This window comes from Lysobacter spongiicola DSM 21749, assembly GCF_900167055.1.
In the GTDB taxonomy this organism is placed as follows: domain Bacteria; phylum Pseudomonadota; class Gammaproteobacteria; order Xanthomonadales; family Xanthomonadaceae; genus Novilysobacter; species Novilysobacter spongiicola.
The window spans coordinates 1-111117 of the sequence record NZ_FUXP01000009.1 but is presented as its reverse complement, the minus strand read 5'-3'; the positions used below and the strand labels follow the sequence as shown (position 1 = coordinate 111117).

Genomic DNA, 111117 nt, shown 5'->3' with positions numbered 1-111117 from the left:
CCTTGATGACCTCGTTCTCGAGAACCTGCTCGGCCAGCAGCTTCTTCAGCCGGCCGTTCTCGGTCTCAAGCTCCTTCAGGCGCTTGGCATCGGGCACGCTCATGCCGCCGAACTTGCTCCGCCACAGGTAGTACGACGCCTCGCTGAAGCCGTGCTTGCGGCACAGCTCCTTGACCGGCAGTCCGGCCTCGGCCTCGCGCAGGAAGCCGATGATCTGCTCTTCGGAAAAGCGCTTCTTCACGTCCAATCTCCTCGCTTTGGGGAATTGGACTCCAGTTCGCCGTGCTACTCAAAACCGGGGGGACGTCGTGGGTTCCCCGACGCGGCCGGGTGCGGCTTCGATACGGAACTGGTGGGCTTCGATCTTCCATTCCCGCGTCGCCGGGGCGAGCTCCCCGAACGTCTTTGCAGCGAATGCCAGGATCGTAAGCATCGACTCGCTGCCACATACCCTGGCCTCCATCGGCTCGAACCAGCGCTGGATGCTGCCCTGCAGCGGGTTGTACTGGATGTGCTGGTAGTGCGGGCCGTGGGGTTGGAGCTCGAAGCCCCCGGCACCCAGGTGGAAAATCGCATGTCGCCGTCGACGATGGCGGCCGACGGCGGCCAGGTAGTGATCCTGGCCGAGGTCGTTCCAGCTCTCGGAGAAGGTCTGCCAGTCGGACAGCCCGCCGCAACGGAGCAGTAGCGGCTCGGCCAGCGCGGCTTCGACGAACGCGAAGCCGTCGGCCCGGACAGTGGCAGCAACGTCGAGGCAGGATTCGCCGGGCACCGGGCTTATGTCCGTCAGGATTGTCGGAGTGGGAGAGCCCCCGTCAGCCCAGGGGCAGGACGCGGTCGACATTGAGCGCGGCCTGGACCAGAAGCGTCAGCACGCAGGAAAGTGCAGCGAACCAGCTCAGGCTGCGCAGCTTGTCCCGGTTGCTTACGTAGAACAGGCCATGGAGCACGCGGAAGACCAGGAAGACCACCGCGAGCAGCGCGATCCGGTCGTGGGCGACCCCGGCCAATTGGGCAAGTACCACGGCGACCGCAAACGCCGGAAAAGCTTCGAAAGCGTTGAGCTGGGCCGCGTTGGCCCGGATCGACCTGGGGTTGTCCTGCCGGGCGAGCCATTCCCTGGGATTGCGGTTGTCGAAGCGTTTGCCGCTCGACTTCGCCACCACCGTCCAGACGTATGGCAGCAACGCGGCAATCAACACACACCAGTAGGCAGTGGACAGGGTCATCTTCGGGCTCCGGTCGGGATGTGCAAGCCTAGCCGAAAACGAAGACGGCGCCCGCAGGCGCCGTCTCCGGAGAGCGCGGAAGGTTTATTCGCTGATGTTATCGGCGCGGGCCTCGTCGCGGGCGGCGCGGAATGCGTTGCCCTCGTACCAGTTCGGCCAGGTATCGCCGCCGGCGAGCTCCCGGCCGACCGCGTACAGAGCTTCCAGGTCCTGCACGACGCCTTCCATGTTCCAGCCCGGATCGAACTCGTCGCCGGCCTGGTGGTAACGGTTGTCGCGATAATCCATCTGCGCCTGGCGACCACCTTCCACGCCGCCTTCGACCAGGTCCTCGCCGCCCTTCGCATAAAGCGCGGGCACGCCGGCCTTGGCGAAGTTGAAGTGGTCGGAGCGGAAGTAGAAGCCGTCCTGAGGCGTCGCCTCTGCCACGAGGGTGCGTCCCTGGCCGGTGGCGACTTCCGAGAGGATGTCCTCCAGCTCGGAGTTGCCCAGGCCGATCACGGTCATGTCTTTGGAGCGTCCGATAACCGGCATCGCGTCCAGGTTGATCGCCGCCACGGTCTTGTCCAGGTCGATGGTGGGCTGTGCGACGAAGTACTTGGAACCCAGCAAGCCGGACTCCTCCAGTGTCACCGCCAGGAACATCACCGAGCGCTCCGGTGCAGGCTCCTGGGCGGCAAACGCTTCGGCGATTTCGAGGATGCCGGCAACGCCGGTCGCGTTGTCGATCGCGCCGTTGTAGATGCTGTCGGCTGCCGGAGCGTCGCCGCCTTCACCCTCATGGCTGCCGAGGTGGTCCCAGTGCGCGAGGTAGACGATCGTTTCTTCCGGCCGCTCCGTGCCGGGCAGCAGTGCTACCACGTTCTGCGAGGACTTCTCGGTGATGGTGCTCTCCAGGTCCAGCGAGAGCGTGGCGTCCAGCGGAATTGCCTCGAACCCCGGCTTGTTGGCCGCGGTGTACAGCTGGTCGAGGTCGTGGCCGAGGTCGTCCAGCAGGCTGCGCGCGGCGTCGGCGGTGACCCACCCCTCGGCTGGAAGCCGCGGCTGCGGATCGTCGGCTGCCGGCAGCTCGAACTGCGGGCCCGACCAGGAGTTGCGGACCACGTCCCAGCCGTAGGAGGCGCCGGCGTTGTCGTGGATGATCAGTGCCGCGGCGGCGCCCTGCCGGGCCGCCTCCTCGAACTTGTAGGTCCAGCGCCCGTAGTAGGTCATGCGCTGGCCTTCGAACAGTTCCGCATCCTGCGCATGGAAGCCGGGATCGTTGACGAACATGACCACGGTCTTGCCCTTGACGTCGACGCCGGCGTAGTCGTTCCAGCCCAGCTCCGGCGCATTCACGCCGTAGCCGACGAACACCAGCTCGCTGTCTTCGATCTGCACCCGCGGTTCGCCGCTGCGGGTCCCGATGACCATATCGGCGGCGAACTCCAGCTCACGCTCTTCGCCATCGACGTCCAGTTTGATCACGGTGGCGTCGCTGGCGGTCGTCTCCACCATCGGCACGGTCTGGAAGTAGCTGTCGCCATTGCCCGGCTGCAGCCCGAGACGCTTGAACTCGGCCTCGAGGTACTCGGTGGTCTTGTCTTCGCCGATGCTGCCGGGTGCCCGGCCGGCGAACTCGTCGGAGGCGAGCGTTTCCACGTGCCGGGCGAAGTCGGCGACGTTGATGGCGGCGTCGGAATCGGCCGCGGCCGGCGCGGTGGCGGCGGAGTCTGCGGATCCGGCGGGCGGCGACGGCGCGCGGTCGCAGGCGGCGAGGGCGATGGCGGCCGCGACCATGGTCATGGCGGGCAGGAACGGGGTGCGTTTCATGGCGGCTCCATGGATGTCAGACAGCCGATGGTAGCAGCGTCGCTTGCACCCCTCCGCAGTGGCCCGGCTGGGCCGCGTCAGTCCCCGGTGGGCGCCCGGCTGCCGCTGTAGGACACGGCCTCGGCGCCGGTGACCGCGCCGATGGTCGCGGTCTCGTGGACGTACAGTTTCACGTCCCGTTCGAACATCAGCGGCCCATCGACGCGCGCATCCGGACCGATGACCACCCGCGGTTCGCGCTTGCGGCTGAAGCTGATGAACGAGACATTGGGCTTGGAATAGCGGATGCCGCCACGGACGTGCGAATTGATCCCCACGGTCAGGTCACCGTTCACGGTCTCGATGTCGCCGGTCACTTCGGTCGCGACCAGGCCGATCGCGCCGTTCACCGTTTCCACCCCGCCGTCGATGCGCCCACCACGGTCGATGAACACGCTGCCGTTCACGGTCCCGACGTCGTCGCCCATGCGCACGTTGGTGCCGACCTTGATGCCGCCATTGACGGTGGAGAGGCCACCGACCACCGCGTCGTCGGCCACCGTGATGCTTCCGTTCACGGTTTCCGCATCGCCGCTCTGCGCCCCGGTCCCGACCTTGATGCTGCCGTTGACCGTGTCGAGGTCGCCGGCACGGCCGGCATCGTCAACGCGGATGGCGCCGTTGACCTTGCTGATGTCGTCCTGTGCCGCGAACGCCGGCGGGATGGCGGCGAGGGCGATGGCGAGCGCAAGGGTCGAAAGTGCATTGCGATGACGGGTCATGGGTGGTCCTCGGGTTCGGAAGGTGCCGTGCTGGGATGCGGCAAGCAGCGCCGGGGTTTAACCAGGTCCGCGTGCGCCGGCGACCGCTGATCCAGGCCTGCACGGGATAGATGGCGCGCTTCGCTACAATCGTCACCTGCCTGAAGTCACCGGAACCATCGACGTGCCAGCCTCCCCAGTGCCCGCCATCCGCCCCGTCGTCCTGCTCATACTGGATGGTTGGGGGCATCGCGAAGAAGCCGCAGACAATGCACTCGCCCAAGCCACGCTGCCGAACTGGCATGCCCTGCTGGAGGCGGCGCCGCATACCCTGATCCATACCGAAGGCAGGCATGTCGGCCTGCCGGACGGGCAGATGGGCAACTCCGAGGTCGGCCACATGAACCTGGGCGCCGGGCGCGTGGTCTACCAGGACCTCACCCGGATCGACGCCGCCATCGAGGACGGCAGCTTCTTCGCCAACGACGAGCTGCTGGCGGCATGCACCGCCGAACGCGATGGCAACGGCACCCTGCACCTGTTGGGCCTGCTGTCGCCCGGTGGCGTGCACAGCCACGAGGCGCACATCTTCGCGATGATCGAGATGGCCCGCCGCGAAGGCGTGGGGCGCGTCGCGGTGCATGCCTTCCTCGACGGCCGGGACATGCCACCGCGTTCGGCGCGCCAGAGCCTGGAGAAGCTGCAGGCGGCGTGCGAGCGCGCGGGCAACGCACGCATCGCCAGCATTGGCGGGCGCTATTTCGCGATGGACCGCGACAAGCGCTGGGACCGCCTGCGACAGGCCTGGGATGTCGTGGTCGAGGGGCGCGCGGAACATCAGTCCGACGATGCACTGTCCGCGCTGGATGCCGCGTACGCCCGTGGCGAAAACGACGAGTTCGTACTGCCCACCGTCATCGGAGAGCCGCTGCCGATGCAGGACGGCGATGCCGTCGTCTTCATGAACTTCCGGGCCGATCGTGCCCGGCAGCTGACCGCCGCCTTCGTCGACCCCGGTTTCGATGGGTTCCAGGCGCGACGCCCGGCCCTGGCCCGCTTCACCTGCCTCACCGAGTACGACGCACGGCTGCCGGCGCCAGTGGCTTTCGGCCCCGAAGACCTGCGCAACACCCTGGGCGAGGTGCTGGCGTCGCGCAAGCTGCGTCAGCTGCGCATCGCCGAGACCGAAAAGTATGCCCACGTCACCTTCTTCTTCAGCGGCGGACGCGAGGACACCTACGAGGGCGAGACCCGCGTGCTCGTGCCCAGCCCGAAGGTCGCCACCTACGACCTGCAACCCGAGATGAGCTGCCCGGAGGTGACCGGGAAGCTCACCGCGGCCATCCGTTCCGGCGAGGTCGACGTGGCGATCTGCAACATCGCCAACCCGGACATGGTCGGCCACAGCGGCAATATCGAAGCGGCCATCAAGGCCGTCGAGGCGGTCGACGTGGCGATCGGCGCCGTTGCCGGCGCGGTACGCGAGACCGGCGGGGCACTGCTGGTCACGGCAGACCACGGCAATGTCGAGATGATGCGCGACGCCGCCACCGGACAGGCGCATACCTCCCACACGGTGGGCCCGGTGCCGTTCGTCTACGTGGGCCCACGCAAGGCGCTGTTGCGCAGCGGCGGCTCGCTGCGGGACGTTGCCCCGACCGTGCTGGACCTGCTGGGCATTCCGAAGCCGGACGAGATGACCGGACAGAGCCTGCTGCTGGACGAGCCGGCCCGCTGATGCCACGCCGGCGCGCGACACGGCTGCTCGGATTGGGCCTGGTGGCCGCGGGGGCGCTGGTAGCCACCGGTGTGCCGGCCCAGGACACTGGCGACACCGAACGCAAGCTGCGGACCGTCAAGCAGGAGCTGGAGGCAGTGGCAGCGGAGCGACGGGAAGTCGAATCCGAGCGCGGCGCCGCCACCCGCCAGCTGCGCGAGGCGGACGAACGCGTCGCCGCATCGGGGCGGCAGCTGCACGAGACCGAGCAGGCGCTGGAAGCGCTGCAGGAACGCCTGCGGGCACTCGAAACAGAACGCGACGCACTGGAATCGCGCCGCGGCGGCCAGCGCCGGGAGCTGGCGGAGTTGCTGCGCGCCGCCTATGCCCAGGGCGAAGCCGCACCCTTGAAGCTGCTGTTGGCACAGGATCGGGTGGAGGACGCCAACCGCCTGCTGACCTATCACGGCTACCTGCAACGCGAGCGGGTGGAGCGCATCCGGACGCTGTCCGTCGAGCTGGCCAGGCTGGACACGTTGGAGGTCCAGGTCGCTGCCCGTCGCGCCGAACTGGAGGAAGCGCGCGCACGCCAGCGTGCGCAGTTGTCCCAGCACGAGGAAGACCGGGCGGCGCGCAAGGCACTGGTCGCGCGCCTCGACGAGCGGTATCAGGACAGACGCCAGCGCGAGCAGGCGTTGGGGCGGGATGCCCGTGGCCTGGAGCAGGTACTGGAGAGGCTGCGTGCTGCCGCTGCGCGCGCTGCGGCCGAGCGCAAGGCCGCCGCGGAGCGTGCCGAACGTGAGGCGCGGGAGGCGCGCGAAGCTGCTCGAAGGCAGGGCCGGCCAGCGCCTGCGCCAAGGCCCGCCCCCGTCGCCAGCGGGCCGGCAGTGGGCGGAGCCGGCTGGCCGTTGGCGGGCAACCTGATCGCCGGCTACGGCGCCTCCATGCCCGACGGACGCAAGAGCGACGGGCTGCTGATCGGCGCCAAGGCCGGCACGGAGGTCAAGGCGGTCGCTGACGGCACGGTGGTGTACGCCGAATGGATGAGTGGTTTCGGCCTGATCCTGATCGTCGACCACGGCAATGGCTACATGAGCCTCTACGCACACAATGACGCGGTGCTGATGGATGCCGGGGACCCGGTGCGGCGTGGCGATGCCGTGGCCACGGTGGGTACCTCGGGCGGACATGGCCGTCCGGCCCTGTACTTCGAACTGCGCCGCAATGGCAGTCCGGTCGACCCCGCTGGCTGGTTGAAGCGCTGATGGGCTTCAAGCACCGTTGCAACGACAGGGCCTACTGTCGGTGATACCGCGATCTGCGTTTGCCGTGCTGAACCCGCGCCGCTGCGCGTGGTCCAACCTGCACCAACCCGGAGCTTCCATGCACCTTCGCCATCCGCTCGTTGTTCCACTTGCCATCGCCCTCGCACTTGGCGCCGCCCCACTGCAGGCCCAGGAGCAGGCGGGCCAGCAGGACCCGCGCGTCGAGGCGGCCGACGGGCAAGCCGCCGTCGACGCCTCGCGCGTGCCCTTGGACGAAATCCGCCGCTACGTCGCCGTCTACGGCGCGGTGAAGCAGGCCTACGTCGAGCCGGTCGAGGACCGCGAGCTGATGCAGTCGGCGATCCGCGGGCTGCTGCTCGACCTGGATCCCCACAGTGCCTACCTGGAAGGCGACGCCGCGGAGAACTTCGACGAGCAGTCCCGGGGCAACTACGACGGCATCGGCGTCGAGATCGTTCGCCAGCCCGACGGGATGCTGCGCGTCATCTCCCCCATCGATGACACACCGGCCGCCCGGGCGGGCGTCATGGCCGGGGACCTGATCACCGGGATTGACGGTGAGCCGCTCACCGAGACCAATTTCGACAGTTCCGCGCCACTGCGTGGAGCGCCGGGTACCAGTGTCGAGCTGACCATCGTGCGAGACGGCGTCGCCGAACCGCTCACCATCGAAGTGCAGCGTGAAACCATCCGCATCGCCAGCGTCCGCAGCCGCTTGCTGGAGCCGGGCTTCGGCTACGTGCGGATCAGCGCCTTCCAGGCCGACACGGCCGCCGAATTCGAGCGGCAACTGGGCACCCTCGCCGAAGAAGCGGGCGGCGCCCTGGAGGGGCTGGTCATCGACCTGCGCAGCAACCCGGGTGGCCTGCTGAGCTCTGCGGTACAGATCGCCGATGCCCTGCTGGAAGACGGGGGCATCGTGAGCACCCGCGGCCGCATCCCGATCAGCGATGCCGAGTTCCGGGCCACACCCGGAGACCGCCTCGATGGCGCGCCGGTGGTGGTGATGGTAGATGCCGGGTCCGCCAGCGCTTCGGAAGTACTGGCCGGCGCCCTGCGCGACAACGAGCGGGCGCGAGTTGTTGGCAGCCGCACCTTCGGCAAGGGTTCGGTGCAGACGCTGCTGCCGCTCGACAATGGCGATTCGGTCAAGCTCACCACCGCGCGCTATTACACCCCCAGCGGCAAGTCGATCCAGGCGCTGGGCATTACACCCGATCTCGTGTTGCGTCCGGCCGAGGGCGAAGAGGACCTGGCGGAGGCGCGTCCCACCTACACCGAGGCCAGCCTTCCGGGGCACCTGCAGGGCGAGGAAGAGGGCGACCGCCCCGGCGACAATGCCGGGGACGTCCTCAATGGTGACATCCACATCGATGCCGCCCTGGCCGAGCTCAAGCGCATGGCTGCAGGAGCGCGGGCGACGAGCGGCTGACTGCCGATCTCCGGCTCAGAAGCCCCGCCGCTGCCGCATGCGCCGGGCGATGCCGGCGCGCGCGATCAGTGCGAACGCCCCGCCGAAGGCAAATCCTGCGAGGTGTGCCGACCAGGCGACGGCGCCGAATGCCGGGCCGATGAAGGTGAAGACCAGCTGCAGCAGCGCCCAAACGCCGATCAACAGCGCAGCCGGAACCTTCACGAACTGCAGGAACAGGCCCAACGGCACGACCAGCCCGAGCTTCGCCCCCGGGAACAGCGCGAGGTAGGCGCCGATCAAGGCCGACACCGCACCGCTCGCGCCGATGATCAGGCGGTCGGGCGTGGCAATGGCGATCACCGCGGCAAGGTTGGCGACGGCGCCTCCCAACAGGAACAGCAGCAGGAACCGCCATGGGCCCATGGTGCGTTCGGCCGGCAGCCCGAAGATCAGCAGGAACACCAGGTTGCCCAGCAGGTGGGCCCAGTCCGCGTGCAGGAACAGGGCGCTCATCAGGCGGAGCAGGCTGTCGTCGAAGAGTGCCGCGTACCAGTCGGCTGGCGTGGTCAGCCCGCCCGACAGCGCGCCCCATTCCAGCAGGAGGTGCCGTTGAGCGCTCTGCGGCAGCAACGTGGCCCATGTAAAGCAACCCCAGAGAGCGGCGAACATCAGCGGGGTCGCCCAGCGTACGGGCGGTTTCTGGCGGGAAGGAATCGCCACGAACATCATCAGTCCCCGGTGTCTGCAGAAGGCGCCGCCGCCGGCAGCCGGGCCCGCTGAACGGTTCCCGGCGCGCAGGGCGTAATGGCCGCGTTCATTGTTAGCACAAGGTTAATCGTGGCGTTATAGTGCAGACGGCGCCGTATGGCGGCGCGTGGCGCCCCCCGATGCCGCCACCGAGATCAATAAGACTCCAACGGAGATTACACGCATGCAACACGCACACAGCATCACCCGCCTGTCGGCGCTCGCGCTCGGCATCGCTGGTGCATTGGCCATGGGACAGGTCCAGGCTTCCGGCTTCCAGCTCAAGGAGAACAGCGTCAAGGGCCTGGGCAGCGCCTTTGCCGGCGCCGGCGTGAAGACCGGTGACAGCTCGGTGGTGGTGAACAACCCCGCCACGATGACCCAGTTCGAGGGCACGACGGTCCAGGCCGACGCGACCATGATCGACCTGAACTACGAATACACCGGCGACGGCTGGGACGCCCTCGGCCGTCCGCTGACCGGCGGTGACGGCGGCAACGCCGGCGACTTCACCCCGATCCCGGCGTTCTCGGTGGTGCACAAGTTCGACAACGGCACCGCGGTTGGCGCCATGGTCAGCGCGCCGTTCGGCCTGGCCACCAAGTACGACAACGACTGGATGGGCCGCTATTCCGCGGTCGAGTCCGACGTCCGGGTGGTCGAGCTGGCGCTGACCGGTGCCGTCGACATCATTCCCGACCACCTGTCGGTGGGCGTTGGCCTGACGTTCTCCCAGGCGGACGTGACGCTCTCCAAGGCGGTCGACTTCGGTGCGGCCCTTGGCGGCGCCGGCGTTCCCGGCTTCCTGCCGCAAGGTGCCGACGGCTTCGCCGAGATCCAGGGCGACGACACCGGCATGGGTTGGATCGCGGGCGTCAACTTCCGTCCCAACGACAAGCTGAGCATCGGCCTCAACCATCGTTCGGAGGTCAAGTACGACCTGCGCGGCGATGCCGACTGGACCGTGCCCGCCCCGGCGCGCGCCACCTTCGACGCGATCGGCATGGGTCCGCTGTTCCAGGACGGTGGCGCCGGTGCCAAGCTCACCACGCCGGCGATGACCACGGTCGACGTGAACTACCAGTTCACCGATCGCTTCTCGATGGCCGCGACCTACGCCGAGACCAGCTGGGAGTCGCTGCAGGAAGTGCGCGTCGAGTTCGACAACCCGGATCCGGACAGCGTCGAGCCGTTCGAGTGGGACACCACCCGGTTCTCCTCGATCGGCGCCGAATACGTGCTGAACGATGCCTGGACCGTGCGCGCCGGCTATGCGTATGACGAGACCCCGACCACGTATGCGCACCGCACTCCGCGCCTGCCGGACGAGGATCGCCAGTGGTATTCGATCGGCGCGACCTGGAACTTCAGCGACAGCCTGGAGTTCAACATCGCCTACACCCGCCTCGAGCCCGATACCCCGTACATCGGTATCGATGGCAGCAGCTACACGCTGGACGGCGCGTTCGACGGTGGTGCCGACCTGTACGGCGTCTCCGCCCAGTACCGTTTCTGATGCCGCTTTGACCGTGTAAAGAAAAAGCCCCGCTTCGGCGGGGCTTTTTCGTGGGACGGTGCCGGCCCCGCGATCAATCGCCGAGCGTGAGCAACGAGGCGTTGCCGCCCGACGCGGTGGTGTTGATGGTGATGGTCTTTTCGGTGGTGAAGCGCGGCAGGTAGTGCGGGCCACCAGCCTTGGGCCCGGTGCCGGACAATCCCTGCCCGCCGAAGGGCTGCACGCCGACCACGGCACCGATCTGGTTGCGGTTCACGTAGCAGTTGCCGACCTTGATCTTCGCGGCGATCTTCTCGACGGTGGCGTCGATCCGGGAGTGCACACCCAGGGTCAGGCCGTAGCCGGTGCCGTTGATGGCATCGAGCACGCCGTCGAGTTGCCCCGCCTTCCAGCGGATGACGTGCAGCACGGGGCCGAAAACTTCCTTCTCCAACTGGCCGAGCGATGCCAGCGCATATGCGCGGGGAGCGAAGAAGCTGCCGTGGGCGGCGTCTTCGCCCAAATCCACCGTAGCGATCGGCGTTGCCTCGCGATCCATCCGTTCGGCGTGCTTGTGCAGGGTCTCCAGGGCATCTTCGTCGATGACCGGGCCGACGTCGGTGGACAACAGGCCGGGGTCGCCCACCTTGAGCTCCGCCATCGCACCGGCCAGCATCGTGGTGACGCGCTCGGCGATGTCTTCCTGCACGAACAGCACGCGCGCCGCCGAGCATCGCTGTCCGGCCGAGGTGAAGGCAGAGGAGATCGCGTCCTTCACCAGCTGTTCCGGCAGTGCCGAGGAATCCGCGATGAGCGCGTTCTGGCCGCCGGTTTCCGCGATCAGCACGCCGATGGCACCGTCGCGCGATGCGAGCGCCCGGTTGATGGCGCTGGCGGTTTCGTTGGAACCGGTGAACGCCACGCCCGCCACGCGCGGGTCCTTGGTCAGCGCCGCACCCACCACCGCGCCGTCGCCCGGCACGAACTGCAGCACGTCCTCGGGCACGCCCGCCTCGTGCATCAGGCGGGTGGCGACGTAGCCGACCAGGTTGGTCTGCTCGGCGGGCTTGGCGATCACGCTGTTGCCGGCCGCCAGCGCAGCAGCGACCTGCCCGATGTAGATCGCCAGCGGGAAGTTCCACGGGCTGATGCAGACGAACACGCCGCGCCCGGTCAGGTGCAGCACGTTGGTTTCGCCGGTCGGGCCGGGAAGCTCCTCGGGCTTGAAGATCTCGCGCGCCTGGCATGCGTAGTAGCGCAGGAAGTCCACTGCCTCCCGCACTTCGCCCACGCCATCGGGAATGGTCTTGCCGGCGTCCTTGGTGCACATGGCGATGAACTCGCCCATGCGCGACTCCAGCATGTCCGCGGCGCGGTCGAGGATGTCGGCGCGGGTCGACGCGGGCGTCGCATCCCAGCGCGGCTGGGCAGCGACCGCGTTCTGCAGCGCCTTCTCCACGGTATCCGCATCCGCCGGCAGCCAGTGGCCGACGACTTCGCGTCGGTCGGCGGGATTGGTCACCGGGACGCGCTCGCCACCCAGTGTCGCGCCAGGTACCAGGGGCTCGGCATACCAGTTCTTCAGCGACCCGTTGACCGTCTCGGCCAATGCACGCAGTTGGCCGTCGTCGGCGAGGTTGACACCCATGGCGTTGTTCCTGTCGCAAAACTTCATTGAGGTGGCATGGCTGCGGTAGACGTCCACCGGCAACGGAATGCGCGGGTGCTGGATGGTGTCGAAGGCAAGGACGGTATCGACCGGATCGCGCACGAGGTCCTCGACCGCGATGTCCTCGTCGGTGATCCGGTTCACGAAGCTGGAGTTGGCGCCGTTTTCCAGCAGGCGCCGGACCAGGTACGGCAGCAGGTCTTCATGGCTGCCCACCGGCGCATATACCCGGCAGGGCGCGCCGAGCCGGTCGGCGGGCATGACTTCGGCATAGAGGTCATCGCCCATGCCGTGCAGTTTCTGGAACTCGAACGGTCGGCCCGCCGCCATCCGGTGAACGGTGGCGATGGTGTGGGCGTTGTGGGTGGCGAACATCGGATAGATGGCATCGCCGGCATCGAGCATGGCCCGGGCGCAGGCGAGGTACGACACGTCGGTGTTGGCCTTGCGCGTGAAAACCGGGTAGCCGGGGTGGCAGTCGACCTGGGCGCGCTTGATCTCGCTGTCCCAGTAGGCACCCTTCACCAGGCGAACCGGAATGCGCCGCCCGACGCGGCGACCGAGGTCGGCCAGCCACGCGATCACTTCCGGCGCGCGCTTCTGGTAGGCCTGCACCGCCAGTCCACACCCCTCCCAGCCCTCCAGGGCGGGATCGGCATAGGCGCCTGCGAAGACGTCCAGCGAGACCTCCAGGCGATCGGCCTCTTCGGCATCGACGGTGAAGCCGATCCCGCTGGACTTGGCCAGCCGCGCGAGCTCGAGCACGCGCGGGGTCAGCTCCGCCAGCACCCGTTCGCGCTTTGCGTGCTCGTAGCGCGGATGCAGGGCCGAGAGCTTCACCGAGATGCTGGCGCGGCCGAAGATGTCGTCCCCGGGCCGGCCGCCTTCGGCGCCGATCGCGGTGATGGCGTCGCGGTAGGCCTGCATGTAGCGCTGGGCATCGGCGTCCGTCAGCGCGGCTTCGCCGAGCATGTCGTAGGAGTAGCGGTAGTTGGCGTTGCCACCCTTCTTGGCGCGGGCCAGCGCTTCACCGATCGAACGCCCCATCACGAACTGGTGGCCCATGATCTTCATGGCCTGCCGCACCGCCATGCGGATGACCGGTTCGCCCATGCGGCCGGCCAGGCGCTTGAACGCATTGTGCGCATCCCGCTTGGTGTCGTCGGCAAGCTCGACCAGGTGGCCGGTCAGCATCAGGCCCCAGGTGGAAGCGTTCACCAGCACGGAATGCGACTGGCCCATGTGCCGCTTCCAGTCCGCATCGCCGAGCTTGTCCCGGATCAGCTTGTCCGTGGTCTCCTGGTCGGGAATGCGCAGCAGGGCCTCGGCCACGCACATCAACAGCACGCCCTCTTCGCTGCCCAGGTCGTACTGGCGCATGAACGCCTCGATCGCGCCCTGGTCCTCCGCGCGTTCGCGCACCCGCCTGACCAGGTCGGCCGCCGTCGCCTGCGCGGCCGTCCGCTCGGCATCCGGCAGGCGGGCCAGTTCCAGCAGGTGGTGGACATGCTCGGCTTCATCCCTGATCCAGGCCGCGGTGATCGCCGCACGCAGCGGCACCGGCGGCGGGGGCAGGTCGGGCGTGATCAACGAGCGTGCCGGCGGCGCCTCGTTGCGGGAAGAAAGTTCGATGTTCATCAAGGACCGCGGGCACCGCATCTAGGGGCGCATAGTCTAGGGTTAAAACGGTCCCCGGCGGGTGAGTACGCAGGCGTCTGGAAGCCCCGGCGGACGGGGCATTCAGCGTAATGAGCGCCGCGTCACGATGGCTGCGGCGGGGCCGGGGCGGGCGGGGGCGCCCCGCCGGGCACGCCGCGCCCCCCGGGAGGGCTGCGCGCTTGCCGCAGGTGGGCTCGGCGGCTAACATTGGCGCGATATTCCGTATGCGCCGAACTGGCGCCAATGGCCCCGGGGCGGGCTCGCCAGCCACCTCTCGCGGACAACCCTGTACCCCTGCCTGTCGTCAACATGGGGCACAGGAGGGTCGGCGCGTGGAGCAGGAACAACTAACCGCATGATTAACAAGCTGATTCCGGGACTCGAATTGATGAAAGCCGGCCGTTTGAAGCAGTGGGCCACCGGCATCGCCGCCCTGGCGCTGCCCGTTGCCGCCTTCGCCCAGGATGCCGATCCGGTGCGCTGGCAGCTCAACATGAACCGTGGCGTGACGCACCTGTCCAACAACGCCTACGAAGCCCACATGGTGGCGTTGTGGGTATGCGTCGGCATCGGCGTGCTCGTCTTCGGCGCGATGGCCGTGGCGATGTTCAAGTTCCGCAAGTCCAAGGGTGCGGTGCCCGACCGGGAGTTCACCCACAGCACCCGGCTGGAGATCCTGTGGACCGTGATCCCGGTGGTGTTGCTGGTGATCATGGCGGCCCCGGCCACCACCAAGCTGATCAAGATGTACGACACCCGCGATGCCGAGATGACCATCAAGGTCACCGGCTACCAGTGGATGTGGAAGTACGAATACCTGGGCGAGGGCGTCGAGTTCACCAGCCGCATGGACCGCGAGAGCGACCGCATCCGGCAGAGCGGCATCACGCCGAACATGGACGAGCACAACCACTACCTCCTGAACGTCGACAACGAGCTGGTGCTGCCGACGGACACCAAGATCCGCTTCGTCATCACTGCCGACGACGTCATCCACGCCTGGTGGGTCCCGGCGCTTGGCTGGAAGCAGGACGCGATCCCGGGCATCGTCAACGAGGCCTGGACCGACATCTCGGTACCGGGTGTCTATCGCGGCCAGTGCGCCGAGCTGTGTGGCAAGGACCACGGGTTCATGCCGATCGTGGTGCGGGCCCTGCCGCGGGCCGAGTACGACCGCTGGCTCGCGGGACAGAAGGCCGGTGCCGACGCCCCCGTGGCGCAGCAGCCGGCTCCCGTCGACCCAGAACAATCCTCCGATGACACCGAAGCCGCGCCTGCCGTCGCGGTTGCCGGCTGATCCGCGTCGGCCGTCGAAACAAAAATACGTATTCAGAGGTAGGCCATGGCTGCCACGCACCCCGTTGTTGACCACCACGATGCCCACGACCACAAGCAGGGCTTCATCGACCGCTGGTTCTTTTCGACCAACCACAAGGACATCGGTACTCTCTACCTGATCTTCAGCTTCGTGATGTTCATCATCGGCGCGGCGATGTCGGTGGTGATCCGCTCCGAGCTGTTCGTCCCGGGCCTGCAGCTCGTGGACCCGATGTTCTTCAACCAGATGACCACCATGCACGCGCTGGTGATGATCTTCGGTGGCGTGATGCCGGCGTTCGTCGGGCTCGCCAACTGGATGATCCCGCTGCAGATCGGTGCGCCGGACATGGCGCTGCCGCGCATGAACAACTGGTCGTTCTGGATCCTGCCGTTCGCGTTCACCCTGCTGCTGCTGACGCTGTTCCTGCCAGGCGGCGGCCCCGCCGGCGGCTGGACGCTGTACCCGCCGCTCTCGCTGCAGGGTGGCAGCAACGTGGCGTTTACGATCTTCGCCATCCACATGATGGGCGTCAGCTCGATCATGGGCGCGATCAACGTGATCGCCACCGTGCTCAACATGCGCGCCCCCGGCATGGACCTGCTGAAGATGCCGATCTTCTGCTGGACCTGGCTGATCACCGCGTTCCTGCTGATCGCCGTGATGCCGGTGCTGGCCGGCGCGGTGACGATGCTGCTGACCGACAAGTTCTTCGCCACCTCGTTCTTCAACGCGGCCGGCGGCGGCGATCCGGTGATGTACCAGCACATCTTCTGGTTCTTCGGGCACCCCGAGGTCTACATCATGATCCTGCCGGCGTTCGGCATCGTGTCGGAGATCATCCCGACCTTCAGCCGCAAGCCGTTGTTCGGTTACCAGGCCATGGTCTACGCGACCGCGGCCATCGCCTTCCTGTCGTTCATCGTGTGGGCCCACCACATGTTCACGGTCGGCATGCCGTTGGGCGGCGAGCTGTACTTCATGTACGCGACCATGCTGATCTCGATCCCGACCGGCGTGAAGGTGTTCAACTGGGTCACCACGATGTGGCGCGGCTCGTTGACGTTCGAGTCGCCCATGCTCTGGTCGATCGCCTTCGTGCTGCTGTTCACCATCGGCGGATTCTCCGGCCTGATGCTCGCCATCGTGCCTGCCGACTTCCAGTACCACGACACCTACTTCGTGGTGGCGCACTTCCACTACGTGCTGGTGACCGGCGCGCTGTTCGCGATCATCGCCGCCGTCTACTACTGGTGGCCGAAGTGGACCGGCCGCATGTACAACGAGGGGCTGGCGAAGATCCACTTCTGGTGGACCATGATCTTCGTCAACCTGCTGTTCTTCCCGCAGCACTTCCTCGGCCTGGCGGGCATGCCGCGCCGTATCCCGGACTACAACGTGGTGTTCGCCGACTGGAACATGATCAGCTCGATCGGTGCCTTCGGCATGTTCGTCACCCCGTTCATGATGGCGTTCATCCTGTGGCGTTCGAAGAAGGTCGGCGTGGTCGCCGGCGAACGCGCCTGGGAGGGTGCACGTGGCCTGGAATGGACCGTGCCGAGCCCGGCGCCGCACCACACCTTCAGCACGCCGCCGGTGATCCGCGACGGCGACCTGGCCCACGGCGACATCAGCCACTGACGGCCGGACCGACCACGCCATGACTCCTGCCCACGAGCCACGCAGCGACATCGACGCACGCCGCCGGCGCGCCCGTCGTACCGCTGCGTGGATCGCGGCGGTGGCCGTCGGGATCTACGTCGTGTTCATCCTGAGCGGCGTGGTGGCGCAATGAGCGGCGCCGGATCCCCCCGGAAGTCGACCAGCGGCATCGCCAAGATGGTGGTGGTGGCGATCCTGGCGTTCGGCTTCAGCTTCTCGCTGGTGCCGCTGTACCGCATCGCGTGCGAGCAGGTGTTCGGGATCCGGCTGGACAACACTGCCGTCGCGACGCCGGCCGCGGGCGCCGCCGAAGGCGAAGAGCGCTGGGTCACCGTGCAGTTCGACGGCGGCGTCAATTCCAAGCTGCCGTGGGAGTTCCACCCGAACCAGCTCACCATGAGGGTCCAGCCGGGCGAGCAGTACGAAACCACCTACCTGGCACGGAATACCTCCGACCGTGACATCGTCGGTAGCGCGGTCCCGTCGGTCGCACCCGCGAGGGCCTCGGGGTACTTCAGCAAGACCGAGTGCTTCTGCTTCACCGCGCAGACGCTGCTGGCAGGGGAGGCGCGCGACATGCCGGTGCGCTTCATCGTCGACCCGGCGCTGCCAGACGACGTGAACACCATTACCCTGTCCTATACATTCTTCAAGAACGACGCGCTGACGGCGCAGCAGGCAGCCACTGCCCATCCGGTGGCCGCCCATCCCGCCTCCGCTCCCTGAGCCCGCGCGCTCGCCCGCAACCACTGCATTTGGAAACGCCGCCATGGCCCAAGCCCACACGCCAGACGCCAACACCTACTTCGTGCCGCACAGCAGCCGCTGGCCGTTCCTCGGCTCGATCGCGCTGTTCATCACCATGGTGGGCGCCGCCAGCTGGATGAACGACGCCAGCTGGGGCATGTGGACCTTCCTGGTCGGTGCCGCCCTGATGATCGCGGTGCTGTTCGGCTGGTTCGGCGACGTCATCGGCGAGTCCGTGCGCGGCAGCTACAACAACCAGGTCGACGTGTCCTTCCGGATGGGCATGATTTGGTTCATCTTCTCGGAGGTGATGTTCTTCGCCGCGTTCTTCGGCGCACTCTTCTATGCCCGCCAGTACGCGTTGCCGTGGCTGGGCGGCGAGGGCGACGGCGTGGCCACCAACAACCTCCTGTGGGAAGGCTTCAGCGCCGCGTGGCCGACCAATGGCCCGGGCCAGGTCGGCGGCGCCTTCCAGACCATTCCGGCCTGGGGCCTGCCGCTGCTGAACACCCTGATCCTGCTGACGTCCGGCGCCACCGTCACGGCTGCCCACCACGCCATCAAGGCCGGCCACCGCAAGCAGCTGCTCGTGTGGCTCGGCATCACGGTGCTGCTGGGTTGCGTGTTCCTGTTCTTCCAGGCCGAGGAATACATCCACGCCTACCGCGACCTCAACCTGACGCTGGGTTCGGGCATCTATGGATCCACGTTCTTCATGCTGACCGGCTTCCACGGCCTGCACGTGACGCTGGGCACCATCATGCTGGCGGTGATCTGGTTCCGCTGCCTCAAGGGCCATTTCGACCGCGACAACCACTTCGCCTTCGAGGCGGTGGCCTGGTACTGGCACTTCGTTGACGTGGTCTGGCTGGGCCTGTTCCTGTTCGTCTACGTGGTGTAGCGACCAGGCGGCCACGGCCGCCGAGCGCCCCCGCAGGAATACCGGCAACCGCGCACGGCGCGGTTGCCGTGTTTTTCAGGCGCCGACGCCGTGGAACTCGATCCAGCCCATCTTCGCGGCGAGGACCACCAGGACGATCAGCGCGATGGACAACCCGATGCGGCGGGTGAGCGCGTTGACGGTGCGCTTGCTACCGCCCTTGTCGACCAGCATGTAGTAGAGGCCGGCGCCAAGGTTCCAGAGGATCAGAACCAGGAAACCGACGATCAACAGGGTCTTCATCAACATGCTCCAGCAGCGGCCTGCGCCCTCCGGCACGGCGGCCGGTGACTGCGCATTATCGCAGCCCGCGGGGGCGTCCGCATGAGCCGGCGGACAACGCTCGTGCTGGGCTGGACCCTGGCGATCGTGGGGGTCGCGCTGTTTGTCGCGCTGGGCCTGTGGCAATCACGGCGCGCCCTGGAGAAGGAGGCGGTGCTGGCCGAGACGGCATCAACCGTTGCCGGCCGCGCTGCACAGCCATTGTCGGCCGCATCCGATCCGGGCCGGGCCGGCCGCATCGAGTGGGCTGCCGGCCCCGGGGTATTCGTCGACGTCCCGGCGCTGCTGCTGGACAACCAGCAGCGTGGTGGCAGGGTCGGCGTCAGGGCCTATCGGGTTTTCACGCCGGTATCGGGCGGGCCGCTGCTGGTCGACCTGGGTTGGCTGCCTCTGCCGCCGGACCGGGAGATGCCGGCGATCGCGCGTCCAGAAGGGGAGGTCACCCTCTCGGGCCTGCTGGCCCCGCCCCCGTCCGCAGGCATCCCGATGGGCGAAGGCATACATCGCAAGGACACCCACTGGTTGCTCACGCGCGTCGACGCCCCGGCGATCACCCGGGCCATCCGAATCGAAGGCGAGCTCGCGCCGCGGGTGCTGCGGCTGGACCCGGCGCTGCCGATGGGCTACGACCGCGACCTCGAGGTACTGGCAAACACCCTGCCCCCCGAGAAGCATCGCGGTTACGCGCTGCAGTGGTTCGGGCTGGCCTTGACCGCACTGGTGATCGCCCTGGTGCTCACCTTCCGCCGGCCAGGCGGACCCTCCAAGCGGAGCATTCCATGAACGCAGACCACCAGGACGGGCAGCGCCCCGTCGACCCCCGCGCCCGCGGGCGCAACCGGACGATGCTGGTCGCCGTTGCCGTGCTGTTCTTCGGTAGCCTGCTGCTCGCCGGTGTCCTGCGCTTCTCGGGATGGCAGCCGGAGGGCCGGAAGAACAACGGCGAGCTGCTCGAACCGCCGGTGGACCTGCGGGAGCAGGTGCCGGTACTTGTGGACGGCGGCGAGTACGACTGGAATCCCGGCGAGCGGACCTGGCGGATCGCGGTGGCCCCTCCTGCCCAATGCGGGGACGAGTGCGCACGCCTGGCGAATGATCTCGACAAGGTGTGGCAGCTGTTCGGTGCCAAGGCCGATCGCGTCCATGTGCTGTGGATCTGCGCCGACGAGGGTTGCATGCCGCCCTCGGGGGCGCCGCAGCCGGCGACGCTGCAGCAGGTTCGGCCGGACACCCGCCTGCGCGACGCGCTGCCCGGGGTCGATGACCCCTCCGGGGTGCCGGTCTACGTGATCGATCCCAACGGGTTCGTCATCCTCCGCTATGCGCCCGGGTTCGATCCCGTCGGCCTGCGCGAGGACGTGGCCCGGCTGCTCAAGCTGATTTGAGGTGCGCCCCGGAGGCAACAGGGGCCGCCACGACCACACCAACCGGACCGAGATGAGCAACGACCCGAACCCACAACCTGCATCCCCGGCCTCGACGGCAAGGCCTGGCGTTGCCGTCGGCGCGGCCCGGCGACCGCCACGCAACTTCCATCGCCTGGCGTGGCTGGCGGTCGTGCTCGCGCTCGGGGTGATCGTCTTTGGCGCGTTCGTGAGACTGTCCCACGCAGGGCTGAGCTGCCCTGACTGGCCGACCTGCTACGGGCAGGCCGCCTGGCCGACCGAGCCCCACCACGGGGCCGACCACGCCGCCACTGCGATCCGGCCGGTGGAGGTCCACAAGGCCTGGCGTGAACAGTTCCATCGCATGATCGCCGGCGCACTGGGCGTCATCACCCTGGTACTTGCGCTATGGGCGGCACGCCGTCGCCGCTTCGGCCTGGCGCAGGTGGCGGGGGCTTCCGCGCTCGTCGCCCTGGCCATTCCGCTCTACATGGGTGGCTGGTACGTCACCGCCTCAATGCTCGCCCTGACAGCGGAAGCGATCCTGCTATGGGCTGCCTGGCGCTGGAGCAATGCTGACCTGTCGCGTGCCGCGGCGTTGACCCTGGCCGTGATCATCTTCCAGGCGCTGCTCGGCATGTGGACGGTGACCTGGCTGCTCAAGCCGATCGTGGTCATGGCCCACCTCATGGGCGGCTTGCTGACCCTGTCGCTGCTGCTGTGGATGGCCTGGCGCGCCACCAACCTGCCGATCCGCCTGGCTGACGCCCCGCGCCTGCGGAAGCTGCTCATCGCCGGACTGGTCCTGCTGGGCGTGCAGATCGCGCTGGGTGGCTGGACCAGCGCCAACTACGCGGCACTCGCCTGCGGTACCGATTTCCCGACCTGCGTGGGGCGATGGTGGCCGCCGACGGACTTCCGCGAAGGCTTCGTGCTGTGGCGTGGGATCGGCGTGGACTACGAAGGCGGGATCCTGGACGGCGCCTCGCGCATCGCGATCCAGATGGCACACCGGATGATGGCGGTGGTGGTGTTCGTCTACCTGCTCTGGCTGGCCATCAAGCTGGCGCGTATGCCGGGCGTGCGCGGCTGGGCAAGCCTGCTGGGTGCACTGACGCTGGTACAGGTGGCCCTGGGCATCGCCAACGTGAAGCTGGCCCTGCCGCTGTGGACGGCGGTGATGCATAACGCGGGTGCGGTGGCGCTGCTGTTCGTGCTGGTGTCCCTGCTGGCCCGCCTGCGCAATCCGGAGTCCTGATGGAGCCGACCCTGCGTCCGACGCTGCGGCAGTACTGGAGCCTGACCAAACCCCGGGTGGTCGCGTTGATCGTGTTCACCGCCGCGATCGGCATGTTCCTCGCCGTGCCCGGGCTGCCGCCGTTGCAGGAGTCGGTGCTGGGCTTCATCGGCATCTGGCTCGCGGCCGCGTCCGCTGCAGCAATCAACCAGTTGCTCGATGCCCGTATCGACGCCCGGATGGCACGCACTTCGTGGCGGCCCATTGTCGCGGGGCAGGTAAGCCCGCGGCAGGCACTCGTATTCGCGCTGGCGTTGGCGGCGCTGTCGATGACGATCCTGGTGCTGTGGGTGAACGTGCTGACCGCGCTGCTCACCTTCGCGTCGCTGATCGGGTATGCGGTGATTTACACCGTTTTCCTGAAGCGGGCGACGCCGCAGAACATCGTCATCGGCGGCATCGCCGGCGCAGCTCCTCCCGCATTGGGCTGGGCCGCCATCACCGGCACGCTCGACCCGCATGCCCTGCTGCTGGTGCTGATCATCTTCGTCTGGACGCCGCCGCACTTCTGGGCGCTGGCGATCTTCCGGCGGGAGGACTACCGCAAGGCCATGGTCCCGATGCTCCCGGTGACCCACGGGGTCGAGTACACCCGCTGGCAGATCCTGTTTTACACGGTGCTGTTGGTCGCGGTGACGGTACTGCCGTGGGCGACCGGCATGAGCGGGTTGTTCTACCTCGGCGGCGCCCTCGTCCTGGGGCTGGTGTTCCTGTACTACGCATGGCGGCTCATGGATCCGCCCGACGAGCTGTACGCGATGGAGGTCTTCCGCTACTCGATCGTGTACCTGATGGCGCTGTTCGCCTTCCTGCTGGTCGACCACTGGCTGCTGCCCTACATGCAGCCCTCACCGGTGATGGAACTGCAGCGGATCGGGTGATCCTGCCAACCGTCCGACGCGGCTACTGCAGCAGCGTCGTCGCGCTCGAAGGGCTGGCGGAGAGCGTGGCGCTCAGGGTCGGATCGCTGGGATAGCCTTCGCCGTTGAACTGCAGGGCGACGCTGCCCGGGGCGCCGCCATCGTCGATTCCCACGATGAGGTCCTGCCAGCCACTGCTGCGCTTGCCGGTGGCCGCAATCGGTGCGCGGGTGTGGTCGGCCCGGGTGACCAGCCGATAGCTGCCGTCCGCTTCTCCATGGAACACAAGCAGCGGGCAGCCACCAGCACTGCACCACGCCGGATCGTCCAGCAGCATCAGGACGTCCTCGGTGCCATCGGCATCAAGGTCGACCCACGCTTCGCGATACTCCGGCACGCCGGCGCCGCCTTCGGACTCCACAAACTCCGCCAGGGCCGCGCGGGCGCTGGTTACAGGGTCGGGACGCTCCAAGGGAGCCGGCTGCGGGTCACGGATGGCGCTGGACTGGGCGGCACCGTCCTGGTGCTGGCAGGCGGCCAGCAGCAGGCAGCCGGCGGTGACTCCGGCCAGCATCAAAGCCCGGTTGAGGGGCGTCGCGTGGATCGGGCGGGGCAGGGTAGGGGGGTTCATCGGCATGCTCCATCGGACGCCGTTACGCTAGCGCCGATGCCGTCACGGCCTGGTGTATTCGAGGAGCGCCCTGTTCAGGCCAGGCGGGCCATCAGCAGGCCACGCAGCTCCGTCTTGTCCTCGTCGTCCAGACCGGCTTCGCGCTGCTTGGCCTGCAGTTCGTCGATGCGTTGCTGCAGGGTCTGCCGGTCGAGTTGGGCGATGACGTCGAGCAGTTCGCGCCGCCAGTGGATTTCGTCACCGGGCAGGGAAGACACCGCCAGCTTCTGCAGGGCCGCCTGTTCCTCGCGCCCCGAGAAGTGTTCGATCAGCGAGCCGGTACTGATGTCCGGCCGTTCGTAGATCACCTGCAACAGGTCGACCAGCAGGTCGACGCCGGGCTGGCGCAGCGCGGCGAACCGGAAGGGCGGCTCCAGTTCCAGCGCGAGCGACGGCTGCTGCAACAACAGCGAGATCGCACCGCGCACGAGGCTGCGCTTGGGCGCGGGGGTGCCATGGCCGGCGGCGCGCGCACGCTGGACCGGCACGTGAGTTTCAGCGGTGCTGGCGCGGGCACCGACTCCGGTCAGCTCGGTGAGCCGCTGGCGCATCAGGTCGGCGAAAGCGCCGTCGGGAATCTGCGCCAGCAGCGGCTTGGCGCGCTCGGCCAGCCGTCCCTTGCCCTCGAGCGTCCCGAGGTTGACGTCGGCACCGAGCGAATCGAACAGGAACCGCGAGAGCGGCGTGGCGTTCTGCAGGCGCCGGTCGAAACCCTCGGCGCCCTCGGTGCGTACGATCGAGTCGGGGTCCTCGCCTTCGGGCAGGAACAGGAAGAACGCCTGGCGGCCATCCTTCATCCGGGGCAACACCGACTCCACCGCCTTCCACGCGGCAGCGCGCCCGGCGCGGTCGCCGTCGAAACAGAAGTAGACGTCGGGTGCGTTGCGGAACAGCAGCTCGGCATGGTCCGGCGTGGTGGCCGTGCCCAGCGTCGCCACGGCAGTGTCCACGCCATGCTGGAACAGCGCGACCACGTCCATGTAACCCTCGACCACGATCAGCCGCGGGATCCTGTTGTGGGCCTGCCGGACCTGCCACAGGCCGTACAGCTCCCGGCCCTTGTGGAACAGCGCGGTCTCGGGGGAGTTCAGGTATTTGGGGCCGGGATCGCGGCCGTCGGCGGGCGCGGCGATGATGCGGCCACCGAAGGCGATCGGGCGGCCGCGGCGGTCGTGGATCGGGAACATCACCCGGCCACGGAACTTGTCGTACACCCGGCCGCTGTCGTTCTTCGAGAACATCCCGGCGCGCTCCAGCAACTGCATGCGGCGCGGGTCGGTCCCCAGCGCATCGCGCAGCGCGTTGAACCCGTCCGGTGCATAGCCGATGCCGAAGCGGGTCCGGGTGGCGGCATCGACCCCGCGTTCGTCCAGGTAGCCGCGCGCGGCTTCGCTGGCTGCCAGTTGCTGACGGAAGAAGCGCTCCGCCTCCTGCACGATGTCGTACAGCGCCTGGCTGTCGGGATTGCTGTTCTGCTGCCGGGTATCGCGCGGCACCTCCATCCCGGTGCGCCGCGCGAGCTCCTCGACCGCGTCGAGGAACTCCAGGCGGTCGTACTCCATCAGGAACTTCAGCGCAGTGCCGTGGGCGCCACAGCCGAAGCAGTGGTAGAACTGCTTGGTCGGCGACACGGTGAAGCTGGGCGAGCGCTCGTCGTGGAACGGACACCGCGCGGAATATTCCTTGCCCTGCCGCTTCAACGGAACGCGCGCGCCGATCAGCTCGACGATGTCGGCGCGGGCGAGGAGGTCGTCGATGAAAGCGTCGGGAATACGGGCCATGCGTCGTGCCGCCAGGGCACCTGGATCCGGTCGGGAGCGGGTCCGCTAGGATGCCACGCCCGGGGCCTGCTTCCCGGATCCATTCCCTGCCGATTCCTCCTTCCCGGCCTGCCTGCGCTCATCCAGCACCGACGTGATCAGCGCACCCGCCAGGAACACCACCGCGCTGTAGTACATCCACACCAGCATGACCACCAGTCCGCCAGCCGGACCATAGGCGCTGCCGAGGCTGGCCTGGCCGAGGTAGAGGCCGATCGCCCAGCGGCCGAACATGAACATGCCAGCGGTCAGGGCGCCGCCCACCAGCGCCATGTGGCGGTCGACCGGGCAGTCCGGCAGGAGCCGGTACATGGCCGCAAACACCGCCGAATACAGCACGAAAGAAAACAGCGAGATGATCACCGGCAGCAGGTCCGGCAGCCAGGCCGCCAGCATCGCCAGCCCTGCCTGCACGACCATCGACACCACCAGCAGGAAACCGATGGCGATCGCCATGCCGAACGAGAGCAGGCGCTTGCGCAGCCACGCCAGCATGCCGCCCAGTTGCTCGGCGTCGGAGTGGAATACCCGGTTGAGCGAGGTCTGCAGGTGGGCGAACACGATGGACGCACCGAACAGCAGCGCACCGGTACCCACCAGCGCGGCCATCGAGCCGGTACCGGGCTGGCTCTCGGCGTTGGCCACGATCATCCGTGCGGTGCTCTCGACCTGTGGCCCGACCAGCATGGCGATCTGCCGGAAGAACTCTTCCTGGGCGGAGGGGTACAGCGATGTCGTGAGCCAGAGCAGGAGTACGACCAGCGGCGCAAGCGACAGCATGGTGTAGAAGGCGAGGGCCGCGGCCAGCGCCAGGATGTCGTATTCGAAGAAGCGCGAAGCCACCTGTGCCGGCCAGCTTCCGGCGGCGCGCGCCTGCAGGGCCTGCAGGCGCGCCCGCAGGCCGGTCCCGCCCGTGGCGGCGCTGTTTCTCGTGTCCTTGCCCGTGTCCGTCGGCATGCGGTTCCTGTCGGTGGTGTTCAGACCATCGGCAGTATGGAGCGGACCAGGTTAGGGTCGCGTGGGCCGTCGGGCCGCACGCGAGGTTTCAGCCGGCGAGGCGCTGCTTGACCAGCTTCGACACCAGGCCCATGTCGGCCTGGCCGGCAAGCTTCGGCTTCAGCACCGCCATCAGCTTGCCCATGTCGGCCGGCGACGAAGCCCCGGTTTCCGCGATGGCCGCGTCGATGGCGGCGGTGATCTCCGCCTCGCCCAGCTTGGCAGGCAGGTAGCGCTCGATCACCACGATCTCGTCGCGCTCGACCTGCGCCAGGTCCTCGCGGCCGGCCGCCTCGTACTGGGCGACCGAGTCCCGCCGCTGCTTGACCATCTTGTCCAGCACCGCGATCACCTGGGTATCGTCCAGCTCAACGCGCTCGTCGACTTCGCGTTGCTTGATGGCCGCGTTGACGAGCCGGATCACGCCGAGGGACTGCTTGTCGCCGCGCTTCATGGCGGCCTTCATGTCTTCGTTGAGTCGCTGCTTCATGGACATGGGCTTGCTTCCTTGGTATTTCAGGGGTGTCTCAGCGGGGGCTGAGCGGTGTAAGGGAAACGCAAAAAGCCGGCGGCGCATCGAGGCGCGGCCGGCTTGGTGCTGCCAGCCCGTCACCACCTTGCGGCGGCACGGGCCAGTGCGCGATCAGTACAGGCGCTGGCGCTTGGTCACGTCGCGCGAAGCACGACGGGACTGGCGCTTCACCGCAGCGGCGGCCTTGCGCTTGCGCTCCTGGGTCGGCTTCTCGTAGTACTCGCGCTTGCGGGTCTCGGCGAGCACGCCGGCCTTCTCGCAGGTGCGCTTGAAGCGACGCAGGGCAAACTCGAAAGGCTCGTTCTCGCGGACTTTGACGCTGGGCATACGGTATCTCGGTTCGGGTGGTCGGCCCGGTTCCGCCGGGCGAGCCGCGTATTTTAGCGGGACCAGCGGAGCGAGTGCAAGCCGCCCCCGCGGAAGGGTGCCGACCGGCCGCCGCGGGCGCGTGCAGGCGGCCGCGCACCCGCATCCGCGCTAGGCTTTCCACCCGCCTGCCCCCACCTACCACCTGATGAAAGTCCTCGGCATCGAAACCAGTTGCGATGAAACCGGCGTGGCCGTCTACGACACCGACGCCGGCAGCCTGCGTGCCCACGCGCTATACAGCCAGGTGGCCCTGCACGCCGAGTACGGGGGCGTGGTGCCCGAGCTGGCCAGCCGCGACCACGTGCGCAAGCTGTTGCCGCTGATCCGGCAGACCCTGCAGGAGTCCGGCATGGAGGTCGGCGACATCGACGGGTTGGCCTATACCGCCGGCCCCGGCCTGGTGGGCGCGCTGCTGGTGGGTGCGGGCGTCGCGCGTTCATTGGCCTGGGCACTGGATCGGCCGGCGATCGCGGTCCACCACATGGAGGGCCATCTGCTGGCACCACTGATGGAGGACGACCCGGAGGATCCGGGCCGGGGGCCCCCGCAGCCGCCTTTCGTGGCCCTGCTGGTCTCCGGTGGCCATACCCAGCTGGTCGCGGTGGAAGCGGTCGGACGCTACCGGCTGCTGGGGGAGACCCTGGACGACGCCGCCGGCGAGGCCTTCGACAAGACCGCGAAACTGATGGGTCTGCCCTATCCGGGAGGCCCCGAGCTGGCGGCGCAGGCGGAGCGCGGCCGCCCCGGCGTGTTCAGGTTTCCGCGGCCGATGACCAACAGGCCCGGTCTGGACTTCAGCTTCAGCGGCCTGAAGACCCAGGTGCTGCTCGCGTGGCGCGACAGCGGCAAGACCGACAGCGACCGCGCCGACATCGCGCGGGGCTTTGAGGACGCGGTCGTCGACACGCTGGCGATCAAGTGCGAGCGCGCCTTGGACGAAGCCGGTTGCGACACGCTGGTGGTGGCGGGCGGCGTGGGCGCCAACCGGCGGCTGCGCGAGCGGCTGCGGAAGATGGCAGTCGACCGTGGCGGTCGCGTCAGCTTTCCGCGGCCGGCCTTCTGCACCGACAATGGCGCCATGATCGCCTTCGCCGGCGCCCTGCGGCTGCAGGCCGGCCAGTACGAGGACGCCTCGGTCCGGGTGGCGCCGCGCTGGGACATGGCCGCGCTGCCGGCGCTGTGACCGCAACCCACGGGAGCCCCATGGACAAGGTATTCATCGAAGGGCTGCAGATCGACGCCCTGATCGGCATCTACGACTGGGAGCGTCGCATCCGCCAGCCGCTGGTGTTCGACATCGAGATGGCGTTCGACAACCGCATCCCCGCTGCCAGCGATGCCATCGAGGACACGCTGAACTACAAGGCAGTGAGCAAGCGCATCATCGGCTACGTCTCCGAAACCGGCTTCGGGCTGGTGGAGACGCTGGCCGAACGGGTCGCGGCGCTGATCCTGGAAGAATTCGGCGTGGCGCACGTCAAGCTGCGGCTGGCCAAGCCGGGCGCGGTGCGCGGCGCGCGATCGGTCGGGGTGGTCATCGAGCGTTCCGCCGCTACCCTGTGACGATGAATCGATTGAACGGAATACGCGAAACAGTCTCCGGGGTGCCCTACGCCGGGCCGGTACTGGCACTTGCCGGACTGGTGCTGGTGGCCTGGCTGGCCAACTGGGTGGTGCGCAGGATCGTGCTGCGCATCGTCGAGCGCATGGCGATGGCCTCGTCGTTGAAATGGGACGACGCTCTGCTGTCGCGCGGGGTGCTGTCGCGGCTGGTGCACGTGGTGCCGGCGCTGATCATCGCCACCGGCGTGCCGCTGGTCGCGGGCCTGCCCGAAGGGCTGGTGCTGGTGGTGCGCAACGTCGCACTGGCCTACGTCGCCCTGACCATCGCGATCGCGATCAGCAACCTGCTCGACGCGCTCAACGACATCTACGTGAGCCGGAGCACGCGCGCCAACCAGCGGCCGATCAAAGGCTACCTGCAGCTGGTCAAGATCGTGGTGTTCGTGCTGGCGATCGTGATCATGATCGCCACCCTGATCGACCGCTCGCCGCTGTTGCTGCTGTCGGGCTTCGGCGCGATGAGCGCGGTGCTGCTGCTGGTGTTCAAGGACACCATCCTGTCGCTGGTGGCGAGCGTGCAGCTGACCGGCAACGACATGCTGCGGGTGGGTGACTGGATCGAGATGCCGTCGCTGGAAGCCGATGGCGACGTCATCGACATGGCGCTGAACACGGTCAAGGTCCAGAACTGGGACAAGACCATCACCACCATCCCGACCTACCGGCTGATCAGCGACAGCTTCAAGAACTGGCGCGGCATGCAGGAGTCGGGTGGCCGGCGGATCAAGCGGCCGCTGCTGATCGACCAGGGCTCGGTGCGTTTCCTCGAGCCGGAGGAGCGCGACCGGATGCGCCGCATCGCCCTGATCGACGAATACCTGGACGCCAAGCGGCAGGAGCTGGAAGCGTTCAACCAGAAGCTGCTGTCGGCCGGCAAGGACCCCGTCAACACGCGTCGGGTCACCAACATCGGCACCTTCCGCGCCTACGTGCAGCATTACCTGCGCGCGCACCCGCGCATCGCCCAGCAGATGACGCTGATGGTGCGCCAGCTGGAGCCGGGCCCGACCGGCCTGCCGCTGGAGGTGTACTGCTTCACCGCGACCGTCGACTGGGTCGAGTACGAGGGCATCCAGTCCGACATCTTCGACCACCTGATCGCGATGCTGCCCGAGTTCGGGCTGCGGCTGTACCAGGCACCGGGCGGCGCCGACGTCGCCGGCGCACTGGCGCGCCTGCAGGACACCGGTGGAAACAACGACGAAACCACTGCCGCCGTGGATGCCTCGGCCACCGATGTGTCCGCGGCCGCAGCCAGGCCCGGGGTTGGATCCTCGACGACGGCAGCCCCCGGTGGCGCGTCGCGGACCGGGGCAGGGAAGGGCGAATGAGTCGCGCCTATCTCAGCCTCGGCAGCAACCTGCGGCCCGAGCACCACCTGCGCATCGCGGTGGCGGCGCTGCGCCAGCGCTTCGGCGACATCCTGCTCTCGCCGGTGTACCGGACCGAGGCGGTGGGATTCCAGGGCAACGCCTTCTGCAATGCAGCCGCCGTGATCGACACCGACCTCGACCCGGAAGCGCTCAACGACTGGCTGCACGCGCTGGAAGACGCCAACGGCCGCGACCGCAGTGGCCCGCGCTACGGCGACCGCACCCTGGACCTGGACATCGTGCTCTACGACGAACGCATGCTCGACGGCCCCGGCCACCTGCGCATTCCGCGGCCGGAGTTGCAGCATGCGTTCGTGCTCAAGCCGCTCGCCGACATCGCCCCCGACGCAGTGGTGCCGACCGATGGCCGCACCCTGGCACAGCTCTGGTCGGTGCATCCCGACCGCGACAAACCCTTCGAAACTGTGGACCTCTCGCCCGCACCGATGTCGACGCCCACCCCGTAGGAGCGACGTCAGTCGCGACCATGGCGCCGGTGATGGAATGTACAGGTCGCGACTTACGTCGCTCCTACATCACCGTTCCTTTGTAGGAGCGGCTTCAGCAGCGACCACCCACCTTCCTATCCCCGCGCCACCCGCATCCATCCGCGTCCACGCCCGCCAGCACGCACGCGCCCCGCGCATCACACCGCCAGCATCCGTCCGCCATCCAGGTGCAGCACCTGCCCGGTTGTGTAGCGCGCGTCCTGCAACAGCCACCGCACCGCCTCGGCCACCTCGCCGGGCTCGCCGGTGCGCCCCAGCGGCGTGCGCGCCAGCATCGCCTGCCGGTCCTCGCCGCTGTCGCCTTCCGGCCACAGGATGGCGCCGGGCGACACCGCGTTCACCCGCACCGCCGGCCCCAGGTCGATCGCCAGCGCCCGGGTCATCATCAACAGCGATGCCTTGGCCATGCAGTACACCGCGTGCCCCGGCAACGGGCGTTCGCCGTAGATGTCGGCGATGTTGACGATCGCGCCGGCGCCGGACCGCTGCAGGTGCGGCGCCGCCGCCTGGGCCAGGAAGAACGGACCGCGCGCGTTGCTGTCGAACAGCTCGTCCCACTGCGCGGGGTCGATGCCACCCAGCGGCGTCGGCTTGAAGGTGGAGGCGTTGTTCACCAGCGCGTCCAGCCGGCCGAAGCGCTGGACCACGGATTCGACCATCGATGGCAGGCGGTCGAAGTCGGCCAGTTCCGCCTGCAGCAGCATCGCGCTGCCGGGACGTGATGCCTCCAGTTCCGCCGCCAGCGCACCGGCCTCGCTGCCGGAGCTGCGGTAGTGCAGGGCGAGGTCGAAGCCGGCGCCGTGCAGCGTGCGCGCGATGGCGGCGCCGATGCGCCTGGCGGAGCCGGTGACCAGTGCGACGGGACGTGCGGACATGCGGGTCTCCTACACGGACGGTACAGAGGGGCACGGTATCCTGCGCGAGGACCCGCCAGGATGCCAACGTGACCGACTTCCAGCTCCCCACGCCCGGGGCCGATGCGCTCGAACACAGCGCGCGCCTCGACGCCTTCATCCGCGAACAGATCGAGGCCGCCGACGGCGCGATCCCGTTCTCCAGGTTCATGGAGCTGGCGCTCTACGCGCCGGGACTGGGCTACTACAGCGCCGGCGCCACCAAGTTCGGCGAGGAGGGCGATTTCGTCACCGCTCCCGAACTGGGGCCGGTGTTCGCCGCATGCGTGGCCGAAGGCGTGGCCCCGGTGATGCAGCAGATCGGGCCGCAGGCACGCTTCCTGGAGCTGGGTGGTGGTACCGGTGCCTTCGCCGAGGTCGCACTCAAACGGCTGCTCGAGCTCGATGCCCTGCCGGACCGCTACGCCATCCTCGAGCCCAGCGCCGAGCTGCGCGCGCGCCAGCGTGAACGCCTGCAGCGGCGGCTGGTGCCGCCGGTGTTCGACCTGGTGGAGTGGCTGGATGCGCCGTTCGCCGACGACTGGAACGGCGTGCTGTTCGCCAACGAGGTCATCGACGCCCTGCCGACGCCGCGGTTCGCCATCGAAGCCGGGCAGGTGCTCGAGGAGCATGTCGTCGTCGAGGACGGCCGGCTGTCACGCGCGCTGCGCCCGGCCGACGCCTTCCTCACCAACGCAGTGCGGCACATCGAAGCGCGGACGGGCCACGCCCTGCCGGACGGCTACCGCAGCGAGGTACTGCCCCAGCTCCCGTACTGGGTGCAGGCGGTGGCCGGCGGCCTCAGGCGCGGCGCAATGCTGTTCGTCGACTACGGCCACGTGCGCTCGGAGTACTACCAGCACGACCGCACCGACGGCACCCTGCGCGCCTACTACCGCCACCGCATGCATGCCGAGCCGCTGTTGTGGCCGGGCCTGCAGGACATCACCGCCTCGGTCGACTTCACCGCGCTGGCCGAGGCGGGCGTCGCCGCAGGGTTCGACTTCGCCGGCTACTGCAACCAGGCCAACTTCCTGCTCGGCAACGGCCTGGCCGGCGTGCTGGAGCGCATCGAACAGGTGGCCGATCCCCAGGAGCGCCAGAAGCGCCACAACGAGGTCAAGCGCCTGACGCTGCCCAGCGAGATGGGCGAACGCTTCCAGGTGATGGGCTTCGAGAAGGACGTCGAGTTCGGTGCGGCCTTCCTGGCCGGCGACCTCAGTTACCGTCTGTGAGCGTGCCTGCCGGGGACCCCGCCCACTGGCTGCGGCCGTTCCGTCGGCCTGCCCTCTGGTGCTCGGGTTGGGCGGTGCTGTTCGCGCTGGTCGCCACCGGCTCGCTGTTGCCGGCCAGCAACGTGCCTTCCATGCCGGTGCCGGGGCTCGACAAGCTCCAGCACTTCCTGGGCTATGCGACGCTCTCCGCGTACGGCGTGATGCTGTTCGGCCGGATGCGACCGCAGGCCCTGGCGGCGGCGCTGGTGGTGGCTTTCGGCGTCGGAGTGGAGTGGGCCCAGGGTGCAGTGACCGCCGACCGCAATCCCGAAGCCGCGGACGCGATGGCCAATGCGCTGGGCGCGCTCGCGGGCTTGCTGCTGGCATCGACGCCGGTGGCCCCGTGGCTGCAGCGCCTCGACGGGCGCCTGTTCCCGCCCCGGCAGCGCCCGGAACGGGATTGACGGGGCGGTATTCGCGCCAGGTATCCGGCCAGGCAAAGTGGGATCGGGACGAATTGTGACAAGCGTCACCGCAGGTCTTGCGTGGGTTCACCCGTTGTCCGACGCTTGGCGCGGGCTAGACAGGGGAAGTCCACCCACCACCTCAAGGAACAGAGCGCATGTCCATCCAGCACACCCGCCTGGCGGCGGCCGTGGCCGCCATCGTCGCCGCCGGCGCGTTGACGCCTGCCACGGCCCAGACAGCAGCAGACCCGCAGCCGGTCCAGAACGCCCCGACCGCCACCGCGCAAACGGATACCACCACGCTCGACTCGGTGCAGGTCACCGGTTCGCGCGTGCGCGGGCGAACGGCAGAAGACACGGCCGCGCCGGTCGACATCATCGGCCGCGAGGAGCTCGAAGCCAGCGGCGCGCTGGAGATCGGCCAGGTCCTGCAGACGCTTGAACCCTCGTTCAACTTCTCGCGCACCTTCGTCTCCGACGGCACCGACATCCTCCGCCCCGCCACGCTGCGCGCGCTGGGGCCGGACCAGGTGCTGGTGCTGGTCAACGGCAAGCGCCGCCACCAACAGGCGCTGGTCAACGTGCAGCAGACCATCGGGCGTGGCTCGGCGGGCACCGACATCAACGCGATCCCGATCTCCGCCATCGAGCGCATCGAGGTGCTGCGCGACGGCGCCGCGGCGCAGTACGGCTCCGATGCCATCGCCGGCGTCATCAACATCATCCTCAAGCGCCAGACCGAACACACCGACGTCTCGCTGATGGGCGGGCAGTACTTCGCCGGCGACGGCGAGATCATGCACGGCTCGGTCAACACCGGCTGGAACTTCGGGGCCGACGGCTTCGCCAACCTCAGTGCCGAGTACCGCAACCGCAATGCGACCAACCGCGCCGGGCCGGACAGCCTGCGGGTGGATCCGCCACGGGTGACGCAGGGCCTCGGCGATGCCGACGCCAGCGACGCCTACCTCTGGCTCAACAGCGGCATGTCCGCCGGCGCCGGCGAGCTCTACGCCTTCGGCGGCCTGTCCCGGCGGCAGGGCGAGTCGGGCGGCTTCTTCCGCTCGCCCGGCGACAACCGCACCGTGCCCGAGCTGTACCCCGACGGGTTCCTGCCCCGGATCCTCAGCACGGTCGAGGATGCTTCGCTCGCAGTGGGCTACAAGGCACCCATCGGCGACAGCAGCTGGGACTGGGACGTGTCGATCAACCACGGCCGCAGCCGCTTCGGCTTCGACGAGAGCAACTCGGTGAACGTCAGCTGGTGGTACGAGCCGATCGACCCGGCCGACCCGACGGGGCCCATTTATGCGTCCTCGCCGACCTCGGCGGATACCGGCACGCTCGAGTTCGACCAGACCACGTTCAACCTGGACTTCCGGGGCAGCGTCGAAGGCCTGGGCGACCACCTGCTGTACCTCGCCACCGGTCTCGAATGGCGGCAGGACAACTACCGCATCGAGGCGGGCGACCCGGTCTCGTACATGTACGGCCGCAGCAACGACCGCGACATCCCGATCACCGGGCAGACCGGCGAGGTGGCGCAACCGGGCATCCAGGGCTTCCCCGGCTTCTCGCCCAACGAGGAAGTCGACGACGGCCGCCACAGCGCCGCGGTGTACTTCGATGCCGAGACCCACCTGAGCGAGCGTTTCCTCGTGGGCGGCGCGGTGCGCTTCGAGGACTACTCCGACTTCGGCAACACCACCACCGGCAAGCTGTCGGCGCGCTTCGACGCCAACGAGTCGTTCGCCATTCGCGGCACCGTCGCCACCGGCTTCCGCGCGCCCGGCGTGCAGCAGCTGTTCTACAGCCAGCGCTCGACCAACCTCAACGCCGAAGGTGTGCTCACCGATACCCTGACGGCGCGGCAGGACAGCAACGTCACCCGCGCCTTCGGCATCGAGCCGCTGCAGGAGGAGACCTCGGCCAGCGGGACCCTCGGCTTCGTGTTCTCGCCGGGCGATCGCTTCTCGCTGACCATGGACGTGTTCCGCATCGACATCGATGACCGGATCATCTTCTCCAGCAACATCCAGCCGGAAAGCGTCGGCGGCAATGGCCAGCCCTGTGCGCCCGACAACGCCAACTGCCCCATCCGCGGGATCCTCGACCCGATCGGCGTCGGCCAGGTGTTGTTCTTCACCAACGCGATCGACACCCGTACCACCGGGCTGGACGTGGTCGCCAACCACGGCACCGAGTTCGCCGGCGGCGCCCGGCTCGACCTGACCGCGCTGCTGCACTTCAACAAGACCGAGGTGAAGGACCGCCGCTCGCAATCGCCGATCCTGTCGCCGGAGCAGCTGTTCGACGACACCCAGGTGACCCTGGTGGAAGAGGGCCAGCCACGCGTGCACCACGTGCTGCAGGCGGTCTACGCAGACGGCCCATGGCGCTGGACCGCCCGAGGCAACTACTACGGCTCGGTCAGCGGCGAGGGTTTCACCCCCGGCGTGAAACACACCTGGGGCGGCAAGGCCCTGTTCGACCTCGGGGTGCGCTATTCCGTGTCCGAGGACCTGCACGTCACCGTCGGCGGCAACAACATCTTCGACGAGTACCCCGACGAGTGGGACCGCGACACCGGTGCCCCGTTCCCGCAGATGGGCTTCAAGTACGGCTGGGAGACCATGCCCTTCGGCATGAACGGCGGCAGCTGGTACGTGCGCGCCGACTACCGGTTCTGAGCCATGCAGCCGGGCGGCCCGAGCGCCGCCCGGCCGACGCACCGCCCCGGCGCATGTAGGAGCGACGTAAGTCGCGACCCCGCAGCGCCGGCCTCCCCGCAACTGTAGGAGCGGCTTCAGCCGCGATCGTGAAGTAGGCGCGGGCGTACGGTCGTCCGATCGCGGCTGAAGCCGCTCCTACAAAAGCGGATGGCGGCGTGTCTGCCTACGGCTTCTTCCCCGTCGCCTCCATCACCGCGCGGATGCGCGCCTTGCGCATCGCCTCGCCGATCGCCGGGCCCTCCAGCCCGGGCGGCAGGTCGGATGCCTGCACCCGGCGGGCCGCTGCATGGGCTTTCCGCAGCAGTTCGCCCTGCGGGTACGGCTCGTCCTGCAATCCCGCCCGCCCGCGTTTGTCGGCCTCGCACACGGTGGCGAGCTGGTCGATGCGCTCGGGTTTGCGGAAGCCGTCGCAGCGCTCGATCAGTTTCACCGCGGTACTCGCGCGCAACTCATCGAAACGGTGCACGTTCAGATGTTCCCGGCAGCACGTCACCGCCAGTTGCCGGTGCCCGGTCGGCACCTTCAGCCGATCACTCACCGCCCGCACCGGCTCGATCCCGCCCTGCTCGTGCCCAATGTGCTTGGGCAGCACATCCTCCGGCGTCAGCGCCTTGCCGAGATCATGCACCAGCGCGGCAAAGCCGATCAGGTCGTCACCCGGCGCCAGCCTGGCCGCCATGTCGCAGACCAGCTCCACGTGCACGCCGGCATCGACCTCCGGGTGGTACTCCGCGCGCTGCGGCACGCCGTACAGCGCCTCCACCTCCGGCAACACCACCGCCAGCGCACCGCAGTCGTGCAGGGTGCGAAGGAACGCCGAAGGCCGGGTGCTGGCCAATGCACGCCGCAATTCCTGCCACACGCGCTCCGACACCAGCTCGGCCAGCTCCCCGCTCTCGACCATCGCCCGCATGAGCGATTTCGTCTCTTCCGCGACGACGAACCCGTGTTCGGAGAAGCGCGCCATGAACCGCGCCGCCCGCAGCACCCTCAGGGGATCCTCCACGAATGCATCGCCGACATGGCGCAACACCCGCTGCTCGATGTCGCGGGCGCCGCCATACGGATCCACCAGCCGGCCCTCCGTGTCCTGCGCGATCGCATTGATGGTGAAGTCGCGCCGGCCGAGGTCCTCTTCCAGCGTCACCGACGGATCCGCATCCACCACGAAGCCGCGGTAGCCCCGCCCGGACTTTCGCTCCGTCCGCGCCAGCGCATGCTCCTCGCCCGTCTCCGGATGCAGGAACACCGGGAAATCCCGCCCCACCGGCTTGAACCCCGCCGCCTCCATCGAGGCCTGGGTCTCGCCGACCACCACCCAATCGCGGTCGCCGGGTTCCAGCCCCAGCAACCGGTCACGTACCGCACCGCCGACGAGATAGGTCTTCATGCGTCGCAATGATGCCCGCTTCAGTGGATAGATACCGCCACCAGCAGACGGGGACGTAGCGGACGGGGCGGGGCCGGGGCTGGCGGAGAGCGCGCCATGGATGGCGCGCGGCCCGACTAAAGGCAGGACAGCCGTCCGGAGGGCGCAGCCAGCCCCGGCCCCGACCTGGCCGCGGGCGCCACTCCTCCTCAGCCCCTCCGGAGGCGTGTTGCTCGTAAGACTGCCGGCCTCAAGCTGCCGGCGAAGCAGGGCACCGGAACTGCTTCCGTGGCCCCTGCGTCCGACCCTCCATCCGGTCACTCAACCGCAGCGCGTCCCCATCCAGCCGCCAGTCGTAGATCACGCTGAACGCGAACACCCGCGCCACGTACTCGCGCGTCTCCTTGTAGCTGATCGTCTCGATCCAGAAATCCGCATCCATCCCCGGCCGCTGCGACTGCCAGCGCTGCAGTGGCGTCGGCCCCGCGTTGTATCCCGCGATCGCGAAGTAGGGTTTGCCACCGTACTCGTCCATCATCTGCCGCAGATACGCCGTGCCCAGCACGATGTTGGTCTCCGGCTGGTACAGGCTCGCCGCACCGCCCCAAGGCTCCCCGATCCGGCGCGCGACCGAGGCACCCGTCGCCGGCAGCACCTGCATCAGCCCCAGCGCATTCGCCCCCGAGCGCGCCTTCGGATTGAAGATGCTCTCGGCGCGGATCTCCGCCGCGACCCACGCCGGATCGATGTTGTTGCGCGCCGCCTCCCGGCGGATGACGGCATCGTGCGACAGCGGGAAGCGTAGCGAATAGAAGCGCAGCTCTTCGGGCTTGCCGCGACCCAGCGAAAACACCGCCCGGTCGTACCAGCCGTTCGCCTGGGCCATCTCCACGGCGAGGTGGCGGCGGCTGTCGTCGAAATCGTCCATCGCATCGTGCCACTCCTTCACCGCCCACCCCGCGCGGCCCAACTGGTGCAGGCCCATCGCGCGGCGCAGTGCCGGATTGGCCGAGACCGAGGCGCGCAACGCGGCGTCCGCCGAAGGCTCACGCGGGCACAGCGCATACGGCTGGTCGATGCGGTCAGCGGCGAGGAAACCATGGAACTCCGGAACCAGCGCCGCGGCTCGGTACTTGGCCTGCGCAGTCGCGGCATCACCCGTCAGCTCCGCGAGTCGCGCCTCGAAGTACGCATAGCGCGAATCGTTGCGCTGGTCCGGCCCCATCTTGCGGATCGCCGCCAGCGCCGCCGGCCAGTCCGAACGCGACAGGGCTTCGCGCACCCGCCACTCGTGCAGGCGCTCGTCGTAGCTGGACTCCGGCACCAGGTTGAGCCGGCGCTCGGAGTCGGGCAGGTACGAGGCGACCGACCACAGCGCGATCCGGTACATGGCACGGCCGCGGTCGGCCTCGCTGAAACCCAGGGCGCGCGCGTACTGGGGCAGCAGCGACTCGGCGCGATCGGGATCGTCCTTGCCCAGCTTCGCGAGCCCGTGCGAGGCCACCAGCCGGCTGCGATCGGTCTTCGGCCATTCCAGCGCGCGCGGGTGTGGGGAGTCGATGAAAGCCGCGTAGTCCTCCGCAAGTGCACGTTCGGCCGGCGGCAGGTTGCGCGCGGCCACGCGCATCACGCCCGGCTGCCACTCGGCCGCCGCCTTCTCGATGCGTTCCCACGACAGCGCCGGGGGCAGGTGGCCGGCATCGGCCAGGGCCGCGAATACCGGGTCGCACTGATCGGGCCTGGACTCGCCGCTGCCGCGCCAGATGTCCTGTGCCTCGCGGGTCCACTCGGCGCCGGTGCGGCCGAGGCGCCGCTGTGCATCCAGCTTGCCGCAGCGCAGGCGGATGTCATCGATGCCGTCATCCCATGCCGCAAGGAAAGCGGCAGCATCCTCGCGGCGCGCTGTGGCGGTGAGCCATGCCTGGCGGAATTCGGCGGCAACCGCGTCGCCCTGGTAGCGCTGCAGGAAGGCCTGCGCCCGCGCCGGCGGCAAGGTGTCGATGTCCCGCTTCAGCGCCGCGTATTCGACCCACCGGTAGAGCGGGTGGGCGGCGATGTCGCCGTGCCCGCTGGCGTCATGCCGGCCCAGCTCGGCCTGGCGGATGGCTTCGTCGATGCGGGGCAGGGCCGGGTCGACCATCGGCTCGAACCGGTTGTCGGCCGGGCGCGGCACGGCGGCCGCCGGCGCGGTCTGCGCAGCCGCCGGCTGGCCGGGGGTGGATTGGGCACACGCGGCGCTGGCGCAGGTCATCGCGAGCGCGGCACAGAGGACGGAGAGGGGTCGTGATCGCATTCGCCGGACTATAGCGACGGTGGAATGAACATCCCGCTGCATATCTTTCACGCCGCGGTAGGCGTCCCTCGGCCGGTATGGTATCGGCGGCGGCAACGATGGCCGCGAGGAGAGATCGATGTCACTGGCGTGGTTGCTGTTTCCGCTGCTCGGCGTGGTCGCCGGCGTCCTGGCGGGCCTGCTGGGTGTGGGCGGCGGGTTGGTGCTGGTCGCAGCGCTGGCGTGGCTGCTGCCGTTGATGGGTGTGCCTCCGGAAGCGGCCATGCATGCCGCGCTCGCAAGTTCGCTGGCGAGCATCGTGTTGACTGCGGCGGCGTCGGCGCGCGCGCACGCAAGCCGCGGCAGCGTGCTGTGGCCGACGGTGGCGTGGATGGTGCCGGGCCTGTTGATCGGCGGCTGGCTCGGCAGCGGGCTGGCGGTCCGCATGGACGATGCGGTCCTGCGCTACCTGGTGGCGGGCTACTGCCTGCTGGCGGCCGCGCAACTGCAGTTCGGCAAGCCGCGCCTGCATCCGGGTGGCGAGGCGCCCGCACCCGCCGGCTGGCCCATGAGCGCGGCGGGGACCGGCATCGGCGCCCTCTCGGCGGTGGTCGGCATCGGTGGCGGCAGCATGACCGTGCCATTGCTGGTCTGGCGCGGCGTTGCTCCGGTGCGGGCCGTGGGCACCTCGTCCGCCTGCGGCGTCGCCATCGGTCTGGCCAGCGCACTCGGCTACGCGCTGCACGCACCCGCCGGCGCGTTGCCCGAGCATGCCGTGGGGTATGTGTACCTGCCGGCGGCCATCGGGGTGGCACTGGCCTCGGTGCTGTCCGCACCCTTGGGGACGAAGCTGGCGCACCGCCTGCACGGCGACACCCTCAAGCGGGTGTTCGCGCTGTTCCTGCTGGCGGTGGCGGTGAGCCTGCTGGTCTCCGCCTAGGGTGCATGGCCGGGACTGGCGTGTTCGTCCCGCGCCCGCCGGTCGTGGAGGATGTCCAGCCGGAGGCTGTAGGCGGCCGTGAACGCGGGAAACAGGTTCTGGATCACCCCGACCGAGTCCTGGTTGTGCGAGAAGACGAAATACGAAAGTGTCATCCCGCTGCCCAGCAGGCTCATGACCCAGAACAGGCGGGGGATCACCGGCCTCCCGGCGCGCCTCGACGCCAGGAACTGGACCAGCCACCGGGACCCGAACATCAGCGCACCGGTCCAACCGATGAGTTTCCAGATCGAAAGGTGCAGCCCGGTCCAGGCCAGGAACGGAAGCGGAGTATCCATGAAGGTCATCGTTCGGGCATCCCGGTTGCTGGAGGCGAAGCGGGCTCTGGAGCAGCCCGCGTCCTGAATATGATGCGCCCCCGGTAGGGGCTGCCAAGGACGGTCGTGGTGTGCCCCAGCGCGGCGATGCGCGCCTGGATTTCCGGCCATCGTGCCTCCTTGCAGATCCAGACCGCCCCCGGCTCGTTGACCGCTTCAATCAGCTCGGTCGCGAGGTCCTCGTCATTCCTCGGATTGAAGTGCGCCTGCAGGCCTGCCGGGACCGGGTCGAGGCTGATCTTCTCGATCTCCGCATCCAGGTGCAGGCGCAGGCCATAACGTGCCATGTCTTCCACGAACACCACCTCCGTGACGGGTGTGTCCGTGCGCTCCCGGATGGCCATCGCCCATCTGGAGGCGTCCTTGTGAGTTGGCCAGAAGGCCGTCGCCAAGCTCAGGCCCAGCAGGGCAAGGACCCACCCGGCCAGCCAGGACCACCTGGGCGACGCGCGCTGCTCCTTCCTGCGCTGCATCGCGATGATGATCGCCAAGGGAACGAAGAGCGGTAGCAGGTAGAGCGGCATGCGTGACCGCGACAGGATGAAGACCAGCAGAGGTACCAGCACCCAGAGGGCCAGGAACACGGCAGCCTTGTCTCCACGGCGTGCGTCACGGCTTCGCCATCGCCTGATGTCGGCGGGCAACGCCTTCGCCCAGCGCCATGCAGTGGCAGTCCACGGAACCGTTCCAAGCACCAGCGTCGGAACGTAGACCGTGATCCATCCATACCATTCGCCGTGTCGGCCGAACTCGTCGGTCGTCACCCGGTTGATGACCTCGTCGCCGATGAAGTATTCGAACAATCCGGGATTGCCGGCGATCACTGCGGCATACCACGGAAGCGCCAGCGTGCAGAACAGGGCGGCGCCGGCCAGCTGGAAGCCGAGGTGGCGGCGCCAGGACCGGTGGTCGTAGGCCAGCAGCACCACGAGCGGCAGCAGTCCCGGGGGGCCCTTCGCCAGGAAGGCCAGGGCGAACCCCACCCACATCAGCGCGAACCAGGCGAGCGGTTGCCGGCTACCGCTGCGCGCCTCGACGAACGCCCACACCGCCAAGGTCTCGCTCGCCGCGAGGATGAAGTCTGTCGTGACCAGGTGCGAGGCGCCAAAAGGCAACAGCATCGTCGCGAAGACCAGGGCGGCGGTGGACTCCGTTCCCGGCGCCAGCCGCTTCGCGATCCGCCATGTCAGCAGCACGCACACCAGGTAGGACAGCGCGACTGGCACCCTGGCCGCGAACGGCGTCTTTCCGAAGGCACCCAGGCTCGAGGCGATGGCCCAGTACGTCAGCGGCGGCTTGGTCCAGTGGCCGACATGGCCGCTGCGGTGTGGATTGAGCCAGTCGCCACTGTCGAGCATGTTGACGGCGACATTGGTATAGCGCCCTTCGTCCGGATCCCACAGGCCGCGACTGCCGAGGAACGCGAACGCCAGCACGATACTCAGCGCGATCAGTGCATACCGCTGCCAGGCAGCCCTATGGTTCATGGACGTTTGCCTCAGGGACACCGGGTACGCAGCCTGGAAGAAGGGCGGATCCCGGCACCAGCACCCATTCGCGGCGGCTGGAACGGCCCAGCGGGATCAAGCGTGCCGGATCCACGCACTCGCGCGCGACACCTTCCAGTGCGAACAACCAGCGTTCCCGCGGCGCCTCCGCCAGCCACGCCACGGCGTCGCGCCACTGGGCATCGAAGTCCTTCTCGAACCCGAACTCGAACACCGGTGGCGCTGCCTGCAGGAGATGCTGCTCCCGCCAGGCGACCAGCCCCAGTTCCGCGTCCTTCCCGATCCGGGTGCGCACGTCCTGCATGAGTTTCCGTGCCGAGCTGTCCGCATCCAGCGCCGGTCCCAGTGCCAGGCCATGGATCGTCCACAACAGCAGGCTCGCACCGACCACGGCGATCGCGGCCCGCTTCACCCGCGCCCAGCACGCGAGCAGCACGAGCACGCACCCCAGCACCACGAGCCAGGTCGCCAGCGACTGCAACACGGGGGCGTCCAGGCCGCGCTCCAGAGCGATGCGGTTGGCCCATCCGGCATCCGCCAGTGCGCTGGTGCCCGCGCCGGCCAGCAGCAGCCCCAGTGCCACCACGTAGCCGATCAGGGTGCGCTGGACACCCGCCTTGCGCAGCAGGCCCGGCAGCAGCGGGGCGGCTGCAATGCACATGGCCGGCAAAGCGGGGAAGAGATAGACCTCGCGCTTGCCCGGGCTCAGGGTGAAGAAGGCCAGAACAAGCATCGACCAAGCCACCAGGTACAGGATCCTGCGGTCCCCGCGGCGGATCCGCCTCCACCACGCGGGCAGGAGCCAGGGCAGCAGCAATGCGCCGGGCAGCCAGAGCGTCGCGATGACCTGCAGGTAGTACCAGGCCGGGCGGACGTGGTGCCATGCGTCGACGTAGCGGGTGCCGGTCTGCCTGAAGAGGATGTCCGACGCGTATCGATGCAGCATCGGGTCATTGCTTCCCGCCACCGCCAGCAACATGGGCAACAACCAGACCGCGACGCCGGCCAGGAATGCGACGGGCAACCACGGCCAGAGACCCGGCGCCAGGGTGGCCGCGCCGGCATCGCGCCGGATCCTGCTCCGGTCGAGCCACCATGGCAGCAAGAGCAGCAGCGGCAGGAAGCCCACCCCCTTCGTCACCGTGCCGAGGCCGGCGGCGAACCCGCCCCACAGCAGTGCGTTGCGTCCGCCATCGCAGAGCAGGTAACGCATCAATCCCCAAAGAGCGAGGGTCGTGCAGAACACCAGCACCATGTCGATCTGCCCGCGCTTCGCCTGCAGTCCGAACTGCAGCGTCGCCAGCAGGGCGAAAGCGGCGTAACCCGCCACCTGGCGGTTCCAGAGACGCCGGGCCAGATCCCAGGTCAGCCAGAGCGTGCCCAGCGAAGCAAGCAGCGATGGCAGCAGGAATGCGACCCGCCAGTTGCCCGTCCCCTGGTAGGCGAGGGCCTGCAGCCACATGAACACCGGTGGCTTGTGGGCATACAGCTCGCTCCCGCGACGCGGGATCAGCCAATCGCCCGACTCCACCATCTGCGTGGCGGCCAGCACGAAGCGCGGTTCGTCGGGTGGGGATGGATCCCGCAGCCCCAATCCCGCAGCGAGTGCGATGGCGGCCAAGGCAAGCATCGCCCAGGGGGTGGTACGGAGTTGGAGACGGGACACACTTGCTCACCGGCAGCACGTTCGATGGGTGCATCATGGGGAGACAGGCATCGGAAATTTGTCGCAAGCCTCCGACACGGCTCCGACGCTCCGGGGGCCAGCCTGCCTGTGGACCACCAGCCTGGACGATCCATGCGCCTGCTCCTGATCGAAGACAACCAGAACCTGGTCGCGAACCTGTTCGACTACCTGGAGCCGCGCGGCCATGTGGTGGACGCCGCACCGGACGGGCGCACAGGGCTGCACCTCGCAAGCACGCAGACGTATGACGTGATCATCCTGGACTGGATGCTTCCGCGCCTGGATGGGCCGGGCGTGCTCGCCGCGCTGCGCAGCGAATCCGGAAGCGACGTGCCGGTGATTATGCTCACCGCCCGCGATGAGCTGCCCGACAAGATCGCCGGTTTCCGCGCCGGGGCCGACGACTACCTGACCAAACCGTTCGCCCTCCCCGAGCTGGAAGTGCGTCTGGAGGCGCTGGTGGCTCGCGCGCAGGGACGGGGGCGTACCCGGGTGCTGGAGGTAGCCGACCTGCGCTTCGACCTGGCCACGCTGGAGGTGACCCGGGGCGGGCGCCTGCTGCACCTGTATCCCGCGTGTCGCCGCTTGCTGCAGGAGCTGATGCAGGCGAGCCCGGCGGCAGTGACGCGCGAGCGACTGGAGCACGTGCTATGGGGGGACGAGCCACCCGACGGGGACATGCTGCGCTCCCACATCTATGAACTCCGGCGCAGCGTGGATTCCGGGTTTTCGCTCAAGCTGATCCATACGCTGCCGCGGGTCGGATACCGTCTTGCGGCACTGGACCCGACCGAATCCAATGGAGGCATGCAGTGAAGGTCCGGCCGCGGCTGCAGAGATCCTTGACGGTTGGCGTGCTGGTCTACGTCGTCCTGCTCAGCCTCGTGGTCATCGGCCAGGGCTGGTTGATCAATGAACGGGCAGAGAGGCTGGCCTGGGAGTCACTGCTCGCGATCGAGATGGACTACTTCATCGACCGTGCCCGCGACCCCGGGTGGACCCCCCGCGATTCGGGAGCCATGGATTTCTTCACCGAAGGCGACGGGCCACAGGCGCCGCCAGCACTGCAGGGCCTGGGGCCCGGCCTCCACGACGAAGTCCGGGTCGAAGGCCGCGAAGTGGTCGCGCTGGTCCGCGTCAGTGAGGGGCGCCGGTTCGTACTGACGCTGGACATCACCGACTTCGAGCGTACGGAACACGAGCAACTCAGGCTGCTCGCCCTGACCAGCCTGGTGGCCGTCGCGTTGCTCGGGGTCGTGGTGGCCTGGGGTGTAGCGCGCATGATGGCGCCACTGCGGGACCTGGCGCAGCGGATAGCCCGGTTGCGCCCGGACCTTCCCGGGCAGGAAGTGGTGGTGCCGGATGGGGCCAGCGCCGAACTCGCCGTCATTGCCGATGCACTGAACCTCTACCTGGACCGGCACGACCAGTTCGTCGAGCGCGAGCGCGGCTTCATCGACAGCACCAGCCATGAGCTGCGCACCCCGGTGGCGGTCATCCTGGGCGCAAGCGAGCTCGCACTCGAGTCCGACATGCCGCCGCCCGCCCGGGCACAGGTACAACGGATCCAACGCACTGCCCGGAACATCGAGGAGCTGACCTCGGCGCTGCTGGTCCTGGCGAAGGATCCCGAAAAGCTGGCGCGGACCAGTGACCTGATCGAGCTCGACCAGTTGCTGCCGGACATCGTCGCCGACCATCGGCACCTTTGCGAAGACAAGGCGCTCTCGCTGGAGATCCCCACCCTTGCGCCCTGCAAGGTGGTCGCACCGATCACCATCGTGCAAGTGGCGGTCGGCAACCTGCTCCGGAACGCGATCGAGAACAGCGACACGGGCGTCATCACCATTGAACTCCAGGCAGGTGCGCGGGTCGTGGTCGAAGATCCGGGGCACGGCATGTCACCGGAACAGATCGCGGCGTTGTACGGGCGTGGCGCGCGGTCCAGGAGTCCCGGCGGCGGGATCGGCCTGGACCTGGTGGCGCGTCTCTGCAGCCACCTCGGGTGGCGCCTGCGGATCGTTCCCAGGGAGGACGGGCGGGGTACCCGCGCCACACTCGACCTGGGTTCGTCCGTCCCGCCGTCCTGAGGGGCCGGATCCTCCAACGGTTCTCCGACAGGCGCCGGCGGAGCATGGCAATGAACCTCACAGGTCCGATGCCATGTACTCGACTGCCACGCACTCCAGGCCCCCGCACTCCGCCACCGACATGGGACGGGGGCGGCCGGCGCTTTCGGTCGTCATCCCCGTGCACAACGAAGGCGGCAACATCGCGCCGCTCATCGAGGAAGTGGTTGCCGTGCTCGGGCAAACCGAGCATTTCGAGATCGTCTGTGTCGATGACGCCAGCACCGACTCCAGCCTCGAGGTATTGAAGGACCTGGCCCTGGCGCATCCCTCGCTCACGGTGCTGGCCCACCAGCGACAGGCCGGACAGAGCACCGCGCTGCGCAACGGCGTGAAGGCGGCTCGTGGCGCCTGGGTCGCGACCCTCGATGGCGACGGCCAGAACGACCCGGCCGATCTTCCCGCGATGCTTGCCGCGCTCAGGGCGGCACCCGCCACCGTCAAGCTTGTCGGTGGCTGGCGCACGGATCGCCGCGACAGCTGGAGCAAACGCGCCGGGTCCCGGTTCGCCAATGAATTGCGCCGGTGGCTGCTTGCCGATGGCACCCCGGACACGGGATGCGGCATCAAGCTGTTCCAGCGTGAGGCGTTCCTGGATCTGCCGTACTTCGACCACATGCATCGCTACCTGCCGGCCCTCGTGCAGCGTGTCGGCTGGGAGACGATGAGCGTGCCGGTACGCCATCGCGAGCGCCGGAGCGGAAAGTCGAACTACACGAACATCGCGCGCGCGCGGGTCGGCATCGCCGATCTCTTTGGCGTTGCCTGGCTGATGCGCCGGAGCCGGGTGGTACCGGTCCACCGTGTCACCCGCCCGGCGATGGAGATCGTTTCTTCGGCGGGTGCGCGGTGAAGGTCCTGGTCACTGGCGCGGCAGGCTTCATCGGCCATGCGGTCGCCGCGCGGTTGCTCGAGCGCGGAGACGAGGTGGTTGGCGTGGACAACCACAATGACTACTACGACCCGGCCCTGAAGGAAGCGCGCGTGGCGCGGATCATCGGCCGGGCCGGCTACCGGCACGTGCGGATGGACGTGGCGGATCGTGACGCGATGGAACGGCTCTTCGCGCTCCACCGTCCGGCCCGCGTGGTGCACCTGGCCGCGCAGGCCGGTGTCAGGCACGCGTCGGTGGATCCGCATGCCTATGTCTCCAGCAACCTCGTGGGATTCCTGCACGTGCTCGAGGGGTGCAGGAACCACGGGGCCGAGCACCTGGTGTTCGCGTCATCGAGCTCGGTCTACGGTGCGGGCCGACAGCTTCCGTTTGCCGAACACCAGGGCACGGACCATCCACTGAGCCTGTACGCGGCGACCAAGAAAGCCAACGAGGTGATGGCGCATTCCTATGCCCACCTCTACGGGCTGCCCGCGACCGGGTTGCGGTTCTTTACCGTGTACGGCCCTTGGGGCCGCCCGGACATGTCGCCGATGCTGTTCGCCCGCGCGATCATGGGTGGCGACCCGATCAGCGTGTTCAACCACGGCAGGCACACCCGCAGCTTCACCTACATCGACGACATCGTGGAAGGCGTGCTCCGGGCACTGGATCACCTGCCGACGCCCGATGCGCACTGGGATCCGGCAGCCCCCGATCCGGCGAGCAGCCCGGTGGCGCCCTACCGGCTCTACAACATCGGCAACGGCCGGCCGGTAGAGCTCATGCGGTTCATCCAGTTGCTTGAATCGCGCCTGGGGAGAAAGGCGAAGATGGAATTCCTGCCAATGCAGCCCGGTGACATGCCCGACACCGTGTGCGACGAGTCGGCGCTGGAAGCCGCCACCGGCCATGTTCCGCGGATTTCCATCGAGGAAGGTGTCGCGGGCTTCGCGGACTGGTACCTCGGATACACGGCCTCGCCCCCGGTTGCTGCCAGGCAGGCGCCGCGACCGGTCAACGCTCCGGATACCGCCCCGGTCCGGGCGCCGGCCTTCGCCGGCCCAGCCTAGGCGACGGGCCGGCAGGGCCCGTGAAATAGAGAACCAGCGACCTGGGACCCCCGAGAGGGTCCTTTGCCGGTTGTGGCCGGATCACATTTTGTTTACAACCGTCTGACCGCCGCATACAGGGGTGCGGCGCTTCGCTACATTTCTTAGGGAGAGAGAAGTCGATGAACGTACCCCCCCGCCACCGGTTGGCGTTAGCTGTCTCGTTGTCCTTGCTGGTTGCCGCCCCCGGGCTGGCCGTCGCGCAGGACAGTCCACCCCCGGCCCAGCAGGCCACCACGCTCGACAGCGTCCAGGTCACCGGCACGCGCATCAAGAAGGCCGAGATCGAAACCGAGGTGCCGGTCCAGACGCTCACGCGCGAGGACATCGAGCGCACCGGCCTGACCTCGATCGGCGACATCCTGCAGGAGCTCACCGGCTCCGGTTCCGCGCTCAACACCAAGTTCAATTCCTCGGGCAACTTCGGCTTCTCGCCCAACGGCGACGGCGTCGGTGCCGGTTCCGCCCAGGTCGACCTGCGCAACCTGGGCGCCAAGCGCGTCCTGGTGCTGGTGGACGGCATGCGCTGGGTCAACGAGTCCTCCGCCTCCGGCGTGGGCGCCACCACCGACCTCAACACCATCCCGCTGGCCATCGTCGAGCGCATCGACGTGCTAGAGGACGGTGCGTCGTCGCTGTACGGTTCCGACGCCATCGCCGGCGTGGTCAACATCATCACCCGCCGCAACTTCGAAGGCGGGCAGGTCACGCTCAACTACGGCGAGTACGGCGAGGGAGACGGTGCCCAGACCGGCATCGATGTCGCCTGGGGCATGAACACCGACCGCAGCAACCTGTTCCTCGGTGTCAGCCATGTCGACCAGGAGGAGATCTACTCCAACACCCGCGAGCAGGCGAGCTTCCCGATCCCGGGCACCGGCCTGACCTTCGGCAGCTCGGGTACGCCGCGCGGACGCTTCATCTTCACCGACCCGAACACCGGGATCACCCAGGACATCACGCCGAACGAAGGCAACAGCGACCCGACCTACGATCCGACCCAGACCTGCGACCGGACTGACGGATACCACTGCTTCGGCACGCCGGACCGCTTCAACTTCTCGCAGTACAACATGCTGTTGACGCCGTCCGAGCGGACCGGGGCCTTCGGCCAGTACCGCTTCTACTTCAACGACAACGTGCACGCCTACGCCAAGGCGCTGTTCAACCGCCGCGAGTCGGTCAACCAGGCCGCGCCCGAGCCGATCTTCCTCGGCCCCGACGCAGGTACCGGCAACCCGTACGCGGACGACATCTTCATTTCGGCCGACAACCCGTACAACCCGTTCGGTTTCGATTTGGTCTCGGTCGACGATCCCGATACGGCGGAAAACGAGGCCAACCTGATCCTGATCGGCCGGCGCCCGGTGGAAGGCGGCGCACGCGTGTTCGAGCAGCAGGTCGACACGCAGTACTTCGCCGCCGGCTTGGAGGGCAGCTTCGAGGCCGCCGAGCGCAGCTGGTTCTGGGACGTCAACTTCGCCACCAGCAAGAACGAGGCGGAGCAGACCAACTACGGCAGCTACAACATCCGCAACATCGCGCTGGCGCTGGGTGACCCGGACGTCTGTGCCGCCACCAGCGGCTGCGTGCCGCTGAACGTGTTCGGCGGCCCCGGCACGATCACCGACGAGATGCTGGCCTGGATCCAGCCCGTGGTGCGCGACCGCAGCGAGCAGACGCTCGATGTGTTCACCGCCAACATGTCCGGCGAGCTGCTCGACCTGTGGGCCGGCCCGCTGTCGTTCGCCGGTGGCCTGGAACACCGGCGCTACGAGGGTTCGTACCAGCCCGACCCGTTGACCGTCGCCGGCTTCTACAACGGCGTGCCGTCGCTGCCGACCTCGGGCGAGTACGACGTCAGCGAAGCCTATGTCGAATTCGACCTGCCGTTGATCCCGGAAGGCTCGTTCGGCCAGGGGCTCGACCTGAGCCTGGCGGGACGTTATTCCGACTACTCGACCTTCGGCAGCCAGTTCACCCCGAAGTACGGCCTGCGCTGGCAGGTCGCCGACGAGTTGCTGATCCGCGCCACCTACGCGGAGGGCTTCCGGGCCCCGTCGATCGGCGAGCTGTTTGGCTCGGCCAGCCGCGCCGACCTGCAGATCGACGATCCGTGCCTGGTCGGCCTGGATGGCAGCCCGCCCGACGGTGATCCGGCGAACTGCGACGCGCTGGGGGTGCCCGACGGAGCGGTGCAGACCAACGGCCAGATCTCGGTCACCACCGGCGGCAACGAGGACCTGGAGCCGGAGACGGCGCGCAGCTTTACCGCAGGCCTGGTCTTCAGCCCTGCCTTCGCCGTGGGTACGGGCTGGTCCGAGCGCCTGGACTTCGAGCTGACCTTCTACCGCCACAGCCTCGAGGGTGCGGTGCAGGCGATCGATGCGCAGACCCAGTTGAACCTGTGCGTGGAAACCCTCGACCCGCTGTACTGCGAGGGCATCTCGCGCTCTTCGGTCGGCAGCATCAATGGCTTCAACAATCGCCTGACCAATCTGGGTTCGATCAAGACCGACGGCTGGGATGCCGACATCTTCTGGACGCTGCCGGCGACCGATGCAGGCCAGTTCAAGCTGATCTGGCAGAACACCATCGTCACCCGCTACGAAGCACTGGGTGCGGCGGGACAGCGCCAGCCGCTCGGCGTGGGTATCGAGGTCACCGACAGCGCGATCCCGGAGTGGACCTCCAACGCCACGCTGGACTGGCGCCGGGACAACTGGAATGCGTCCTGGACGGTGCGCCACATCAGCGAGCTGGAAGAGCAGTGCGGCGACGCCGTCACCTTCCCGGTCTGCAGCAACCCGACCGAAGGTACCAACACACTCGAGGCGATGACCTACCACGATCTCCAGGTGGGCTACCGCTTCGACATGTTGCAGGGGCTGCAACTGACGGCGGGCGTGAACAACGCGCTCGACGACGATCCGCCGATCTGCCTGTCGTGCTCGCTCAACGGCTACGACGCGTCGACCTACGACATCCCGGGCGGGCGCTACTTCTACATGCGGGCCAACCTGCGGTTCTGATGGTTGTTTGATCGTTTGATGATGGGGCGGCTGGTGACACCACCAGCCGCCCTTTTTCTTGCTTGTGTGTAGGAGCGGCTTCAGCCGCGATCGGGGCAGCGATCGCTTGCGCCGACTTCAAGATCGCGGCTGAAGCCGCTCCTACAGGGGCTGGGGCGCCGGGCCGTCAGCTGAGCGCCGACTCGGGCACGTCCAGTTCCAGCGACAGGGCCAGATGGTCGGACTGGGCCGCCGGCATCGCGCAGGCGTCGGAGCACTTCAGGCCATCGCCGATCAAAATGTGGTCGATCGCGCGCTGCGGCCGCCAGCTGGGGAAGGTTGGCACGTTGCACGCCGGTGGCTGCAGCCGGGTGTTGCGGAACAGCGTCTGCATCTCCGGCCGGTCCACCGCGCAGTTGAAGTCACCCATCAGCACCGCGTGCGGGTGGTCGTGCAACAGCTCGGCGATGAAGGCGAGCTGGCTCGCCCGCGAGCTCGCCCCTAGCGCAAGGTGCGCCACGGCCACCAGCAGGCCCTCGTCGCCGTCGCCGAACTTCGCCAGCAGCACGCCGCGTCCGCTGATGCGGCCGGGCAGGGAGTGGTCGTTGACCTCCCGCGGCTCCAGCTTGCTCAGCAGGCCGTTGGCGCTGGATGCCACGCCGCCGACCCGCCGGTTGGGCTGGTGGCTCCAGTAGTCGAAGCCCGCGCGCTGAGCCAGGTAATGCGTCTGGTTGGTGAACCCGGAACGCAGGCTGCCGGGGTCACTCTCGTTGAGGCCGACGATGTCGTATGCGCCGGCCAGCTTGGCGATCAGGTCCAGGCTGCCGCGCTTGTTGCCGGCAGGCAGCACGTGCGACCAGCTGCGCGCGACGTAGTCACTGTAGCCGCGCGTGCTGGATCCCGCCTGGATGTTGGCGCTGAGCAGCCGCAGCCGGCGCGTGCGCGACGTGGCGTCCGCGCCTGGCGCGGGGGTCGATACGTGCTGTCCGCCGGAAAGCGACATGCTCCGGCTGTCAGCTCTCGCTGTCGGCAGTGGCTTCGGCGTCCGTCCCAACCGGGGCCGGGTCGGCGGCGGGCGCGGTCGCCGCATTGCCGGCAGCGGCGCGCTCCATCGCGATCAGGTGCTCGGTGGTGTTGATCACCTCATCCCATGCACGGCCACCGATCACCCGGTACTTGCCGTTCACGACCATGGTCGGGGTGGAGTCCACGCCGCTTTCCTGCAGGAAGGACTTGGCACGGTTGAGCTTGGTGGTCACCGAGAAGCTGGACATGGTCCGGGCGAACTCTTCGGGATCGACGCCGAAACGGGCGTAGTACTGGGCGATCTCCTCGTCGCTGGACTCGTGGTTGAGCGCACGCTCGACGTGGAAGGCATGGAACATCGCCTCATGAGTCTGCGGCAGCACGTCCAGCGCCTCGGCGGCATAGAACGCCTTGGCATACGGAATCCAGAACCCGCCGAACGGCGCCGGCACCGGGGTGAACTCGACGTCCGCCGGGGCGGTCGCGGCCCAGGAGGCGACCACCGGCTCGAAGCTGGCGCAGGCGGGGCAGGTATAGCCGAAAGCCTCGACCACCTCGATCTTGTTCGTCCCGCGGTTGAAGGGTTGGCCATTGGGGATGCGCTCGTAGTGCTCGCCCTCCACCGGGGCCGGACCGGTCGGCGGTACCACCGGGCCGGGGCGGCGTTCACGCTGCGTGATCTCCGGGGCCGCGGCGGCGGCACCTGGCGCGGCGGCGGCGCCGCTGGTGGCGGGGCCGGCCGGCGTGGACGGTGTCGGGGCCTCCGAGGAGCAGGCGGCGAGCAATACCACGGCAGCCAACGTGGTGCCGAGGCGGGACAGCAGGACCGGGCGCGAAGTCATGGGCGGATCTCCAGCTATGGGGCGGGCCGGCGGAGGTTTCCGCGCGGCAACGATGGACCAAGGATAACCAGCAGGGGCGTGGGCAGGGAGTGCAGCGACTGCAATCTCAATTCCAATATTGGAATTCCCCGCATTGGACGCGTCAGCGCGGCGTGCGTTACTTCCGTGCGCGCTCGCGCTCGACCAGTGCCCGTGCATTCTCGAGGATCTCGCTCGCGCTGTTGCCCAGCACGCGGTACTTGCCGGCCACGACCAACGCCGGCGTGCCTTCCACCCCGGACCGGCGCAGGAAGTCGCGTGCCTCTTGCAGCTTCTCCTCGACTTCGGGGCTGGCCATGGCCGACGCGAATGCCTCGGGGTCGGCGCCGTGTCCCGCGTAGAAGGTCGAGATCTCGGCCGGGGTCGCACCGGAAATCGGCAGGCTGCGATCCTGGTGCAGCGCGCGGAACACCGCCGAGTGCGTGCGCTCGGCCAGCCCAAGCGACTGCGCCGCGTAATAGGCCCGCGCATACGGCATCCAGTAGCCACCGAACGGGGCGGGAACGCTGACCACCTCCACGTCGCGTGGCAGGCGCTTGCGCCAGGCGCTCAGTGCCGGCTCGAAATTCGCGCAATGCGGGCAGGTGTAGCCGAAGACGTCAGCCACCTCCACCTTTCCGGCGCCGGTGCTGAAGGGGGCGCCGCCGGGAATCTCGACGTAGTCCTCGCCGGCGACGAGCTCCGCGGAGAAGGCCACGATAGGCATCAGGACAAGCGCGGCAAACATCGAAAGCCTGGCCAGCAGGGACGTGCGGCGCGAAGGCCGGGCGGCAGCATGGGAGGTCATCGTCGGTCCTCGTTCAATTCGGGTGGGGCACAAACAAAAACGCCGGCCGTAGGATACGGCCGGCGCAGTGAATACCGGGATAGCCGGGTCGGGCCATGCGTGGCAGGCCTGGCGCCAGGATCACTCCTGCTCGGGCGGCGTCACCGGATCCTGTGCGTCCGGGGTGGCGTCGACTTCGGTGGCCACTTCATCGGGCCCAGCGACATCGGCATCGACGCTTTCGGCCTCGCCTTCGCCGGTCTGCGCGATCTCTTCCTCACCGGTGTCGACCGGCGCCGCTGCAGCCGGGGCAGCCACGGGCGCGGCGCCGGCAGCGGAGGCGACCAGGTCGTCGGCCGCGGGATGCAGGCCTTCGAGGTAGCTGGACAGGGCGCCGATCTCCTGGTCGGTCAGCTCGGCAGCCACGTCCGCCATGATCCTGTACAGGCGTGAGTCGTTCTCGGGATCGCCGCTGCGGAAGTACTCCAGTCGGCGCTGGGTGTAATCGGATACCTGCCCGGCAACGCGCGGATAGGCGGGGCCGGGGTTGCCGGCGCCGGCAGGGCCATGGCAGGCCATGCAGGACGGAATGCCGCGTTCGGCGTCGCCGCTCAGGTACAGCTGCTGGCCGACCTCGAAGAAGCGCATGCCCTCGTACGGGCCTTCGGTGACCAGGCCGTCGTCGGCCACGCCTGCGCCGGACTGCTGGGTGGCGTAGTAGGCGCCGACGTCGCGGGCGTCCTGCGCGCTCAGCATGTCGGCAAACGGCTTCATGACCGCGGCCATGCCGTCGTTGCGCTGACCGCTCTTGAACAGTGCGATCTGGTGCGCGATGTAACGCTCGCTCTGGCCCGCCAGGCGCGGGTACTGCAGGTCGGTCGGGTTTCCGTCCAGCCCGTGGCAGGCCGCGCAGGTGCCGGCGATGGTGGCACCGTTCTGGGCATCCCCCCACGAAGTCACTTCCGGGGCCGGCGCGACCTGCTCCAGCGGCGCGGTCTCGACCGGCGCGTTCTCGGGAATCGGGGTGACCGTGGTCTGGGCGTAGGCGACGGCGGCTGCCGCGAGGGCAGTGAGGCCGACGATGCCGAGGACGCGGGCGTGGCTCATTGGGCTGGGCTCCGGAAAACGCGGGGCGACGATCTGAAAATGACCGTCGGAACCGCGGAATTATCGTTGCCGGGCGCAACCGGGTCAACGCGCGCGCCTGTCCGGCCGTAGTCCGGACGTCCCTGCGGGCAGTCCGGGGCCGCCGCCGGGGTGCCCGCCGTGCGATCCTAGCCGCATGGCCAATCCCCTCGCACGCGCCCAGTACATGCTGGCGGCGCACAACACCGGACAGCTCCCGCCCGACGGCGGCTTCGAAGTCGCTTTCGCCGGGCGCTCAAATGCCGGCAAGTCCAGCGCACTCAACGCGATCTGCCAGCAGAACGCGCTCGCCCGGGTGTCCAAGACCCCCGGGCGCACCCAGCAGCTGGTGTTCTTCGACATCCCGCCGACCACCGACCGTTTCCTGGTCGACCTGCCGGGTTACGGATACGCGAAGGTGCCCAAGGACCTGCAGGCGCACTGGCAGGCCTTCATCGACAAGTACTTCCGCACCCGCGAAGCCCTGAAAGGGCTGGTGGTGGTGATGGATATCCGGCATCCGCTGAAGGATTACGACAAGCAGATGCTCGGCTACGCGGTCAGCCGCGGGTTGCCGGCACACGCGATCCTGACCAAGGCCGACAAGCTGGGCCGTGGGGCACAGGGCAACGCACTGCTGGCGGTGCGCAAGGAGATGCAGGCTGAATACCGAGACGCGGTGAGCGTGCAGCTGTTTTCCGGCGAGTCCAAGCAGGGGGTCGACGAGGCCCGCGCGGTGATTGGCGGCTGGCTCGAGCTGTAGCGGCGGTCAGGGTGTCTCCCTCTGTAGGAGCGGCTTCAGCCGCGATCTGGAGCCGTTGGCCCGCGCCGGTTCCAGATCGCGGCTGAAGCCGCTCCTACAAAAGAATGAAGGCCCGCCGGCGGCCGGCCCACGCCACAGTCCCACCGGTGGGGCAGAGCGTTGCATGCGGCGACGCGTCGGTGACGCGGGCGCTCGTTAAACTGCCGCATCCTGCGATGGCCGGCGTGCGACCTCCCGGTCCACCCGCATGTCGCCCGTTTCCTGCCTGCGAGGTGTGCGTGTCCGGTCCCAGCCAGCTCAAGGATGTCCCGATCGAAGCCGGCGCTGCCGGACGCGCGCAGTTGGTGGAGTTCCTGTCCTCCGGTGCCAGGCCGGCGGATGATTGGAAGATCGGCACCGAGCACGAGAAGTTCGGCTTCCGCACCGACGACCTGCGGCCGCCGCCGTTCGATGGCGAGCGCGGTATCGAGGCCCTGCTCAAGGGGCTGGTGCAGTTCGGCTGGGAGCCGGTCGAGGAACATGGCCGCGTCATCGCGCTGAGCCGCGACGGTGCATCGGTTTCGTTGGAACCGGCCGGACAGCTGGAGCTCTCCGGCGCGCCGCTCGACAACCTGCACCAGACCTGCCGCGAGGCGGCGACCCACCTGCATGAGATGCGCAGCGTCGCCGGGCCGCTCGGCTTGGGCTTCCTCGGCATGGGCTTCCAGCCCAAGTGGCGTCGCGACGAGATGCCGTGGATGCCCAAGGGCCGCTACAAGATCATGCGCGAGTACATGCCCAAGGTCGGCTCGCTCGGCCTGGACATGATGACCCGCACCTCCACCGTGCAGGTCAACCTGGACGTGTCGTCGGAAGCCGACATGGTCAGGAAGTTCCGGGTGTCGCTCGCGCTGCAGCCGATCGCGACCGCCCTGTTCGCCGATTCACCGTTCACCGAAGGCAAGCCCAACGGCTACCTGAGCTACCGGTCGCACATCTGGACCGATACCGACGCCGACCGCACCGGGCTGCTCGACTTCGTGTTCGAGGACGGCTTCGGCTATGAGCGCTATGTCGACTACCTGCTCGACGTCCCGATGTACTTCGTCTACCGCGACGGCCGCTACATCGATGCTGCCGGCCAGTCGTTCCGCGACTACCTGGCCGGCAAGCTGCCGGCCTACCCGGGGCACACGCCGACACTGGTGGACTGGGCCGACCACATGACCACCGCCTTCCCCGAGGTCCGGCTCAAGAAGTACCTGGAGATGCGTGGCGCCGACTCCGGTCCGTGGAACCGCATCTGCGCACTGCCCGCGTTCTGGACCGGCCTGCTGTACGACGATGCCGCGCTGGACGCCGCCTGGGACCTGGTCCGCGACTTCAGCGTCGAAGAGATCCACGCCCTGCGCGACGGCGTGCCGAAACATGCGTTCAAGCTGCCGTTCCGCGATGGCACCGTGCTCGACCTCGCGCGCCGCGCGCTGCAGATCTCCGCGCACGGCCTGGCCCGCCGCAACCGGGTGAACGAGAACGGCAGCGACGAGAGCATCTTCCTCGGCCCGCTGATGGAGCTGGTGGAGGCGGGCGTCACCCCGGCCGAGCGCAAGCTCGAGCTGTTCCACGGCGCCTGGGGCGGCAGCGTGGATCCGGTGTTCAAGGAGTTCGAGTACTGAGGGAGGCGACGTGCTGATCCCCGCCCCTTCTGATGATGCCCTGTAGGAGCGGCTTCAGCCGCGATCGGACGGTCGTCCACCCGCGCCGGTTCCACGATCGCGGCTGAAGCCGCTCCTACAATGGCTGGCGGTGCGGGCGCGAGTGTTCGCGCGACCCGTCGACACCCGCTGCGGTAGCCTTGTCGGATGACAGATATCACCGATGAACCACTGCGCACTTTCGACTTCCAGCCCACCGACGCCCTGCTGCGCGAGGACGTCAAAACCCTCGGCGCCCTGGTGGGCGAGATCCTCGCCGAGCAGCGTGGCGAAGATTTCCTGGCCGAGGTCGAACGCCTGCGGCGGGCGGCGATCGAGCGGCGCGAATCCGGTGCGCCGGTCGCCGACCTCGCGCAGGCACTGACCGACATCCTCTCCGCCGACACGCTCGAACACGCCAACGACCTGGTGCGGGCGTTTTCCACCTACTTCCAGGCGGTGAACCTCGCCGAGCGCGTGCATCGCATCCGCCGCCGTCGAGACCACGAGCGCGCCGGCGATGGCGCGCAGCCGGGCGGATTGCGTGCCGTGCTGGCGGGCCTGGCGAATGATGGCGTCGACGCCGACGAGGTGGCGGCGCTGCTGCCGCGGTTGCGCATCGAACCGGTCTTTACCGCCCACCCGACCGAAGCGGTGCGCAGGGTGCTCCTGCACAAGGAGCGCCAGATCGTGTCCGCGCTGGTGCGCGACATCGATCGCTCGCGTACGCCGGCGGAACGCAACGCCGACCGCGAGCGGATCCGCCTGGCCCTGACCACCAGCTGGCAGACCGCGGAGACGCCGACCGCCAAGCCCAGCGTCGGCGACGAGTTCGAACACGTCGGGTTCTATCTGTCCGAGGTGCTGTACCGGGTGCTGCCGGTCTACCACGAAACCTTCGCCCACGCGCTGCGCGAGCAGTTCGGCGAGGATGCGCCGGAGCTCCCCGACGTGCTCGGCTTCGGCAGCTGGGTCGGTGGCGACATGGATGGCAACCCCAACGTCGGCGCGGCGACCATCGCCGCGACCCTGGCCGGGCAGCGCGCGATGGTGCTGGCCGCCTATCGCCGCGACGTCGACAAGCTGGCCGAAATGCTGAGCCAGTCGCAGGGGCGGGTCGGCGTCGACCAGGCGGTGGTCGACCGGCTCAATGAGTATCGCGGGCTGGTGCCCGAGGGCAGCGCCAGGCTCCACCCGCGCCACGCCGACATGCCGTATCGCAACCTGCTGGTGCTGATCGGCGAACGCCTGGCGGCGACCCAGGACGACGAGGAGGGCGGCTACCCCGATGCCGCGGCCTTCGTGGCGGACATCGACCTCATCGCCGCCAGCCTCGCGCGCCACCACGGCCGCCACGCCGGCGGGTTCGCGGTAGCGCGCCTGCAGCGACGTGCCCGCTGCTTCGGTTTCCACCTCGCCAGCCTCGACCTGCGGCAGGATTCGGCGATCCATGATGCCGCGCTGGCCAGCCTGCTCGACGATGGGCAGTGGGAGTCGCGCGACGCATCCGAACGAGCCGGGCGCCTGCACGACGTCATCGCCGACGCCGGCTCGGTCAAGGTCAACGACGACGCCACCGCGGTTCAGACCCTCGACGTCTTCCGCACCGTCGCCAGGTTGCGCCCCCGCTATGGCGAGCGCGTCTTCGGCCCTTATATCGTCAGCATGAGCCGCAGCGCCGCGGACGCGCTGGCGGTGCTGGCACTGGCGCGCATCGCCGGTTGCGTCGAAAGCGGACAGGTGCCGCTGGACGTGGCGCCGCTGTTCGAGACCGTCGCCGACCTCGATGCCGCCGCCGCCACCCTGCGGGAGCTGTTCGCGGACCCGGTCTACCGCGCGCACCTGGAGGCGCGCGGCAATCGGCAGGTGGTGATGCTCGGTTACTCCGACAGCGCCAAGGACGGCGGCATCGTCGCTTCGCGCTGGGCGCTGCAGCAGACCCAGGTCGCACTGCAGGCACTGGCCCGCGAGAGCGGTGTACGCATCGCCTTCTTCCATGGCCGCGGTGGCTCGATCAGCCGCGGCGGCGGCAAGACCGAGCGCGCCGTGATCGCGGCGCCGCGTGGCTCGGTCGATGGCTACCTGCGCCTGACCGAGCAGGGCGAGGTGATCCACCGCAAGTACGGCATCCGTGCGCTCGCCCTGCGCAACCTCGAGCAGACCACCGGCGCGGTGCTGCGCGCGACCCTGCGCCCGCGTCCGCCGGAGCCGCGTGAGCGCGAATGGCGGGACATCGCCGCCGTGCTGGCCGCCGATGCACGCACCCACTACCGCGCGCTGGTGCATGAACACCCCGACTTCGCCGCCTACTTCCGCTCGGCCACCCCGATCGACGTTATCGAGCGGCTGCGCATCGGTTCGCGCCCGAGCAAGCGCGGCAACAAGGGCGGTGTGGAATCGCTGCGCGCGATCCCGTGGGTGTTCTCCTGGGCGCAGAACCGCTCGGGGCTGACCGCCTGGTATGGCGTCGGCACGGCGCTGGACCTGCACGGCCGCGACAGACTGGCGGAGATGGCGCGCGACTGGCCGTTCTTCGGCACCCTGGTCGACGACGTCGAGATGGTGCTGGCCAAGTCCGACACCGGCATCTTCGAGTGCTACTCGCGCCTGGCCCGGGACCTGCCCGAGGGCGACCTGCACGCGAAGATGCACCCCGGCATCGCCGCCGAGTTCGAGCGCACCCGCGAGACCATCCTCGCGATCAAGGATGAGGAGGAGTTGCTCGCGGGCGACCCTCGATTGCGCCAGTCGATCCGCCTGCGCAACCCCTACGTCGACCCCATCAGCCTGCTGCAGGTCGACCTGCTGGCCCGCTGGCGCCGGGAGGGCTCGCCCGACGGCGAGCTGCTGCACACCCTGTTCGCCACCGTGAACGGGATCGCCGCGGGGATCCAGAACACCGGTTAGGGCGGCGGTCGACAGCGTTTGCCGAAACCCCTGTAGGAGCGGCTTCAGCCGCGATCGGATGCATGAACGCCGCGCCGGTTCCACGATCGCGGCTGAAGCCGCTCCTACAGTCCGTCGCGCGGACAAAAGCGGCACCCGCCCCTGTAGGAGCGACGTCAGTCGCGACGCGAAGCCTGGCACCCGACGTACAGGTCGCGACTCACGTCGCTCCTACACGTGGGATTGGGCCACGGTACGGACGACCACGTGGCATCGGGCCATGTGTACGGACGACCACGCACGGCTCCGGCCAGACTCCGCCGGGCGCGCTCCGGCAGCGGGGCCTATCATTGGGACCGTCCCCCACACACCGGAGTTGCATCGATGAAATCCCGTGCCGCCGTCGCTTTCGAAGCCGGACAACCCCTGCAGGTCGTGGAGATCGATGTCGAGCCGCCGCGCGCCGGCGAGGTGCTGGTGAAGATCGATGCCACCGGCGTCTGCCACACCGATGCGTTCACCCTGTCGGGCGACGATCCGGAAGGCGTGTTCCCGGCCGTGCTTGGTCACGAGGGGGCCGGCGTGGTGGTCGAGGTCGGCGAAGGCGTCACCAGCCTCAAGCCGGGCGACCACGTCATCCCGCTGTACACGGCCGAATGCGGCGAGTGCAAGTTCTGCAAATCCGGCAAGACCAACCTGTGCTCGTCGGTGCGCGCCACCCAGGGCAAGGGCCTGATGCCCGACGGCACCACCCGCTTCAGCTACAACGGCCAGCCCATCTACCACTACATGGGCACCAGCACCTTCAGCGAGTACACGGTGGTCGCGGAAGTTTCGCTGGCGAAGATCAACCCCGAGGCGCCGTCGGAGAAGGTCTGCCTGCTCGGCTGCGGCGTCACCACCGGCATCGGCGCCGTGCACAACACCGCCAAGGTCAAGGAGGGCGACACCGTCGCCGTGTTCGGACTCGGCGGGATCGGCCTGGCGGTGATCCAGGGCGCGGTGCAGGCGAAGGCCGGCCGCATCATTGCGATCGACACCAACCCCGGCAAATTCGAGCTGGCGAAGTCGATGGGGGCGACCGACTGCGTCAACCCGAAGGACCATGACAAGCCGATCCAGGAGGTCATCGTCGAGATGACCGACGGCGGCGTCGACTTCAGCTTCGAGTGCATCGGCAACGTCAACGTCATGCGCGCCGCGCTGGAGTGCTGCCACAAGGGCTGGGGCGAATCGGTGATCATCGGCGTCGCCGGCGCCGGGCAGGAGATCAGCACCCGTCCGTTCCAGCTGGTCACCGGCCGCGTCTGGCGCGGCTCGGCCTTCGGCGGCGTGAAGGGCCGCAGCCAGCTCCCCGGCATGGTCGAGCAGGCGATGTCGGGCGAGATCGACCTGGATCCTTTCATCACCCACGAAATGCCGCTGGAGCGCATCAACGAAGCGTTCGACCTGATGCACGAGGGCAAGTCGATCCGCACCGTCATCCGCTACTGAGCCGTCACCCGCCGGGATCCAGAATCCTGGCCTGGAACTGTAGGAGCGGCTTCAGCCACGATCCGATGTCCCGTTACCCGCGCCGACTCCACGATCGCGGCTGAAGCCGCTCCTACAGGTTGGTACGCACCACGAGGGAGATCCATGGAACGTATCGAACAACACGCCTGCTTCGGCGGCAGCCAGGAAGTCTGGCAGCACTTCTCCAGCACGCTCGACTGCGACATGCGCTTCGGGGTCTACCTGCCGCCGCAGGCGCGGCAGGGCGCGTGCCCGGTGCTCTACTGGCTCAGCGGCCTGACCTGCACCGAGCAGAACTTCATCACCAAGGCCGGTGCCCAGCGCTATGCCGCCGAGCACGGGATCATCCTGGTCGCGCCCGACACCAGCCCGCGCGGCAAGGACGTCGCCGACGACGAGGGCTACGACCTCGGCCAGGGCGCCGGCTTCTACATCAACGCCACCGTCGACCCGTGGTCGCGGCACTACCAGATGCACGACTACGTGGTGCAGGAGCTGCCGGCGCTGGTGGATGCCCATTTCCAGACCACCACCGCCCGCGCGATCAGTGGCCATTCGATGGGCGGGCATGGCGCGCTGGTCGCGGCGCTGCGCAATCCCGGCCGCTATCGCAGCGTTTCCGCGTTCTCCCCGATCGTCGCGCCTTCGCAGGTGCCGTGGGGCGAGAAGGCCTTCATCAGCTATCTCGGCCCCGACCGCGAGGCGTGGCGCCAGTGGGACGCGACCGCATTGATACCGGCCGCCACCGAACGGCTGCCGCTGCTGGTCGACCAGGGCGAAGCGGACGAGTTCATGGCGTCCGAACTGCGGCCCGACCTGCTGCAGGCGGCCTGCGCCGCGAGCGGGCACCCGCTGGAACTGCGCATGCAATCCGGGTACGACCACAGCTACTACTTCATCGCCAGCTTCATCGGCGACCACATCGCCCACCACGCCGCCGCGCTCAAGGCCTGAGCGGCGGCACAGGAGATCCCCATGGCCGACAGCGACCTCGTCTTCTACGTGAAGTGCCACGTCCGCCCCGAGTGCATCGATGCCTGGAAGGAAGAGGTCGGCAAGGTGATCGAGCAGATGTCGCGCGAGGAGACCTTCGTTTCCTGCTACCTGCACCAGGACACGGCGATCCCGGAGCTGTTCACCCTGTACGAGCGGTGGAGCGAACCGTCGCTGGAGGCTTTCCTGCAGCACCAGGACAAGCCCTACCGCCAGGCGTACGACGCGAAGTTGCCCGACCTGCTGCAACGCCCGCGCGAACCGGCGGTGCTGACGCCGCTGGGCGAATGGCACCGCAAGCGCGACTGAGTGCGAGCCTCACCCGGCGGTGTGGGGGGCGCCGGCCAGCAGGAAGTCGGTAAAGGCGAAGCGGCCGTCGCGCAGAACCGTTTCCCCCCGCACCACCTGCAGTGGACGGTCGAGCATCGGGCCCCTGGTGAGCAGGGTGTGGAATTCGCCGTTCTCCCCGCACGGATCACACCCCTCGGGCAGCGCATCCAGCAATGAGCGATCGAACGTCCCGCCGCTGAAACCACCATCGAGTTGCTGCGTATCGACGCAGCACAGTTGCGCCTCAAGCCCGGCCGCGACCATCTCATCGGCCAGCGCGGTGGTATCCATCCCGAACAGCGGCGTCAGGATCTTCCAGCCGTATCGATCGCACAACGCCTCGCGCCAGGCCCGCACATCCGCCAGCAGGAGGTCGCCGAAGGCGATGGTGTCCAGTGAAGGCCAGCGTGTGCGGGCCTCGGCCAGGGTGGCGGCGAAGGCGTGCTCATAGGTGTCGTTGTCGCAGCGGCTCGGGATCACCGACTCCAGCAACGGCAGCCCGGTAGCCGCCGCCTGCGCATGCAGCACGTCGCGGCGGATGCCGTGCATGGCGATGCGGTCGTAGTCCGCGGTGACGGTGGTCAGCAGGCCGACCACCTCGACGTCGGCGCGCTGCCGCAGCACGTGCAGGGTCCACGCTGCGTCCTTGCCGCCGCTCCATGCGAGCAGGATCTTCTGTGTCATGGCCGCCATTGTAGGCAGGCGAGTGGAGCCCGGGCCGATGCGGCCCGCTGGTATGGCCGGACCTCAGCACTTGTAGGAGCGGCTTCAGCCGCGATCGGATGGACGGCTGCCCGCGCCGGTTCCACGATCGCGGCTGAAGCCGCTCCTACAAAGGCCCTGTCCCGCTGCGGGGCGGGATGGCGGGTCGCGACTGACGTCGCTCCTACAGGGCGAGCGCAAGGCGGGAGGCGCTCAGGCTGCGGTGACGTTGCGCAGCTCCCATTCGTTGCCGGCCAGCAGGCGCAGGCGCTGCTTGAGTACGGAACCGGGGATGGTCGACGTCACCACCAGGTCGATGTGCAGGTCGCGCTGTTCGCCCTGCACGGTGGCGTTGGGGTCGGTCGCGCCCAGGGACGGATCGACCTCGTCGGGCTCGTCCTGCTTCATCCGCCAGCGCTCGAACAGCGTGTCGGTGCGCAGCGCATCCTGCAGCTCGCCGGCGAATGCGGCGCCGCTCTGCGCGGTGAAGGAGAGTTCCGGATCGCTGCCGCGTGCGCGGGCGCCGTCGGGCAGGCTGATGTAGTAGCGGGTGGCCATCTGTTGTCCTCGCTGGGTCCGCCGGCAGCTTAGGCGTGCCGGCATCTCGATTGCGTTAACGGCCGGGGCCGCGGGCGTGTGCGTGTGTTTCCGATGCAACTGTAGGAGCGGCTTCAGCCGCGATCGGATGGTAGGTTGCCCGCGCCGGGTTCACGATCGCGGCTGAAGCCGCTCCTACAAAGGCGGAAAGGCGGAAAGGCCGAAGGCAGCGGGCGGCGACGTGGGTCGCCGCCCGCGAACACTCAATCCAGGTGAACGTGGCCGTGGTGGCCTTTCGGACAGTGGCAGACGGCGGTGGGGCCGAACTCCAGGCCGAAGGTCTGGCCGTCGCCGTGGCGCTGCCAGTAGAACTCCGGCGCCGCCACGGCGTCGTTGCCGATCTCGGCCATGTCGGCGTCCACGTCGAACAGTCGGCCGTCGACCATCACATAGCGGGTGTCGATGGTGCTGCGGATCTCCTCCAGCGGGTTGGAGTTGAGCACCACCAGGTCGGCCTGCTTGCCCACTTCCAGCGAACCGATCTGATCGGCCAGCCCGAGGTAGTCGGCGCCGTCGATGGTCGCCGCACGCAGCGCCTCGAAGTTGCTGAAGCCGCCCTGGGTCAGCATCCAGGTCTCCCAGTTCGGGCTCAGGCCCTGCAGCTGGCCGTGGCCGCCGACCTGGATCTTGACCCCGGCATCCCGCAGCGCCTTGGTCGCCTTGGCCACCTCGATGTGCCAGTAGTCCCAGTCCGGCGCGGTCTCGCGGCGGATGCTGCGCGCGTCCAGCGTCTCCCGCGGGAAGAAGCGGTTGAGCTTCTCGTCCTCCCAGACGTTGTCGCGCGCGTACCACCAGTATTCGCCGGACAGGCCGCCGTAGCTCACCACCAGGGTCGGGGTGTTGCGCACGTCGGTCTGCGACCACAGCCCGATGACGTCCTTGTACAGCGGTGCGACCGGGATGTTGTGCTCGATGCCGGTGGCACCGTCCAGGATCATCGTCATGTTGTGGTGGAAGGTGCTGCCGCCTTCCTCCACCACCAGCATGTCCAGCTCGCGCGCGGCCTGGTTGATCTGCTGGCGCTGGTCGCGGCGTGGCTGGTTGTAGCTCTTCACCGAGAACGCGCCGTTGGCCTTCATCCGGCGCAGGTGGCTGCGGGCGTCGTCGATCGAGTCGACCTCCGCCTTGAAGTCGCCATCGGCGCCGTAGAGGATCGTGCCGGTCGAGAAGATGCGCGGGCCGACCATCCCGCCGGCCTTCTGCAGCTCGGCCTCGGAGAACACGAACTCGGTGGTGGCAGACGGGTCGTGCAGGGTGGTGAAGCCGAACGCGAGGTTGGCGTAGTAGGCCCAGTTCTCCTGCGGCACCACGCCGCGGCCGAAGTGCGCGGCATGCGCGTGCACGTCGACGTAGCCGGGCAGGATGGTCTTGCCGGTGGCATCGATCACACGCGCGCCCGCCGGCACCTGTACCGAGCCGCTCGCACCGACCGCGGCGATCTCGTCGCCACGCAGCACGATGGTGCCGTTCTCGATCACTTCCTCGGCGTTCTCCGCATCGCGCATGGTGACGATGCGGGCGTTGGTGAAGGCGACCACGTCATCGGGTGCGTCCACCGGTACCGTCAGTCCGACCGGCGTGCCGCCGCCGTGCACCGGCTCGGCGATCTCCGCGGGCGCACCCGGCAGGAAGGCGAAGCTCTGCTCCAGCGGGCGCGAGTGGTAGCGGTCGCCGACCATCCAGTGCAGCGACTTCGAATCCGCTGCCCAGTGCAGGTAGCTGCCGGTGTCGGCGCTGACCTGGCTGACCGGCACCGCCTTGCTGTCCTTGTTGAGTTCGACCGAACGGCCGGTCCCGACCATCGGCGCCACATAGGCGTTGAACAGCTCGGTAAAGGCCACCCAGTTACCGTCCGGGCTGATGGCGACCGAATCCACGTACTTCAGGTCGAACACTTCGCGCGGGTCTTCGCCGTGCAGGCCGACCGACATCAGCTTCTTTTCCAGCCCGCCGCCGGTGAGGTAGTAGATGCGCGTGCCATCGGCGCTGAACTGCGGCGACTGCCCGCTGTCGGCCACGCGCACCGCCTCGCCGCCGCCGCCGGCCGGCATCACGTAGATGCCACGGTCGCCGGACCACAGGCTGCCGGTGAGCCCGCCGCCGGCGGACTTGCTGTAGACGATGCGGCGGCCGTCCGGGGAGAAGCGCGGGTGGTAGTAGAAGCCGGGGTCGCTGGTGAGCCGGCGGCCGGTGCCACCACCGCTGGCGCTGCGCACGTAGATCGCGCCCAGGGCCTCGTCCGACCAGGTGGTGTAGAGCAACTGGCGGCCGTCCGGGCTGAAGCTCGGCTCGTATTCGTACAGGCCCTCGTTGCCGGTCAGGCGCTCGGGCTGGCCGCCCGGCAGGCGCTTGCGCCACAGCTTGCCAACCGCGTGGAACACCATGGTGTCGCCATCGGCGCTGGTGGCAACGTCGCGAATCATCTTCGGCGCGAAGCTGCCTTCGTCGATCTGCTGCTCGAAGCGCAACGGCGCCGTCACGGTCTGCTCGACGCTTGCGGTGAACGGGATCTCGCGCGCATCGCCGCCGGCCATGTCCACGCGCCACAGCTTGCCCTGTGCCCAGACCACCACGGACTTCGAATCCGGCGTCCAGTCGAAGCCGGTATAGGGCCCGAAGATCGCCCACGCTTCCTGCTGGTCGTGGCTCAGGCCGTCCCAGACCGGCCGCACCTCGCCGCTGGCGAGGTCCATGCGGTGCAGCACCGACTTGTCGCGGATGCGCTTGACGAAGGCCAGCGTCTTGCCGTCGGGCGAGGGCTGCGGGCGCACGGCGCCGCCGGGGGTGGCGATGATGGTTTCGCTCTTGCCGGTCTCACGGTCCAGCCGTTTGATGGCGTAGATCAGGCCGTGCGGGTTCTTGTTGTACTCGAAGTTCTCGCCGCCGCTGACGTCTTCCGAGTAGTAGACGTAGCGGCCGTCCGGCGAAACCGCCGGCTCGCCCAGGTCCTGCTGGTCGTTCTTCTTCTCGGTGAGTTGCAAGCCACCGCCACCGGCGCCGCTGGCGTGGTACATCCACAGCTCGCCTGCGCCCAGCGAGCGTTCGGAGGTGAAATGCTTGCGGCCGATGATGAAGCGGCCGTCCGGCGTCCAGGCCGGGTTGTTGAGCAGGCGGAAGTCCTCCTTCGTCACCTGCACCGGGTCGCTGCCATTGGCATCGACGGTCCACAGGTTGTTGCCGCCGCCGCGGTCGGAGGTGAAGGCGATGCGGCTGCCATCGGGCGACCAGCGCGGCTGCACTTCCCAGGCCGGGCCGGAAGTGATGCGGGTCGCGGCGCCACCATCGATCGGCATGCGGTAGAGGTCGCCGAGCAGCGAGAACACCAGCTGCCGGCCATCAGGCGAGACGTCGACGTCCATCCAGGTGCCTTCGTCGGTCTCGAACGCCACTTGCTTGGTCGGGCCGTGCGGAGCGCTGACGTCCCATTTGGCTTCGTCGGCGTCGTCCTTGTCGCCGGGCCTGCGGGCACCGCCGGAGGCATCCAGCGGCGGCGGCACCGCGTCGGTGCCGACCGGGTCCAGCGCCTCCTGCTCGAGCTGGATGTCGTCGTCCTGGTCTTCGTCCTGGTCCTGGTCGACCGGCGCGGGGGGCGGCGTGGGCGGATCCTGGGCCAGGGCGGGCAGGGCGAAGGAAGCGGACAGCGCGCTGGACAGCGCAAGGACAAGCAGGCGACGGGTCATGGCAGGCACGTGTTGCGGACGATCCTCCAGCCTAGCCCGCATCGGCGGTCCGGTCGTAGGCTGGAAGTCCTGCATGGGGGGGGTGGTCGATCAAGCTGTGATCGCTGCCCGCGGCGATCACCCGGCGGAACCTTTTGCGGTTTGTAGGAGCGGCTTCAGCCGCGATCGTGGAACCGTTCGCCCGCGCCGGCTCACGATCGCGGCTGAAGCCGCTCCTACAAGGGCGCGTGGGTCGCTGCTGCATCCACCTGTAGGAGCGACGTCAGTCGCGACTGCGACTCAGCCCTCGAACTTCGCGGTGCCCTCGGCGGCGAAGCCGACCACCACGGCGCCCTTGCCGACGTTGACCATGCCGGTGAGGCTCATCACGCTCTCGAACACTTCGATGTTGTGTTCGCTGCAGCAGGCGCGCAGGGCGTCGTAGCCGGGCAGGGCACGCAGCTCGTCGAGCTCGCCGCCGTAGCTCAGGCACAGGGTCGGGGTCATCAGGCCGGCGGCGATGCGCTTGCAGGTGAACTCGAACAGCTTCTGCACCGCCGGTTCGAAACCCTTGATCTTGGCGACCGGGCCGGTCTCGCCGCGGTTGCAGTGCAGGACCGGCTTGATGTCGAGCGCACTGCCCAGCGCGGCGCTCAGCAGGCCAACACTGCGGTCGCCCTTGGTCCGGGCGCGGGCGCGCAGGTAGTAGAGGTCGCGCGGGATCATGTAGCCGTGGGTGTGCAGGGCCAGGTTCTCCAGCCGCGCGCGGATCTTCGGTGCGCCCTCGCCGGCATCGCGCAGCCGCACCGCTTCCACCGCGGTGATGCCCTGGGCGGAGAACAGGTTCTGGGTATCGACCACCCGCAGCGCGAACGGCGTGTTGTTGCCGGCCGCCGCACGCGTGGACTTGTAGTCGTTGAGGATGGCGAAGCTGGCCTGCTGCGCGTTCTCGTGCACTGCGCTGCGGGTCCTGGCGATGGTCATGCAGAACACGTAGTCGTAATCGATCACCAGCCGTTCGAGGAACAACTGCTGGATCTGCTGCACGGAGAACGGCGTGGTCTCGGCCTCGGCGCCGCGTTCGGCGACATGCGCATGCAGGAACTCCAGCGTGTCTTCCTCGTCGCGATGGTCGGCCAGCACCGCCTCGCCGATGCGCACGGTGATCGGCAGCACGGTGACGTCGTGCTGCTGCAGGTATTCCAGCGGCAGGTCGCACGCCGAGTCGACAACCAGTCCAATACGCATGGGCATCCCCCGATCCCGGGCGCGTGTGCCCGTTTTGTGACGCGGAGCATACCCCGGCGTGACGGCTGTCGCACCTGCGGAAGTGGCGTCAGCTCCTGCGTTGGATCCCGACCGGGAGCCCGCCGAGGCGCTGCATCTCGGGGTCCGCAAGCACGCTTGGGTCGGCCAGCGCCGCCATCGCGAATGCGTGTGCGTCGTTGCCCCAGAACAACTCGCCCCGGACCTCCAATGTGGGCACGCCGTGGACGCCGGCGCTGATGGCGGCCTCGGTGTTCGCACGCAGGGCGGTCTTGGTGGGGGCGTCCTCGATCAGCAGCGGGTCGATGCCGAGCGCGTTCGCCAGCGGTGCCAGGGTCGTGGTGCTGTCGCCGGCGCGGCCGTCCCGCCAGATCCAGTCGAAGATGGCGTCGACCGCGGCGGGGGTGGTGCTGGCGGCGATGCACAGCCGCAGTGCGGCCAGCGGGTTGAACGGATGCGCCGGCGGGAAGACCAGCGGCACGCCCTCGGCGCGCGCCTGCCACAGCACGTGGCGATAGGTGAACTCGCGCTTGCCCGGGATCTCCGCCGGTCCCTTCTGGCCATGCGCGGCCAGCACGGCGCCGAATGCGATCGGCACCGGCGTGACCGCGGGGTTGTCGAGCCGTTTCACCTTCTGCCACTGCAGGTAGGAGAAGGGTGAGATGAAATCGAAGTACCAGCGCATGGTGCGGCTCCCTTGGGGGTCGCCGCAGCTTAGCGTCGGGGGCATCCCCCGCGGGATCGCAGGGGATGGCTGTTGTAGGAGCGGCTTCAGCCGCGATCTGGAACCGGTCGCACGGTGGGCGATCCGATCGCGGCTGAAGCCGCTCCTACAAATGCTCCTACAACGGAAGGGAGCGTCCCCTGGGTGGGGGGACGCTGCTTCGTCAGCGGGTATCGCCGGTCGGGTACGCCCTCGGCAGTCCGCCATTCGCTGCCGGCACCGCCGGCCGCAGGTAGCGGTCGCGCAGTTCGGTCTGGCGGCTGCGCATTTCGATCGGGCGGCCTTCGAACCAGACCTGCGCGGCGACGGTGCTGACCTCCAGCGGGTCGCCGGTCCACAGCACCAGGTCGGCACGCTTGCCCGGGGCGATGCTGCCCAACGTATCTGCCACCCCGAATGCCCGCGCCGGCACCGAGGTCAGGCCGGCCAGGGCCTCGTCCCACGGCAGCCCGTTGGCGACGGCATTGCCGGCCAGCTGCCGCACCTTGCGGGCGTTGTGCGATGCATCGCCGAGCTGGCTGAAGCCGACGTCGACGCCGGCCGCTTCCAGCCGTGCCGCGTTCTCCATGGTCGAGCCGATGGTGTCGAAGCCACTGGGCAGGTTCGCCAGCGGATCCACGAACACCGGCACGCCGGCCCGGGCCAGCTCCGGCCCCAGCTTCCAGGCCTCGGCACCACCGGAGATGGCGATGTCGACACCGTGGCGGTCGGCCCAGCGCAGCAACTGGCGGATGTCGGCGGCGCGGTCCACGCCCACCATCACCCGGCCACCGCCATCGAGGTAGCGCGACAGCGTCTTGCGCCCGGCCGGCGTCAGCAGCGCGGCGTGCGAGTCGGCCGCGATGCCACCGCGGGCCTCGCTGACCAGTTGGTCGAGGATCATCCACTGCGCCGCGCGCGAGCGGCCGCTGAGGCCGGCCGCGTCGCTGCCCAGGTCGATGAACAGCACCTTCGGCCCGGCCGGGTCGGCGCTGCCATCCAGCCGCACCACGGCGCCCTGGCCGCCGATGATCGAGCCGCCATCACCGCTGCCGGCGCCGAGCATGGTCCAGCCGATGCCTTCGATCCGGCTGACCGGCACCAGCAGCGATTCGGGGTTGTAGGCGAGGGTGACGTCGAACTCGGGCCGCACCGTCATCTGGTGCGTCTCCGCCCCCAGCCCGAGGCGGTTGTCGACGGTGGCGCGTTCGCCCGAGACCTCCTCGATGCCGATGCCGGTGATGCCACCGAACAGTGTCGGCGTCACCGGCCGGCCCTGCGCGTCGATCACCTGCGCATCCGCCGGTGCGGACAGGCCGGTGCCGACCGCGCGGATGGTGCCGCCCGAAACCAGTACGTCGGCACCCTCCAGCGTGCCCTGGGCACCGCCGGTATGCACGGTGGCGTTGCGGATCAGCAGCTCCTGGGCGCCGGCCGACAGCGCCAGCAGCGACAGCGTGGCGGCGGCCAGCGCCTTCATAACGGGGCGGCTCACAGCACACCTCCCGCGCGCGCATCCGCACTGGCCGGCTGGCCCAGCATGAAGTCGCTGGTGGGCTGCCTGGAGCGGTCGTTGCGGTCGTAGACGCGCGCGCCGTCGACGTAGACCTGCTCGGCCTGCGCGTAGACGCTGAAGGGGTTGCCGTTCCACAGCACCACGTCGGCCATCTTGCCGGCCTCGAGGCTGCCGGTCTGGTCGAGGATGCCCATCGACTTGGCCGGATTGGTGGTGATCCAGCGGATGGCGTGCTCCGGCGCAATGTCCATGCCGACGAGCTTCGCGTGTCCCATCACCTTGGCCGCCTCCTGGTTGAGCCGCTGGATGCCTTCCTCCGAATCGCTGTGCACGATGGCGCAGCTGCCGGCCGGCCGGTCGACCAGGGCGATGTTTTCCTGGATGCCGTCGAAGGCCTCCATCTTGAAGCCCCACCAGTCGGCCCAGAGCGCGCCGCAGGTGCCTTCCTCGGCCAGCCGGTCGGCCAGCTTGTAGGCCTCCACGCCGTGGTGGAAGGCGGCGACCTTGAAACCGAACTCGTCGGCGAGGTCGAGCATCGTCGCCATCTCGTCGGCGCGGTAGCAGTGGATGTGCACCAGGATGTCGCCGTTGATGACGCCGGCCAGGGTGTCGAGCTTGAGGTCGCGCTTGCCCCCGTTGCCGTTGTCGCCGTTGTCCTCGGACTTCGACGAACGCCACCAGCTGCGCTTCTCCGGCTCGGCCTGCTTGCTCTTGCCGCCGTTCTTTTGCAGGTATTCGGCCGCCTCGATGAAGGCGGCGCGGTAGCCGGCGACGTTGCCCATGCGGGTCGAGGGGCCGCCCTTCTCGCCATACACGCGCTTGGGGTTCTCGCCGCAGGCCATCTTCATGCCCCAGGGTGCGCCGGGGAACTTCATGGCCTGGTAGGTCGCGGCCGGCACGTTCTTCAGCGTGACGCCGCGCCCGCCGACCAGGTTGGCCGAGCCGGGCAGGATCTGCAGCGCGGTGACGCCACCGGCCAGGGCCGCGCCGAAGCCCGGGTCCTGCGGCCAGACCGAATGCTCGGCCCATACGTGCGCGGTGACCGGCGCGGTGGCCTCGTTGCCGTCGCTGTGGGCGTGCATGCCCGGGCTGGGGTAGACGCCCAGGTGCGAGTGCACGTCGATGATGCCGGGGGTGACCCACTTGCCGGTGCCGTCCACGCGGGTGGCGCCGGCCGGCAGCGCGAGGTCGACGCCGACCCCGACGATGCGGCCGTCGGCCATGAGCACGTCGGCGCCGTCGATGCGCGCGCCGTTGCCGTCGAGCACGGTGGCATTCTCGATCAGCACCGGCGGCGCGGCGATGCGCTCATACGTGCTGGGGTACGGGTCCTGGGCGAAATACGACGGCTTGTCGGCCGCCTGGGCGCCGCCGCACAGGGCGAAGCCGAGGGCGGCCGCGAGGGCGGCGGTTCTGGGTGAAGGCATGGGTGTCCCCTGATGGATGCGTCTGCTGCCAGGGTCGGCAGCCTGCCTGCAACCGTAGCCGCGCGAACCGGGGGGTGCCAACCCTGACGATGGTCATGGAAGGGGTGACGGCGGGCACGTTTCAGGCTGTATATGTTCAGCTTGCGGTAGCGGACATCGCAGCCGGTGCGACCCCCCGGGGCCACACTGCCTGCCTGGGAGGAAACACCATGGAACAGACCATCTACCTGCTGCTCGGAGCCGCGCTCACCTGGGCGTTCTACTTCGTCCAGCGCCGGGTCGAGCGCCGCGGCACCGTCGACGCGATCGAGCGCAACCAGAAGCTGCTCGCCCTGAAGAAGGACCTGGAAGGCGCCAATACCAGCCTGGACGAACTGCGGCGCTTCGAAGGCCGTCTGATCGACAAGGCCGAGACCGCGCTGCGCATCGCCGACCGCTACGTCAGCCAGGCCGAGCTGGTCGCCCGCGAGAGCGACGAGCCGGAGCTGGACGAGGAGGCACTCAACCTGCGCGCGATCGATTCGTTCCAGCGCGTCGACGCCCGGCTCGACGAGCTGGTCGGGCGCCTGTGCCGGGAGCTCGACGGCAAGGGACTGGTGGTGTTCCAGTCGGTGCACATGGCATGGCTGTCGTACCGCGAGCGCTACGCCCGCTTCATCGCCGAGACCTACTCGGCCGGCAACATCCAGCCGTTGATCCACGCGGTGACGCTGGAGAGCATCACCGCGGCCTGGGTATCGGAGCTGGAGACCCAGCTCGGCGACGGGGAGGCCGATGCCGATGCCGATGCGGACCCGGACGGCGACGAGCTGGACGATGAACTGCCGGACACACCGCGCTTGGTAGGGTGAGCGATCTTCCGGAGAGATGGTGCACCGATGGACGACAGAGCCGCCGCAGTAGTGCAATTCTGGCGAGAGGCCGGGCCCGACAAATGGTTCCAGGGCGGCCCCGAATTCGATGAGCGTTGCCGCGAACACCTGCTGGATCCGCACATGGCCGCTGCGCGCGGCGAGCTGGCCGACTGGAACCGCGATGCCGACACCGCGCTGGCGCTGGTGCTACTGCTGGACCAGGCCCCGCGCAACATCTTCCGGGGCAGCGCCCATGCCTATGCCACCGACCCGATGGCCCGCTCGGTGGCGATCCGCGCCGTCGGCCACGGCTTCGACATGCAGGTCGACCCGGAGCTGCGCACCTTCTTCTACCTGCCGTTCATGCACTCCGAGGACCCGGTCGACCAGCAGCGCTCGGTCGAGCTGTACCAGTCGATGACCTCCCCCGGCGCCGACAAATGGGCGCTGCACCACCAGGGCATCATCGAGCGCTTCGGCCGCTTCCCGCACCGCAACCCCCTGTTCGGCCGCGCGAGCACACCCGCCGAACAGGCCTGGCTGGAGGAGGGTGGGTTCGGGAGTTGAGGGGGCGCTCCGAGCGCCCTGTATTCGCCGCCTCGGGGGCGCCCAGCATGCGCGTTGTCACGCGCGCCACCGGACTCCCCGCGGCAATGTCCGGCTTTCTGTAGGAGCGGCTTCAGCCGCGATCGGATGATGGGCCGCCCACGCCGGTTCCGCGATCGCGGCTGAAGCCGCTCCTACAAGGGCGTCGGATCCGGAACGATCCGCCACCAAGAACGTAGGAGCGACGTCAGTCGCGACCTGTACATCATCCGGACGTTCGACGGGTCGCGACTGACGTCGCTCCTACAAATGCGGGAAGTCCAGCAGTACAGCCTGAGGCAGAACGTGCATCCGGAGCCACGACGTGCATCTGACGCAACCGGTGGAGAACGTAACGCCGCGGACGCCACAGACGCGCACCCGCCATCGCGCAGGCGCCGCTTCCCTCAGTACCGCGGCACCTCGCCGTCGACCTTCTCGCTCCACGCCTCGATCCCGCCCGTGACGTTGTACAGTCGGGTGAAGCCCAGCCCGCGGAAGCGCTCGGCAACCTGCGCGCTGCGCTGGCCGGTGTGGCAAAGGAAGGCGACTTCGGTGTCCTTCGGCAGCGCTTCCAGCTCGCTCGATCCGTTGCCGTCCAAGGTACGGAACGGCACGCGCACCGAAGCCATCTCGCGTTCCGGCGCCGGGCGCACGTCGACCAGGATCAGGCTGCCGTCGCCAACGCGGGCGGCGGTGTCCTCCACCGAAAGCGCGGCCACCTTCGGCGGGGCATTGGGGTTGTCGATGACCAGGCCGCGGCCGCGCTCGTCGTCCACCCAGTCGATCTTCAGGCCGCGCGCGCGCTGGGCGCTGGCGAGGTCGAACTGCACCTTCAGGCCTTCGGATTCACTGGTGATCGCGGCGGCGCTGACCGGCGCCAGCTGCAGGCGGGCGTTGAAGCGCGGGTCGACCTCGACCTGCAGCACGTAACCCTCGCCGGCGTTGGCCACGGACTCGCGCAGCATCTTTGCTGCGTCCGGGGTGATGGTGATGTCCGGCGGGGTGCGGTCAGGGGCGGGTACGCCGAGCGCGGCATGCAGTTCGCCGGAGTTGGCCATCTGCTCGATGATGTCGCTGCCGCCCACCAACTCGCCGCCGATGTACAGCTGCGGGATGGTCGGCCATTCGCCGTAGACCTTGATGCCGTCGCGGATCTCCGGATCCGACAGCACGTCGACGTGCTGGTACTCGACGCCGGTCGAGGACAGCGCGCCGACCGCCTTGGCGGAGAAACCGCACTGCGGCGCACGCGGCTCGCCCTTCATGAACAGGACCACCTTGTTGTTGGTCAACAGGGACTCGATGCGCGAACGCAGGGCGGGGTCGAGCGACATAACGGCATTCCGTGAAGCGGGGACAGGGCGCGCAGTGTAACGAGCGCCACCTGAGGCTGGCATGATCCACGTCATGTCGACCCCGCTCCCGCATCGCGTCCCGCACCGTATTCCCCGCCATCCGCATGCCTGGCTGGTGGTGCTGCTGGCGTCGCAGGGGGCGGTCGCGTTGCTGTGGTGGTCGCTGGGCTGGCGGGTCGGCCTGCCGGTGATGCTGGCCACCCACGCGCTGTTCTGGTGGGGCGTGATGAAGCCGGATTCGCGCATGTTCGGCCCGGTGCTGTCGCGCCTGCCAACCGCGGAGAAAGTGGTCTGGCTGACGATCGACGATGGCCCCTCGGATGACACGCCGGCGATGCTGGACCTGCTCGACGCCGCCGGCGCCCGCGCCACCTTTTTCGTGGTCGGTGATCGCGCCGCGGCGCGGCCGGAGCTGGTGCGGGAGATGGTCCGCCGTGGGCACACGCTGGGCAACCACAGCCGCTCGCACCCGCAGGTCTGGTTCTGGGCGCTGGGGCCGCGGCGGATGCGCTGCGAGATCGAACAGACCCAGGCGCAACTGGCGGGCATCACCGGATCGCCGCCGCGCTGGTTCCGTGCCGTGGTCGGCATGGCCAACCCGTTCGTGCACGCCCCCCTGCGAGACCAGAGCCTGACCCGCGTCGCCTGGACCGCCCGCGGCTTCGACGCCGTCGCCGCCGACCCCACCGCCGTGGTGGCGAGGATCGAGCGCGACCTGGCGCCGGGCGCGATCATCCTGCTGCACGAGGGCGCGAAGCATGGCCGCAACGTGGAGGTGCTGGCGCTGCTGCTGCAGCGTTTGCAGGCGCTCGGCTACCGCGCCGTGCTGCCGGAGCGGGAGCCGGACCTGTAGGAGCGACGTCAGTCGCGACCCGCCGACCCCGGATCGAAGCCGGCGTTCAACGCGATTTTCCCGAGGGCGCCGGTGAAAGGCTGGCAGGTCCGGCAGAATCCGGAGATGCGAGGCAGGACGATTGTCAGTGGGTCGCGACTGACGTCGCTCCTACAGCCGCCGCAGGTCCGGGCCCCTGTAGGAGCGGCTTCAGCCGCGATCGTGGAATCGGCGCGGGCGAACAATCATCCGATCGCGGCTGAAGCCGCTCCTACAAATGCCCGGCAAGCAGACGCCCAGCGATTGGAAGTCATCCGGGCCGGCTGGCCACCACGCGCCAGTTGTTGAACGGGGTGTTGCCGTACAGGGGGGTGAACTCGCTGGCCAGGCCGGCGCCGTCGAAGCGGGCGCGCAGGGCGGCTTCGGAGGGGTACTGGCGCGGGCCGGCGTTCATCCAGCCGAGCAGTTTCGAGAATACGTCCACGGCGCGGGTCACTCGGGCGCGGCGGCCGCCGTCTTCCAGGCCGGTGCGGATCACCAGCTTGCCGCCGGGCGCGAGCATTGCGATGGCGGCCTCGAGCATGCGGTCCTGCGCATCGGGCGGGACGAACTGCAGCACGTCGAGGATCGCGACGCTGCCGTGGTGGCCGAGGCTGTCCCATGAGAATTCCGGCGCGGCCAGGTCGATGCAGTCGAAGCCGACATCGGCCAGCCCCCGGCGCTGGCTGGCGCGGCGGGCGCGCTCGATCTTGCCGGCATCGTTGTCGACCCCGCGGTAGGGCAGGTCGATGACGTCGGCACGCAGCGCGTGGGCCAGCAGCCCAAGCCCGCAGCCCAGGTCGAGCAGCGGTGCGGTGGTGCCGCGCAATGCATCGCACACACCCGGGTACAACGGATCGCTGCCAAGCTTGCCGCGGCTGTAGTAGTAGTCCCAACGGTTGCCGAGCAGGCGGTCGGGCAGGAACGCGGTGGAGATCGCGTCGATGCGCTCGCGTGCCAGCGGGCGCGTGGCCGGTTCCATCAGTGCTCGCCCAGCAGCCGCTCGGCGACCGGCAATGCCTCGCGCATCCACAGCTCGTACATCGCCGCGGAAGGGTGCAGGCCATCCTCGACCAGCATCGCCTTCTCCGCTCCGCGCTCGCGGCTGATCCCGGTGATGTCGACGAAGGCCACGCCAAGGCGCTCGCTCAACTCCTCGGCGATGGCGTTGTAGGCGTCCAGCTCGCGGGCAATCTTCGCCGGGTCGCGGCCCTGCGCGATGGCGAACGGGGTCACCCCCCAATCCGGGATCGACAGCACCATGACCCGGTCGTTGCGGCCGCCGGCCAGCGCGATCGCGCGCTTCAGCAGGTCGTGGAAGTCGCCGCGGTATTCGGCTTCGCTGCGCTCGCGGTACTGGTTGTTGACGCCGATCAGCAGGGTCACGAAGTCGTGCGTGCCCAGCGGCTCGGCCGCGTCCATCGCCTGCGACAGCTCGTCGGTGGTCCAGCCGGTGGTGGCGATGATGCGCGGATCGTCCAGCTCGATCCCGCCGGCCCGCAGCGTGCGCGCGAGTTGCACCGGCCAGCGGCCGTCTTCGGCCACACCTTCGCCAATGGTGTAGCTGTCACCCAGTGCCAGGTAATCCATGCCGTCGTCCTCCGATGGGGGGCTGCCGGCGATGGAGCCACCACCGGCGGTGAAGAAGGCCGAGGCCAGCAGCACGACCGCCGCCGCCAGTGCCACGAAGAAGGGAGGGTCAGGCCGTCGCAGCACGGGGCTTCGCTCCTGCCTCGACACGCCGCTGCAGCACCCGGCCGATGCGCGCGAACACCTCGCGCAGCTGGTCCGGCTCGGGCAGCAGCGTCACCCGGAAATGATTGCGCCACGGCACGTTGAAGCTCGAGCCCGGCACCACCAGTACGTCTTCGGTTTCCATCAGTTCCAGCGCGAAAGCGTGGTCGTCGAAACCGACCCCCGCGGCGCCGACGACGGACGGGAAGGCGTACAGCGCCCCGGCCGGCGCGACCAGGTCCAGGTGCTCGCTCGCAGCGACGCTTTCCACCACCGCGCGCCGCGCTTCGTGCAGCCGTCCACCGGGCGCGCACAGCGGCGCGATGGTGTCCTCGCCGTGCAGCGCGGCCTCGATGGCGAACTGCCCCGGCACGTTGGCGCACAGGCGCAGCGCGCCCAGCAGGTCCATCGCGTGGTGCAATTCGCCACTGGCCAGCGGGTCGCCCGACAGTACCGCCCAGCCGACCCGCCAGCCGCAGGCGCGGTGCACCTTCGACAGCCCGCCGAACGACAGGCAGGGCACGTCGCCGGCCAGTGGCGCCAACGGGTGGAACGGCGCGCCGTCGTAGAGGATCGAGTCGTAGATCTCGTCGCTCATCAGCAGCAGACCGTGGCGCGCGGCGATGTCGACCACGCGCTCCAGCAGCTCGCGCGGATAGGCGGCGCCGGTAGGGTTATTGGGGTTGATCAGCACGATGGCGCGCGTGCGCGGGGTCACCAGCGCCTCGATCTCGTCCGGGTCCGGCAGGAAGCCGTTCTCCGGGCGGCAGGCGTAGTACACCGGGCGGCCGTCGTTGAGGATGGTCGCCGCCGACCACAGCGGATAGTCGGGCGAGGGCAGCAGCACCTCGTCGCCCGGGTTGAGCAGTGCGCGCAGCGAGAGGTCGATCAGCTCGCTGACGCCGTTGCCGATGAACACCCGCTCCGGCGTCGCATTGGGCGTGCCGCGTGCACGGTGGAAGGCGGCGATGGCCTCGCGCGCGGCCGGCAGGCCCTGCTGGTGGGTGTAGGGATCGGTGTCGGCGATGCGCCCGGTGATCGCGCGCTGCAGGTGCTCCGGTGCCCGGAACCCGAAAGCCCCCGGGTTGCCGATGTTGAGCTTGATCAGCTCCCGCCCCTGCGCCTCCAGCTCACGCGCCCGGCGGGCGAGCTCACCGCGGATTTCGTAACGGACTTCCGACAGGCGGGCGCGGGTGGCGAGCGTGGGATGGGACATCGTGGCGGTACGGCGCGAAGGAGCCGCCAGCGTAGCCGATACCCCCGAAACCCGCGATGGCCGCGTCGCCCCCAACAGCCCCGCCCGCATTTGTAGGAGCGACGTAAGTCGCGACCTGCGCATCGTCCGGGGGTTCGGCGGGTCGCGACTTACGTCGCTCCTACACAAAGCCCTTCGCCCCCGGCACATCCGCATCCCCCGTCCCTTGTAGGAGCGGCTTCAGCCGCGATCATGGAACCGGCGCAGGCGACCCACCATCCGATCGCGGCTGAAGCCGCTCCTACGCCCGAAGGAAGTCCCCATGGGACAAAACCCCTCACCCGTCGTCATGCACCGCGGGCCCACCACAGTAGAATCGCCCCCATGCCCAGCACCCCGCGCAACCCGTGACCCCGGACCTCGCCCTGCAGGCGATCGGCTGGCTGCTCGATTCCGACGGCCAGCCCGCGGTCGCCGAGTGGCGCGAGGTCATGGCCGAGCATCCCGAGGCGCGCCCGGTACGGGTGGTCGAGCAGCACCGCAGCGGGTACGTGGTCGCCGACGGGCCGGACAACAGCTTCCCGGTCGAGTCCCTGCCCGAGTGGCAGCGCGCGCCGAGCTACAAGAAGGGCGGCACCCCGCCCGAGCAGCGCGCCGCGGTCGGTGACTGGGTGCTGATCGAGGACGCGATCGAGAAGGACCAGATCGTCGCCCTGCTGCCGCGCCGCAGCGCCATCAAGCGGGCCGCCGCCGGCGAACACTACAAGCAGCAGATGATCGCGGCCAACATCGACACCGTGTTCGTGGTCTGCGGCCTGGACGCCGACTTCAACCCGCGCCGCATCGAGCGCTACCTGCTGCTCATCCAGGGCAGCGGCGCCGAACCGGTGGTGGTGCTGACCAAGGCCGACGAAGCCACCGACGTGCCGGGCTCGCTCGCCGCACTGATCGAACTGGCCGCGCAGGACATTCCGGTGCGCGCGGTCAACGCCCGCGACCCCGACAGCGTCGCCGCCCTCAAGCAGTGGTTGCAGCCGGGCCGCACCGCGGTGCTGGTCGGCAGCTCCGGCGCCGGCAAGTCGACGCTGACCAACACCCTGCTCGGCATCGAGCGCATGAAGACCAATACCGTGCGCGAGAGCGACGCGCGCGGCCGCCACACCACCACCCATCGCGCGCTGATCCCGCTGCCGACCGGCGCCTGCCTGATCGACACCCCCGGCATGCGCGAGCTCAAACCCACCGGCGAGGAAGACATCGCCGAGAACTTCAGCGACATCGAAGAGCTGGCCGACCACTGCAAGTTCCGCGACTGCAAGCATCTGAAGGAACCCGGCTGCGCCGTGCGCACCGCCATCGAAGGCGGCAAGCTGGACCCGCAGCGCTTCGCCAACTACCTGAAGCTGGGCGACGAAGTGGCCGGCGCCGCCGACCGCCTGGCCCATCGCCGCGCCGAGAACACCGACACCAAGGTGGCCGGCAAGGCACCGGGCAAGCCGGGGGCGCGCGCGCCGGGCAAGGGCGGCAGCCCGGTCCCGAACCAGCGTCCGCACCACGGCCACGGGCGCGACTGAACCGGGCGCAGGGGCCCGGTGGCCGCCGTCGCCGGCGCGGTTAGAATCGGGGGCCCACCCGGCAGTGCCCCTCCTGATGTCCGATATCGACGATTTCAAGCAAGCCGCGCTCGACTACCACCGCCAGAATCCCCCGGGAAAGATCCGGGTGACGCCGACCAAGGCGATGGTGACCCAGCGCGACCTGGCGCTGGCGTACTCGCCCGGCGTGGCCTACGCCTGCGAAGCAATCGTCGCCGACCCCACCTGCGCCCGCGACTACACCGCGCGCGGCAACCTGGTGGCGGTGGTCTCCAACGGCACCGCGGTGCTCGGGCTGGGCGACATCGGCCCGCTGGCCGGCAAGCCGGTCATGGAAGGCAAGGGCGTGCTGTTCCAGAAGTTCGCCGGCATCGACGTGTTCGACATCGAGATCGACGAGCGCGACCCGGACAAGCTGGTCGACATCATCGCCAGCCTCGAGCCGACCTTCGGCGGCATCAACCTTGAGGACATCAAGGCGCCGGAGTGCTTCATCGTCGAGCGCAAGCTGCGCGAGCGCATGAAGATCCCGGTGTTCCACGACGACCAGCACGGCACCGCGATCATCGTCGGCGCCGCCGTGCTCAACGCGCTGGAAGTGGCGGGCAAGAAGATCGAAGACGTGCGCGTGGCCACCACCGGCGCGGGCGCCGCGGGCATCGCCTGCCTGGACATGCTGGTCGCGCTGGGCGTGCGCAAGGAGAACATCACCGCGTTCGACCGCGACGGCGTCATCTACAGCGGCCGCCCCGGGCTGGACCCGGACAAGGCGCGCTACGCCAGCGATACCGACAAGCGCGAACTGGCGGACATCGTCGCCGGCGCGGATGTCTTCCTGGGCCTGTCGGCCGGCGGCATCCTGAAGCCGGAGATGGTCGCCACCATGGCCGAGCGCCCGATCATCCTGGCGCTGGCCAACCCGTACCCGGAGATCATGCCGGAGGACGCCAAGGCAGTGCGCCCGGACGCGATCATCGCCACCGGCCGCTCGGACTACCCGAACCAGGTCAACAACGCCGTCTGCTTCCCGTACATCTTCCGCGGTGCGCTGGACGTGGGCGCCACCGTGATCAACGAGCCGATGAAGCTCGCCTGCGTGCACGCCATCGCCCAGCTGGCGCGCATGGAAGCCGGTGACCTCGCCGCGGCCTACGGCGGCGACGCCCCGACCTTCGGCCCCGAGTACCTGATCCCGCGCCCGTTCGACCCGCGCCTGATGGTGATGCTGTCCTCGGCGGTGGCGCGCGCTGCGATGGATTCCGGCGTGGCCAGCCGGCCGATCGCGGACATGGAGACCTACGAGGAAACCCTGCTGCAGTTCATCCACCGCACCGGCCTGCTGATGAAGCCGGTGTACGACCGCGCCCGCGCCGATTGCAAGCGCGTGGTCTACGCCGAGGGCGAGGAGCCGGTGGTGCTGCGCGCGGTGCAGACCGTGATCGACGAAAAGCTGGCCAGGCCGATCCTGATCGGCCGCCCGGACGTCATCAACAGCCGCATCGAGAAGCTCGGCCTGCGCATGCGCGAGGGCGTCGACTTCGAGCTGACCAACATCCACGACGACCCGCGCTTCCACGAGTACTGGCAGCAGTACCACGCGCTGACCGAGCGCCGCGGCGTCACCATCGATGCCGCCAAGAGCCTGATCCGCTCACGGCCGTCGCTGATCGCCGCGCTGATGATCGAGCGTGGCGAGGCCGACGCGATGATCTGCGGGCTGGTCGGACGTTTCCACAAGAAGCTCGGCTACCTGCGCAGCGTGTTCGACTTTGATCCCGGCGTCACCGGCACCGCCGCGATGACCGGGGTGATCAACGAAGCCGGCGCCTGGTTCTTCCTCGACACCCACGTGCAGCTGGACCCGACCGCCGAGCAGATCGCCGAGGCGACCATGCAGGCCACCTACCGGCTCAAGCTGTTCGGCGTCGACCCGAAGGTCGCACTGCTGTCGCACTCCAACTTCGGCAGCCACGACAACCCGTCCGCCGCCAAGATGCGCCGGGTTCGCGAGATCCTCGCCAAGCGCGCGCCAAGGCTGGAGGTCGACGGCGAGATGATGGCCGACACCGCGTGGAACGATGCCCTGCGCAAGCGCATCTTCCCGAACACCACGCTGCACGGCCGCGCCAATCTGTTCGTGCTGCCGAACCTCGACGCGGCGAACATCACCTACAACATGTTCCGCGTGGCGACCGACGGCGTTGCACTGGGTCCGATTTTGATGGGCCTGGACAAGCCGGCGCACATCCTGACCCCGGATTCGACGTCGCGGCGGGTGGTGAATTTGACCGCGATTGCCGCGGTGGATGCGCAGATCCGGGCTTCGCGGGAGAGGTAAGAGCCAGGTCGCCCGGGCTTCCGCTGCGCGGATGCCCGGGCGGGCATTTTGTTGCCGGTGGGGTTGTGGCTTCGGAGTGGTGACGCCGGGGCCCGGACCTTCGCGCTCGTTGGAGCCCTTGTAGGAGCGACGTGAGTCGCGACCGGTGGGGTCGGCTGTGGGGCGGTTTTGGGGTCAGTGGGTCGCGACTTACGTCGCTCCTACACGCTCCTACAAATGTGGTTCGTGGCGCCTAGAGCCATATGGCATTCCAGTAGGGGTACTGGCCTACGCGCTGCACCAGGCCGGCGCGTACCGGGTTCATCACCACGTACCTCGCGGCTACGACGATGTCGTCCTCCGCTCGCAAGGCGCGGTCGTGGTACGCCTTGGACCACACACGCTCGATGGTCGGGTCCACCTGCCGGACGTGCCGTGCGGTGTTGGTCTTCACCCGTTGCACCAGTGATGGCAGGTAGTCGCGCTCCCCTAGCGCCAGCAGCCCGTGCCAGTGGTCCGGCATCAGCACCCATGCCAGCAGTTCCGAGGACGGCCACAGCCGCGGGTCGGTGACGGCCCGGGACATCGCGCAGGCGCAGGCGTCGTCGGTGAACACGGATTGCCGCAGGTGCGTGGTGAAGGTCACCAGGTAGACCTGGTTCGGCAGCGACGTGCGGCCACGGCGCAGGGCGGCGTGGCCGCGGCGGATGGGGGAGAGGTGGCCCATGCGGGGAGGTTGCGCGAGGGCGCGGCGCGGGGGTGTCGGGGGAGGGTGGATCGAGGGGTGGGGGAATGCCGTGTTGGGGTGGTGCGTGGGGGTGGCGGATTGGGTGGTGGGTTGGGACGGCGTGGGGTCGCGACTTACGTCGCTCCTACAGCGGCATCCGGTCAGCGACCACGCTCCCCATACGCCCACGCACGGCCACCACGCGTGACCCACATCAGCCTCCCGCGCCGGCACCCACTGATAGAATCGGGCGCAACCCTATCCACCCCATTCAACGAGGCGCGGCCATGGGGCCGCGAGGCGCATGACCCCCACTTACGAAAGCCCGTTCACCGCCCTGTTCCAGGATGATCCGGACCCCACCGAGACCCAGGAGTGGGTGGAATCGGTCAGCGCGGTCATCGATCGCGATGGCCCGGAGCGTGCGCACCAGTTGCTGCAGGGCATGGTGGAGGTCACCCGCCGGGCGGGGGTGCACCTGCCGTTCGCGCCTACCACCGAATACATCAACACCATCCCGCCGCACCTGGAGGCCAAGAGCCCAGGTGACCACGCGCTGGAATGGCGGATCCGCTCGATCATCCGCTGGAACGCGATGGCGATGGTGGTGCGCGCCAACCGCAAGCCGGGCGACCTGGGCGGCCACATCGCCAGCTTCGCCTCCGGCGCGACGCTGTACGACGTCGGCTTCAACCACTTCTGGCGCGCACCAAACGAGGACCACCCCGGCGACTTGCTCTACATCCAGGGCCACAGCTCCCCGGGCATCTACGCGCGCTCGTTCCTCGAGGGCCGCCTGACCGAAAGCCAGCTCGACTGTTTCCGCATGGAGACCGGCGGCAAGGGCCTGAGCTCCTACCCGCACCCCTGGCTGATGCCGGACTACTGGCAGACCCCGACCGTCTCCATGGGCCTGGGCCCGCTGGCGGCGATCTACCAGGCGCGCAACTGGAAGTACCTGGAAGGCCGCGGCCTGATGCCCAAGACCGACCGCAAGGTCTGGTGCTTCCTGGGCGATGGCGAGACGGACGAGCCCGAATCCCTCGGCGCCATCTCCGTGGCCGGCCGCGAAGGCCTGGACAACCTGGTGTTCGTCGTCAACTGCAACCTGCAGCGCCTGGATGGCCCGGTGCGCGGCAACGGCAAGATCATCCAGGAGCTGGAAGGCGTGTTCCGCGGCGCCGGCTGGAACGTCATCAAGAACATCTGGGGCAGCTACTGGGATCCGCTCCTGGCGCGCGACACCACCGGCAAGCTGCGCCAGCTGATGATGGAAACCGTCGACGGCGAATACCAGAACTGCAAGGCCTTCGGCGGCAAGTACACGCGCGAGAACTTCTTCGGCAAGTACCCCGAGACCGCCCAGCTGGTCGCCAACATGTCCGACGAGGACGTCTGGCGCCTGAACCGCGGCGGCCACGATCCGCACAAGGTCTACGCCGCCTACCACGAGGCGGTGCACACCAAGGGCATGCCGACCGTGATCCTGGCCAAGACGGTCAAGGGCTACGGCATGGGCGAGGCGGGCGAGTCGCTCAACCCGACCCACGGCACCAAGAAGATGGACGACGAAGCGATCCGCATCTTCCGCGACCGCTTCAACGTGCCGGTGACCGACGAGCAGCTGGCCAAGGGCGACATCCCGTTCTTCCACCCGGGCGAGGACTCGGAGGAAGTGCAGTACATGAAGGAGCGCCGCGCCCAGCTGGGCGGCTTCCTTCCGCAGCGCCGCCGCAAGGCCACCGACACCCTCACCGCGCCCAAGCTGGAGACCTTCGAGCGCCTGCTCAAGTCCACCGGCGAGCGCGAGATCAGCACCACCATGGCGTTCGTGCAGGCGCTTAACATCACCCTGCGCGACAAGCAGGTAGGCCCGCGCTGCGTGCCGATCGTCGCCGACGAGGCCCGCACCTTCGGCATGGAGGGCATGTTCCGCCAGCTCGGCATCTACTCGCCGAAGGGGCAGAAGTACAAGCCGGTCGACCGCGACCAGCTGATGTACTACCGCGAGGACGCCGCCGGGCAGGTGCTGGAAGAAGGCATCACCGAGGCCGGCGCCTTCGCCAGCTGGATGGCCTGCGCCACCAGCTACAGCACCAACGATTTGCAGATGCTGCCGTTCTACATCTACTACTCGATGTTCGGCTTCCAGCGCATCGGCGACTCCGCCTGGCAGGCCGCCGACATGCGCGCGCGCGGCTTCCTGCTGGGCGCCACCGCCGGCCGCACAACGCTCAACGGCGAAGGCCTGCAGCACGAAGACGGCCACTCCATGGTGCAGGCCGGGCTGATCCCCAACGTGCGCAGCTACGACCCGACCTTCAGCTACGAGGTGGTCACCCTGCTGCAGCACGGCATGAAGCGCATGCTCGAGGAACAGGTGGACGAGTACTGGTACCTGACCCTGATGAACGAGAACTACACCCACCCGGACATGCCCGAGGGCAGCGCCGAGGGGATCATCAAGGGCATGTACCTGCTGACCGACGCCGGCAAGCCCAAGAAGGGCGAACTGCGCGTGCAGCTGATGGGCAGCGGCACCATCCTGCGCGAAGGCATCGAAGCGGCCAAGCTGCTGGAAAAGGACTTCGGCGTGACCGCGGACATCTGGTCATGCCCGAGCTTCAACGAACTCGCCCGCGACGGCCAGGACGCCGAGCGCTACAACCGCATGAACCCGGAGTCGAAGGCGCCGCGCAAGGCGTACATCACCAGCCTGCTGGAAGGCCGCCAGGGCCCGGCCATCTGCGCCACCGACTACATCCGCGCCTACCCCGAACAGGTCCGCGCCTTCGTGCCGATGCACTACACCGTGCTGGGCACCGACGGCTTTGGCCGCAGCGACACCCGCGCCAACCTGCGCAAGCACTTCGAGGTGGACCGCTTCCACATCGCCCATGCCGCGATCGCGGCACTGGCGGCGGAAGGGAAGATGACCGCCAAGGACGTGGGGCGGGCGATCAAGGAGTATGGGATTGATGTGGAGAAGCCCAATCCGATCGGGGTTTGAAGTTGACGCGGCTCGAATAGCATGGACCCGAGTTAGAGAAGAGTAGTGAAGGGGGCGAGCAGCGAGCCGTTGCCTATTGGTCGGAGAAGCGCTAGATTTCGGCACTGGTGCAGTGGAGCCTGTACCACTCTTTACGCGTGCGATCAGGGCTGATCGTTATGTCGGGCGATTCGCCAGACTGGATGAGGATTGTCTTCACTTATCGGCGGAAAACACCGCGGGGCCTCACCTCCTCCGCGTTGCTCCCCCGGTAAGTCCCCGCGGCGTTTTCCGCCTATTTAGGGTAAAGAGCTTTGGCTTCAGAACTTATCGATCAATTGTTCTCTGAAATTGATCGAGATCGGGTCACCGTAAAGCCCTTTGATGGCTACATATTCCTGTGCGGGGGCACCATAGATTCCGCGCCCGGAGTCATAGAGTCGGCACGTCAGTACGCACTAACGCGCATGGACGAGAACGGCTGCATTGCCGGCCACCGCGTCATGATTGCCGAAAAACTGACATCTCTGCTTCATGGCGACGATTTCCATGATTTGCTGGAGTTCGAGGAGCACATTGCGGCTCTAAGTGCTTGCGTCCTCATATTCGTAGAAAGTCCTGGATCCATAGCAGAGCTTGGCAGCTTCGCTGTGATGCCGCATCTGACGAGCAAGCTCCTAGTTGTTTGCGAGCAACGAATGGACTCGGCCTTACAACCTTCTTTCATTTTTATGGGGCCGGTGGCGAATCTAAGGCGGATCCGCGTCAATTCTGTACAAGTATTTCCGATCTTTAAAGACGGCAGTACTGCGGCAGATTCCACAAAGTTGGATGACTGTTGGCAGTTCATTGAAGAGTCCGTCGTCGAGTCGATCCGTCGGCCAATACCCGAGGCTCCGCTCAATGCCGCTTCGTTACCCCACAAGATGGTGGTCGTCGCAGCAACGGTCGACTTATTCGTTGCATTGAAGCTTGGGGAGCTGCACGAGGCCATCAGGCGATTTGGTGTCGATGTGTCTACAAAGCAGCTGCGGAAAATTACTCGCATGCTCGAGCAGTTTTCGATTATTAAGCGAGTCCCATATGGGCACGAGGATTTTTTCTTCTCACTTGCCGCCTCGCCACTGCTTATGCTTAGACCCAGCATTTCAAGTGGGTCAAAGATCTTTGATCAGCTTCGCTTTAAGGCGACTGCGATCGAATTTTTCGCTGAAACTGACAATCGGCGGCATAAGGCGATCTTGGCTTTTCGTAAGGCGGCGCAGGTATGACGACGCGCCTCGTAAACAGACTTTCCCAGCAAGTTGGGCTGCCGGCAGGGGACATCGAGAGGATAATTTCTTCGGCTCCTCGGAGGTATAAGGAGTTCAAGATAAGGAAGAGAAGTGGATCCGGCTTCCGTGATATAGCACAGCCAAGTCGCGAGCTTAAGATCCTGCAGAAGGCCGTTGTGGAAGAATTGAAGCCGCACCTGCCGATCCATGATTGCGTGCACGGGTATGTGATCGGGCGAGGCATCAAGTCCAACGCCGCCGCTCACCGTAAGGGTAGATTTATTCTAAAGATGGACTTTGCGGACTTCTTCCCTTCCATCAAACCTGTGGATTTCAGGGCGCACTTGCGTGAGTCTTTACCCGATCGCTACGACGACATTGAAGCCCGACAGCTCGAGCTGCTTCTTTTCTGGCTTAAGAGGGGGGAGCGGACACTTCGCATGTGCATTGGAGCACCGAGCTCTCCGTCAATATCGAACTATCTTATGTACGCGATCGACTCCAGAATTACTGAAAACTGTAGATTAAACGCAGTTACTTATACACGCTATGCGGATGATTTGACGTTCTCTTGTGGAGAGGAGGGGATATTGGGGGAGGTAGAGGGCGCGGTCTCACGAATAGTCGGGGAGACGGTACATCCGCGGCTTAGAATCAATCCAGACAAGACGATTCACATCTCGCGAAAGCAGCGAAGGACCGTTACCGGAGTTAATATAACGCCAACAGGTGAGCTCTCCATTGGACGAGATAGGAAGAGGCTAATTCGCGCCATGGTCCATCGGCACATCCGAGGGTTGCTTGATCTGCGGGGTCAAAACGAGTTAATTGGCCTGCTGGGATTTGCGCACGATGTTGAGCCGAGTTTTGCTCAGAAGATGTGGGCCAGTCTAAAGGGCGCGCCAGCATTAAAGCGGTCGCGGCGTGTGGACTATATGCTTGAAGGTTGAGTAGAAGGAATATGGGTCATAGTCACCTGCAACGAACCGGCATAGCTCGTGAATGCTTGGGGTAGATTATGTAGGTATCGGCTGTGATATTTATGTCTCGTCGGTGAGGATTTTTATCTTTAGCACAGGATCTTTTCCCGTTTCGGTCCGGCCCCAACTGCGAGCCCCCCATAGCATTGTTTGCGCCGAGTAGTACATGGGGGCGGTTCCATGGTGTCGAAGCGGGCAGTGTAAGCGCGCGGCGTGTCAGGGCGTGAGAAAGACCCGGGTGTGATTTGCCCTCTTGCGCAGTCGCTCCAGCCGTAGTTGAGTGACCTTGCACGCCATGGGCGCCAAGTCAGGGATCAAGACATGCGGCTCGATCTACGGGGATACGTGGGACTGGTGTTGCTGTTGGTCAGCAGCCTTGCGTCGGCCGATAGTTGGGCGCCAGCTGAAGTGGCCCGGTACACGTCGGCGAACGGGCTTGCCAGGGTCACGATCACGCCTCGCCCCTTGGGTGGTGCGTTGAACTATTTCTCCGACAAGGTGGACGGCACGGAGCCGGCTGGACAGCGGGTTGGTGAAGACCAGACGCAGCCGTTCGCCATGCTAATGCGGCGGGATTCGAACGGTTCATGGGATACGGTGTGGAACGCGCCGCTGGTCAACGACGTGGCACCCGTGGATGCGCTGGTCACCAATGACGGGAAGCGTCTCGTCACCTTCGACAACTGGCATTCCATGGGCTACGGCTCGGACGTCGTGGTGATCTACGGCCAAGACGGAAAACTTATCCGGCAGTTTGCTCTGGAGGATTTTCTTCCGGAGGCGTACATCGCGTTCCTGCCCAAAAGCGTCAGTTCGATCTGGTGGGGGCGGGACCACTACCTCGATGAGCAGGCCGGTGATCTGGTACTACAGGTCAGACAACCCGGTAGCGGAGCCCATCAGCCAAGCGCCCTCGTGGAGGTGCGCATCCGCCTACGCGACGGAAAGGTGCTCCCCCACGAGGGGCCCGCCTGGACCGGAGCGATGGCCAAGGTGCGGGAACTGGATGAGGAGCGCCAGAAGCGATGGCGTGAGCTGCGGACGTTGCGCGCCCAACCACTGCATGCGCCGCGTGGCGACGACGCCGAGGAATGGCGCGACTACCTGGTCGAGCTTCGCGAGCGGCTCACCGAGTCGAGCGGCAAGCAGCATGCAGGACGGGTGCTGCCGGCACCAGGTGACGCGGAGTTCGCCGACCAGGAAGAGTGGATCAAGGGCATGCTGGACGATGTCGGCGGCGTGCGGCTGTCGTTTGGCAGCCACTTCGTTTTCGCGTCTCCTTCGCCGGAAGCACTTGCCCGCTTGCTTGAGGAGCAGTTGCGTTCAGTAGAGCCAAGGGGGATGAAGGGCATACGCGTCACCTTTGTCGGCCTGCCCGAGCATGGCGACAGGGTCAAGACGGCTGCGGCGGGTTCCGGTGCGGAAATCGTCCTGCTCGACATCCGTAGCGCGGTGCCTGGCATGGCGCTGCGCGGTCCGATACCGGAGTGGGTTCGCTGAAAGTTTCGCCGCGCCCTTGCGGGCAGGGCAGCACGGAAGGCTAAACTCGACCCGCCACCGCGGCGTCTGGGGAAACGGCTTGAGCGGCGATATATTCCTGATCGATTTCGAGAACGTACAGCCGACGAGCATTGGTTTGCTCAAGCCGGGCGCGTGCCGGATTCATGTTTTCGTCGGGCAAAGTCAGAAGAGCGTGCCGGTGGAGCTTTCACAGGCGCTGCAGCCGTTTGGTCCGGATGCCTGTTACACGCGGATCGCCGGAAACGGAAAGAACGCGCTCGACTTCCACATTGCGTTCTACATCGGCTGTCTCGCCCACGAGCACCCCGGCGCGCGCTTTACGATCGTATCCAAGGACGGCGGATTCGACCCGCTGGTGAAGCATCTCGGGACGCTGGGGATCGCTTGCAAACGCGTTGCAGCGCTGCCCGCTGCCCCCAAGTCGACTAACGGTCCTGTCGCGACCCGGCCGAAAGCCAAGAAGGCGGTAGCAGCCGCGAAAAAGGTTCCGGCAAAGCCGAAGAAGGTCGTTTTTACGCTGCTGCCGGAAAGCGAAGCCAAACCAGGCGTGGAGCTGGAAGCCACGCCCCGCGCGCCGGTTGGAGTGGATGACGTAGTAGCGCGCCTGAAGGGCATGAAGGCGGCCAAGCCGGCGAAGCTCAAGACCCTGCAATCCTCCATGCTCGCCTGGTTCAAGCCGGCGCTGGCGATCAAGGATGTGGATGCGATTATCCAGAGCCTCGCCGACCGCAAGAAGATCAAGGTGGACGGTACGAAGGTGACGTACTCGTTGGGGTAGTAGGCATCGACGAAGCCAGTCGCGGCCGCTCCATCCACCCGACCGCGTTGGTCTGAACCATCCGTCCCCGCAACGGCTGGATCCAATGAAGCAGCAGGTGCATTACGTCGAAACCGCCGACCACGTCCAGCTGGCGTGGGCCGAGACCGGCCGTGGGCCGCCGCTGGTCAAGACGGCCACCTGGTTGACCCATCTGCAGCACGACCGCGAGAGCCCGGTCTGGTCCCACTGGGTGCGCTTCCTGTGCGGGCACTACCGCTACATCCGCTTCGATGAGCGCGGCTGCGGGATGTCGGACTGGAATGTCGGCGACCTGACACTGCAGCGCTGGGTGGAGGACCTTGAGGCGGTGGTCGATGCGTCTGGTATCGATCGCCCGTTTGCGCTGCTCGGCATGAGCCAGGGTGCGGCCACGGCGATCCGGTATGCGGTGCGGCACCCGCGGCGCGTTTCGCACCTGATCCTGTATGGCGGTTACGCGGTCGGTGGGCTGCGCAGTGATGATCCGCGGCGCGCGGCGTTGTACCGGGCGGTGATGGAGGTAGTCGGGCTCGGCTGGGGCAGCGACAACCCGGCGTTCCGTCGCCTGTTTACCGAGCGCTTCGCCCCGGAGGGCACGGACGAACAACTGGCCTGGTTCAACGAGCTGTGCCGGCAGACCACATCGCCGGCCAACGCGGTGGCGCTGCTGCAGGCGCGGGGAAACGCCGATGTCAGCGACCTTCTTGAGCAGGTCCGGGTGCCGACCCTGGTGCTGCACGCCAACCGCGACCAAATCGCGCCGCTGGCGCAGGGGCGATTGCTGGCCAGCCGCATCCCGGGTGCGCGCTTCGTGCAGCTGGAGTCCTGCAACCATGTGCTGCTGGAACACGAACCCGCGTGGCGCGACTTCCAGGAGGAGGTGTTGGCCTTCACCGGCGTGACGCGGCCGGAGGCGCGCGAGGACCCGGCGCGCGGGCCGGCGTTGACGGTGCGCGAGCGCGAGGTGCTGGCCCTGTTGTGCGCCGGCAGCAGCAATGCGCAGATCGGCTGGGAGTTGGGCATCGCCGAGAAGACCGCGCGCAACCACCTCTCGGGGCTGTACCGGAAGCTCGGGGTGCGCAGCCGGGCCGAGGCGATCGTGCGGGTGGTCGGGCGGCGCGAGCCGGACTGAAACGGAGCGACGCCGGCGACAAGGGCCGGTAGCGCGCCCGGGACAATTGTCCCGGTTTCCCCCCGCACCGCCCGCAATGTCCGGGACAAGGTTCCCATCGCCGCACCGGCTGGCGCGGCGCAGGCTCGACGTACCGCTCAACGGAGTCACGTCGATGTTCCGCTCATTCGCCTTCTTCTACGGCACCGCGAACTACGCGATGTTCCTGCTGGTGTTCCTGTACGCAATCGGCTTCGTCTCCGGCGTGGGCGTGCCTTGGCATGTCGACAACGGGGTGCCGACTCCGTGGCCGGCGGCGCTGGCGATCAACCTGGTCCTGCTGTCGCTGTTCGCCGTGCAGCACAGCGGCATGGCGCGGCCGGCGTTCAAGCGCTGGTTCACCCGCATCGTGCCGGCGCCGCTGGAGCGCAGCACCTTCGTGCTCGCCACCAACCTCGTGCTGGTGCTGCTGTACTGGCAATGGCGCCCGCTGCCGATGGTGGTGTGGAACGCCGAGGCCGAGGCCGCGCGCTGGCTGCTCCATGGGCTGGCGGCGGTGGGCTGGCTGCTGGTGCTGGCCAGCACCTTCCTGATCGATCACTTCGACCTGTTCGGCGTGCGCCAGTCCTGGCGCGCCGCACTCGGGCGCGGGCCGACGCCATCGGCGCCGTTCGTCACCCGCGCGCTGTACCGGATCGTCCGCCATCCGATCATGCTCGGCTTCCTCATCGCCTTCTGGGCCACGCCCACGATGACGGTCGGACACCTTCTGTTCGCAGGCGTGACTACCGGTTACATCCTGGTGGCGGTGAAATACCTGGAGGAGCGCGACCTGGTCGCCCAGTTCGGCGATACCTATCGCGAGTACCAGCTCCGCGTGCCGATGCTGCTGCCGTGGCGGCGGCCGGTGGAGGGCTCGGTCGCGGATGCACCGCGCATGCCGGCGCGGTCACTGTAGCGATGCGGTGCGGTTACTTGGCAGCGCTGGTCTGCTGAAGGAAGAACCGCACCATCTCGGCCGAGGCATCCGGCCCCGCTGGATCCGTGTAGGTGCCGCGCGCGCTGCCGCCGCTCCAGGCATGGCCGGCGCCCTGCACGGTCCAGTGTTCCACCCGTGGCCGGCCATCGGGGCCTTCGAACACTTCCTGCTTGTAGCTGCGTCCGCCGGGGGCGATGCCGTCCTGCACGACCGACTGCGTCGCACCCGCGGTGGCGTCGCGGACGATCGCTTCGCTGTTGCTGGCCGCGACGGTGCGGTCGGCATCGCCGTGGAAAACAATCGTCGGCACCGCGTGGGTAGTGGCGCCCGCGCCGCGTCCGCCGGCGTTCCGCTGCGCGCCCTGTGACATCGCGCTGAAGGCGGAGCCCACGTCGCTGGCGGCGCCGAAGGGCAGGCCGGAATGTGCGCCGACGGCGGCGAACACGTCCGGGTAGGTCTCGCCCAGGATGACCGCCATCGCCGCGCCCGCGGACAGGCCGGCGACGAACACGCGCTTGCGGTCGACGCGGTGGTCGGCCGCCACGTGGCCGACGATGCCGGCGATCATGGCCGGCTCGCCGCGGCCCTGCACCTGGTCGCCGGGGCGGAACCAGTTCCAGCACTTGTTGCCATTGGCCCGCGCGGTCTGCGCCGGGTACGCCACCAGGAAGCCGTGCTCGTCCGCCAGTGCGTTCATGCCGGTGCCCGCGGCGAAGTCGTCCGGCGATTGCGTGCAGCCGTGGAGCATCACCACCAGCGGCATCGGGGTGCTTTGGTCCAGCGTCGTCCCGCTGGGCACGTACAGCTTGTAGTCGAGGCTGCCGGCGTCGCCGCTGTAGCTGCGGGCGAGCCATTGGCCGCTGGCTTCCGGCGGCGCGTCGGGGGCGGTGGTCACTTCGCGCGCCTGCGGGGCGGCGGCGTCGGACGGCATCTGCTCCATGGGGCGCACCAGCCCGGCGCGTGCCAGGGACTGGTCGATGGTGGCGCGTACCTGTCCGCTGGCCCCGCCCTGCTGGGTAAGTCCGGCGCTGTTCAACGCGCGGTCGATGGTCTCGGCGATCTGTGCATTGCGGGCGGCGCCATCGGTGGGCGGGTTGCCGGCATGCGACGAGCCCGGACGGATGCGCCCCAGCAGTTTTTCAAGAAGTTTCACGGTCAGCGCCTGTCAGTGGATGCGCCAAGGGAGGCGGCAGGCGACCATGCTAGCGAGGGGCGGTTGAATGGTGATTTCACCGACTTGAGAGGAAGCATCAACTCGCGCCGGATAGTCAGCGTCAACAGTTGGACCGACAATTGCGCCAGAATTTGGCGCGATTTGCGTCCGATTGGCGCGATTTCACTTCTTTGTGGCGCAATTCGGTTCCAGCTGGCGACCCGTGTTGCATAGCCGAAGGTCTCCATCCCTAGCCGAAAGGCTTCCACCAGAAGGATCCCCATGGAACTCGGCTTTGACGTCATCGCCCTGCTGATGGCCGTGGCTTTCGTGGCGGGCGTCATCGACGCGATCGCGGGCGGTGGGGGGCTGCTGACCATCCCGGCGCTGATGGCGGCGGGCGTGCCACCGGTGCAGGCGATCGCCACCAACAAGTTGCAGAGCAGCTTCGGCACGGCGAGCGCGGTGGTGGCGTTCGCACGCAAGGGGCGCATCGACTTCAGGCGCTTCGCCAAGCCAGCCATCGGCGCATTTGTCGGCTCGGCATTGGGCGCGTGGACGCTGCAGCGCATCGACCCGACGTTCCTGGCCGGTCTGATCCCGGTGCTGCTGATCCTGATGGTGGTCTATTTCACTGTCGCGCCGAAGGCCTCGGAGGAGGACCGCCACAGCCGCTTCGGCGCCGGCGCGCTGGTCGGGATGGCCGCCGCGATCGGCTTCTACGATGGCTTCTTCGGGCCGGGCACGGGCTCGTTCCTGACCACCGCGCTGGTGGCGCTGTTCGGGATGGGCCTGGTCTCCGCCACGGCGCATACCAAGTTCCTCAACCTGTCGAGCAACGTCGCCGCCCTGATCACGCTGGTGATCGGCGGCCACGTACTGTGGCTGCTCGGCCTGCTGATGGCGGTATCGAGCATCGCCGGCGCGCAGGTCGGCGCACACCTGGCGGTACGCATCGGCAGCCGGGTCATCCGCCCGCTGCTGGTGGTCATGGCGCTGGCGCTGACGGTGAAGCTGCTGTCGGAGCCGGGGAATCCGTTGAGGCAGATGGTGCTGGGGTAGGCGGTAGCAATTCGGGCGGCCGCTCGTGCGTGAGGCTTGCGGCGGCGGAATCTGTTTCAATCCACTAAATTTGCTATAAATGTTCTAAATATTTATACCAAATTGATAGTTGCCCTATGAAGCTCCCGCCTCCTGCGCCACAACTCGCGGATCTGCTGAACAGCCGTCAAGTCGATGTGGAGGGGGTTCTGCAGCTTGGCATCGGGCCGGAAGTGGGGGGCGTCTACGAGCACTGGGATCGGTTACGTCATCTCGAGCCCCCCCATGGTCTGAGTTCGGAAGGTTGGTGGACAGCGCTCAAACTCGCACGTCGGAGCCTCGCACGGCCCTTGCCGCTGAACGACAAGAGCGGCAAACCGTTTACCGTCTCGATCACCGGAACGATGCACCGGAAGCTGCACTTCCTCGATCGCGAAGCCGCCGGTGCCATCCAGGCCGCTGCGCTGGTCGATGACCAGACGGCGCGGAAGCACTACCTGATGCGATCGCTGATAGAGGAGGCAATGACGTCTTCCCAATTGGAAGGCGCTTCCACTACCCGGCGTGTCGCCAAGGAATTGCTCAGTACCGGTCGCGCCCCGAGAGACCGCAGCGAACAGATGATCTTCAACAACTACGCGATGATGCAGTCATTGCGTAGCTTGGGTGACCAGGCGCTCAGTGTGGAGCTCATCCTCAAGATGCACCGGTTGCTGATGGTGGATGCGCTTGACGATCCCGGGCAGGCGGGCCGCCTGCGTACCGCCGAGGACAACGTGGTGATCCAGGACCGCGCTGACCCAACGATTACCCTCCACGTGCCACCGCCCGCTGCGGAATTGCCTGAGCGGTTGCAGGCGCTGTGCGACTTCGCCAACGGCGGCGACAGCGGTGAGTTCCTGCACCCCATCGTCCGTGCCATCGCGATCCATTTCCAGATTGGCTATGACCATCCGTTCTGCGATGGCAACGGTCGTACGGCGCGCGCACTGTTCTACTGGTCGATGCTGCGTTCGGGCTACTGGCTCAGCGAATATGTTTCAATTTCGAGCGTCCTGAAGAAGGCGCCTCAGCAGTACGTGCGGGCCTATCTGCACACCGAGAGTGATGGAACGGACCTCAGCTATTTCGTTGCGCACCAGTTGGACGTCATCATCGCGGCAGTTGAAGGGTTACGCGGCTATTTGGCCCGCAAAGGTCGGGAGCGCAACCAGGCGGAGGCGCTGTTGCGCCCCGGATCTCCGCTGGGTGCTCGCTTGAACCACCGCCAGCGTTCCATCTTGCTGCACGCGATCCGGCATCCGGACAGCGTCTACGAGATTGCCGGTCATCAAGCGGCGCACCGCGTCACCTACCCCACTGCCCGTGCCGACCTGCTGGGTCTGGTGGAGCTCGACCTGCTGCGACAGGATCGACGTGGGAAAGCCTTCATCTTCTTGCCGGCGCGTGACTTGGCGCAGCGGCTGGACGTTTAGTGCAGGCGGGGACATCAATCCATCGCCAGGTGTTCGGGCGTGTCAGCCCGCCCCTCGCAGCGAAAACGCCTCCCGCACGCGTTCCCGATAGTTGGGGCCGCTGGTCAGGCGGGTGCCGGACGACAGCCGGAACAGGTACTGCCCGGAGCCGAGGTTCTCGATGTCGGCCACCGCATCGATGCGCACGATGCGCGAGCGGTGGATGCGGGCGAAGTGCCGGGGGTCGAGCTGCGCTTCCATTGCGGTCATGGTTTCGCGCAGCACCAGGCGCTCCTGGCCGACGTGCAGTTCCACGTAGTTCAACTGCGCGACGATGCACTCGATCTGCTGCACCGGGACCATGCGCAGCCGGTGCCCGACCGGGACCGGCAGGCGTTCGGGTGAATGCTCGCCCGGCGTGGCGCGCGTGTTTGGCCGGCGCGTGCGGGCGCGATCAAGTGCAATGCGCAGGCGTTCGCGCGAGTAGGGCTTGAGCAGGTAGTCGATCGCGCCGTGCTCGAAGGCATCCAGCGCGTGTACGGCGAACGCGGTGACGAACACCACGCTCGGCCGCCACGCCGCCTCGGCCAGGTGCAGTGCGCCGAAGCCGTCGACGCCCGGCATCTGGATGTCCAGGAACACCAGGTCGGGCTTCATGTCCTGCAGGGCCGTGGCGGCCTCCTCGCCGTTGCTGCATTCGCCCAGGATGTGCACGCCATGCTCGGCGCCGAGCATGCGTCGCAGCCGTGCGCGCGCCATAGGCTCGTCGTCGACCACCAGTACGCGCAGCGGTGCTTCGTTCACGGCACCTGTCCCAACGTCAGCGGCAACGACACACGTACACGGGTGCCACCGCCGCGCAGGGGCGTGATGTCCAGCGAGTGCGCGCCGGCATACAGGCACTCCAGCCGTGCGCGTGTATTGGACAGCCCCATGCCGAAGCCGGGCCGGGCCTGCGTGCCGGCACCCTCGTCATGTACTTCGAACACCAGGCGGCCGCCATCGCGCGCTGCGCGCACCTCCACCGTGCTGGGCGTGTCGCGCTGGGCGACGGCATGGGCAACCGCGTTCTCCACCAGTGGCTGCAGCATCAGGCGCGGTACCTGCGCGCGCAGGGTGTCGGCATCGATGCTGCGCCGGAACCGCAGGCGCTCGCCCAGCCGCACCCGCTCGATGCCGATGTAGTAGTCGATCGCGGCCATCTCTTCTTCGAGGGTGCTGTGCTGGTCTCGGCTGGATTCCAGGCTGTGGCGCAGCAGCCCGCCGAGCTGCACCAGCATGCGGTCGGCGGCGTCGGCATCGTGGTGCACCATCTCGGCGATCGAGTTGAGCGCGTTGAACAGGAAGTGCGGGTTGAGCTGGGCGGACAGTGCATCCAGCCGGGCCTGCGTCAGGCGCTCCTGCAGGATCCGGGTCTGCCGCTCGCGTGCGCGCGAACGCGTGGCATAGACCAACGCGTGGCCGACGCCGACGATCAGGCAGCCCATCAAGGTGTTGTTGAGCACGCTGGTCACCAGCACATCGCCCCATGTGGGCGGCGCGGCGTACCAGCCGATCCACGGGTCCAGCACCATCACCGCCACGGCGCGGAACACCACCACCGCCAGCACGGCCAACAGCAGCCATGCAGTGGGTGCGAGCCAGCGCTCGCGTTCGATCGGGGCACGGGCGGTCGCCCACAACAGCCACAGCGTGCAGGGCACCCACAGCGCGGCGCTGACCATCTGGAGCCGCAGCACCTGGCGCACGTCGACCGGCTCGCCGAGGGAGGACTGCATGGTGATCACCTGCGCGGCCCAGATCAGCCCGTTGAGCCCCCACCAGGCGACCACGGCGACCACGACGAGCCAAGGGATTGTGCGCATGTGCCGGCAAGCTAGCCCCCGGCCCCGGGCTTGGCAACCGCGGGCGGGGCGTTCGTCCCCGGTTCCGGCGTGTTGGTCCCAACCATGTGCCAGGCGTGCCCGCGCGGAGGGACGGTGCCGGCTCCAACAACGGAGATACGCCGATGAAAACAGCCACCCTGACCGCCTTGGCTGCGGCCGCATGCTTGATGGCCGCCTCCCACGCCGCATCCGCGACGGGAAGCTGCCCGGCGCCTGAGAAGTTCGCCGAAGGCATCGCCTCCACCGATGCCTGGGAGTGGCGCCTGACGTTCACGCCGTCCGCCCGGCAGATGTACTGGGCACGCACCGACACCTTCTGGCCGGCGACGCGCGAGCAGGCGACCATCCTGACCTCGCGCCGCACCCTGCACGGCTGGGCCGCGCCGCAGGTGGCCGCGTTCTCCGGCATCCACAGCGACATGGACCCGGCACTGTCGCCCAATGGCCGCTACATGGTGTTCTCGTCCGAGCGCCCACGCCCCGACGGCCGCGCCGCCCTGATGGACCTGTGGCTGGTGGAGCGCAAGGGCCGGGGCTGGGGCCAGCCCGTGCACCTGGGCGGTGCCGTCAACAGCGACGGCGACGAGCTGTACGCCAGCGTCGACCGCGCCGGCACGCTGTACTTCGCCAGCAACCGCGACGGCGAGTTCGACATCTATCGGAGCAAGCGCCTGCGCAACGGCCACTACGCCCAGGCGCAGAAGATCCCGGGCCTGGTGAACACCGCCGCGCGCTGGGAGTTCAACCCGGAGATCTCCCCCGACGGCCGCACGCTGCTGTTCGTCCGGCTCGACTTCCCGGATTCGCTCCCCGACCAGGGCTACGGCTTCGGCGACATCTACGTCAGCCGCCTCGGCGCCGGCGGCTTCAGTGAGCCGGTGAACCTCGGGCCCTGCGTCAACACCGAGTGGGATGAGTTCCATCCCACCGTGATGTGGAACCGCAACCTGCTGTTCTTCGCCAAGGACATCGGCATGCCGAGCGACTTCTACGTGGTGCCGCTGGACCTGCCGCGGCGGTAGAGGCGGTCGTCCTGCCGAAGCGGCAACAGATTGGCCCGGCAGGGCCTAGGCCATCGGTTGGGTGCTGCCGGTCGTCGGCTTCGGGCATCATCGGGAGTTCCGGGAGCCGCGCTCCCACACCACCGGAGCCGCCATGCGCCGCACCCTCGTCGTATCCGCCCTGTCAGTGGCCCTGTTGGCCGCCTGTGCGTCCACCGCGCCGACCAGCACCACCGCCTCGGCCCCCGCGGCCACGTCGGCCCAGGCCGGCGAAACCAGCGAGGACGCGCGCATCAATGCGTGGTTCGAGCGCAAGTACGAAGAGCAGTTGCAGTTCAGCCCGATCCAGATGACCTTCCTCGGCCGCAAGGATCGCTACTCCGAGCTCGACGACATGTCCCGCGAGGCCGGTGAGCGTCAGCTCGCTTGGCAGGTGGCAGCACTCGAGGAAATGAAGTCGAGCTTCGACTACGACGCCCTCAGCGACGCGACGCAACTGTCGTGGGACCTGTTCGAGTACCAGGTGGAGCAGGCCCAGGCAGCGCACCGGTTCGTCGAGCACCAGTATCCGTTCGAGCAGATGGGTGGCATGCAGGCGCAGATGCCGACCTTCATGATCAACTTCCACAAGGTCGAGACCGAGTCCGACTACGAGGCCTACGTCTCCCGCCTGCGCGAGGTGCCGCGGGCGTTCGGGCAGTTGATGGACCACGTGCGGCTCTCCGCCGAGAAGGGCATCCGGCCGCCGCGCTTCGCCCACCAGGGCGTAATCGAGCAGGGCGGCAAGGTCGTCACCGGGGCCCCGTTCACCAAGGGCGAGGACAGCGCGCTCTGGGCCGACGCGCAAGCCAAGGCCGATGCGCTGGTGAAGGCCGGCGAGATCGACCAGGCACGTGCCGACGAGCTGAAGGCCGAGGCCCGCGCGGCGCTGGTCGAGGCGGTGAAGCCGGCGTATGACGAAGTGATCACCTGGTTCATGGCCGACCTGCCCAACGCCCAGGAGAACCCGACCGGCGTCGGGTCCACCCATCCCAACGGCAAGGCCTACTACGCCCAGCGCCTGCAGGCATCGACCACCACCAACCTGACACCGGACCAGGTGCACCAGATCGGCCTGGACGAAGTGGCGCGCATCCGCGGCGAGATGGAAGCACTGAAGGAGCGCGTCGGGTTCGACGGCGACCTGCAGGCGTTCTTCCACTTCATCCGCACCGATCCGCAGTTCAAGTACCCCAACACCGATGCCGGCCGCCAGGCCTACATCGACGACGCCAGCAAGGCGATCGCCACGATCAAGCAGCAACTGCCGAACTACTTCGGCCTGTTGCCGAAGGCCGACATCGTGGTCAAGCGCGTCGAGCCGTTCCGTGAGGTCGACGGCGCCGCCCAGCACTACTACCCGAGCACGCCGGACGGCTCGCGCCCGGGCGTGTACTACGCCCACCTCTCGGACATGGATGCGATGCCCAAGACCGAGCTGGAGGTCATTGCCTACCACGAGGGCCTGCCGGGCCACCACATGCAGATCGCCATCGCGCAGGAGCTGGAGGGCGTGCCGGAGTTCCGCAAGCAGGCCGGCTTCACCGCCTACGCCGAAGGCTGGGGCCTGTACTCGGAGTGGCTGGCGCGCGAGATGCCGGGCACCTACACCGACCCGTACTCCGAGTACGGCCGCCTGACCTCCGAGATGTGGCGCGCGATCCGCCTGGTGGTCGACACCGGCCTGCACGCCAAGGGCTGGACCCAGCAGCAGGCGGTGGACTACTTCGCCGAGAACAGCTCGATCCCGCAGGAAGCGATCGAGGCCGAGGTGCGCCGCTACATCACCTGGCCGGGCCAGGCGACGGCCTACAAGATCGGCATGATCAAGATCCAGGAACTGCGCGCCAAGGCCGAAGCCGAGCTCGGGGATGACTTCGACATCCGCGGCTTCCACGACGCCATCCTCGGCGGCGGCGCCCTGCCGCTGACGCTGCTGGAGCGCAAGATCGACCAGTGGATCGCGGAAGAAAAGCGGGCCTGATACCGGCCTGACAGCGAAACGGAAGGCCCGGGCAACCCCCGGGCCTTTTGCTGTCCGGTCCGCGTCAGGCACCATGCGGACAGGGGACTCGACTGGACGCAACTCGACACGATGGACCACTGGGTCGTCATCTACGCCATCGGCGCCGCGCAAGCGGTGATGCTGGCGGTCGCGTTGGCGCGGCGCCGGGCCAACCCGCAGGCGAACCGGGTGCTGGCCGGATGGATCGCGGTGGTGGGCATCGACCTGGCGATCAAGGCGATGTATCTGGCCGAGCCGACGGCAGGGCTGTTCAAGCCGACGCGCTTCGTTGCGCTGCTCCCCTTCATGTACGCCAGCCTGTTCTATTTGTATGTGCGGGTGCTGACCACCGGGCGCGGGCTGGGGTTGCGCGACCTGGTGCACTTCGCCGGCTTCGCGCTGGTGCTGGCTTGGGCGGCGCCGGTGTTCCTGCTGGGTCGAGAGGAGACCGAAGCCGCGTTCGCACGGTGGCAGGCGGGCGAGGCGCACTGGTTGCCGCCGTGGTTCGATCCTTTGCTGTACGGCTATGCGTTCTCCTACATCGCCGCCGCGCTGGTGCGGGTGCATCGCTACCGCCGGCAGGTCCGCGCGCGCCGCTCGGATGCCGATCGCCAGTCGCTGCGCTGGATCACGGTGGTGGCGATCGGGCAACTGGTGATCTGGGGCATCGCCACCTTGCAGTGGCTGGTGCGCGCCCCGTGGCTGGACTACTACCTGATCTATGGCGCCGTGGCGGCATGGGTCTGCGTGATCGGCTACCTGAGCCTGGGCCAGCCGCCGGTGGTGGTGGAGCTGCCGCCGGAAGCGGCGACCCCGGTCAGCGACGACAGGGCTGCCGGCGACGACGACCCCCGCTTCGACGAGGTCGAGTCGCGACTGTCACGACTGATGCGCGAAGAGCAGCTCTACCGGGAGCCGGCGCTGACCATCGGCCAGCTCGCCAAGCGCAGCGGTTACCCGGAGTACCTGGTGTCGGCGGTCATCAACCGGCGCTTTGGCGGCAACTTCTGGGAGTACATCAACCGGCAGCGCATCGATGCGGCCGCGGCACGCCTCACCGACCCGGGCGACACGCGCACCATCCTCGACATCGCCTACGCCTGCGGCTTCACTTCCAAGTCCACCTTCAATGCCGCGTTCAAGCGCCAGCTGGGGGTGACGCCAAGCGCCTGGCGGCGCGACCGGGCCGACCGATCCGGCGCTGGATCGCCGGCCAGCGAAGGATCAACTCGCACACCGCAAGGTTGAACATCCACGACAGCCAGGCCGCGGCAACGTAGACCGGCATGAACGGAAGTTCCAGCACGATGCCGAAGGCCAGCATCATCCGGAGCGTGATGGCGCCAGTGGTGAGGGCGATGCTGCGGCACATCCAGCGGCGGTGGGCCGCGATGTCCCTGGCAATGGCATGGCGGATCCCGAGGGCCGTGGTCAGCGGCCATAGCAGCGACAGGACCGTGAAGCCGGCTTGGCTGATGGACCCACCCTGGGCGCTCTGGGCCAGGAAGAGCCCGGACACCGCACCGATCGCCACCGCGGCGACATACAGCCAGCCGCCCAACCGGTGCAGCCCGGGCAGGCGCCGGCGAACCGTGGCGCTGAGCTGCAACGGCACCAGCAAAAGCGCCAGCCCCGCCGCGAAGAAGTGCGCTGGCACGTCCCAACCGGACACCGCGAACTGCGCGGCGAACGGATCATCCGTGCGGAATTCCCCGTACAGGTATGCGAAGGCGTAGCCCGCCACCGCCACGCAGGACAGCGCGAACACCGCGCGGGCGAACCACCAGACGGACTTACCCAGCCACTCGAACATGTTGCTGCTCCCGGAGCGATGAACCGGGAGCCAGCGTCGCGTGTGGGATCTATCAAGTCGTCCCGGGCGGCGGAACCGGACGCAGGGAGGTACGAATCCGGGGAATCGGACATGTGCGAAGCCCGGCTACGGGGCTATGGGCGGGTGTCTGGCGATTCGGGACGTCGGCGGTCCGCGTCCGTGGTCGGTGCATCTCCAGCCCAATACCCGGATCATGGCGACTGGAATCGACCGTGAGGATGGAAGACCAGGTGACCGATCTCGCCCTTGAATCCGCATCGACCGCGGACGAGCCACTGTTCCAAGGGTTGTTGGGCTCGACCTTCGGATCATTGCCACCCCGGGTTCGCCACCTCCATCTGCAAAACGGGCTGGCCGTCTACTCCGGCGAGGTGGAGGTGGAGCGGGGCACCGGGCTGCTGTCGCGCCTGTGCGGCCGGGCCACACGCCTGCCGCCGTCGGGCCGCGGCCCGGTGACCGTCCACATCGATGCCGACGGCCGCGGGGAAACCTGGGTGCGGCACATGGGTGGGCACGCGATGCCATCACGCCTGCGGGCGGCCGATGGTCTGTTGTGCGAGCGGCTGGGACTGGTGACCTTCGGCTTCCGCATCACGGTCGAGCAGGGCTGCCTGGTGTGGCGTGTCGTCCGCGTGCGCGCGCTGGGCCTGCCGTTGCCGTCGTGGCTGTTCGCAGGGGTGGCCGCACGGGAATCCGAAGAGGCAGGGCGCTACCTGTTCGACGTGTCCGCCGCGCTCCCCTTCGCGGGACCACTGGTGCGTTACCGGGGGTGGCTGCATGTCGACCCGGACTGATACGGCAATCATCGTCTTCGATGGGATCTGCGTGCTCTGCAACGGCTGGGTCGGTTTCCTGCTGAAGCATGACCGCCGGGGACGCTATCGATTCGCATCGATGCAGTCGGAGTCGGGCCAGAAGTTGTTGGCCCGCAACGGGCTGGACCCGGCTGACCCGACGTCCTTCCTGCTGATCGATGGTGCCGGCGCATGGACGGATACCGCCGCCATCCGGCGTGTTCTGGCGGGGCTGGGCGGCCGCTGGCGTTGGGCAGCCGCGGCGCTGGGGCTGGTGCCGGCGCTCCTGCGGGACCGGGCCTATCGGCTTATTGCACGGAATCGCTATCGCTGGTTCGGTCGCCATGCGCAGTGCCTGGTGCCTGCGCCGGGGGAGCGTTCGCGCTTCCTCGATTAGGCGTCACCGTGGCCGATGCATGGATCGGGAAGCGCTCGAGTTCATGCATGAAGTCGTCGAGGGTGAACAGATCGAGACACGGCCGCGCACCGCCGCCATCGAGAAGGCCATGCGCAAGCTTACGGGCCAGCACCACCGCGGCGGTGGCGGGGATCTGCGGACCGCTGCCTTCATTGGCGATGATGTGCCACTGGACGCGCAGCGGCGAACCGGTGTGATCCAGGCCGTCCATGTGGACCGTCATGAGGCCGGTGTCGCTGCCCGACCGTAACCACCACTCGCTTGCACGCAGCAGTGGCACCGACCAGCGGGCGAGTGTCTTCAACACCTTCCCGCGTACCAGCCAGCTGGCCAGCCACAGACCGAAGTGCATTCGACGCAGCTCCAGCCCGGCGCGAAAATCACAGTGGCGCAGCTCCGGATACCTCGTCGGCAGTACGCCCAGGTCCGGCACGTCGCAGCGCGCCACCCAGCGGGTCCCGGCGCCGGGCACACGGATCCGCCGGAGCGATTGCCAGCCGTGCACGTCCTGCCAATGTCCGTTGATCAGGGCGGGGAACGCGTGGCCGACATAGCCGAGGATGGCCTGGGTGGTGGCGAGTCCGCGCGCGGTGCGGTTGCCCGGGCTGATCGCCGCCTCGACCCGTTGCATCCGGCTGAACAGGTGGCGATGGGCTTCGATCACCGCGGCAGAAAGACCGGGCAGGCTGCTCGCTCCTGACACCACCCACCGGCCGCCGGCCCGCGCGCGTTGATCGAGGCGACCGATACCCATGACGAAGTCGCGTCCGTCCGCCAGGTCGATGTAGTGCGCGCCGCACTCCAGCGCCGCCTCCGCCACCCGGTAGTCGCGCTGCTGGAACGGTCCTGCGGTGTGGATCACCAGTTGCACGTTCAGTTGCGCCAAATCCCGCACCAGGTCGGGGCCCTCGACGTCGATCGCCGCCGTGGCCATGGCCGCCGATGCGCCTTGCTGGATGAGCTGTGCTGCGAGGGCGTCGGCGGAGTCGCGGTTGCGGCCGGCCAGCAACAGCTCGAACCCCGGATCCTTCGACAGCGCTTCCGCGATGCGGCGGCCAAACTGCCCATACGCCCCGATGATGAGCGTGCGGAAGCGGGGCGACGAGGTCATGCCTCGTGCTGCAGGATATTGACCAGCCTGCCCAGCGGGTCGCGCACATGGAACCGGCGCACGCCCCACGGTTCGGTGGTCGGTCCGTACTCGAACGCGATGCCCGCGGCTTCGATCCGGCGTTGCGCCTCCTCGAGGTCATCGACTTCTATCGAGAGATCGGGCACCGGCGTGTCTGAACCGCCCTGGCTGGCGAAGCTCACCTGCGTCGTCATCGGTTGGCCGGAGACATAGGTCCGAAGCCAGCCGTGGTCCATCGCCAGTTCCAGCCCCAACACGTCGCCATAGAAGGCATCGGCCGCCGCGGGATCAGGGGTTTTGATGTTGGCAACGATTCTTTTGACTTCCATGATGGGACTCCACTCGTTGCGCGAGAGCTGATGGTGCCGCTGTTGCGGGTGGAATGCATTGTTGCGGCCAGCCGTGGATGGAGGCTGGTCGCAGGTAGGCACGCGTCTTGCAGGACTCCCATGCCAGCCTCGATCAGGCCGCCAGGGTCGCCGAGCGGTTGAGGGCGTGCGTGGCGGCGCTGCCGTTCGACCACCTGCGCGACGGGCTTCGGGTCACCATCAGCCTCGGGGTGGCGCAGTGGCACATGGGCGATGAAGGCCTGGATGCGGTGACCCGGCGCGCGGACGAAGCCCTCTACCGGGCGAAGGACGGGGGCAGGGATCGCGTCGAAACCGAACGGGACGAAGCAACCGCCGGCTGAAGCTCCACGGCAGCCTCACGCCAGCCGGTCGTTCAGGACCACCCTGTCGCTGGTCCTGGGCTGGGGCCAGCACCCGCCCAGCCGGCCACTCCGCTGGTTGCATGGTGTCGGGCAGTGGCCGTGGCCCTTCGCCCCGCGTCCACCCGCAGTGTGGTCCGCTGGCGCGATCCAACAAGGAGGAGAGCCGGTCATGGCTGCCACGCTCCACAGATCCCGCGCCCTGCTGCTGCATCCGTTCCACGCAGTGATACTCGCCAGCACGATCCCGCTGTTTTTGGGCGCCGTCCTCGCGGACTGGGCCTATGCATCGACCTACCACGTGCAATGGACCAACTTCGCCTCCTGGCTGCTCGCCGGCGGCATGGTCTTCACCGGCATCACCTTGCTGCTGGCGCTGATCGGACTGATCCGGGGCCCGCGTGACGGCCACCAGGTGCTGTACTTCCTGGTGGTGCTGGCCACCTTCATCATCGGCTTCATCAATTCACTCGTGCACGCCAAGGACGCCTGGGCCGCCATGCCCAGCGGCCTGTGGCTGTCGGTGATCGTGACCCTGCTGGCCTGCATCGCGACCTGGATCGGGTTCTCCGGCCGGCGCCTGGGAGGTGCGAAATGAAGCGCTCCAGCCTGTTCTCCGCGATCGCCCTGGCTTCCATGCTGACTGCCTGCGGTGGCGACCCGGCTCCGATCGAAATGGGTCCGACCCCCACCCTGCCGGACCAGCAGCGCGGCCTGCTGCCGAAGATGAAGATCGCCGACCCGGCGATCTGGGGCGACCAGCGCCCGGTGGTGCCGGCCGGCTTCTCGATCACGCCGATCGCGACCGACCTGAAGATCCCACGCCAGACCCTGCTGCTGCCCAACGGCGACATCCTGGTGGCCGAAGGGCGCGGTGGCAACGCGGCCAAGCTGACGCCGAAGGACGTCATCGCCGGTTACATCAAGGCGCAGGGCAACACGCAGGTGGAAAGCGGCGACCGGCTGACCCTGCTGCGCGACGCCAACCGCGACGGCACCTATGAGCTGCAGACGGTGTTTGCCGACGATCTGAACGCGCCCTACGGCCTGGCGTTCATCGACGGGCAGATCTACGTGGCCAACCAGGATGCGCTGGTGCGCTTCGCCTGGAGCGAGGGCCAGACCCGGGCCAGCGGTCCGCCGGAGGAGGTCACCAAGCTGCCGTCGGAGATCAACCACCACTGGACCAAGGCGCTTACCGCCAGCGCCGACGGCCGCTTCGTCTACGTCGGTATCGGCTCCAACAGCAACATCACCGAGCGCGGGATGATGGCCGAGCAGGACCGCGCAGTGGTGTGGGAGATCGACGTGGAGTCCGGCATGCACCGGCAGTACGCCACCGGCCTGCGCAACCCCACCGCCCTGGCCATCCAGCCCGGCAGCGGCCAGTTGTGGGCGGTGGTGAACGAGCGCGACGAGCTGGGGCCGAACCTGGTGCCGGATTACCTGACCTCGGTGCAGGAAGGCGCGTTCTACGGCTGGCCCTACGCCTACTGGGGCCCCAACCCGGACCCCCGCGTGCGGCCGCAGGACCAGGAAAAGGTCGCCTCCACCGTCGTCCCGGATTACAGCCTGGGCTCACACGTGGCCGCACTGGGCCTGGACTTCTCGACACCGGCCATGGGCGCGCAGTTCGCCGAGGGTGTGTTCATCGGCGAGCACGGCAGCTGGAACCGCAGCGAGCCGGTCGGCTACAAGGTGATCTTCGTGCCGTTCCGGAACGGCAGGCCCGCCGGCGAGGCGGTCGATTTCGTCACCGGCTTCTTTGGTGAAGACGGCAAGACACGTGGTCGCCCCGTTGGCGTGACGGTGGATCCCGCCGGCGCGCTGATCGTGGCCGATGACCTGTCCAATACGGTGTGGCGCGTGACGCGCACCCGCTGACGACGGCTGCACGCCACCCGCCCGACCGGCATCGCCGCGGGCGGGTGGCGCCATCGCACCCCGGCCACGCCGCAATTGGCGACAATGGCCGCCTCCTTCCAGACGCAACGGACAACGCATGGCCGGCGCCACCCTCTTTACGCTCCTCGACGACATCTCCGTCCTGCTGGACGACGTCGCCATCCTGACCAAGCTGGCGGCCAAGAAAACCGCTGGCGTGCTCGGTGACGACCTGGCCCTGAATGCCCAGCAGGTGACCGGCGTGAAAGCGGTCCGCGAGCTGCCGGTGGTGTGGGCGGTGGCGAAGGGCTCGTTCAAGAACAAGGCCATCCTGGTCCCGGCGGCGCTGGCGATCAGCGCCTGGCTGCCGGTGCTGATCACGCCGTTGATGATGATCGGTGGCACCTACCTCGTGTACGAGGGCATGGAGAAGCTGGCGCACCGCTTCCTGCACTCGAAGGAAGAGGATGCGAAGAAGCACGGCGAGCTGGTCCAGGCGGTGGCCGACGAGAAGATCGACCTGGTCGCCTTCGAGAAGGACAAGATCAAGGGCGCCATCCGCACCGACTTCATCCTGTCGGCCGAGATCATCGTGTTGTCGCTGGGCGTGGTGGATGGCCGGCCGTTCGCGCAGCAGGCGCTGGTGCTGGTCGCCATCGCGGTCGGCATCACCGTGGGCGTCTACGGGCTGGTCGCCGGCATCGTGAAGATGGACGACGCCGGCCTGCACCTGGCCGAGAAGGGGGGCGTGCAGGCGGCGCTGGGGCGTGGGCTGGTCTACACCGCGCCGTGGCTGATGAAGTTCCTGTCCATTGCAGGCACCGCCGCGATGTTCCTGGTGGGTGGCGGCATCCTGGTGCACTCGATCCCGGTGCTGGCGCACTGGGTGGAGGGCGTGGTGCCGGAAGGTGCCCTGGGCACCGTGCTGTCCGCGGCTGCCAACGCGGCGGTAGGGATGGCCGTGGGCGCCGTGGTGGTCGCAGCGGTGATGCTGTTCAAGAAGATGCGCGGCGGCGGGGACGCCAAGGCCGCGCACTGAGTCCGGCCCGGGAGGCGTTGGCTCAGGCGAGCCAGCGCCAGGCAACCATGGCGGCCAGTACCACGCCGCCCATCACCCGGCGGAACGGGCTGTCGCCATCGGTGAGCTCCAGGTAGGCCCACAGGAACAGGAACGCACTGCTGAAGAACGACAGTAGTGCTTGCAGCCGTCCATCGGGCAGTAGCCACGCGGCAAGGCCGGTGATCGCCCAGCCCGAGATGGGGATATTCGGTGGCTGTGCGATGACGATGCGACCGTCCCTGTCGCTCACGAAGCGGCGCAGCGCGCCGTGCTTGGCAGGTTGTTGCTCGCGTTGGTTAGCCATGTGTACGAATACTGCGCTGGACGCGATCAATGGCAGGCGAACATGGCTGGGTAGAATCGACCGGGGCGAAATGGGGTCGCCCACTTCGGGGGGATGGATGCACAAGCGGTTGCGGATTGCCATCGTCGGCTACGGCACCGGCGGCCAGGCGACGGCGATCCTGCTGTCGCGCGATGGCCACGATGTCGAGGTGTTCGAGCAGGCCGCGACGCTGGGTCCGGTCGGTGCGGGCTTCCTGCTGCAGCCGGTGGGCCAGATGGTGTTGTGGGAGCTCGGCCTGCTGGATGCGGTACTGCAGTACGGCGCACCGGTCTCGCGGCTGTACGGCGAAACTGCGGCTGGACGGCCGGTGATGGACATGCGCTACACCGAGCTCGACCGGCGCCTGTTCGGGCTGGGCGTGCAGCGCGGCGCGCTGTTCTCGCTGCTGGACGCGGCCTGGACGGAACACCGCACGCTGCATTGCGGCGTGCGCGTCACCCACGTGGACCACGAGGCCGGTGCGGTGGTCGATCAGCACGGGCGCCGGTACGAAGGGTTCGACCTGGTCGTCGTGGCCGACGGTGCGGCGTCTTCGCTGCGCGCGCAGGTCGCCCCGGCACGGCTGGATCGACCGTATCCGTGGGGCGCGCAGTGGTGTCTAGCTGTGATCTCTCAGTAGGTTGTTCATCCGGGGTGGTCCCGGAAGACTGGAGGTGCGAATCAGCCACCCCTCCAGGAGCCCCGGATGAACCTGCATAAACATGCCCGCCTTAGCCCTCGCGGTCGAGCCCTGCTCGTGGACCGCATCTTGATTCAGGGCCTGCGCGTGGAAGAAGCCGCACACGCCGCCGGCGTGAGCGTTCGAACAGCGTACAAGTGGCTGAAACGGTTCAAGGAAGAAGGTTCGGGCGGGTTAACCGATCGATCCTCGAGACCGCGGCACTGTCCCCACGCGACAGCGCCACGGA

At 68.1% G+C, this 111117-nt stretch carries 97 protein-coding genes and 2 pseudogenes; 57 read left to right on the top strand and 42 right to left on the bottom strand.

Annotated elements, in window-relative coordinates; translation table 11 throughout:
* The 5 genes from B5D37_RS11220 to B5D37_RS11200 form a co-directional block, all read right to left on the bottom strand.
* Positions 1–241, bottom strand: a 241-nt coding sequence (locus B5D37_RS11220; protein ID WP_143814279.1) for a transposase, incomplete at its 3' end; no start/stop codon positions are given.
* A 48-nt stretch (positions 242–289) separates the two neighbouring features.
* Entirely contained in the window at positions 290–772 is a 483-nt protein-coding gene (locus B5D37_RS11215) for a 2OG-Fe dioxygenase family protein (RefSeq protein WP_159447388.1), read from the bottom strand.
* 43 nt (positions 773–815) lie between these two features.
* Positions 816–1229 carry an MAPEG family protein gene (locus B5D37_RS11210; protein ID WP_078758821.1) on the bottom strand — a complete coding sequence of 138 codons (414 nt, stop codon included), beginning with the start codon at positions 1227–1229 and terminating at the stop codon, positions 816–818.
* An 84-nt stretch (positions 1230–1313) separates the two neighbouring features.
* The gene (locus tag B5D37_RS11205) at positions 1314–3041 is read right to left on the bottom strand and encodes a M28 family metallopeptidase (protein WP_078758820.1); all 1728 of its coding nucleotides are present in this window, start codon (positions 3039–3041) and stop codon (positions 1314–1316) included.
* A 77-nt stretch (positions 3042–3118) separates the two neighbouring features.
* Positions 3119–3802: a DUF4097 family beta strand repeat-containing protein gene (locus B5D37_RS11200; RefSeq protein WP_078758819.1), complete on the bottom strand. Its 684-nt coding sequence runs from the start codon at positions 3800–3802 to the stop codon at positions 3119–3121.
* Between the two features lie 163 nt (positions 3803–3965).
* On the opposite strand from B5D37_RS11200, the gene gpmI reads away from it, so the two are divergent.
* From gpmI to B5D37_RS11185, 3 genes are all read left to right on the top strand, one after another.
* Positions 3966–5519, top strand: a complete 1554-nt coding sequence (gene gpmI, locus B5D37_RS11195) for a 2,3-bisphosphoglycerate-independent phosphoglycerate mutase (protein ID WP_078758818.1) — start codon at positions 3966–3968, stop codon at positions 5517–5519.
* On the top strand, positions 5519–6763 hold the full coding sequence (locus tag B5D37_RS11190; RefSeq protein WP_078758817.1) for a murein hydrolase activator EnvC family protein: 1245 nt from the start codon (positions 5519–5521) through the stop codon (positions 6761–6763). Before gpmI ends, B5D37_RS11190 begins: the two co-directional genes overlap by 1 nt.
* Positions 6764–6881: 118 nt before the next feature.
* A complete protein-coding gene (locus B5D37_RS11185; RefSeq protein WP_078758816.1) occupies positions 6882–8216 on the top strand; it encodes a S41 family peptidase in 1335 nt (444 codons plus the stop codon).
* 15 nt (positions 8217–8231) lie between these two features.
* On the opposite strand, the gene B5D37_RS11180 is transcribed toward B5D37_RS11185, so the two are convergent.
* Positions 8232–8924 (bottom strand): rhomboid family intramembrane serine protease, encoded by a 693-nt coding sequence (locus B5D37_RS11180; protein WP_078758832.1) that lies wholly within the window; start codon positions 8922–8924, stop codon positions 8232–8234.
* 205 nt (positions 8925–9129) lie between these two features.
* Here B5D37_RS11180 and B5D37_RS11175 point away from each other — a divergent pair, with 205 nt between their 5' ends.
* The gene (locus B5D37_RS11175; RefSeq protein WP_078758815.1) at positions 9130–10461 is read left to right on the top strand and encodes an OmpP1/FadL family transporter; all 1332 of its coding nucleotides are present in this window, start codon (positions 9130–9132) and stop codon (positions 10459–10461) included.
* Between the two features lie 73 nt (positions 10462–10534).
* Here the strand turns inward: B5D37_RS11175 and putA are convergent, their stop codons facing one another.
* Entirely contained in the window at positions 10535–13747 is a 3213-nt protein-coding gene (gene putA / locus B5D37_RS11170) for a bifunctional proline dehydrogenase/L-glutamate gamma-semialdehyde dehydrogenase PutA (protein ID WP_078758814.1), read from the bottom strand.
* 409 nt (positions 13748–14156) lie between these two features.
* Between putA and coxB the strand changes: the two genes are divergently transcribed.
* From coxB to B5D37_RS11150, 5 genes are read left to right on the top strand one after another with little or no spacing between them, the layout of a single operon-like run.
* Positions 14157–15065: a cytochrome c oxidase subunit II gene (gene coxB / locus B5D37_RS11165; protein ID WP_078758813.1), complete on the top strand. Its 909-nt coding sequence runs from the start codon at positions 14157–14159 to the stop codon at positions 15063–15065.
* A gap of 45 nt (positions 15066–15110) precedes the next feature.
* Entirely contained in the window at positions 15111–16727 is a 1617-nt protein-coding gene (gene ctaD / locus B5D37_RS11160) for a cytochrome c oxidase subunit I (RefSeq protein ID WP_078758812.1), read from the top strand.
* Between the two features lie 19 nt (positions 16728–16746).
* On the top strand, positions 16747–16881 hold the full coding sequence (locus B5D37_RS15160) for a hypothetical protein (RefSeq protein ID WP_268776110.1): 135 nt from the start codon (positions 16747–16749) through the stop codon (positions 16879–16881).
* Positions 16878–17474 (top strand): cytochrome c oxidase assembly protein, encoded by a 597-nt coding sequence (locus tag B5D37_RS11155; protein ID WP_078758811.1) that lies wholly within the window; start codon positions 16878–16880, stop codon positions 17472–17474. Before B5D37_RS15160 ends, B5D37_RS11155 begins: the two co-directional genes overlap by 4 nt.
* A 43-nt stretch (positions 17475–17517) precedes the next feature.
* A complete protein-coding gene (locus B5D37_RS11150; protein WP_078758810.1) occupies positions 17518–18396 on the top strand; it encodes a cytochrome c oxidase subunit 3 in 879 nt (292 codons plus the stop codon).
* 75 nt (positions 18397–18471) lie between these two features.
* On the opposite strand, the gene B5D37_RS11145 is transcribed toward B5D37_RS11150, so the two are convergent.
* Positions 18472–18678, bottom strand: coding sequence for a twin transmembrane helix small protein (locus B5D37_RS11145; protein WP_234987850.1), 207 nt, complete (start codon positions 18676–18678; stop codon positions 18472–18474).
* 81 nt (positions 18679–18759) lie between these two features.
* On the opposite strand from B5D37_RS11145, the gene B5D37_RS11140 reads away from it, so the two are divergent.
* Genes B5D37_RS11140 through B5D37_RS11125 form a run of 4 tightly spaced genes read left to right on the top strand, consistent with a single transcriptional unit; the run spans position 18760 to position 22280 of the window.
* Positions 18760–19500 carry an SURF1 family protein gene (locus B5D37_RS11140; protein ID WP_078758809.1) on the top strand — a complete coding sequence of 247 codons (741 nt, stop codon included), beginning with the start codon at positions 18760–18762 and terminating at the stop codon, positions 19498–19500.
* Positions 19497–20102, top strand: coding sequence for a hypothetical protein (locus B5D37_RS11135; RefSeq protein WP_078758808.1), 606 nt, complete (start codon positions 19497–19499; stop codon positions 20100–20102). Before B5D37_RS11140 ends, B5D37_RS11135 begins: the two co-directional genes overlap by 4 nt.
* 52 nt (positions 20103–20154) lie before the next feature.
* Positions 20155–21360, top strand: coding sequence for a COX15/CtaA family protein (locus tag B5D37_RS11130; RefSeq protein WP_078758830.1), 1206 nt, complete (start codon positions 20155–20157; stop codon positions 21358–21360).
* Positions 21360–22280, top strand: a complete 921-nt coding sequence (locus B5D37_RS11125; protein ID WP_078758807.1) for a heme o synthase — start codon at positions 21360–21362, stop codon at positions 22278–22280. The genes B5D37_RS11130 and B5D37_RS11125 overlap by 1 nt, the downstream gene beginning before the upstream one ends.
* A gap of 22 nt (positions 22281–22302) precedes the next feature.
* On the opposite strand, the gene B5D37_RS11120 is transcribed toward B5D37_RS11125, so the two are convergent.
* The 5 genes from B5D37_RS11120 to rpsU all read right to left on the bottom strand — a co-directional run bounded on the left by B5D37_RS11120 (position 22303) and on the right by rpsU (position 26604).
* Positions 22303–22890 (bottom strand): hypothetical protein, encoded by a 588-nt coding sequence (locus B5D37_RS11120; RefSeq protein WP_143814278.1) that lies wholly within the window; start codon positions 22888–22890, stop codon positions 22303–22305.
* A gap of 74 nt (positions 22891–22964) precedes the next feature.
* A complete protein-coding gene (gene dnaG / locus B5D37_RS11115) occupies positions 22965–24710 on the bottom strand; it encodes a DNA primase (protein ID WP_078758805.1) in 1746 nt (581 codons plus the stop codon).
* 45 nt (positions 24711–24755) lie between these two features.
* The gene (locus B5D37_RS11110; RefSeq protein WP_078758804.1) at positions 24756–25706 is read right to left on the bottom strand and encodes a YihY/virulence factor BrkB family protein; all 951 of its coding nucleotides are present in this window, start codon (positions 25704–25706) and stop codon (positions 24756–24758) included.
* 88 nt (positions 25707–25794) lie between these two features.
* Positions 25795–26241 (bottom strand): GatB/YqeY domain-containing protein, encoded by a 447-nt coding sequence (locus B5D37_RS11105; protein ID WP_078758803.1) that lies wholly within the window; start codon positions 26239–26241, stop codon positions 25795–25797.
* A 147-nt stretch (positions 26242–26388) separates the two neighbouring features.
* A complete protein-coding gene (gene rpsU / locus B5D37_RS11100) occupies positions 26389–26604 on the bottom strand; it encodes a 30S ribosomal protein S21 (RefSeq protein WP_078758802.1) in 216 nt (71 codons plus the stop codon).
* A gap of 187 nt (positions 26605–26791) precedes the next feature.
* On the opposite strand from rpsU, the gene tsaD reads away from it, so the two are divergent.
* The 4 genes from tsaD to folK are packed head-to-tail and all read left to right on the top strand — an operon-like array spanning position 26792 to position 30109.
* Positions 26792–27829, top strand: a complete 1038-nt coding sequence (tsaD, locus tag B5D37_RS11095; RefSeq protein ID WP_078758801.1) for a tRNA (adenosine(37)-N6)-threonylcarbamoyltransferase complex transferase subunit TsaD — start codon at positions 26792–26794, stop codon at positions 27827–27829.
* A 20-nt stretch (positions 27830–27849) separates the two neighbouring features.
* Positions 27850–28209 carry a dihydroneopterin aldolase gene (gene folB, locus B5D37_RS11090; protein ID WP_078758800.1) on the top strand — a complete coding sequence of 120 codons (360 nt, stop codon included), beginning with the start codon at positions 27850–27852 and terminating at the stop codon, positions 28207–28209.
* Between the two features lie 11 nt (positions 28210–28220).
* The gene (locus B5D37_RS11085; protein WP_234987848.1) at positions 28221–29600 is read left to right on the top strand and encodes a mechanosensitive ion channel family protein; all 1380 of its coding nucleotides are present in this window, start codon (positions 28221–28223) and stop codon (positions 29598–29600) included.
* A complete protein-coding gene (gene folK / locus B5D37_RS11080) occupies positions 29597–30109 on the top strand; it encodes a 2-amino-4-hydroxy-6-hydroxymethyldihydropteridine diphosphokinase (RefSeq protein WP_078758798.1) in 513 nt (170 codons plus the stop codon). The genes B5D37_RS11085 and folK overlap by 4 nt, the downstream gene beginning before the upstream one ends.
* 179 nt (positions 30110–30288) lie before the next feature.
* Here folK and B5D37_RS11075 read toward each other — a convergent pair whose 3' ends face one another.
* On the bottom strand, positions 30289–31026 hold the full coding sequence (locus B5D37_RS11075) for a pteridine reductase (protein ID WP_078758797.1): 738 nt from the start codon (positions 31024–31026) through the stop codon (positions 30289–30291).
* 68 nt (positions 31027–31094) lie between these two features.
* Between B5D37_RS11075 and B5D37_RS11070 the strand changes: the two genes are divergently transcribed.
* The 3 genes from B5D37_RS11070 to B5D37_RS11060 all read left to right on the top strand — a co-directional run bounded on the left by B5D37_RS11070 (position 31095) and on the right by B5D37_RS11060 (position 35415).
* A complete protein-coding gene (locus B5D37_RS11070) occupies positions 31095–32279 on the top strand; it encodes a class I SAM-dependent methyltransferase (RefSeq protein ID WP_078758796.1) in 1185 nt (394 codons plus the stop codon).
* Positions 32276–32722: a VanZ family protein gene (locus B5D37_RS11065; protein WP_159447387.1), complete on the top strand. Its 447-nt coding sequence runs from the start codon at positions 32276–32278 to the stop codon at positions 32720–32722. Before B5D37_RS11070 ends, B5D37_RS11065 begins: the two co-directional genes overlap by 4 nt.
* Positions 32723–32880: 158 nt before the next feature.
* Positions 32881–35415, top strand: a complete 2535-nt coding sequence (locus tag B5D37_RS11060; protein WP_078758794.1) for a TonB-dependent receptor plug domain-containing protein — start codon at positions 32881–32883, stop codon at positions 35413–35415.
* Positions 35416–35620: 205 nt separating this feature from the next.
* Here B5D37_RS11060 and B5D37_RS11055 read toward each other — a convergent pair whose 3' ends face one another.
* Entirely contained in the window at positions 35621–36847 is a 1227-nt protein-coding gene (locus B5D37_RS11055) for a multifunctional CCA addition/repair protein (RefSeq protein WP_078758793.1), read from the bottom strand.
* Positions 36848–37076: 229 nt separating this feature from the next.
* Positions 37077–39119 carry a lytic transglycosylase domain-containing protein gene (locus B5D37_RS11050; RefSeq protein WP_234987846.1) on the bottom strand — a complete coding sequence of 681 codons (2043 nt, stop codon included), beginning with the start codon at positions 39117–39119 and terminating at the stop codon, positions 37077–37079.
* Between the two features lie 118 nt (positions 39120–39237).
* Between B5D37_RS11050 and B5D37_RS11045 the strand changes: the two genes are divergently transcribed.
* A complete protein-coding gene (locus B5D37_RS11045) occupies positions 39238–40038 on the top strand; it encodes a sulfite exporter TauE/SafE family protein (protein WP_078758791.1) in 801 nt (266 codons plus the stop codon).
* On the opposite strand, the gene B5D37_RS11040 is transcribed toward B5D37_RS11045, so the two are convergent.
* The 3 genes from B5D37_RS11040 to B5D37_RS11030 are packed head-to-tail and all read right to left on the bottom strand — an operon-like array spanning position 40035 to position 43553.
* Positions 40035–40385, bottom strand: coding sequence for a lipid-A-disaccharide synthase N-terminal domain-containing protein (locus B5D37_RS11040; RefSeq protein WP_078758790.1), 351 nt, complete (start codon positions 40383–40385; stop codon positions 40035–40037). The two genes, B5D37_RS11045 and B5D37_RS11040, sit on opposite strands and share 4 nt — an antisense overlap.
* Positions 40382–41902, bottom strand: coding sequence for an ArnT family glycosyltransferase (locus tag B5D37_RS11035; protein ID WP_078758789.1), 1521 nt, complete (start codon positions 41900–41902; stop codon positions 40382–40384). Before B5D37_RS11035 ends, B5D37_RS11040 begins: the two co-directional genes overlap by 4 nt.
* Positions 41892–43553, bottom strand: a complete 1662-nt coding sequence (locus B5D37_RS11030) for an ArnT family glycosyltransferase (RefSeq protein WP_078758788.1) — start codon at positions 43551–43553, stop codon at positions 41892–41894. The genes B5D37_RS11035 and B5D37_RS11030 overlap by 11 nt, the downstream gene beginning before the upstream one ends.
* 168 nt (positions 43554–43721) lie before the next feature.
* Here B5D37_RS11030 and B5D37_RS11025 point away from each other — a divergent pair, with 168 nt between their 5' ends.
* From B5D37_RS11025 to B5D37_RS11005, 5 genes are all read left to right on the top strand, one after another.
* The gene (locus B5D37_RS11025) at positions 43722–44426 is read left to right on the top strand and encodes a response regulator transcription factor (RefSeq protein WP_078758787.1); all 705 of its coding nucleotides are present in this window, start codon (positions 43722–43724) and stop codon (positions 44424–44426) included.
* Positions 44423–45700, top strand: coding sequence for a sensor histidine kinase (locus B5D37_RS11020; RefSeq protein ID WP_078758786.1), 1278 nt, complete (start codon positions 44423–44425; stop codon positions 45698–45700). The genes B5D37_RS11025 and B5D37_RS11020 overlap by 4 nt, the downstream gene beginning before the upstream one ends.
* A gap of 121 nt (positions 45701–45821) precedes the next feature.
* Positions 45822–46592: a glycosyltransferase family 2 protein gene (locus B5D37_RS11015; protein ID WP_078758829.1), complete on the top strand. Its 771-nt coding sequence runs from the start codon at positions 45822–45824 to the stop codon at positions 46590–46592.
* Positions 46589–47686, top strand: coding sequence for an NAD-dependent epimerase (locus tag B5D37_RS11010; RefSeq protein WP_078758785.1), 1098 nt, complete (start codon positions 46589–46591; stop codon positions 47684–47686). Before B5D37_RS11015 ends, B5D37_RS11010 begins: the two co-directional genes overlap by 4 nt.
* A 161-nt stretch (positions 47687–47847) precedes the next feature.
* Positions 47848–50757: a TonB-dependent receptor gene (locus tag B5D37_RS11005; RefSeq protein WP_078758784.1), complete on the top strand. Its 2910-nt coding sequence runs from the start codon at positions 47848–47850 to the stop codon at positions 50755–50757.
* 166 nt (positions 50758–50923) lie between these two features.
* On the opposite strand, the gene B5D37_RS11000 is transcribed toward B5D37_RS11005, so the two are convergent.
* The 4 genes and pseudogenes from B5D37_RS11000 to B5D37_RS10985 form a co-directional block, all read right to left on the bottom strand.
* Positions 50924–51661 (bottom strand): endonuclease/exonuclease/phosphatase family protein, encoded by a 738-nt coding sequence (locus B5D37_RS11000; RefSeq protein ID WP_234987856.1) that lies wholly within the window; start codon positions 51659–51661, stop codon positions 50924–50926.
* A gap of 88 nt (positions 51662–51749) precedes the next feature.
* Positions 51750–52604, bottom strand: a complete 855-nt coding sequence (locus tag B5D37_RS10995; protein ID WP_078758782.1) for a thiol:disulfide interchange protein DsbA/DsbL — start codon at positions 52602–52604, stop codon at positions 51750–51752.
* 157 nt (positions 52605–52761) lie between these two features.
* The gene (locus B5D37_RS10990; RefSeq protein ID WP_078758781.1) at positions 52762–53430 is read right to left on the bottom strand and encodes a thiol:disulfide interchange protein DsbA/DsbL; all 669 of its coding nucleotides are present in this window, start codon (positions 53428–53430) and stop codon (positions 52762–52764) included.
* A 282-nt stretch (positions 53431–53712) separates the two neighbouring features.
* Positions 53713–54516: pseudogene (locus B5D37_RS10985) on the bottom strand (c-type cytochrome); the annotation flags it as partial.
* Between the two features lie 175 nt (positions 54517–54691).
* Between B5D37_RS10985 and yihA the strand changes: the two are divergent.
* The 6 genes from yihA to B5D37_RS10955 all read left to right on the top strand — a co-directional run bounded on the left by yihA (position 54692) and on the right by B5D37_RS10955 (position 62673).
* Positions 54692–55297 (top strand): ribosome biogenesis GTP-binding protein YihA/YsxC, encoded by a 606-nt coding sequence (gene yihA, locus B5D37_RS10980; protein ID WP_078758779.1) that lies wholly within the window; start codon positions 54692–54694, stop codon positions 55295–55297.
* Between the two features lie 278 nt (positions 55298–55575).
* Positions 55576–56952 (top strand): glutamate--cysteine ligase, encoded by a 1377-nt coding sequence (locus tag B5D37_RS10975; protein WP_078758778.1) that lies wholly within the window; start codon positions 55576–55578, stop codon positions 56950–56952.
* 186 nt (positions 56953–57138) lie between these two features.
* Positions 57139–59877 (top strand): phosphoenolpyruvate carboxylase, encoded by a 2739-nt coding sequence (gene ppc, locus B5D37_RS10970; protein ID WP_078758777.1) that lies wholly within the window; start codon positions 57139–57141, stop codon positions 59875–59877.
* Between the two features lie 363 nt (positions 59878–60240).
* The gene (locus B5D37_RS10965; RefSeq protein ID WP_078758776.1) at positions 60241–61350 is read left to right on the top strand and encodes an S-(hydroxymethyl)glutathione dehydrogenase/class III alcohol dehydrogenase; all 1110 of its coding nucleotides are present in this window, start codon (positions 60241–60243) and stop codon (positions 61348–61350) included.
* 144 nt (positions 61351–61494) lie between these two features.
* Positions 61495–62325: an S-formylglutathione hydrolase gene (gene fghA / locus B5D37_RS10960; protein ID WP_078758775.1), complete on the top strand. Its 831-nt coding sequence runs from the start codon at positions 61495–61497 to the stop codon at positions 62323–62325.
* 21 nt (positions 62326–62346) lie between these two features.
* A complete protein-coding gene (locus tag B5D37_RS10955) occupies positions 62347–62673 on the top strand; it encodes a putative quinol monooxygenase (RefSeq protein WP_078758774.1) in 327 nt (108 codons plus the stop codon).
* Between the two features lie 9 nt (positions 62674–62682).
* Here B5D37_RS10955 and B5D37_RS10950 read toward each other — a convergent pair whose 3' ends face one another.
* The 7 genes from B5D37_RS10950 to B5D37_RS10920 all read right to left on the bottom strand — a co-directional run bounded on the left by B5D37_RS10950 (position 62683) and on the right by B5D37_RS10920 (position 72564).
* A complete protein-coding gene (locus tag B5D37_RS10950) occupies positions 62683–63378 on the bottom strand; it encodes a Dph6-related ATP pyrophosphatase (RefSeq protein ID WP_078758828.1) in 696 nt (231 codons plus the stop codon).
* A gap of 231 nt (positions 63379–63609) precedes the next feature.
* Complete coding sequence (locus B5D37_RS10945) at positions 63610–63954, bottom strand: hypothetical protein (protein ID WP_078758773.1); 345 nt, start codon at positions 63952–63954, stop codon at positions 63610–63612.
* A gap of 242 nt (positions 63955–64196) precedes the next feature.
* A complete protein-coding gene (locus tag B5D37_RS10940) occupies positions 64197–67673 on the bottom strand; it encodes an amidohydrolase family protein (protein WP_078758772.1) in 3477 nt (1158 codons plus the stop codon).
* A gap of 279 nt (positions 67674–67952) precedes the next feature.
* A complete protein-coding gene (locus tag B5D37_RS10935) occupies positions 67953–68900 on the bottom strand; it encodes a DegV family protein (RefSeq protein ID WP_078758771.1) in 948 nt (315 codons plus the stop codon).
* Between the two features lie 88 nt (positions 68901–68988).
* On the bottom strand, positions 68989–69603 hold the full coding sequence (locus tag B5D37_RS10930; protein WP_234987844.1) for a 2-hydroxychromene-2-carboxylate isomerase: 615 nt from the start codon (positions 69601–69603) through the stop codon (positions 68989–68991).
* 202 nt (positions 69604–69805) lie between these two features.
* Positions 69806–71101 carry an amidohydrolase family protein gene (locus tag B5D37_RS10925; RefSeq protein ID WP_078758769.1) on the bottom strand — a complete coding sequence of 432 codons (1296 nt, stop codon included), beginning with the start codon at positions 71099–71101 and terminating at the stop codon, positions 69806–69808.
* 11 nt (positions 71102–71112) lie between these two features.
* Positions 71113–72564, bottom strand: a complete 1452-nt coding sequence (locus tag B5D37_RS10920; protein ID WP_078758768.1) for an amidohydrolase — start codon at positions 72562–72564, stop codon at positions 71113–71115.
* A 209-nt stretch (positions 72565–72773) separates the two neighbouring features.
* On the opposite strand from B5D37_RS10920, the gene B5D37_RS10915 reads away from it, so the two are divergent.
* Both B5D37_RS10915 and B5D37_RS10910 read left to right on the top strand, forming a co-directional pair.
* On the top strand, positions 72774–73415 hold the full coding sequence (locus B5D37_RS10915; protein WP_078758767.1) for a lysozyme inhibitor LprI family protein: 642 nt from the start codon (positions 72774–72776) through the stop codon (positions 73413–73415).
* A 27-nt stretch (positions 73416–73442) separates the two neighbouring features.
* Entirely contained in the window at positions 73443–73985 is a 543-nt protein-coding gene (locus B5D37_RS10910; RefSeq protein WP_078758766.1) for a DUF924 family protein, read from the top strand.
* A gap of 425 nt (positions 73986–74410) precedes the next feature.
* Here B5D37_RS10910 and grxD read toward each other — a convergent pair whose 3' ends face one another.
* A complete protein-coding gene (gene grxD, locus B5D37_RS10905; RefSeq protein ID WP_078758765.1) occupies positions 74411–75340 on the bottom strand; it encodes a Grx4 family monothiol glutaredoxin in 930 nt (309 codons plus the stop codon).
* A gap of 73 nt (positions 75341–75413) precedes the next feature.
* Here grxD and B5D37_RS10900 point away from each other — a divergent pair, with 73 nt between their 5' ends.
* Entirely contained in the window at positions 75414–76214 is an 801-nt protein-coding gene (locus B5D37_RS10900; protein ID WP_078758764.1) for a polysaccharide deacetylase family protein, read from the top strand.
* 289 nt (positions 76215–76503) lie between these two features.
* On the opposite strand, the gene B5D37_RS10895 is transcribed toward B5D37_RS10900, so the two are convergent.
* The 3 genes from B5D37_RS10895 to B5D37_RS10885 form a co-directional block, all read right to left on the bottom strand.
* The gene (locus B5D37_RS10895; protein WP_078758827.1) at positions 76504–77193 is read right to left on the bottom strand and encodes a class I SAM-dependent methyltransferase; all 690 of its coding nucleotides are present in this window, start codon (positions 77191–77193) and stop codon (positions 76504–76506) included.
* Positions 77194–77213: 20 nt separating this feature from the next.
* Entirely contained in the window at positions 77214–77822 is a 609-nt protein-coding gene (locus tag B5D37_RS10890; protein ID WP_078758826.1) for an SGNH/GDSL hydrolase family protein, read from the bottom strand.
* Between the two features lie 109 nt (positions 77823–77931).
* On the bottom strand, positions 77932–79182 hold the full coding sequence (locus B5D37_RS10885) for an aminotransferase class I/II-fold pyridoxal phosphate-dependent enzyme (protein WP_078758763.1): 1251 nt from the start codon (positions 79180–79182) through the stop codon (positions 77932–77934).
* A gap of 386 nt (positions 79183–79568) precedes the next feature.
* On the opposite strand from B5D37_RS10885, the gene rsgA reads away from it, so the two are divergent.
* Together rsgA and B5D37_RS10875 are read left to right on the top strand one after the other, a co-directional pair.
* Positions 79569–80735, top strand: coding sequence for a ribosome small subunit-dependent GTPase A (gene rsgA / locus B5D37_RS10880; protein ID WP_425478054.1), 1167 nt, complete (start codon positions 79569–79571; stop codon positions 80733–80735).
* Positions 80736–80811: 76 nt separating this feature from the next.
* Positions 80812–83094: an NADP-dependent malic enzyme gene (locus tag B5D37_RS10875; protein ID WP_078758762.1), complete on the top strand. Its 2283-nt coding sequence runs from the start codon at positions 80812–80814 to the stop codon at positions 83092–83094.
* A gap of 232 nt (positions 83095–83326) precedes the next feature.
* On the opposite strand, the gene B5D37_RS10870 is transcribed toward B5D37_RS10875, so the two are convergent.
* Positions 83327–83800, bottom strand: a complete 474-nt coding sequence (locus tag B5D37_RS10870) for an REP-associated tyrosine transposase (protein ID WP_078758761.1) — start codon at positions 83798–83800, stop codon at positions 83327–83329.
* Between the two features lie 304 nt (positions 83801–84104).
* Between B5D37_RS10870 and aceE the strand changes: the two genes are divergently transcribed.
* From aceE to mddA, 7 genes are all read left to right on the top strand, one after another.
* Entirely contained in the window at positions 84105–86810 is a 2706-nt protein-coding gene (gene aceE, locus B5D37_RS10865; RefSeq protein WP_078758760.1) for a pyruvate dehydrogenase (acetyl-transferring), homodimeric type, read from the top strand.
* Positions 86811–87103: 293 nt separating this feature from the next.
* The gene (locus B5D37_RS10860) at positions 87104–88060 is read left to right on the top strand and encodes a retron St85 family effector protein (protein WP_200809238.1); all 957 of its coding nucleotides are present in this window, start codon (positions 87104–87106) and stop codon (positions 88058–88060) included.
* Positions 88057–89013, top strand: a complete 957-nt coding sequence (locus B5D37_RS10855; protein WP_078758758.1) for a retron St85 family RNA-directed DNA polymerase — start codon at positions 88057–88059, stop codon at positions 89011–89013. The genes B5D37_RS10860 and B5D37_RS10855 overlap by 4 nt, the downstream gene beginning before the upstream one ends.
* A gap of 351 nt (positions 89014–89364) precedes the next feature.
* The gene (locus B5D37_RS10850; protein WP_143814274.1) at positions 89365–90543 is read left to right on the top strand and encodes a hypothetical protein; all 1179 of its coding nucleotides are present in this window, start codon (positions 89365–89367) and stop codon (positions 90541–90543) included.
* Positions 90544–90622: 79 nt separating this feature from the next.
* Complete coding sequence (locus tag B5D37_RS10845) at positions 90623–91342, top strand: PIN domain-containing protein (RefSeq protein ID WP_159447386.1); 720 nt, start codon at positions 90623–90625, stop codon at positions 91340–91342.
* A gap of 85 nt (positions 91343–91427) precedes the next feature.
* Positions 91428–92495 carry an alpha/beta fold hydrolase gene (locus B5D37_RS10840; protein WP_078758755.1) on the top strand — a complete coding sequence of 356 codons (1068 nt, stop codon included), beginning with the start codon at positions 91428–91430 and terminating at the stop codon, positions 92493–92495.
* A 154-nt stretch (positions 92496–92649) separates the two neighbouring features.
* Positions 92650–93432: a methanethiol S-methyltransferase gene (mddA, locus tag B5D37_RS10835; RefSeq protein WP_078758754.1), complete on the top strand. Its 783-nt coding sequence runs from the start codon at positions 92650–92652 to the stop codon at positions 93430–93432.
* 13 nt (positions 93433–93445) lie between these two features.
* On the opposite strand, the gene B5D37_RS10830 is transcribed toward mddA, so the two are convergent.
* The gene (locus B5D37_RS10830) at positions 93446–94606 is read right to left on the bottom strand and encodes an extracellular catalytic domain type 1 short-chain-length polyhydroxyalkanoate depolymerase (protein ID WP_200809237.1); all 1161 of its coding nucleotides are present in this window, start codon (positions 94604–94606) and stop codon (positions 93446–93448) included.
* A gap of 282 nt (positions 94607–94888) precedes the next feature.
* On the opposite strand from B5D37_RS10830, the gene B5D37_RS10825 reads away from it, so the two are divergent.
* Together B5D37_RS10825 and B5D37_RS10820 are read left to right on the top strand one after the other, a co-directional pair.
* Positions 94889–95668, top strand: a complete 780-nt coding sequence (locus B5D37_RS10825) for a TSUP family transporter (RefSeq protein ID WP_078758752.1) — start codon at positions 94889–94891, stop codon at positions 95666–95668.
* A gap of 329 nt (positions 95669–95997) precedes the next feature.
* Entirely contained in the window at positions 95998–97122 is a 1125-nt protein-coding gene (locus B5D37_RS10820) for a Fic family protein (protein WP_234987842.1), read from the top strand.
* Positions 97123–97164: 42 nt separating this feature from the next.
* Here B5D37_RS10820 and B5D37_RS10815 read toward each other — a convergent pair whose 3' ends face one another.
* Positions 97165–97905 carry a LytR/AlgR family response regulator transcription factor gene (locus B5D37_RS10815; protein WP_200809236.1) on the bottom strand — a complete coding sequence of 247 codons (741 nt, stop codon included), beginning with the start codon at positions 97903–97905 and terminating at the stop codon, positions 97165–97167.
* Complete coding sequence (locus tag B5D37_RS10810) at positions 97902–98966, bottom strand: sensor histidine kinase (protein WP_159447385.1); 1065 nt, start codon at positions 98964–98966, stop codon at positions 97902–97904. Before B5D37_RS10810 ends, B5D37_RS10815 begins: the two co-directional genes overlap by 4 nt.
* Before the next feature lie 143 nt (positions 98967–99109).
* Between B5D37_RS10810 and B5D37_RS10805 the strand changes: the two genes are divergently transcribed.
* From B5D37_RS10805 to B5D37_RS10795, 3 genes are all read left to right on the top strand, one after another.
* The gene (locus tag B5D37_RS10805) at positions 99110–100009 is read left to right on the top strand and encodes a TolB family protein (RefSeq protein WP_078758749.1); all 900 of its coding nucleotides are present in this window, start codon (positions 99110–99112) and stop codon (positions 100007–100009) included.
* 133 nt (positions 100010–100142) lie between these two features.
* The gene (locus tag B5D37_RS10800; RefSeq protein WP_078758823.1) at positions 100143–102011 is read left to right on the top strand and encodes a DUF885 domain-containing protein; all 1869 of its coding nucleotides are present in this window, start codon (positions 100143–100145) and stop codon (positions 102009–102011) included.
* A 111-nt stretch (positions 102012–102122) separates the two neighbouring features.
* Complete coding sequence (locus tag B5D37_RS10795; RefSeq protein WP_078758748.1) at positions 102123–103280, top strand: helix-turn-helix domain-containing protein; 1158 nt, start codon at positions 102123–102125, stop codon at positions 103278–103280.
* Here the strand turns inward: B5D37_RS10795 and B5D37_RS10790 are convergent.
* A complete protein-coding gene (locus B5D37_RS10790; RefSeq protein WP_078758747.1) occupies positions 103171–103845 on the bottom strand; it encodes a DUF2306 domain-containing protein in 675 nt (224 codons plus the stop codon). The genes B5D37_RS10795 and B5D37_RS10790 overlap by 110 nt on opposite strands.
* A 239-nt stretch (positions 103846–104084) precedes the next feature.
* On the opposite strand from B5D37_RS10790, the gene B5D37_RS14955 reads away from it, so the two are divergent.
* On the top strand, positions 104085–104660 hold the full coding sequence (locus tag B5D37_RS14955; RefSeq protein ID WP_078758746.1) for a DUF4166 domain-containing protein: 576 nt from the start codon (positions 104085–104087) through the stop codon (positions 104658–104660).
* On the top strand, positions 104644–105057 hold the full coding sequence (locus tag B5D37_RS14950; protein ID WP_078758745.1) for a thiol-disulfide oxidoreductase DCC family protein: 414 nt from the start codon (positions 104644–104646) through the stop codon (positions 105055–105057). The genes B5D37_RS14955 and B5D37_RS14950 overlap by 17 nt, the downstream gene beginning before the upstream one ends.
* Here the strand turns inward: B5D37_RS14950 and B5D37_RS10775 are convergent.
* On the bottom strand, positions 104969–106189 hold the full coding sequence (locus B5D37_RS10775) for a saccharopine dehydrogenase family protein (protein WP_078758744.1): 1221 nt from the start codon (positions 106187–106189) through the stop codon (positions 104969–104971). The two genes, B5D37_RS14950 and B5D37_RS10775, sit on opposite strands and share 89 nt — an antisense overlap.
* A complete protein-coding gene (locus tag B5D37_RS10770) occupies positions 106186–106539 on the bottom strand; it encodes a VOC family protein (RefSeq protein WP_078758743.1) in 354 nt (117 codons plus the stop codon). The genes B5D37_RS10775 and B5D37_RS10770 overlap by 4 nt, the downstream gene beginning before the upstream one ends.
* Positions 106540–106646: 107 nt before the next feature.
* Between B5D37_RS10770 and B5D37_RS10765 the strand changes: the two genes are divergently transcribed.
* From B5D37_RS10765 to B5D37_RS10750, 4 genes are all read left to right on the top strand, one after another.
* A complete protein-coding gene (locus B5D37_RS10765) occupies positions 106647–106901 on the top strand; it encodes a diguanylate cyclase (RefSeq protein WP_078758742.1) in 255 nt (84 codons plus the stop codon).
* Positions 106902–107091: 190 nt separating this feature from the next.
* Complete coding sequence (locus tag B5D37_RS10760) at positions 107092–107517, top strand: DUF2231 domain-containing protein (protein ID WP_078758741.1); 426 nt, start codon at positions 107092–107094, stop codon at positions 107515–107517.
* Positions 107514–108803, top strand: a complete 1290-nt coding sequence (locus B5D37_RS10755) for a PQQ-dependent sugar dehydrogenase (protein ID WP_078758740.1) — start codon at positions 107514–107516, stop codon at positions 108801–108803. Before B5D37_RS10760 ends, B5D37_RS10755 begins: the two co-directional genes overlap by 4 nt.
* A gap of 118 nt (positions 108804–108921) precedes the next feature.
* Positions 108922–109842 (top strand): DUF808 domain-containing protein, encoded by a 921-nt coding sequence (locus B5D37_RS10750; RefSeq protein ID WP_078758739.1) that lies wholly within the window; start codon positions 108922–108924, stop codon positions 109840–109842.
* Positions 109843–109864: 22 nt separating this feature from the next.
* Here the strand turns inward: B5D37_RS10750 and B5D37_RS10745 are convergent, their stop codons facing one another.
* Entirely contained in the window at positions 109865–110167 is a 303-nt protein-coding gene (locus tag B5D37_RS10745; protein ID WP_078758738.1) for a hypothetical protein, read from the bottom strand.
* 97 nt (positions 110168–110264) lie between these two features.
* Between B5D37_RS10745 and B5D37_RS10740 the strand changes: the two are divergent.
* Positions 110265–110810 (top strand): annotated as a pseudogene (locus B5D37_RS10740) (FAD-dependent oxidoreductase); the annotation flags it as partial.
* A gap of 84 nt (positions 110811–110894) precedes the next feature.
* Positions 110895–111117 (top strand): leucine zipper domain-containing protein (locus tag B5D37_RS10735; RefSeq protein WP_143814272.1); only part of this gene is annotated, 223 nt, incomplete at its 3' end.

Excerpts from the sequence above, each read along its gene's own strand:
- B5D37_RS10760 (WP_078758741.1), top strand. The coding sequence starts at position 107,092 with ATGGCTGCCACGCTCCACAGATCCCGCGCCCTGCTGCTGCATCCGTTC.
- folK (WP_078758798.1), top strand. The coding sequence starts at position 29,597 with ATGAGTCGCGCCTATCTCAGCCTCGGCAGCAACCTGCGGCCCGAGCAC.
- B5D37_RS10875 (WP_078758762.1), top strand. The coding sequence starts at position 80,812 with ATGTCCGATATCGACGATTTCAAGCAAGCCGCGCTCGACTACCACCGC.
- B5D37_RS11180 (WP_078758832.1), bottom strand. The coding sequence starts at position 8,924 with ATGTTCGTGGCGATTCCTTCCCGCCAGAAACCGCCCGTACGCTGGGCG.
- B5D37_RS11045 (WP_078758791.1), top strand. The coding sequence starts at position 39,238 with ATGTCACTGGCGTGGTTGCTGTTTCCGCTGCTCGGCGTGGTCGCCGGC.
- B5D37_RS11055 (WP_078758793.1), bottom strand. The coding sequence starts at position 36,847 with ATGAAGACCTATCTCGTCGGCGGTGCGGTACGTGACCGGTTGCTGGGG.
- B5D37_RS10850 (WP_143814274.1), top strand. The coding sequence starts at position 89,365 with ATGCGGCTCGATCTACGGGGATACGTGGGACTGGTGTTGCTGTTGGTC.
- B5D37_RS11120 (WP_143814278.1), bottom strand. The coding sequence starts at position 22,890 with ATGAACCCCCCTACCCTGCCCCGCCCGATCCACGCGACGCCCCTCAAC.
- B5D37_RS10935 (WP_078758771.1), bottom strand. The coding sequence starts at position 68,900 with ATGCGTATTGGACTGGTTGTCGACTCGGCGTGCGACCTGCCGCTGGAA.
- B5D37_RS10770 (WP_078758743.1), bottom strand. The coding sequence starts at position 106,539 with ATGGAAGTCAAAAGAATCGTTGCCAACATCAAAACCCCTGATCCCGCG.
- B5D37_RS10775 (WP_078758744.1), bottom strand. The coding sequence starts at position 106,189 with ATGACCTCGTCGCCCCGCTTCCGCACGCTCATCATCGGGGCGTATGGG.
- dnaG (WP_078758805.1), bottom strand. The coding sequence starts at position 24,710 with ATGGCCCGTATTCCCGACGCTTTCATCGACGACCTCCTCGCCCGCGCC.
- B5D37_RS10855 (WP_078758758.1), top strand. The coding sequence starts at position 88,057 with ATGACGACGCGCCTCGTAAACAGACTTTCCCAGCAAGTTGGGCTGCCG.
- B5D37_RS11135 (WP_078758808.1), top strand. The coding sequence starts at position 19,497 with ATGAACGCAGACCACCAGGACGGGCAGCGCCCCGTCGACCCCCGCGCC.
- B5D37_RS11125 (WP_078758807.1), top strand. The coding sequence starts at position 21,360 with ATGGAGCCGACCCTGCGTCCGACGCTGCGGCAGTACTGGAGCCTGACC.
- B5D37_RS11210 (WP_078758821.1), bottom strand. The coding sequence starts at position 1,229 with ATGACCCTGTCCACTGCCTACTGGTGTGTGTTGATTGCCGCGTTGCTG.
- grxD (WP_078758765.1), bottom strand. The coding sequence starts at position 75,340 with ATGTCGCTCGACCCCGCCCTGCGTTCGCGCATCGAGTCCCTGTTGACC.
- rpsU (WP_078758802.1), bottom strand. The coding sequence starts at position 26,604 with ATGCCCAGCGTCAAAGTCCGCGAGAACGAGCCTTTCGAGTTTGCCCTG.
- B5D37_RS11050 (WP_234987846.1), bottom strand. The coding sequence starts at position 39,119 with ATGCGATCACGACCCCTCTCCGTCCTCTGTGCCGCGCTCGCGATGACC.
- B5D37_RS11200 (WP_078758819.1), bottom strand. The coding sequence starts at position 3,802 with ATGACCCGTCATCGCAATGCACTTTCGACCCTTGCGCTCGCCATCGCC.
- B5D37_RS11015 (WP_078758829.1), top strand. The coding sequence starts at position 45,822 with ATGGGACGGGGGCGGCCGGCGCTTTCGGTCGTCATCCCCGTGCACAAC.
- B5D37_RS10925 (WP_078758769.1), bottom strand. The coding sequence starts at position 71,101 with ATGAAGGCGCTGGCCGCCGCCACGCTGTCGCTGCTGGCGCTGTCGGCC.
- tsaD (WP_078758801.1), top strand. The coding sequence starts at position 26,792 with ATGAAAGTCCTCGGCATCGAAACCAGTTGCGATGAAACCGGCGTGGCC.
- B5D37_RS10915 (WP_078758767.1), top strand. The coding sequence starts at position 72,774 with ATGGAACAGACCATCTACCTGCTGCTCGGAGCCGCGCTCACCTGGGCG.
- B5D37_RS10745 (WP_078758738.1), bottom strand. The coding sequence starts at position 110,167 with ATGGCTAACCAACGCGAGCAACAACCTGCCAAGCACGGCGCGCTGCGC.
- B5D37_RS10965 (WP_078758776.1), top strand. The coding sequence starts at position 60,241 with ATGAAATCCCGTGCCGCCGTCGCTTTCGAAGCCGGACAACCCCTGCAG.
- B5D37_RS11140 (WP_078758809.1), top strand. The coding sequence starts at position 18,760 with ATGAGCCGGCGGACAACGCTCGTGCTGGGCTGGACCCTGGCGATCGTG.
- yihA (WP_078758779.1), top strand. The coding sequence starts at position 54,692 with ATGGCCAATCCCCTCGCACGCGCCCAGTACATGCTGGCGGCGCACAAC.
- B5D37_RS10945 (WP_078758773.1), bottom strand. The coding sequence starts at position 63,954 with ATGGCCACCCGCTACTACATCAGCCTGCCCGACGGCGCCCGCGCACGC.
- B5D37_RS10825 (WP_078758752.1), top strand. The coding sequence starts at position 94,889 with ATGGAACTCGGCTTTGACGTCATCGCCCTGCTGATGGCCGTGGCTTTC.
- mddA (WP_078758754.1), top strand. The coding sequence starts at position 92,650 with ATGTTCCGCTCATTCGCCTTCTTCTACGGCACCGCGAACTACGCGATG.
- B5D37_RS11060 (WP_078758794.1), top strand. The coding sequence starts at position 32,881 with ATGTCCATCCAGCACACCCGCCTGGCGGCGGCCGTGGCCGCCATCGTC.
- B5D37_RS11075 (WP_078758797.1), bottom strand. The coding sequence starts at position 31,026 with ATGTCCGCACGTCCCGTCGCACTGGTCACCGGCTCCGCCAGGCGCATC.
- B5D37_RS10805 (WP_078758749.1), top strand. The coding sequence starts at position 99,110 with ATGAAAACAGCCACCCTGACCGCCTTGGCTGCGGCCGCATGCTTGATG.
- B5D37_RS11130 (WP_078758830.1), top strand. The coding sequence starts at position 20,155 with ATGAGCAACGACCCGAACCCACAACCTGCATCCCCGGCCTCGACGGCA.
- B5D37_RS11030 (WP_078758788.1), bottom strand. The coding sequence starts at position 43,553 with ATGCTTGCCTTGGCCGCCATCGCACTCGCTGCGGGATTGGGGCTGCGG.
- B5D37_RS10810 (WP_159447385.1), bottom strand. The coding sequence starts at position 98,966 with ATGCGCACAATCCCTTGGCTCGTCGTGGTCGCCGTGGTCGCCTGGTGG.
- B5D37_RS15160 (WP_268776110.1), top strand. The coding sequence starts at position 16,747 with ATGACTCCTGCCCACGAGCCACGCAGCGACATCGACGCACGCCGCCGG.
- B5D37_RS10910 (WP_078758766.1), top strand. The coding sequence starts at position 73,443 with ATGGACGACAGAGCCGCCGCAGTAGTGCAATTCTGGCGAGAGGCCGGG.
- B5D37_RS11105 (WP_078758803.1), bottom strand. The coding sequence starts at position 26,241 with ATGTCCATGAAGCAGCGACTCAACGAAGACATGAAGGCCGCCATGAAG.
- B5D37_RS10900 (WP_078758764.1), top strand. The coding sequence starts at position 75,414 with ATGTCGACCCCGCTCCCGCATCGCGTCCCGCACCGTATTCCCCGCCAT.
- B5D37_RS11190 (WP_078758817.1), top strand. The coding sequence starts at position 5,519 with ATGCCACGCCGGCGCGCGACACGGCTGCTCGGATTGGGCCTGGTGGCC.
- B5D37_RS10800 (WP_078758823.1), top strand. The coding sequence starts at position 100,143 with ATGCGCCGCACCCTCGTCGTATCCGCCCTGTCAGTGGCCCTGTTGGCC.
- B5D37_RS11185 (WP_078758816.1), top strand. The coding sequence starts at position 6,882 with ATGCACCTTCGCCATCCGCTCGTTGTTCCACTTGCCATCGCCCTCGCA.
- B5D37_RS11040 (WP_078758790.1), bottom strand. The coding sequence starts at position 40,385 with ATGACCTTCATGGATACTCCGCTTCCGTTCCTGGCCTGGACCGGGCTG.
- B5D37_RS11175 (WP_078758815.1), top strand. The coding sequence starts at position 9,130 with ATGCAACACGCACACAGCATCACCCGCCTGTCGGCGCTCGCGCTCGGC.
- ppc (WP_078758777.1), top strand. The coding sequence starts at position 57,139 with ATGACAGATATCACCGATGAACCACTGCGCACTTTCGACTTCCAGCCC.
- B5D37_RS10955 (WP_078758774.1), top strand. The coding sequence starts at position 62,347 with ATGGCCGACAGCGACCTCGTCTTCTACGTGAAGTGCCACGTCCGCCCC.
- B5D37_RS10990 (WP_078758781.1), bottom strand. The coding sequence starts at position 53,430 with ATGACCTCCCATGCTGCCGCCCGGCCTTCGCGCCGCACGTCCCTGCTG.
- B5D37_RS10755 (WP_078758740.1), top strand. The coding sequence starts at position 107,514 with ATGAAGCGCTCCAGCCTGTTCTCCGCGATCGCCCTGGCTTCCATGCTG.
- B5D37_RS10885 (WP_078758763.1), bottom strand. The coding sequence starts at position 79,182 with ATGTCCCATCCCACGCTCGCCACCCGCGCCCGCCTGTCGGAAGTCCGT.
- fghA (WP_078758775.1), top strand. The coding sequence starts at position 61,495 with ATGGAACGTATCGAACAACACGCCTGCTTCGGCGGCAGCCAGGAAGTC.
- B5D37_RS10890 (WP_078758826.1), bottom strand. The coding sequence starts at position 77,822 with ATGGATTACCTGGCACTGGGTGACAGCTACACCATTGGCGAAGGTGTG.
- B5D37_RS11205 (WP_078758820.1), bottom strand. The coding sequence starts at position 3,041 with ATGAAACGCACCCCGTTCCTGCCCGCCATGACCATGGTCGCGGCCGCC.
- ctaD (WP_078758812.1), top strand. The coding sequence starts at position 15,111 with ATGGCTGCCACGCACCCCGTTGTTGACCACCACGATGCCCACGACCAC.
- B5D37_RS10920 (WP_078758768.1), bottom strand. The coding sequence starts at position 72,564 with ATGCCTTCACCCAGAACCGCCGCCCTCGCGGCCGCCCTCGGCTTCGCC.
- B5D37_RS14950 (WP_078758745.1), top strand. The coding sequence starts at position 104,644 with ATGTCGACCCGGACTGATACGGCAATCATCGTCTTCGATGGGATCTGC.
- B5D37_RS11025 (WP_078758787.1), top strand. The coding sequence starts at position 43,722 with ATGCGCCTGCTCCTGATCGAAGACAACCAGAACCTGGTCGCGAACCTG.
- B5D37_RS10995 (WP_078758782.1), bottom strand. The coding sequence starts at position 52,604 with ATGACTTCGCGCCCGGTCCTGCTGTCCCGCCTCGGCACCACGTTGGCT.
- B5D37_RS11155 (WP_078758811.1), top strand. The coding sequence starts at position 16,878 with ATGAGCGGCGCCGGATCCCCCCGGAAGTCGACCAGCGGCATCGCCAAG.
- B5D37_RS14955 (WP_078758746.1), top strand. The coding sequence starts at position 104,085 with ATGGAAGACCAGGTGACCGATCTCGCCCTTGAATCCGCATCGACCGCG.
- B5D37_RS10930 (WP_234987844.1), bottom strand. The coding sequence starts at position 69,603 with ATGCGCTGGTACTTCGATTTCATCTCACCCTTCTCCTACCTGCAGTGG.
- B5D37_RS11005 (WP_078758784.1), top strand. The coding sequence starts at position 47,848 with ATGAACGTACCCCCCCGCCACCGGTTGGCGTTAGCTGTCTCGTTGTCC.
- B5D37_RS10950 (WP_078758828.1), bottom strand. The coding sequence starts at position 63,378 with ATGACACAGAAGATCCTGCTCGCATGGAGCGGCGGCAAGGACGCAGCG.
- putA (WP_078758814.1), bottom strand. The coding sequence starts at position 13,747 with ATGAACATCGAACTTTCTTCCCGCAACGAGGCGCCGCCGGCACGCTCG.
- B5D37_RS10940 (WP_078758772.1), bottom strand. The coding sequence starts at position 67,673 with ATGACCCGTCGCCTGCTTGTCCTTGCGCTGTCCAGCGCGCTGTCCGCT.
- B5D37_RS10840 (WP_078758755.1), top strand. The coding sequence starts at position 91,428 with ATGAAGCAGCAGGTGCATTACGTCGAAACCGCCGACCACGTCCAGCTG.
- B5D37_RS10750 (WP_078758739.1), top strand. The coding sequence starts at position 108,922 with ATGGCCGGCGCCACCCTCTTTACGCTCCTCGACGACATCTCCGTCCTG.
- B5D37_RS11110 (WP_078758804.1), bottom strand. The coding sequence starts at position 25,706 with ATGCCGACGGACACGGGCAAGGACACGAGAAACAGCGCCGCCACGGGC.
- coxB (WP_078758813.1), top strand. The coding sequence starts at position 14,157 with ATGAAAGCCGGCCGTTTGAAGCAGTGGGCCACCGGCATCGCCGCCCTG.
- folB (WP_078758800.1), top strand. The coding sequence starts at position 27,850 with ATGGACAAGGTATTCATCGAAGGGCTGCAGATCGACGCCCTGATCGGC.
- B5D37_RS11035 (WP_078758789.1), bottom strand. The coding sequence starts at position 41,902 with ATGAACCATAGGGCTGCCTGGCAGCGGTATGCACTGATCGCGCTGAGT.
- aceE (WP_078758760.1), top strand. The coding sequence starts at position 84,105 with ATGACCCCCACTTACGAAAGCCCGTTCACCGCCCTGTTCCAGGATGAT.
- B5D37_RS10870 (WP_078758761.1), bottom strand. The coding sequence starts at position 83,800 with ATGGGCCACCTCTCCCCCATCCGCCGCGGCCACGCCGCCCTGCGCCGT.
- B5D37_RS10790 (WP_078758747.1), bottom strand. The coding sequence starts at position 103,845 with ATGTTCGAGTGGCTGGGTAAGTCCGTCTGGTGGTTCGCCCGCGCGGTG.
- B5D37_RS11145 (WP_234987850.1), bottom strand. The coding sequence starts at position 18,678 with ATGAAGACCCTGTTGATCGTCGGTTTCCTGGTTCTGATCCTCTGGAAC.
- B5D37_RS11150 (WP_078758810.1), top strand. The coding sequence starts at position 17,518 with ATGGCCCAAGCCCACACGCCAGACGCCAACACCTACTTCGTGCCGCAC.
- B5D37_RS10795 (WP_078758748.1), top strand. The coding sequence starts at position 102,123 with ATGGACCACTGGGTCGTCATCTACGCCATCGGCGCCGCGCAAGCGGTG.